The sequence below is a fragment of the Xanthomonas vesicatoria ATCC 35937 genome, assembly GCF_001908725.1.
Taxonomy (GTDB): domain Bacteria; phylum Pseudomonadota; class Gammaproteobacteria; order Xanthomonadales; family Xanthomonadaceae; genus Xanthomonas; species Xanthomonas vesicatoria.
In genome coordinates this window covers 57,672-173,014 of the sequence record NZ_CP018725.1, presented here as the reverse complement: position 1 = coordinate 173,014, position 115,343 = coordinate 57,672, and the positions used below count along the sequence as shown (strand labels likewise).

Sequence of the window (115,343 nt, the reverse complement as noted above, 5' to 3'; positions counted from 1 at the left end):
CGTTGGCGCCTACGGATTCGCCCTCGAACACGGTGCCGTCTTCGAGGACAAGGATTGCGGGTTGGGTCACGTGGGGTCTCGCTCTGGCTGCCTGGGACTCCGATGCGCTTCCGGCCAAATTCCGGTTGCAGCAAAGCGCGGACGCGGTGCTGAGGACCGGTCCGACGCTGGTTCGGGCAAGCGAGAATTGTAAAGGCAAGTGCCCCGGCATGCCAGCCTGCAACACAGCCGATGCGGCAGGTGTGCTGCAATGGCGGCATGAATACGCCACGCGATCGCGCAGTTGTTCATGCGCGGTTGCGCGCGGGTTACAGCACCAGGTCGCGCACCCGATAGCTGCCGGCCGGCCGGCCGATCAGGCGCTTGGCCGCATGCAGCGCACCGCGCGCGAAGATGTCGCGACTGGTCGCGCGATGCACCAGCTCGACACGCTCGCCCAGCCCGGTGAACTGCACGGTGTGCTCGCCGACGATGTCGCCGGCACGCAGGCTGGCAAACCGCGGCTGCGCACCGCTGCCGGTGGCCGCCTCGCCCAGCGTCAATGCGGTACCGGATGGGGCGTCCTGCTTATGCACGTGATGCGCCTCGATGATGTCGCAGTCCCACCCCGGCAAGGTGCCGGCGGCGCGCTCGACCAATTCGGTCAACACCGCGACGCCAAGACTGAAGTTGGAGGCCCACACCAGCGGAATCTGTTGCGCCGCTTCGATCAGCGCGGCGCGCTGGGTTTCGTCCAGCCCCGTCGTACCCGACACCAGCGGCTTACCGCGTTGGGCACAAAGCGCCAGGATCGGCGCAAAGCCCTGCGGCAGGCTGAAGTCGATGGCCACGTCGAAGGCCGGCGCACCGCCCAGCTCGCTGGCGGCAAAGAACGGCACGCCGTCGATCACGCGCTGCGACGGCGAGCGCCCCACCACCGCGCCGACGACGTGCAATGCGTCGTCTTCGGCCGCCAGGCGCAGCAAGGCCTTGCCCATCCGCCCGGAGGCGCCGTGGATCAGAACTTTTACAGGAGACGTTGTCATGCCCGCAGGCTAGCGAGGCGGCGGGGGTTGCACAAGGTGCGGGGATTGCGGAGTCGGGAGTCGTCGTAGCTGCTCTTAGTCGTCAAGGCCGGTCAGGCCTCTGCCCCAGCTTTCCACTTCGCTGCGCTGCAGGCGGCGCTCGAACAAGGACTGCCACGACGGCACCAGCGGAAGCTGCAGCAGTTCGGTGACGGCCACGACGTCGACGTCGCGCGCATACAGCACCTGCTGTACCCGCGACAGGCTCCACTGCGGATGCGGGCGCTCCTGCAATGCCAGCATGTCACCGGAGGCCACCGCGCCGGGTTGCAACACGCGGTAATACCAGCCGGTGCGACCGGTTTCCTGTACGCGACGCGCCATGTCGCGCACACCGAAGCGGTCCGACAGTTTCCAGCACGGCTGACGCAGCTGCGAGACCTCCACCACGGCGGTACCCAGCGTAAAGCGGTCGCCGAGGCAGACCGTGGCCTCGGTCAGGCCGGTGCTGCTCAGGTTCTCGCCGAACGCGCCGGCGGCATCCAGCAGCGCATACGCGCCAAGCTCGTTGCGCCAAGCCGCGTAATGATCGCGCGGATAATGATGGATCGCCTTGTCCGGCCCGCCATGCACGCGCCGGTCGCCCTGCTCGTCGCCTTGCAGTCCTTCGACCCCGACATGCAGCGGTCCTTGCACAACGCGCTTGTCGATCGCACTACGGCTACCGGGGCGGGTGAAGTCGCGCGCGACGCCGATGGCGACGCTATCGATGCGTGTGGCAACCGGCGCTTGCGGCATCACGGCGGGCGATGTCATGCGCCCTGCCCTGGCACTTCGGCCAGCGCCTCGCGCAACACATCCCCAAGCACCTGGATGCCGGCATCGATCTTCTCGCCCGGCACGGTGACGAACGACAGCCGCAGCGTGTTGGCTTGCGGCAAGGTCGCAAAGAACGGCGCACCCGGCACGAACGCGACATTGCGCGCGATGGCGCGCGCCAGCAGCGCGGTGCCATCCAGACCCGGCGGTAGCGTCACCCACAGGAACATGCCGCCTTCGGGGCGATTCCACTGCACCTGCGCCGGGAAGTGCCGATCCAGCGCTTCCAACATAAGACGGCACTGCTGCGCATACAGTGCACGGATCTGCGGGATATGCGTGTCGAGGAAGTCGTCCTGCAGCGTCTGGTACACCACGCGCTGGGTAAACGAAGGCGTGTGCAGATCGGCCGCCTGCTTGGCCTGGATCAGCTTGCCCAGCACCGCCTCCGGAGCGACGACGTAACCCAGCCGCAGCCCAGGTGCCAGCACCTTGGAAAACGAACCCATATAGATGACACCCTCGGGGTTTATCGACAGCAAGCTCGGCAACGGCTCGCCGCTGTAGTACAGCTCGCCGTACGGGTCGTCTTCGACAATCGGCACGCCGGCCTCTGCCGCGCGCGCGACCAGCGCCTGACGTCGCGCCAGTGGTAGACGCCGACCGGTGGGATTCTGAAAATTGGGCAGGCAATAGAGAAAGCGCGCATCGGCCAGCAGTGCCGGATCGAGCGCTTGCACCACCACGCCATCGTCGTCCGACGGCATGCCGACAAACGCTGGCTGGAACAACGAAAACGCCTGCAACGCCCCCAGATAACTCGGCGTCTCCACCAGCACCTTGCTGCCTTCGTCGATGAACACCTTGCCGAGCAGATCCAGGCCCTGCTGCGAGCCGGTGGTGATCAGCACCTGGCTGGGCCGGATATTGGCGCCCTCGCGACTCAGGCGCGCGGCCACCCATTCGCGCAATGGCGCGTAGCCTTCGGTTGGGCCGTATTGCAACGCTGCCTGCGGCGCATCGCGCAACACCTGGTCGCTGGCTGCGCGCATGCGCTCGACCGGAAAGGTCGCCGGCGACGGCAGACCACCGGCAAAGGAAATCACCTCAGGCCGCTCGGTCACCTTGAGGATTTCGCGAATCGCCGAACTGGTCAGCGCCTGCGCACGTCGGGAGATCTGGAAGGAAGTCGTCATGCTGCAAGCATACCCAACCCCCACAACGCCGGCGCTGTGCACTGCAGCGTGGGTGCTTTGATGCAGACCGCTGACAGCACGTGGCGAGCGGTCGTCCGACAGGTGTGGATGGCGCGCAGAGCCGGAGCGTCAGTGGCCGTGCCCCGGCCATGCCGGCCCGGCGGTGCGCACAGCCGCATTGCCGGACGCTCCTAGCGGCGGCGTGTAAAACGCCACCCCCGGCGGCTACCGATACGCAGGCCCAACCCAGGCAGTGCCTTCGCTACGGGTGATCAAGGTCTTCCAGCGCTTGCGCACCACCTTGTCGCGCGAACGGAAGGTCATGCGCAGACCCGGCAGACCGAGCGTGGCGCGTGTTTCGACCATCGCCGATTGCTCATCGGGGGCGATCTCGATCTTGGTGATCGAATGCTTGTAGTCCATCAGCTCATCCGGCTCGGCCACATGGCGCATCTGCTGCAGCACCTGTGCCCACTCGCCGTTGGACTTGCAGTAGCTGGCGCGATTGGTGGTTTCGCGCTTCTGGTGGGAGTCCATGCGGTACAGCACCACCATCTCGAATTCAGGCGCGGTCATGGCGCAGAGCGCCTCGCCATCCTGACTCACCATCGCCTTGTCGTGCGCTGCATAGAAATCGCGCACCTGCTTCTCGTCGAGCGCGTTGCCACCATAGTTGTACACACCCGCAACCGCGGCCAAGACCGCCAACAACACCAGCAAACGCATGCACCGCCCCCTGTCACGCCGCGTCCTGCGGCCGCGCAAGTGTAGCCGACGCTGCAGGGGTCAGTGCTTGCGCGTTGGCGCAGGGCCGCAACTGTCGCAACCGCCGCAGGCGGCACTGCCCTGCGCTGCCGGCGGCGCCACCCGACGTCCCAGCGTGCGCATCCACGCCGGTCGCCCATCACGCAACAACGCAAGCGCCAGCACGCCCCTCATCCGTCGCAAGACGCCGGGGAATTGTTTCTTCATCACCACCCAAAGGCTGACCAGCACCGCGATGGCGATGACCACGTATTGCAGGGTGAGCGAAAGATCCATGTCAGCCGGCGCCAAGCAAGACGGCCAACTGGTAGGTCACCAGCGAGGCCAGATAGGCCAGTGCGAACAGATAGACCGCGCTAATGGTCATCTGTTTCCACGAGTTGGTTTCGCGCTTGATCGTGGCCAGGGTGGAGATGCACATCGGCGCGTAGATGTACCAGACCAGCAGCGACAACGCGGTGGCCAGCGACCAACCATCGCTGATCAGTGGCGACAACGCCTGCGCCGCTGCATCGTCGTCTGCGGCCGACAACGCATAGACGGTGGCCAGCGATGCCACCGCCACTTCGCGTGCGGCAAGGCCGGGAATCAGCGCGATGCAGATCTGCCAGTTGAAACCCAGCGGTGCGAAGAACACCGCCATCGCGTGGCCGATGCGGCCGGCAAAGCTGTAGTCGATCGGCGGCAAGGTCGCATTGGCCGGCGCAGCCGGGAACGACAACAGGAACCACAGCAGAATGGTCAGCGCCAGAATGATGCCGCCCACGCGCTTGAGGAAGATCCAGGCGCGCTCCCACAGCCCCAGTGCCAGGTCGCGCAAATGCGGCACGCGGTACGACGGCAGCTCCAGCATCAAGGGGTGCTCGCTCTTGTCGCGACGCCACTTTTTCATGGTCCACGACACCAGCAGCGCACTGACGATGGCCGCGGCATACAGCGCGAACAGCACCAGCCCCTGCTGATTGAAAATGCCCCACACGGTTTTTTGCGGGATGAAGGCGCCGATCAGCAGCGCATACACCGGCAACCGCGCCGAGCACGTCATCAATGGCGCCACCATGATGGTGGCCAGCCGGTCGCGCGGGTCCTGGATGCTGCGTGTAGACATGATGCCCGGCACTGCGCACGCAAAGCTCGACAGCAATGGGATGAACGAGCGCCCCGACAATCCCGCCGCCGCCATCATGCGATCGAGCAGGAACGCCGCACGCGGCAGGTAACCGGATTCTTCCAGCGCCAGAATGAAGGCAAACAGGATCAGGATCTGCGGCAGGAAGACGATCACCCCGCCCAGGCCGGCGATGATACCGTCCTTGAGCAGGCTGTTGAGCGGGCCTTCCGGCAAGGTGGTGCCCACCCACTCGCCCAGCATCGCGGTGCCGGCATCGATCAGGTCCATCACCGGCGTGGCCCAGGCATACACCGCCTGGAAGATCAGGAACATCACCACCGCCAACGTGACCAGGCCCCAGACCGGATGCAGCAGCCAGCGGTCCAGCGCATCGTCCACGCGCGATGTCCGCGTCGGCATGGTCACCGCCGCGCCCAGGATCTGCCGCACCTGCGCATGGTAGTTGCCGTCGGCGGGCGGCGTGGCGGCCGGTGCGGCCAGGCTCGCGACCTGCGCATCGATGCGCTCGACCAGCGCCTTGGCGCCGCCGCGGCGCACCGCCACGGTTTCCACCACCGGCACGCCGAGCGCCTGCTCCAAGGCCGGCAGATCGATGACGATGCCACGTCGCTGCGCCGCGTCGACCATGTTCAGCGCCACGATCATCGGCCGCCCCAACTCGCGCAGCTCCAGCGCAAAGCGCAGATGCAGGCGCAGATTGGTGGCATCCATCACGCAGACCAGCACGTCCGGCGCCGGCTCTCCGGGATAGAAGCCGCGGCACAGGTCGCGGGTGATCGCCTCGTCCAGGCTGGCCGGCTGCAGGCTATAGGCGCCGGGCAGATCGAGCACCGCAAAGTCGCGACCGGACGGCGCACGGAAATGCCCTTCCTTGCGCTCGACGGTAACGCCGGTGTAGTTGGCCACCTTCTGACGGCTGCCGGTCAGCTGGTTGAACAACGCGGTCTTGCCGCTGTTGGGATTGCCGACCAGCGCCAGGCGTAGCGGCACCGCTGCCGCATTCATGCCGCTGCTCCGTCTTGCCGCACCTGCACGCGCGCGGCTTCGCTACGGCGCAACGCAAAACGCGTGTAACCGACCTGCACCAGCAACGGCTCGCGACCGACCGGCCCGGTGGCCAGCACGGTGACCTCCTCGCCCGCGACAAACCCCAGCTCGCGCAGACGCCGGGCGATCGTGTCGTTGGGGAGGCGATCCTCCACGGAGTCCACGATGGCGGCGCGATGCAAGGGCATGTCGGACAGCGTCACAAAGACGGCCTGATTGTTAGGAATGGTTCTCAATTCTAGCATCGACGCACCGCGTCATGGCTCCGGCCACCCGTGCCGCTATCATGGTTCGCATCCCATTCATGGACGTATGCGCAATGCAGGACACCGGCTTGATCGTTGAGGACCACGGACCGGTCCGCACCCTGCGGCTGCACCGCCCCAGCGTGCACAACGCCTTCGATGCGACCTTGATTTTCGCGTTGACCGATGCGCTACAGCAGGCCGGCACGGCGGCGCACGTTCGCGTGGTGATCCTGACCGGCGACGGCGGCGCATTCTCTGCCGGCGCCGACCTGCACTGGATGCGCGGCATGGCCACGGCCAGCGAGGCCGAAAATGCGGTCGATGCGCTGGCGCTGGCACGCCTGATGCGCACGCTCGACGAACTGCCCAAGCCCACCCTCGCGCGCGTCAACGGCGCCGCATTCGGCGGCGGCGTGGGGCTGGTGGCGTGCTGCGATATCGCCATCGGTTGCACCGAGGCGCGCTTCGGCCTGACCGAGAGCAAGCTGGGCCTGCTGCCTGCAGTGATTTCGCCGTATGTCGTCGCCGCCATCGGCGCACGCCAGGCGCGCCGCTGGTTCGCCACCGGCGAGATCTTCGACGCCGGTACCGCGCAATTGTTGGGGCTGCTGCATCAACTGGTGGCAGCCGATCAACTGGACATCGCGGTGGAGCGGCAGGTTCGCCTGCTGCTGGCGGCCGCGCCGCTGGCTGCGAGTACTGCCAAGTCGCTGGTCCGCTCGGTGCTGCCGGCCGCCGACCGCGATGCCATCGATGCCGCCAACGCCGCATGGATCGCGCGCTTGCGCGTTTCGCCCGAAGGCCAGGAGGGCCTGGGCGCATTCCTGGACAAACGCTCCCCGGCCTGGGTGCCGGAGAACGCGGCATGAGCATGATCGATCATGTAGGACTTGGATGCAGTGACCTGGCCGCCAGCGTGGCGTTCTATAAGGCCGCATTGGCGCCATTGGACATTGCATTGATCACGGAACTGAGTGCGGAACAAACAGGCAGCCGCGCCCACGCCGGCTTCGGGGTCGAGCGGCCGTTTCTCTGGCTGGGCGCCGCCCCACAGGCGTCGGGCAACACGCATCTGGCGTTGGTCGCCACCGACCGCGCCGAGGTCGATGCGTTTCATCGGGCCGCCCTCGTTGCAGGCGGCCGCAACCACGGTGCACCTGGCCTGCGCACGCATTATCACCCTGACTATTACAGCGCTTTCGTACTCGACCCTGATGGCAACAACATCGAAGTGGTCTGTCATAGCGCTGCATGAGTACGTCAACCATGTTCTTCGCTGATGATTGTCGACGCACCGCGGCTAGCATGCGCGACGTGGTGTTGGTCGCCGCTCGCGCTGCTGCAGGCAGCGGGGTTCGCGCATGAGCGACTTCGTCCGCATTGTGGAGGTCGGCCCACGCGACGGGCTACAGAACGAGGCGCAACCGATCGCCACCGCCGACAAGATCGCGTTGATCGATCGGCTGTCGGCCACCGGCCTGCGCACCATCGAGGCGACCAGCTTCGTCAGCCCGCGCTGGGTACCGCAGCTCGCCGACGCCGCCGAGGTCTTCGCCGGCATCACCCAGGCGCCCGGCATCGCCTATCCGGTGCTGGTGCCGAACCTGCAGGGCTACAGCCGTGCGCAGGCGGCCGGGGTGCAGGAAGTGGCGGTCTTCACCGCGGCGTCGGAGGCCTTCAACCGCACCAATACCAATGCCGGTATCGACGAATCGATCGAGCGGTTCCGGCCGATCCTTGCACAAGCCGCCAGCGACGGCGTGCGCGTGCGCGGCTACGTCTCCACGGTGCTGGGTTGCCCGTATCAAGGCGAGGTACCGGTGGCGGACGTGGTGGATGTCGCGCAGCGGCTGTACGCGCTAGGTTGCTACGAAATTTCGCTGGGCGACACCATCGGCGTCGGCACCCCGCACAAGGCGCGCCAGATGCTGGCCGCGGTGGCGCAGGCGGTGCCTATGCACGCGCTGGCCGTGCATTTCCACGACACCTATGGGCAGGCGCTGGCCAACATCGCCGCCTGCCTGGAACAAGGTGTGCGCGTGGTGGATGCCGCGGTGTCCGGTGCCGGTGGCTGCCCGTACGCCAAGGGCGCCAGCGGCAATGTCGCCAGCGAAGACGTGGTGTATCTGCTGCACGGCTTGGGGATTTCGACCGGGATCGACCTGCCCGCCCTCGCCCACACCGGCCGCTGGCTGGCGCACCTGCTGGGCCGCGACACCGGCAGCAAGGTGGGCAAGGCGCTGGCGGCCGCCGGCTGACACCGCGCCGTTGCCTGGCCGTTGCAACGCAAGCATCCACCGGCACGATCACGCAAAGGCTTCGGCTAGAATTGCCGGCCGTCTTGGCACCGTTGGCGTGCCGGCATCCGTCGGCAACCATGTCTCTCTCAGGGAAGTACCGCATGCAGTCATCCTCTGTTCTTGCCGTCATCACCGGCGGCGTATCTGGCCTGGGCCTGGCAGTGGCACAACGCATCGTGGCCGACGGCGGCAAGGTGGCGTTGTTCGACGTCAATGCCGACAAGGCCGACGCGGCGCTAGCCTCGCTCGGTGCCGGCAACGCGCATTACTTCGCCACCGATGTCACCGACGAGGCACAGGTGGCCGCCAATATCGCGCAGGCCGCGCAGGCACTGGGCGGGCTGAATCTTGTGGTGAACTGCGCCGGCATCCTTGGCGCTGGCCGCGTGCTGGGCAAGGAGGCGCCGATGCCGCTGTCGACCTTCCGCAACACCGTGCTGGTCAACCTGGTCGGCAGCTTCAATGTCGCCAAAGCCGCGGCCGATGTGATGCAGCACAACGTCGCTGGCGACGACGGCGAGCGCGGAGTGATCATCAACACCGCGTCTGTAGCCGCCTATGAGGGCCAGATCGGCCAGGCCGCGTATGCCGCAAGCAAAGGCGGCGTGGTCGGCATGACCTTGCCGATGGCGCGTGAGCTGGCACGCTTCGGTATCCGCGTCATGACGATTGCACCCGGCGTGTTCTGGACCCCCATGGTGGACGGCATGCCCGAAGCGGTACAGCAATCGCTGTCCGCCTCAATTCCGTTCCCCTCGCGCCTGGGCCAGCCCGACGAATACGCCGATACCGTCGCCTTCATCCTGCGCAACCGCTACCTCAACGGCGAAACGATTCGCCTGGACGGCGGCGTGCGGCTGGCACCCAAGTAGCCGGGAATCGGGAAACGGGAATGGGGAATCGTAACGGCGCCCTGCTCCCATTACCCCAGCCCCGGCTTTCCCCATTCCCCATTCCCAACTCCCGATTCCCATGAAAGCTAACGACATCAAGAAAGGCAACGTCGTCGAATACAACGGCGGCATCTACCAGATCCGCGACATCGAGCGCAGCTCGCCGCAGGGGCGCGGCGGCAACGTGCGCTTTCGCTTCATCATGTACAGCGTGCCGGGCGGCGTGAAAACCGATGCCAGCTTCGATGCCGACGACAATCTGCCGGAAGTGGAGTTGCTGCGCCGCCTGTCCACGTTCTCGTACAAGGATGGAGAGGCGTTCGTGTTCATGGACGACGAAGATTTCACGCCTTACACCCTGGACGCCGATGTGATCGGCACCGACGCCGGCTATATCACCGATGGTCTGACCGGCATCTATGTGCAGGTGATCGACGACCAGCCAGTGGCAGTGCAGCTGCCGCAGACGGTGACGCTGGAAGTCGTCGAGACGCCGCCGGAGCTCAAGGGTGGCACCGCCACCAAACGCCCCAAACCGGCCAAGCTCAACACCGGCATGGAAATCATGGTGCCCGAGTACATCACCAACGGTGAGCGCGTGCTGGTCAACACCACCACCGGCGAATTTGCCGGCCGCGCCGACTGATGCGTCGTCTCACCGTTGCCCTGGTTCTGGGGCTGCTGGCTGCCTGCTCCGCGGAACCGGCCCCTGCGCCGGCCTCCGCTGCGGTCGCCTGCACCGATCCCAAGGTGGAAGACGAATGGCTGCAACATCCGGCAGGCCTGTGCGGCATGCCGGAGGATGTCCGCAAGCTGGTGGAGGACTACGACACCTGCGAACACTTCGCCGGCGAAGAATCCTACGACGCCGACCGCCGCCACGAAATCGAAGTGGCAGTGGCGCAGTTCTGCACGCCCGCACCGGCACGCCTTGCCAAACTGATGCAGCGTTACCGCAACGATGCGCATGTGAGCCAATGGTTGCGGCAGTACGCCACCCAGGCGGATCTGCAACCTGCGAGCTAAGCGGCGCCGTACAGATGTAGCGGCTTGCGGCGTTGTCGACGCTCGCAAGCCGCTCTTTCACGATAGACAGGCTTAACCGCGCGTTCTTCTCGACGGTTGTCGGGCGCAGCGCAATGCGGCATGCGTGTTGTTGTCAACGTCGACGCATGCGTCGTCGTTCAACGACCTGCAAGACGTCGGCGTGTTCGTCTCTCGGATGCACCCGCGGCACCCGCAACGCCGCCGTCAGCGGACGCCAATTTCATTGCTCCCGCGGCATTGCCTGCTCTGGCACAGCCGCAACTGCCTGCACCGGCTGTGCAAGCACCCGCAAGCGTGCACGCAGTCTTTCCACATTCACCTCGCCCTGCTCCAGATCGGCACGCAACTCAGCTGGCAACTGCTGCCGGCCCAGAGCCTGCAATTGCTTCCAACCATCGGCCAGTCCGTTGCTCGCCTGCGCAACCTGCGCGTTCACATATTGCCGCTCGTCGGCCTGCGGCAAACCGTAGCTGGGGCTATTGAGATAGGGGCCATTGAACAGCGCAGCCGGGTGACTGAGACGCGCCTGCCGAGCGAACAGGCCCTGCAGTTGATCCTGCATTGGGGCGCGCTCGGCGCCGGGCCGCAACAAGCGCTTGAGCGCATCGCGCGCAACCAGCTCCTGTCGCCGTAGTGCAGCCTGTTCCAGCAGCAATGCGGCTGCGGTCTCGCGCAGGCCGCCGCGCTCGAACCACTGCGCGCGTGCATCAGGCGGGGCATCCAGCCATTGCGTGACACTCGTCTGCGGCACCGGAATGCCGCGTCGAAGCACATCGAACATGGCCTGATAATGCGCCGCCGCCGATTCGAAGTAATAGCCCTGACGCGTGGCCTGCGCGCGGTCGTCCAACACGTGCAGATCGGCAAGGCCGGCGCGCTGCAGCCGCTGGCGCACGCCGCGCGGGGTGATCGATGACAAGCCGGCTTCAGCAAGACGCGGCACGCCGTCGTGCAACAATTTGTAGGTCTCCACCGCGCAGTTGTTGCTGATGAAGTAATAGCGCCCGTCGTAGCTCCAGTGCACCTGCGCCGCACGCGTCAGCAGCGCGGCGATCTCATCCGGACGCAGCGCCAGCGGCACCGACGACAGGGCACGCAGTTCGACCTTGGTGTATTCGTCGATGACCTGATTCAACGGCAGCACGAACAGCCGCGACGGATACGCGCCGGTCAGCCCGCGCCAGCTGGAGATCTGCACATCGCCGACGAAGGCACGAAACGACAGCACGCGGTGATACTGCAGATCCAGCCGGCACGCCGGCCCTGGTACGCGACCGGGCGCGCAGATCACCAGCCGCAACATGCTGTGGCCCCAGCGACTCATCGGCTGCTCGTTGCCTTCGGCAAGCAGATAGTCCACCGCATAGACCCGCGCCGGGTCCAGGGCCAGCAACGACATTGCACCAGCATCGTTGTCGGCCTGCAGATACGGCAAGGTCGGCGCGCAGGTGACCGCATCGAACGGCGGCCCCAACCGCTCGGAAAACCATGCCGCGAGCGCTGGACGGCGGCAGGCGTAGTCCGCGTCCAGCACGTAATGCTCTAGATTGACGGCAACAAATTCGGCCGGGCTATGCCGCTCGTAAGCGTCGGGACTGCGGTCGCTGAAGCGGTTTGCGCCGCGTCCGATTCGCCAGGGACGCACCTGCCAGCCGGCAAGATCGCGCAGGCGTGGGTCGCGCGACAAGGCACTGCCCGTCCCGCGGTCGCGCACATGCGCCAATTCATGGACCAACGCCGCCATCGCCGCCCGCGTGGCCGGGGCGCTGATGTCATTGCGTGCACTCGCGGACTGCATGCTCCAGGCATCCAACAGCGCATGATCGAGCAGGATGCGATTGCCCACCGCGCGACCATGCACCTGCGCCGGTAAATCGCGGCGCCACTGCAAGTAGATGGGTGCCGCATCGCGCGCTACCCAGCCGACTGGTAACCGGCGTTGGACCTGCTGTACCAGCGCCTGGCTGGCATCACGCTCGGACGGGCTCAGCTCCGATGCGACAACCGAAACCTGCAGCGCGGGCGAACGCTGCGATTGCGCTTGCGCCGCCGGTGCGATCGCGACGGCCAGCCACAGCCATACGCACCGGCGGCGACGATTCACTGCGCCAGGATGGACTGCGCCAGTTCCAGGTCGCTGGACAGACGCGCCGCATCGCTACGGCTACGCAACTGCAGCAACGCCGCTTCAAGCCGCGCGCCGCGGATGGCGCCATCGCTGGCCACGAAACCGGCCGCATCTTCGCGCGCTTCGGCTACCACCTTGTCGTCGCCAGAACTGCTGCTGTTGGACGAACCGGCCGACGATGCGCCGGCCGAAGTGCCCGCAAGACTGGATGCGGCAGCTGCCAGCGGCAGCAGGGTCAAAGCACAAAACACCAGGGAGCGCATCATCGGCGTGTCGATTCCATGTGAGGTGATGAAGAGACTACCCGCCGCGCGTTGCGCCGGGCACCTCATCCATGTCGAACAGCTTGCCGGGATTCAGCAAAAGATGAGGATCGAGCACACGTTTGACGCCGCGCATCACCGCGACGTCTGCGGCAGAGCGCGTGCTCCACAAGTAGGGCTTCTTGACCAGCCCGATGCCGTGTTCGGCAGAAATACTGCCGCCGAAGCGCTGCAACGCCTGCGCCAACATCTTGGTGACCTGATCGCAGGCGGACACGAAATCTGCCTGACTGGTGCCGTCGGGCTTGAGCACATTGATATGCAGGTTGCCGTCGCCGATATGGCCGAACCACACCACATCGAAATGCGGATACGCCTCGCCAAGCAGTGCCTGGGTTTCAGCCAGAAATGCCGGCATTGCCGAGATGCGCACCGACACATCGTTTTTGTAGGGCGTATAGCGCGCCAGCGCTTCGGTGATGCCTTCGCGCAGCCGCCACAGCTGCGCCGCCTGCGCATCGCTCTGGCTGATCACCCCGTCGCTGACCCAGCCCTGCTCCATGCAGGTTTCAAATGCAGCCATCGCGGCCGCTTCCTGCGCGGCATCGCCGGCCGCGAACTCGGTGACCACGTAATACGGGTGCACCTCGGCAAACGGTGCCTGCGCGCCATGCGCGAGCACATGCTCCAGCGCGCGGTCGGTGAAGAACTCGAACGCTTCCAGCCGCAGTTGCGCGCGGAATGCGGCGAACACCTGCATCAACACCTCGAACGAGGGCAGCGCCAGCAGCATCACATTGCTCGGTGGCGGGGGGGCGGTCAGCCGTAGCGTGGCTTCGACCACGATGCCAAGCGTGCCTTCGGAGCCGATCATCAGATGACGGAAATCGTAGCCGCTGGAATTTTTCACCAAGGCGTTGTTGAGCTCGAGCAACTCACCGCCGCCGGTGATCACTTTCAAGCCGGCGATCCATTCGCGGGTGTTGCCGTAGCGGATCACGCGGATGCCGCCGGCATTGGTGGCGATGTTGCCGCCGATCGAGCACGAACCACGTGCGGCGAAATCCACCGGATAGATCAGCCCCTGTTCGCGCGCGGCGTTGTGCACCGCTTCCAGCGGCATGCCCGCCTGCACGGTGAGCGTGCGATCCACGGCGTTGAAATCCAACGGCTTGTTCAGGCGTTCCAGGCTGAGCACCAGCTCGCCGTTGGCGGCCACCGCGCCACCGGACAAACCGGTACGGCCGCCCGACGGCACCACCGCCACGCCTTGCGCGTTGGCCCAGCGCACCACGGCCTGCACTTCTTCGACCGAGCCTGGCAGTGCGATGGCCAGCGGGTTCGGCGTCCAGCGCCGGGTCCAGTCGCGGCCGTAATGCTCCAGGTCGGCAGGCTCGGTTTTCAGACGCAATGCCGGCACGGCCTGTTGCAACGAAAGAATGCGGGGATCGGTCATGGCACGCGGCGCTGCAGTAGGAACCGCACAGCGTGCCAGCGCGCGGCGGCCTCGTCCAGTTGCGCGGCCAGGTGCTGCCGCGGCGTTGGATTCAGCTGAAACCGTTGCGGCGCAAGGGATTGCCGTAGGCAATCGCTGCGGTGTGAGCGCCCAATCCGGCACCCCTTCTGGCATAGTTGCCGACCCGATTGCTGCAATGCGCTCCCCCATGTCGCCGAAGAAAACCTCGTTTCCCAAGCAGGACATCCGCGTCCTGTTGCTGGAAGGCATCAGCCCGACCGCCGTGGATGTGTTCCGCGCCGCCGGTTATTCGCAGATCGAACTGCACGCCAAGTCGTTGCCCGAAGACGAGCTCATCGCGCGCATCGCCGACGCGCACATCGTGGGCATCCGCTCGCGCACGCAATTGAGCGCCGAGGTGCTGGCGCATGCCAAGCGGCTAATGGCAGTGGGCTGCTTCTGCATCGGCACCAACCAGGTCGACCTGGACGCGGCCGAGCTGGCCGGCATTCCGGTGTTCAATGCGCCCTACTCCAACACCCGCAGCGTGGCCGAGTTGGTGATCGCCGAAGCGATCCTGTTGTTGCGCGGCATTCCGCAGAAAAATGCCGAATGCCACCGCGGCGGTTGGTCCAAGTCGGCCGCCGGCAGCCACGAGACGCGCGGCAAGGTGCTGGGCATCGTCGGCTACGGGCATATCGGCACCCAGGTCGGCGTGCTGGCCGAATCGTTAGGCATGCAGGTGATCTTCCACGACATCGAAACCAAATTGTCGCTGGGCAATGCCCGTGCAGCGATTGACCTGGACGACCTGCTAGCGCGCTCGGACGTGGTCACCTTGCACGTGCCGGAGACCCCGTCCACCAAGGACATGATCGGCGCAGCCGAAATCGCCCGCATGAAACCTGGCGCGCACCTGATCAACGCCTCGCGCGGCACCGTCATCGACATCGATGCGCTGGATGCGGCGCTCACCTCCGGCCAGATCGGCGGCGCGGCGGTGGACGTGTTCCCGGTCGAGCCCAAGGGCAATGGCGATGCATTCGAATCGCCACTGACTGCCCACGACAACGTCATCCTGACCCCGCATGTGGGCGGCAGCACGCTGGAAGCGCAGGACAATATCGGGATTGAAGTGACCGCCAAGCTGGTGCGCTACAGCGACAACGGCAGCACCCTGTCGGCGGTGAATTTCCCCGAGGTCACCCTGCCCGAGCACCCCGACAGCCTGCGGCTGCTGCACATCCACCGCAACGTGCCGGGCGTGCTGTCGCAGATCAATGAACTGTTCTCGCGTCACAACCTCAATATCGACGGCCAGTTTTTGCGCACCGACCCCAAGGTGGGCTATGTGGTGATCGATGTCAGCGCCAGCGAGGAGCTGGCGGGCGTGCTGAAGGACGAGCTCGGACAGATCACCGGTACCTTGCGGACGCGGGTGCTTTACTGACCGGGATGGGGGGGCGAGATTGGGGATTCGTAACAACGGCGCGCGGCTACTTGAGGGTTTACTGGGCCGCCGCCGTCGAGGGACAGGAAAAGGAAACGGCATCCTGGCCATGCGGAACGGCGTCGGAATCGCTGTTTTACCCATCTCGAATCCCGAATCGCTACTCCCGGCTCGCCAACCACTTCTGCGCCATGCGCCGCAGCGAGGGATCAAGCTCCGGCTCGGCAAGCAGCTCGGCGATCGGGCGCCACGCCAGTGCAAGCGATTCTTCGCTGACTTCGAACGCTTCGTCGGTGCCTGCCACCACCAGGTAACGCGCGTCGAAATGCCAGTGCCCCGCCACCTCGCCACGCGCGGGAATCCAGTGGCGGTCCAGGTCGAACAGCTCGGCATCTGCCAGACGCAAACCGGTTAGACCGGACTCTTCTTCGGCCTCGCGCAGCGCCACTTGCGCCAGATCGCGGTCGCCATCGGCGTGGCCGCCCAGCTGCAGCCAGCGCTGCAACTTGCGATGGTGGGTCAGTAGCGTGCGGTTGCCGTCGGCGCTGACGACCCAGGCCGAGCCGGTGAAATGACCTTCGACACGCTCGCGCACGAACGGATCGGTGGCATCGTCAAGCAGCTGCTCGAACTGGTCGGCCACTTTGCACTCGTTCGGCCAGCGGGCGCGGTACGCCGCCAGTTGCTGTCGCAGGGTTGCATCCACCATCTATCGTTCCCGATTGTCATTGACCAGCGACCATTATCGCCATTCATGCTGCGTACGCGCTTGTCGTGAGCGTGTAGCTTTGGCAAGGTAGGCCGCTTGCCTGTCCCATTGGGATGCGGCGCACACCTTCGCCCAGGCGCGCGCGCCTTCGTTCTGCCACTTAGGGATGTACTGAATGCTGAAGTCTCTGTTGAGGGTCAAACCGATCGAGCCCGCCGGACGTGTGGATGCGGGCGAACCGGTCGAAGGCAGCCTGCAGGGCGAAGCGACGCTGCAACGGACCCTCACCGCCAAGCATCTGATCATGCTCGGCATCGGCGCAGTGATCGGCGCCGGCATCTTTGTCCTGACCGGTCAGGCCGCGGCAAATCACGCCGGCCCAGCAGTGATGTTGTCGTTCGTCTTCGCCGGCATCGCCTGCGCCTTCGCCGGCCTGTGCTACGCCGAGTTCGCCGCGATGATGCCGGTCTCCGGCAGCGCCTATTCGTACTCGTATGCCACCCTCGGCGAAGGCATCGCCTGGTTCATTGGCTGGTGCCTGGTGCTTGAGTACCTGTTTGCCGGCTCCAGCGTCGCGGTCGGTTGGTCCGCCTATCTGATCAGTTTCCTGACCGGCACGCTTGGGCTGCCGTTCCCGGCAGAACTGGCGGGCGCGCCCTTGGCCTGGGACGGCCATGGCTTTGTCAGCTCCGGCAACATCGTCAACCTGCCGGCTGTGTTGATCGTCGCTGCGGTGAGCATGCTGTGTTATGTGGGCGTTACTCAATCGGCGTTCGCCAATGCGATCGTGGTGGCGATCAAGGTGGTAGTGATCTGCCTGTTCGTCGGCTTCGGCATCGCTTACATCGACCCGGCGAACTGGCATCCCTTCATCCCGGAAAACACCGGTCCAGGCCAGTTCGGCTGGGACGGGGTGTTTCGCGCCGCGTCCATCGTGTTCTTCTCCTACATCGGCTTCGATGCGGTCTCTACCTCCGCCGGGGAAACCAAAGATCCGCAGAAGAACATGCCGATCGGCATCCTGGTGTCGCTGGCCATCTGCACCGTCATCTACATCATCGTCTGCGCCGTATTGACCGGATTGTTGCCGTATACCCAGCTCGGCACCGCCAAGCCGGTGGCCACCGCGCTGGAAGCGCACCCGCAACTGAGCTGGCTCAAGACCGCGGTGGAGATCGGCGCGATCGCCGGCCTGTCCTCGGTGGTGCTGGTGATGCTGATGGCGCAGCCGCGCATCTTCTACACCATGGCCAAGGATGGGTTGATGCCCAAACTATTCGGCAAGGTGCACCCGAAATTCCGCACGCCCTATGTCGGCACCATCTTCGTCGGTGTAGTCGCGGCGCTGCTGGCCGGAGTCATCCCGTTGAACGTGCTGGGCGAACTGGTGTCGATGGGCACCCTGCTCGCCTTCGCCACCGTCTGCGCCGGCGTGATGGTGCTGCGTTTCACCAAGCCAGATCTGCCGCGCCCGTTCCGGGTGCCGTTGGCGATGGTGATCTGCCCGCTGGGTGCCGTGGCCTGTCTGTTCCTGTTCTTCCAGGCCTTCCAGGAGCACTGGAAGGTGTTCGTGGGCTGGACGGTGATCGGCCTGTTCATCTATTTCGGCTACGGCATCCACCATAGCCGTCTGGCCCGTAAGGCCTGACCCTCTCCAAGACCGGCGTTCGCGCCGGTCTTCTCGTTCAACGATCGCGCGCAGCGCCAAGCCGGAACCGCTCCATGTTCAAACAACTTTGGGCCACCAAACACCCGCACGCCAGCCATGAGGCGGCCGACGGGCTGGGCCTGCAACGCGCGCTCGGGCCCTGGGGGCTGACCGCCCTGGGCATCGGCGCGGTGATCGGCGGCGGCATCTTCGTCATCACCGGCCAGGCCGCGGCCGACCATGCCGGCCCGGCGATCGTGCTGTCGTTCGTGCTCGCGGCGATCTGCTGCGCGTTCTGCGCCATGGCCTACGCCGAATTCGCCGCCATGGTGCCGGTGTCCGGCAGCGCCTACACCTATACCTACGCCACCTTCGGCGAGCTGGCGGCCTGGTTCATCGGCTGGATGCTGGTGCTGGAATACGGCGTGTCCGCCTCGGCAGTGGCGGTCAGCTGGACCGGCTATTTCCTCAGCCTGCTGGAGCACTTCGGCATCCATCTACCAGCGGCCCTGGTCAGTGCACCGCTGGACGGCAAGCTGCAGCGCACCGGCGCGATCGCCAACCTGCCGGCAGCCGGCATCGTGTTGTTGCTGACCTGGCTGTGCTATGTCGGTATCCGCAAGTCGTCTGCGATGAACATGGCGATGGTGATCCTCAAGACCGGGCTCATCATCCTGGTCATTGCCGCAGGCTGGAAGTACGTGGACCCTGCCAACTGGCATCCCTTCATCCCTGCCAACGAAGCACCGGGCAAGTACGGCATGGAAGGCGTGCTGCGGGGCGCGGCGATGGTGTTCTTCGCCTACATCGGCTTCGAGGCGGTGTCGGTGGCGGCGCAGGAATCGCACCGGCCGCAGCGCGATCTGCCGATCGGCATGATGCTGTCGCTGGTGATCTGCACCGTGCTCTACATCGCCATGGCCGCGGTGATGACCGGCCTGGTGCCGTTCACCCAGCTGGGCACCGATGAGCCGGTGGTGACCGCGGTGGCTGCGCATCCGCAGCTGGCCTGGTTGCGGGTGGTGGTGGAAGTGGGCGCGCTGATCGGGCTGTCGTCGGTGGTGCTGGTGATGATCATCGGACAGCCGCGCATCTTCATGATCATTGCGCGCGACGGTCTGCTGCCGTCGATCTTCACCCGCATCCATCCCAAGTACCGCACGCCGCACATCAATACCGTCATCACCGGTGTGGGCATCGCACTGCTGGCCGCCGTCTTCCCGCTGGATGTGCTGGGCGAGTTGACCTCGATGGGCACGCTGATCGCTTTCGCCGCGGTCTGTGCCGGTGTGCTGATCCTGCGCCGCACGCATCCGGAACTGCCGCGTCCGTTCCGCATGCCGGCCGCGTGGCTGATCTGCACTGCCGGTGTGCTGAGCTGCCTTGCCTTGCTGTCGGCAATGACCCTGCACAACTGGATGCTGATGGGGCTGTGGACCCTGGTCGGGCTGGTGGTCTATTTCGGCTATGGCTATCGCCATAGCCGCCTGCGCGACGGCCGCTGAGCAAACGCGCGAGCCATCGGTGGCTGACGCAAAGACTGCGCATCGGTGTATGGCGGCGCGGATGATCCGGGTCTTCGGTGCAGAGCGGCCGATCTGCCGCTTGGATGCAGGGCCCTTGCCCGCCCACCATCGCGGGACATGCCGCAAGTACGTCCGTGTAGGCTCTTATGCGGCATCCATGCCGCATAAGGTCCCGCGACGGTGGGCGGGCAAGGACCAGTCGAGAGGGTCGGTGTACGGGGTAACAGCAGGCTCGGTGCCCTGCTGTGCTGACAAGGGCGTCCGCCTAACTAACGCCAGCCGATCAACGAACATGCTTTTCAGCAAGCAACCGACCAACGGTCTGGCTCGGTGTCCTCGCCGCTTGCGGGACCGTGTGGCGGCATGGATGCCGCCACCGAGCCCCCAGGGACGGGTTCACGGCGTGTCCCGCGAGCGGTGAGGACACCGAGCCCCCGACCGACTCAGCATGTGACCCGGGCTTCTGATTGCAACCAACCAGAGACGGCTTACAAAAACTACTGCGCTCGGTGCCAGACGCGCGCTCGCGACAGTCTGTCAGCCACTCGTGATCCGAGCGTGGCAAGAACACACCCTGCTGCGCTGCACCTGACCGTAATCCGGCGGGGCAGTAGAATAGGTCCATGAATGCGACCACTGCCCCCCTGCCCTATAGCGCCGCACGTCTGCACGAGCTGGCGCAGTTGCTGATCGGCAATATCCGCGAGCTGGCCCAGGCCGGCTGGACGCCCGCGACCAGCAGCAATTTCTCCCATCGCCTGGACGAACAGCACGCTGCGATCACCGTCTCCGGACGCGACAAGGGCCGCCTGGTCGAAGAAGACATCATGGTGGTGGACTTCGATGGCCAGGCGGTTGGCCGCCCGCTGCGCCCGTCTGCCGAAACCCTGCTGCACACCCAGCTGTATCGCCGGTTTCCGGAGATCGGTTGCGTGCTGCATACCCACTCGCCGGTGCAAACGATTGCTTCCCGCCTGTATGCAGGCAGCGGCGTGATCCGCCTGGAAGGCTACGAACTGCTCAAGGCCTTCGAAGGCAATACCACCCACGAAACCGCAGTAGACGTGCCGGTGTTCGCCAACACCCAGGACATGCAGGTGCTGGCCGCGCAGGTCGACGCCTTGCTGGACAAACAGAGCATGTGGGGGTATCTCATCGAAGGACACGGCCTGTATGCCTGGGGCCGCAACATGGCCGAGGCACGTCGTCATCTGGAAGCGTTCGAATTCCTGCTGCATTGCGAACTCGAACTGCTGAAACTGCGCGGCACGCGCTGAGTACCGCCCGTCCCCCATTCGTGAGCCAGACCGCCATGAGCAGACTGCGTATCTTTGCCGACACCAATCCCGCGACGCCCGAATTCGACAGCCGCGACGGCGACAAGATCGCCGCCGAGCTGGTCAAGATCGGCGTCACCTTCGAACGCTGGCACGCCAGCCAGCCGGTCGAACCCGGCGCCACGCCCGAACAGGTGATGGCCGCCTACCGCGCCGATATCGACCGCATCAGTAGCGAGCGCGGCTTCAAGACCGTGGATGTGGTGAGCATCGCGCCGGATAACCCCAAGCGCGAGGAAATGCGCGCGAAGTTTCTGGACGAGCACTTCCACAAGGAAGACGAAGTACGGTTCTTTGTCGCCGGCTCGGGCCTATTCACCCTGCACGTGCAGGACAAGGTCTACGAGATCGAGTGCGTCAAGGACGACCTGATTGCCGTGCCCGACAGTACCCTGCACTGGTTCGACATGGGGCCGGAACCGCACTTCGTGGCGATCCGTTTCTTCACCGAGCCGGATGGCTGGGTCGGCCATTTCACTGGTACCGAAATCGCCAAACAATTCCCCCGCTACGCCCCCGAGACACCTCACAAGGCCAGCTGACGATGACACGACCGCAAGCGATCCTCACCGATATCGAAGGTACGACCAGCAGCATCTCGTTCGTCAAGGACGTGCTATTTCCGTATGCACGCCGTGCCATGCCCGCCTACGTGCGCGAGCACGGCAACCACCCGCAGGTGCGTCACTGGCTCAACCAGGTGGCCGACGAGATCGGCGAGGACGTGCCGGACGAGGTATTGATCACCACGCTGCAGACCTGGATCGACGAGGACCGCAAGCACACCGCACTCAAGGCCTTGCAAGGGTTGATCTGGGGCGACGGCTACAAGACCGCCGACTTCACCGCGCACATCTATGCCGATGCGGCGATCCAGCTGCAGTCCTGGCACGCGCAGGGCATTCCGCTGTACGTGTATTCGTCTGGCTCGGTGCCGGCGCAGAAGCTGTTCTTCGCGCACAGCGATGCGGGCGATCTGAGTGGTTTGATCACCGACTGGTTCGATACCGAGGTTGGCCCCAAGCGCGAAAGCGCCAGTTATCGCCGCATTGCCGAGCGCATCGGCGTGCCTGCAACCGAGATCCTGTTCTTGTCGGACGTGATCGAAGAACTCGACGCCGCCAAGCGCACAGGCATGCGCACCGCACTGCTGGATCGCCGCGAAGACTATCCGACGCCGCGCTCGGCCGAGGACGTGGGCAACCATCCGCGCGTGGAAAGTTTTTCCCAGCTGGTGTTTTGAGCCCGCAATTGCGATGAGACATCGGCTGCCGCCGGTGCGGCGGCCGATGAAGCTGCAAGAACCGTCGATGTCATGCGTTGGACGGAGGACCTCTACAGGCCCCGGGACCGAAGCTTCATCTAACGAATGGCCCTGAGGTGGCTCCCGATTGCGGTTGCTTGAGGGCGCATCTTGCAAGCAGCACAGCCGTGCCGGCGCCACTGAAGCGAACTCGCCTGGCGCACACTGGTTGCCAGCGTATGCATGAGTTAGTGGGCTAATGAGTTCGCCAGCTCATGCATGCGCCAACGGGTTGGAAGACGATGCGTAGCGTCTTGCAGGTCCGGACAGCGCGTTCTCATCTACACACCGTACCTTGCCGGCGTTAGCAAAGCGCCTGACCTGCCTGAGGGCAACTGCAGTCACGTGATGGCAAGCTTTGACCGGCCGCTCCACACATTCCCATTCCACGCATCATCGAGGCATCGGCCTTGTCCCCATCGCTCCATTCACGCCTGGCGTTACACGTGTTGATACGCCGAATGCTGGTGCTTCTCGCCGTGGCCTTGCTGGTTGCCGGCTGTCATCCCGATGCGGGCGCGGCGTTACCGGCGCAGAACGCCGATGACACCGCACAGGTGGACCCGGTCGACCAGGCCGCGCTGAAGAAGGCGCTGGATGCCGTGCAGCCGCAGCGTCCCGGCGTCACCGATCTCTATGTAGTCGGCTTTGCCGGCGATGCCAGCGACGACGTATTCCGCAACGAAACGTTGTACCTCAAGCAATTGTTCGAACAACGCTTCGATGCACGCGGCCGCGTGGTCACGCTAGTCAACAATCCGGACAACCTGGGCGAGCACCCATACGCACCGCTGGCAACCTACGACAACCTGTACGACACGCTCGCTACCATCGGCAAGCGCATGGATCGCAAGGAAGATGCGCTGCTGCTGTTCGTCACCACCCACGGCACCGAAGACCACACGCTGTACGTGCAGGTGGATCAGAACGAAGAAGATTTCATCAGCCCGCAGGATCTGCGCACCGCGCTGGACGATGCCGGCATCGACAACCGCATCATCGTGCTGTCGGCCTGCTATTCGGGCGGCTTCATTCCGGCGCTGCGCTCGCCGGACACGCTGATCCTCACCGCTGCGCGTGCCGATAGGCCGTCATTCGGCTGCGGCAACACCTCCAACGCGACCTACTTCGGCCAGGCGTGGCTGATCGATGCGATGAACCAGAGCGACGACCCGCTGGCCGCGTTCGACATCGCCAAGGCAGCGATTACGGCACGCGAGAAACAGGACGGCGAATTACCGTCGTTACCGCAGCAATCGCTCGGCAAACGCATTGCGCCGGTGCTGGCACGCTGGCGTGCAGAGCTGCACGCAGGGCCGGCGGTTGCCTATCCGTATCCGCCGCTGGAGGTTGCTCCGGAAGCCGGGCAGGATCTGGATCCAACAGCCGATCCTGATGCGAAGTCACTGGATAGCCCAACGAGACCCAAGGCACCGGCCGCTCCCCCCGCACCGCGCAAATCGTCGCCAGTCCCTGCGCCATCGACCCCGTGATCGCCGCAATACGCTGAGACTAGTTCTCATTTCGTCAACGCTTGTGCGGTCTCGCTACACTCGCCCGGCCAGCCAGCTCACGCCAGCCAGCATCGATCCCCGCCAGCGCGCCATCGCCTGCCAGCCCGGATCCCAAGACGCCTCCCTTGTGGAGGCGTTTGCGTATGCGTCCATCGTCTCCGGCATCGCATCCGAGACAGACACTGCGACCAAGGCCGGCGGCTCGACATGCGAGGCCGCTTTGATTACCACGCGGCCGCCCCACTGCGGCGCAGCGGTTGTTTCAGTGGGACCCAGGCGCCAACCGCGCGCGTCTCCATCAAGGATCGGCACGCTGCAGGCGATATGCGGTGCGTGCGCTGTATTGCCCGGTGGGCAAGGTGGCGCGCACCTCCAGGCGGTGCTCGCCCAGCGCCAGGTTGGTCGGTAACGCGCTACGCCATAGATGCGTGGACGGTGTGGCCTCGGGCGAGCGGTCGTAACCACGCAGTTGCTCTGCCGCATCGTCGCGCATGTTCTCGGCCAATACGCGCGGGTCGGCGCGCTCCACCCGCTTCATCGGCTGCCAAACGCCATCGTCGATCCGCAGCTCAACAACGGTGTCGTCCTGGCCCATGAAGACATTGGCGTAGATGCCCCACGCCGCATAGGCGCCCTGGCGCAGCACCTTGGGCGCCTGCAGCAGCAGCTGCGCATCATCGGCCGCGCGTGCGGCGTGGTACGCCAGCGTGTAATCGCCGCTGGGCGCGGCGTGCAGCACCGCATACCCATTGGGCGTGCCGTCGCTCATCGTGGCGGTGGGAATGCCCTCGGCGTCCTTGGCACCCGACCAGAACGCGCCGCAGGCCGCGCCCACGTTGTATTCGTGCAACGGACGTGCACCGTGCCAGCCTTCGTCGGCGCCGTGATCCACCTGTCGTTGGGTATGGCTGTGCCCGCTGAGCACCAGCACATGCGGGAAATCCTTCAGCAGCGCGAACAGGCGGCTGCGGTCGGCATGCCGGAAGGTCTCCTGCCCCGGGGCCGCATCGAACAACGGGATATGCATGCCCAGCACCAGCAGGCGCTCGCGCGGCAGCTGCGCCAGATAGCTCTGCAGAAACACGAACTGGTCCTCGCGCAGGCCGCCGACATAGGCCGGCTTGCCGCCGGGCGTGTAGATCACATCGTCCAGAAACACGAAGCTGGCGTTGGCTTCTTCCACCGCATAGGTGTCGGGGCCGTAGACTGCGCGCCAGCTGTCGAGCGAATGCGCATCGTTGTCTGCATCGAAATTAAGATCGTGATTGCCCGGCACATGGAACCACGGCACGCCCAGCTGCGTGGTGACCTTGTTCAAGGCCGGATACAGGCTTAGATCGTCGCTGACGATGTCGCCCAGCGTGGTGCCGAGTCGGGCCGAGGTCTTGCCGACGATCGGCGCGACGATGTCGCGTTGGTAATAGCCCACATCGGTGAGGCTGGCGGTCTGGCTATCGGCAAAGACCAGCATATCGAACCCGCTGCCCGCCGCTTCCGCACGCGGCGTCAACGCGAAATCCCAGCCGTGCGTGTTGCGGCCGGTGGCGGCGATGCCGCGATACTTGCGCTTGATCGAACCGCCCGGCGCGTAATGCCGCCAAAACCCGGGCAAACCGTCGGCGGCAGGCACGAACCGGCGATCGCCTGGCTTGATCACGAAGACCGTCTGACCGTCGCGCACCGGCAAGCGGTAGCGGCCCTGCGCATCGGTACGCACGATCTGTTCGCCGTTGGACACTGCCACATCGCCAAGGTCAGGCTCATCGGCGCCATGGCCGGCACGCCCGTCGCGCTCTTCGTACACGATGCCATCGACCACTGCATCGCGCGCGTATGCGCTGCCTGTGAGCACACCCAGGGCTAGAAGAACGAAGCGAAGCTGCATGCGTGTTCCCACGATAAGGCCAGCGGAAATTGTACCTGCCGGCGCAGCGTGGACGGCACCGCGTGCAACGCCATCACACCCCAACGCATTGTAGGAGCGCACGTGGCCGCGACGGGGCTTTACCGGTAACACCCCATGGCGCCAAGGTGTGCTCCTACGCAAAGACCGGCGGGACGTGTACCTGCTCTGTGACCACGTGAACGAAACGGGCGAGCATGCCGCATCCCAACAGCGCGACATCGTAGGAGCGCACCCGGGCGCGACGAAGCGTTCTCGGTAGCGCACCATCGCGCCCGGGTACGCCCTTAACAATCCTATTTGTGCCGCGACTCCAGCACTGCCACTGCATCGTCCAGGCCAAGTCCGCGTGCGCGCAGCAGCACGATCAGGTGATACAGCAGATCGGCCGATTCGCCGAGCAACTCCGCATCGCCCTGCACCACACCGGCCAACGCGGTCTCCACGCCCTCCTCGCCCACCTTCTGCGCGATGCGGCGGATGCCTTGCTCGAAGAGCTTGGTGGTGTAACTGCCATGCGGGCGCTCGCGCTCGCGCGCGGCGATCAATGCATCCAGGCTACCGAGAAATTGACCGGGCGCGCTCGGAAAACAGCTGGTGCGGCCCAGATGGCAGGTCGGTCCGTGCGGACGCGCCAGCACCAGCACTGTATCGGCGTCGCAGTCGGCTTCGACGGAGACAACGCGCAACACGTTGCCCGAGCTCTCGCCCTTGGTCCACAAGCGCTGCTTGCTGCGGCTGAAGAAGGTGACTTCGCCGCGCTGCCGGGTGACCGCCAGCGCTTCGGCGTTCATGTAACCCAGCATCAGCACGCGCAGGTTGTCGGCGTCCTGCACGATGACTGGCAACAAGCCGTCGCCCTTGCTCCAGTCCAGCGCTGTCAGCGCGTCGTCGGTTGCCACGGTGTCACTGCCCATCACGTACCTCGATCTGTTGCGCACGCAGAAATCGCTTGAGTTGCGGAATCGGAATCGCGCCACTATGAAACACGCTGGCAGCCAGCGCGCCATCCACATCGGCCTGGTCGAACACATCGGCAAAGTGCTGCATCTCGCCCGCACCGCCGGAGGCGATCAACGGCACGTGACACAGCGCACGCACCTGGCGCAACTGCGCAATATCGTAGCCACGCCGCACGCCGTCGTTGTCCATGCAATTGAGCACGATCTCGCCGGCGCCAAGGCGCTGCGCTTCGGCCACCCAATCCAGCGTGCGCATCGGCAATGCCTGGGTCTTGCTGGGGTCGCCAGTGTAGCGACGCACCCGCCACTGGCCGTCTTCTTCGCGAATGGAATCGATGCCGACCACCACGCATTGCACACCGAATGCGTCCGCCAGCTCGGAAATCAGCTGTGGCCGGCCGAGTGCCGGCGAGTTGATCGAAATCTTGTCGGCACCGGCGTGCAGCACCGCACGCGCGGTGTCGACGTTGCCGATGCCACCAGCAACGCAGAAGGGAATGTCGATCAGCCGCGCCACGCGCTCAACCCAGCTGTAATCGACCGAGCGTCCTTCCGGGCTGGCGCCGATGTCGTAGAACACCAGCTCGTCTGCGCCCTGCGCGCGATAACGCAATGCGAGTTCGACGATGTCGCCCATGTCGATGTGGTCGCGGAACTTGACCCCCTTGACCACGCGCCCATCGCGCACGTCCAGGCACGGAATGATGCGGCGGCTCAACATGCGAGTGCCTCTTTCAATTCAAGATGTCCTTCCAGCAAGGCCTTGCCCAGCACGATGCCGGCGCAGCCCGACGCCTTGGCCGCGGCGACGTCGGCAATATGGCGCGCGCCGCCGGAGACCTGCACCTGCAGCTGCGGCGCGAGTGCACGCAAATGCGCGTACAGGTCCATATTCGGCCCGGACAACATGCCATCGCGTGCGATGTCGGTGCACAGCAGATGCTGCAGGCCGGCCTGCGCATAGCGCACCGCCAATTGGTCCAGGGTGGCCTCGGCCGCTTCGGTCCAGCCATGCACCGGCAACTGCCACACACCCGCCGCATCCTGACGCGTGTCCAGCGCAATGGTCAGGCGATCCGCACCAAATTCCTGCAGCCATGCAATGACGGTGTCGCTCTCACGCACCGCCAGCGAGCCAATCACCACGCGCGCCGCACCAGCATCGAGGAGACGTGCCACATCCTCGCGCGAACGCACGCCGCCGCCGGTCTGCACCTGCAAACCGGTAACGCGCGCGATCTCGCCCAGCGTGCTGGCCAAGGTATAGCCACCGGCCTTGGCCGCATCCAGATCCACCAGATGCATCCACTGTGCGCCGGCATCGGCAAACCCCTGCGCACGCGGCAGCACATCGTCGCCATACTGGGTTTCGCGCGCGTAATCGCCTTGCAGCAAGCGCACCACGCGGCCGTTGCGGATATCCAGCGCCGGGTAGACGGTAAAACTCATGGGAAGCTCATCTCAAGAAAATTGCGCAGGATGCGGGCACCGGTGTCGGCCGAACGCTCCGGGTGAAACTGCGCGCCGCAGCGCAGGCCTTGCTGCACCACTGCAGTGAACAAGCCGCCGTGATCGCAGGCGGCCACCGTATCCGGCGTGACTGGCGCGGCGTACCCGTGGACGAAATAGGCACTGGCGCGCTCGGGCAGGCCAGCCAGCAATGCCGATTCGCGCATCGGTACCAATTGATTCCAGCCCATATGCGGCACGCGGATGCCCAGTGCCGCCGTCATGTGGCGCACCACGCCCGGCAACAGGCCAAGACATTCCACATCGCCTTCTTCGGAGCGCTCGAACAGCAACTGCATGCCCAGGCAGATACCGATCAACGGCACCTGCAACTGGCGCAGCGGCTCGATCAACCCCTGGGCGCGCAGCCGCTTCATCGCTTCCGGTGCGGCGCCCACGCCGGGCAGGATCACCCGATCGGCCCCCTGCAAACCGGCCGCATCGCGCACCAGCCGCGCCTCGATGCCGAGCCGCTCCAATGCGTAGCGCACCGAGCCCAGGTTGGCGCCACCGGCATCGATCAGCGCAAGGTCGGTCATAGCGCGCCCTTGGTCGACGGCAGCGCCGTGCCTTCGCGACGGATCGCCTGGCGCAAGGCGCGTGCAAGCGCCTTGAAGCAGGCCTCGACCTTGTGGTGATCGTTTTCGCCACGCACGCTCAGGTGCAGGTTCAGTCCGGACGCATCGCAGATGGAGCGGAAGAAATGCGGGACCAGTTCGGTCGGCATGTCGCCCACACGTTCGCGCTTGAACTCGCCGTCGAACACGAAGTAAGGCCGGCCGCTGAAATCCAGCGCCGCGCTGGCGATGGTTTCATCCATCGGCAGGGTAAATCCATGCTGCGCACCCTCGCCCGCCGCAAGCCACGGACTTTCGACCGGATCGAACCCGTAGCGACCAATGCCGCGCTTGTTGCCCAGGGCTTCGCGCAACGCCTGGCCCAGCGCCAGGCCGGTGTCCTCGATGGTGTGGTGCTCGTCGATATGCAGGTCGCCGTCGGCGCGGATATCCAGCGCAAAGCCACCGTGCTTGCCGATTTGCTCCAACATGTGATCGAAAAACGGCAGGCCGGTAGCGGTATGCGGCTCGGCCACGCGATCCAGGTCCAGCTCGACGCGGATCTTGGTTTCTTTTGTATTGCGCTGGACCACCGCACGCCGCGGCGCATCGGCCAGTTCGTGCGCGATGCCCGGCCAATCCCATTCGCCGCCGAATTCGTCGGTGCGTAGCTGGAAGCCGCGGATGTTGAGGTTTTGTGCAAACTGGATGTCGGTGAGGCGGTCGCCCACCATTGCCGAGCGCGCCCAGTCGATGTTGCGGTCCTGCAGGTAAGGCACCATCAGGCCAACGCCGGGCTTGCGCGTTGGCGCATTGTCGGCCGGCCAGCTGCAGTCGATCAGCACTTCGCGGAACGCGATGCCCTGGCTTGCGAAGATCTGCAGCATCAGGTTGTTGGGGCCATCGAACGCAGCCCGCGGATAGCTCTCGCTGCCCAAACCGTCCTGATTGGTGACGATGACGAACTGATAGCCGGCGTCGCGCAGCTTGAGCATTGCCGGAATCACGTTGTCGACAAAGCGCAGCTTCTCATAGGCGTCGATCTGGTAATCGGCAGGCTCGGTAATCAGCGTGCCATCGCGGTCGACGAAAAGAATCGGGGTCATGCCGCAGCCTCCTGCTTGCGCCGCAGCGCACCGAGCACGCGCTCGTTCTGTTCGACCGTGCCCAACGTGATGCGCAACGCATCGGACAGGCGCGGCACCGCGCGCTGATCGCGCACCACCACGCCGGCTTCCAGCAGCGCCTGGAAGGCAGCCTCGGCGTCTTCGAAACGCACCAGCAAGAAGTTGCCTTGCGATGCGTAGACCTGACGGACACCTGGCAGCTGCGTCAAGGCGACGCGCACGCGCTCACGCTCGCTGCGCACCTCGGCAATCCGCCGGCGTGTAACCTCCAGTGCCGGCGCAGACAGCGCCTGCTCGGCCATCGCCGCGCACGGCGTGGGCACCGGATAGGGGGCCTGGCAGCGCCGCAACAGCGCGATCAATTCTGCATTCGCGATCAGGCTGCCGATGCGCGCAGCGGCAAGCGCATGCGCTTTTGACAAGGTGCGCAGCACGGCAAGATTGTCGTAGCGGCTCAGCAGCGCAACTGCAGACGGCACATCCGAAAATTCGCCATAGGCTTCGTCGACAACCACCAGCGCCTTGCCCTGCAATGCCTGCAATGCGACTTCGATGTCCTGCAACGCAATTGCCGAGCCCGCCGGGTTGGACGGCGAGCACAGGAACACCAGCTTGGCCTTCGAGGTCAGTGCCGCCCCGACGATGGCGGCGATGTCTGCATGGAACCCATCGCTGCCATCGACCAAGGGCACCTCGACCAGCGGCGCATTCTGCAAGCGCGCGCACACCGCATACATGCCGAACACCGGTGGCGTCACCACCACCGCATCGCGCTCGGGCACGCACAGGCCGCGCACCAGCAGGTCGATCGCTTCATCGCTGCCGCGCCCGATCAGCAGTTGCTCGGGCGCGCAGCCGTACAACGCTGCCAGCGCCACGCGCAGCCCGTTGGGTTGCGGATCCGGGTAGCGTCGCGTGCTGCCGTTGGGGTCGGCCGGATTGCCCCAGGCCGATTCATTGGCGTTGAGCCAGACATCGCCCTGCAGCGCGCTGGTGCGTGCCGACGAATAGCCGGCAAATGCTCGCAGGTCTTCGCGTACCAGCTCCAGAATCGATGGCGTGCTCATGCGGCCACTCCCATGCGCAGCGCCACCGCATTGGCATGCGCATCCAGGCCTTCGGCGCGCGCAAGAATCAACGCGCATTCGCCGATGCCGTCGATGCCTGCCTTGCTTGCCGCCTGCACGCTCACCATGTTCTGGAAGCTGGCCACGCTTACGCCGCTGTACGCGCGCGCCGCACCGCTGGTCGGCAACACGTGGTTGGTACCGCTGCAATAATCGCCCAGTGCCTCGGGCGTGTAGTCGCCGAGAAAGACCGAGCCGGCCGCTTCCACCTGGTTCAACCATGCGCGCGGCTCGCGCAGCGCCAGAATCAAATGCTCGGGGGCATAGCGGTTGCTGATCGCAAATGCCTCGTCCAGCGATTGCACCTTGATCAGCCGCGACTGCGCCAGCGCCTGACGGGCGATCTCGGCACGCGACAGCTGCGCCAGTTGCGCATCCAACTCAACCTGCACGGCGGCAATCAACGCATCGCTGTCGGACAGCAGCAACACCTGCGAATCGGGGCCATGCTCTGCCTGCGATAAGAGATCGGCAGCCACGAACGCCGGCTGCGCGCCGGCATCGGCGATCACCAGCACCTCGGACGGGCCGGCCGGCATGTCGATCGCTGCCGCGCCGGACTGCGCCACCTGCTGCTTGGCTTCGGTGACATAGCTATTGCCAGGCCCGAACAACTTGTCGCAGCTCGGCACCGATTCGGTGCCATAGGCCATCGCCGCAATCGCCTGCGCGCCGCCGAGCTTGAACACGCGACGCACGCCGGTCAGCTGCGCGGCCACCAGCACCGCAGGATCCACGCTGCCATCCTTGCGGGGCGGCGTGCACAACACGACCTCGCGGCAGCCGGCCAAACGCGCGGGAACGCCGAGCATCAACGCGGTCGACGGCAACGGTGCGCTGCCGGCCGGCACATACAGCCCCACCCGGCCGATCGGGCGCACGATCTTTTCGCAGACCACACCGGGCGCGGTTTCCACCGCATAACCCTCGCTCATGCCGGCGCGGTGAAAGGTCTCGATGCGCGCCACCGCATCCTGCATCGCCTGACGCAATTCCGGTGCCACCGCGGCTTCGGCGGCGGCAAATTCGGCCGCGCTCACTGCAAAGCTGTCCAGCGACACGCCATCGAAACGTGCGGTGATCTCGCGCAGCGCCGAATCGCCACGTGCTCGCACATCTGCGATCAAGCTGGCGACCGCCTCGCGCGTCTGCGTGGCCACGGTCTGCACAGGGCGCGTCAAGGCATCGGTGCGCGACGCGCCATCGAGTTGGGACCAATCGAGAATGTTCATGCCAGCGAGCGCTCCACCGTCAACACCATCAAACCTTGCGCACCTGCGCGTTCGAGTTCTTCCAGCCGTTGCCAGGTCACCGCACCGTGGCACATTGTCTGCAACCGCAGCGCGCCATTGCCATCGTCGGGCAGCTGCACCAACGGGTCGGCATCGGGCAGCAGGCGGCGCAGCGCGTCCACGTTGCCGTGTTCGGCGCGGAACATCAGCAGCTTGCTGTCGCGCAGCTTGAGCACGCCGTCCATGCGCCGCAGCAGCATCGCCAACAAGGCGGCGCGCGCATCGGCCGGCTCGCGCACGGCGCCGGCCAGCACGGCTTCGCTTTCCATCACCAGCTCCACCGGCTTGAGTTGGTTGGCCGCCAACGTGGCGCCGCTGGAGACCAGGTCGCAGATCAGATCGGCGGTGCCCAGGCGCGGTGCGATTTCCACCGACCCGGAGAGCTCCACCACCGTCGCGTCGATGCCCTGCCGTTCCAGCCAGTCGGCCAGAATCGCCGGGTAGCTGGTGGCGATGCGCTTGCCCTGCAACTGCGCCACGCCCTGCCAGTCCCATTCTTCTGGCACCGCCAACATCAGCCGGCACTGGCCGAAACCGACCCCGCGCACGGCGTGGTACGCGGCCGGCAAGCCAGCGCGACGACGCGCCGATGCCTGCTCGTCCAACTCGTTCTGGCCCACGATGCCCAAGTCGCAGACGCCATCGGCGATCAGGCCGGGAATGTCGTCGTCGCGCACCAGCAGCAGGTCCACCGGCAGCGATTCGCCATAGCAGAACAATTTGTCGCGGCTCTGCCGCCAGCTCAGCCCGCAGGCGGCCAGCAGGCTGCGCGCCGGCTCGGCCAGGCGGCCGTTTTTCTGGATGGCAATACGCAACCGGTCACGTGCCGGCGCTGCCGTGGAAGCACTCATCTTGTTCTCTCAGTGGGAATCGACAGGGCGCGCGGCTTGCTCGCGCAGGGCCGCGGCATAACCGCCGGCGCCGTGTTCCAGCGTGCGCGCAACGCGCCCGATGGTCGTGACGCTGACCTGGGTCAGCTCATGGATCTCGCGGTACGGCACGCCCTTGACGAGCAGCGGCACCACCCGCCAGCGGTCGGCCATGGCTTCGAGCTCGGCCGGGGTGCACAGATCGCGCAGGAATGCCTCGACCGAGCCGGGCTCGCCCAGGCATGCCAGCGCATCGGCCAGCATCTTGAGCGAGGCGGCGACATCGGTGATTTCGCGGGGGGCAGGTCGTTGTTTCATTGCGTTAATGTAATAGCGTGTTATTACATTAACGCAATTTGCGCACTAGTCACAAGGCCTGATACGCGAATGGTTCAGGCCGACATCCGCATCCGCCAGGCAAGAAACGAAAACCCACGGATGCCAGGCATCGGTGGGTTCGTCTTCGCAGCGATCAGGCGGCCTGGCCAAGCCACTGGACGTGCCATTCGCTCAATCGGCGGCCCTGGCTCCGGCCACCAGCATCGCCCTGGCCTGCTCCAGCTCAACCTGCAACGTGCTCGCCAACTCGTCGCGCGGCACATCGAACTGCTGCTCGCGCACCAGGTCCTTCACCGCCACCACGCCGCGCGCCAGCTCGTCGTGGCCGGCCAGCACCACAAAGCGGATGCCGGCGCGGGCGGCGTACTGGAACTGCTTGCCGACCTTCTTCGGCTCCATCTGCACTTCGGTGTTGATGCCCCCGATGCGCAGCCGGCGCGCGATATCCAGCGCGTCGTCCAGGCGGGTTTCGTCCAGCAGCGCCACCATCGCCTGCACGCTGCTTTCGGCGATGCCCTGGATCAGACCGGCCTCGCGCAGCTGCCAGAACAACCGGGTCAGGCCAATCGAGATGCCGACGCCGGGCAACTTGGACTTGGTGTAGTGGCTGGCCAGGCTTTCGTAGCGGCCGCCCGAGCAGATCGAGCCGATCTGCGGATGATCGGTCAGCGTGGTTTCGTAGACGGTGCCGGTGTAGTAATCCAGCCCACGCGCGATCGAGAAATTCAGGCAGTACGCGCTCTCGGGCACGCCCAAGGCCTTGACCAGTTCCAGCACCTCGCGCAATTCGGCAATGCCCTCGCCCAGCGTCGCACTGGCCCCAACCGAGACTTCCAGCGCCTGCAACTGTGCCAGCGCATCGGCATGGCCGCTTGAGCGCACCGCCACAAACGCCAGGATCTTGGCCACCTGCTCGGCGGCGATGTTGAAGCCCTCGCCCACCAGCGTGTCGCGCACGTAATCGGCGCCGCGCTTGTCGATCTTGTCGACCTCGCGCAGCACCGCCAGCTGCAGCTCGCCCTCGGCCACGCCCAGGCTTTCGAAAAACCCGCGCAGCAACTTGCGGTTGTTCAACTGTACCTTGAAGTCGCCGATGCCCAGTTCGGCGAACACCGCGTGGATCACCGCCAGCACTTCGGCGTCGTAGCGGATGCTCAGCGCATCCTTGCCGATCACATCGATATCGCACTGGTAGAACTCGCGGAAACGCCCGCGCTGCGCACGCTCGCCACGATATACGCGTTGCATCTGATAGCGACGGAACGGGAAGCTGAGATCGTGCTCATGCTCGGCGACATAGCGCGCCAGCGGCACGGTGAGGTCGAAGCGCAGGGCCAGCTCAGGCAGGCCGCCACCCTCGGCACCCTCGTCGGCCGCGGCCGCCGCGTTGGCCAGCGCCCCGGTGGACTGCACGAAGTACACCTGGCGCTCGGTTTCGCCGCCGGATTTGGTCAACAGCACGTCGGAGAGCTCGAACACCGGGGTTTCGACCGGCAGGAACCCGAACCGCGCGTAATTGCGGCGGATGACGTCCAGCATGCGCTGGAACGCGATCTGCTCGCGTGGCAGCAATTCCATGATGCCGGGCGGCGTACGGGGCTTGATCACGAGCGAAACTCCTGCAGGACGACTGGGGCGAGCCGGTAATTCTACCGGCTGGGCGGGCACGCTGACCGCATGGCGTATCATTGAGCTGCGTCCTCGGCAGTGCGTGACCCATGTATCGGCAGCTTTCAGACCCCAGCGTGACCTGCGCTGCGCCCGGCGCAGCACACGGCAGCGGCACGCCCAGTTCCGATTGCGCGCTCTGCGCGGTCCGCGGCCGTGCGATCTGCGCAGCATTGTCGCCCCAGGAAATGGGCGCGCTCGATCAGGCCACCACTGCGTCCAGCTATGCACCCGGCAGTACGCTGGTGCGCGCCGGCGATGCGCGCCAGCACGTCTATACCCTCACCTCCGGCGCCCTGCGCATGGTGCGCACGCTGGCCGACGGCCGCCGCCAGATCACCGGTTTCGTGCTGCCCGGTGACTATGTGGGGCTGACCGAAACTGCGCACCACCGCCACGATATCGAAGCCATCGTCGATAGCCGCGTGTGCCGCACGCCGATGGCGCAGATGCGCCAGTTGCGCGATCGCTACCCGCATCTGGAGCGCAAGCTGCTGCAACGCGCCAGCATGGAACTGGCCGCCGCGCAGGACACCGGCCTGCTGCTGGCGCGGCTGCAACCCAGCGAACGGCTGGCGCATTTTCTGTTGCGGCTAGCCGCCCGCTCCACACAGCCCGGCGCCAGCGGCGACACCGTTGCACTGCCGATGAGCCGCGGCGACATCGCCGACCATCTTGGGCTGACCATGGAAACGGTGAGCCGCACCTTCACCAAGCTCAGGCAGCAGCAACTGATCGCGCTGCCGCAACTGCACCTGGTACAGATCCTGGATTACCCCGCCCTGCGCGGCCTGGCGGGCGATACGGTCTGAGCGCCATTTGGCCGATCGTTGCCCAGCGGGGTTGATGGCATGGCCACGCCTCTGCGCGTTGCGACGATGCAGTGCCTGCAGGAGTGATGAAGACGGCTATGCGCTGGCATATAGCGCGGCAGCGCCGCAACTGCGCTTATTCACGCCGGCCGTGTTCTCAACCGCACTCCCGCATCAGCCCGCAGTGCACCACGCGTCAGCGGCCACCGACTGCACTGGCCACCGCCGCACCGCAGCCGCTACTCAGAAGTTGCGACTGCCGCAGCCAGGCGCGGTCCGGATAATAGGCAAACACGAACGCACCCTCGCGCAAGGTGTCGATCAACTGTTTGGCCACCGCCGGCCGCACCGCCGGGCAACCCAGGCTGCGTCCCAGCCGACCCTGGCTACGGATGATGGCCTCGCTGACGTAGGGCGCGCCGTGGATCACGATGGCGCGGTCGCGCGCGTGATCGTTGAAGCCCGGCTCCAGCCCTTTGAGCCGCAACGAGTAGCCGTTGTGGCCGGTGTACGCCTCCTGCGCGGTGAACGCCCCCAGGCTGGACTGGAAGCTGCCATCGGCGTTGGAGAACTTCGCGGCCAGGTTCTCGCCAGTGTTGCGCCCGTGCGCCACCCACTCCTGGAACAGCAGCCGCTGCCGCGCCAGGTCGAATACCCACAACCGGCGCTCGGTCGACGGCCGGCTGTAGTCGATCACGCTGAGCACGCGTTCGGCGCCTACCTGCTGGCGCTGGCGCGCGCACTGCAGCGCCTCGGTAGCCAACGCCAGGACCTGGCGGTCCAACGACGGCGCCTGACGCGCCAAGGCATCGATCAGCCCCGCACGCGGTGCGCCCAAGGGCGACACCGGGGACGCAACCATGGCATCGGCGGCCATGGACGCACCCGCCACTGCCCAGCCGCACACCGCGGCGACAACGGCAATCACTCGATAAGACATGCAGCAACCCACATCGAACGCGGCGCCACGCCGGGGCCGCACCCAGATAGAGATAGCCCCATGCGCGGCACTTTCCAACCCCGGCTGGCTGAACGCGTTTGGCTCAGGCCGCATCCGCAAGCAGGCGCTGCCGGAATGCCGCGTAGTCCGGCGCCAAGACTTCAGCGTGTGCGGGGCGCTGCAATAACGCGGCCAGCGCGGGTGGCACCTCGACCGCGCGGCCGATCAACGGCTCCACCACGCCTTCGAACTTGGCCGGGTGCGCGGTGGCCGCCACGGCCCAGTCCCCGGTGACGCCCTCGGCACCTTCGGCACGCAATTGCTCCAGCACATGCACCGCGGTGGCGGTGTGCGGGCAATGCACCTCGCCGTAGCGGGCATAACGCTGCTGGATGGTGTGGCTGATGGCCGCATCGTCCACCGACAGCGCCCGGAAGGCCTCGCGCAACGCCGCGTCGTCGCCCTGGTACAACCAGCGCAGCCGCTCGAAATTGCTTGGCGCGCCCACGTCCATCGCATTGGCCAGGGTCGCCACGCTGGGCTGCGGGGCGTAGTCGTCGCCGGCAAAATAGTCCGGCAACACGTGGTTGGCATTGGAGGCCAGCGCGATCTTGCCCAGCGGCACCCCGAGCGCGCGCGCCAGGATGGCGGCCAGCCCGTTGCCCAGATTACCGGTGGGCACTACCAGATTCAGCACACTGCCTGCGGCCGCCTGGTGCTGCAGGGCCGCGTGCGCGTAGTAGCTCATCTGCGGCAACAGGCGACCCAGGCTGATGCTGTTGGCCGAACTCAGCGGCACCTGCGCCTGCAGCGCCGCGTCGTTTAAGGCCTGCTTGACCATCGCCTGGCAATCGTCGAACGAGCCGGCCACGCGCAAGGCCTGGATGTTGTCGCCAAAGCAGCCCAGCTGATGCGCCTGGCGCGGCGACACCCGGCCATCCGGATACAGCACCACCACACGCAAGCCGGGCTGGCGATGGAATGCTGCCGCCACCGCAGCGCCGGTATCGCCGGAGGTGGCCACCAGAATGGTGAGCGGGCGGTCTTCGGCACGGCGCAGACGGGTCAGGCAGGCCGCCAAGAAGCGCGCACCGAAATCCTTGAATGCGGCGGTCGGGCCATGGAACAGCTCCAGCGCGTAGTCGCCGGGGGTGGCCAGTGGTACCAGCGGGGCCGGGAAATCGAACGCTTCGGCGCAGATGGCAGGCAGCTCGGGCGCCAACCCATCGCCTTCGAAAAACGGCTGCAGCAGCGTGGCGGCTGTCGCGCCCAGATCGGCAGAGGCGGCCAGCGTGCGCGCCGGCGGCAAGGTCTGCGGCACATACAGTCCGCCATCGGGGGCCAGGCCGGCGGCAATCGCCTGGCTCAGGCTTGCGGCGGGTGCGCCGCCACGGGTGGAGATGAACATCAGCGTGACTCCAGGCAAAAACAGGACCGGGCGTTACCCGGCAATGAAATGGTCGAGGAAATGGGCACGGTTGGCGCGGTTGCTGCGTTCCGCCGAGTGGTCCACTGCACGCGCTGATGCAGCGCTATGCTGCCCGCACCTTTCCGTGGAGTCGGCAGATGATCAAGGTCAGCGTGATGTACCCCTACCGCGAAGGCGCCCGTTTCGACCACAGCTACTACCGCGATCAGCACATGCCGCTGGTGAGCGCGCGCATGGGCGCGGCCTGCCTGCGTTACACCGTGGACAAGGGACTCAGCGGCGGCGAGCCGGGTAGCACGCCGGCCTTCATCGGCATGTGCCATATCTTTTGCGACTCGGTCGAGGCCTTCAACGCTAGCTTCGGCCCGCACGCGACGGAGATCCTGGGCGACATCGCCAACTACACCGACCTGAGCCCGGTGATGCAGATCAGCGAGGTCGTCGTGGAATAAGGGGCCTGCAGCGTGCTGCGTGGTCCGCACGTCGCACGCTGCATCCTGCCGAGCCGGGACATGCAGATGCCGGCTCATTCGATCCGCCGTGCCGCCGGGCTGGCGATCGGCGAGACCCAGGACTGGCTATCGAATCCGGCAGCGGCGAACGCGGCCTGCACCGCAGGCGCAGCGGCCTGCGCGGCGGCACGCGTTTCGAACCATGCGAACACACTGGGGCCGGCCCCGGAAATGCTCGCGCCCATCGCGTCATGCGCCAGCGCAGCTTGCTTGGCGGCGGCGAAGCCGGTGATCAGCGGGGCACGGCGTGGCTCGACCAGCACATCGCGCAAGCCGGCGCGCACCAACCCGGCATCGCCGGCATGGCAGCCTGCCAGCACCAACGCAAGATTGGTGCTCTGCGCGACAAACTCGCGCAGTCGATAATCGCCGGCCAGGGCTTCGCGCGCGCGACGGGTTTCCAGCACCGCATCCGGGTGCACCAACAGGCTGTGCCAGTCCGCTGGCACTGCGATCGGCACCAGCCGCTCCAGCGTGCACAGCACCAGCCCGCCCAAAAATAGCGGCCCTAGATTGTCGCCATGGCGGCTACCGCTAGCGACGGCTTCGCCGTCGAGCGCATGCTGATACAGCTGCGTCGTGCTCAGCGGCGTGTCCAGCAGTGCGTTTGCCGCCACCAACGCGGCCACACATGAGGCTGCCGAGCCCCCCATGCCTGAGCTCAACGCGATGCCCTTGTCGATCTCCACTTCAAAGCCGTAGGGCAACTCCAGTGCTGCGCGCAGCGACATCAAGGCTGCGCCGGCGGTGTTGCGCTCGGCATCCAGCGGCAACGCGACGGTGGTGCCGCGAATGGCGGCGATGCGTACCACCGGCGCATCGATGCGGCGCACCGTGACCGTATCGCCCACGCCATCGACCGGATAGCCCAACAAGTCGAAGCCCACGGCGACATTGGCAACCGATGCCGGTGCGAAGGCGCGCGCTTCGTGCAACGCCTGTGTGGCAAAAGACGCGCCACCTGATTGCGCTTGCGCGACTGCGGATTGACCGATCACTGCCTGGCTCACAATCGCGCCCCCTCGCCCGCCGCCACGCGCAGCAGATCGGCAAACACACCGGCCGCGGTGACCTCCGGCCCGGCGCCCGGGCCCTGCACCACCAGCGGGTTCTCGCAGTAACGCCGCGTGGTGAACTGCACCACGTTGTCGGTCAGGCGCAGGTTGGCGAAGGCATGATCGGCCGGCAGCTCGACCAGGCCCACGCTGGGCGCGCGATCGGGCGGCAGCTGCGCGACATAGCGCAACACATTGCCGCGTACGCGCGCATCGGTCAGCCGCTGCGCGAACGTTGCATCCACTTCGTGCAAGCGCGCCATGAAGTCCTCCACGCTGGCCTGGCGCAATGCTTCTGGCACCAGGCTTTCGACGTTGACGTCTTCCAGGCTGATCGCGCGCCCCGCTTCGCGTGCCAAAATCACCAGCTTGCGCGCCACATCCACGCCCGACAGATCGTCGCGTGGGTCCGGCTCGGTATAGCCCATGCCGCGCGCCTGCGTCACCAGTTCGGAGAACGCCACGCTGCCGTCGTATTTGTTGAACAGCCACGCCAAGGTGCCGGAAAAGATGCCTTCGATCGAAGTCACCGCATCGCCGGTATCGACCAGATCGCGCAGCGTGGTGATCACCGGCAGGCCCGCACCCACGGTGGCCTCGTAACGGAAACGCGCGCCACTGGCATCGGCCGCCGCACGGATCGCTTCGTAGCGCGCCAAGGGGCCGGAGCCGGCTTGTTTGTTCGGCGTCACCACATGGATGCCGGCCGCCAACCAACCGGCATAGCGGTCGGCCACTTCTGCGCTGCCGCTGCAATCGATGATCACCGTATGCGGCAGATGCGCCGACAGCAGATGCGTGGTGAACCGCTCCAGATCGGTCGTGGTGGCCGCGGATGCAAACGCATCGCGCCAATCGCCGACCAGGCCGCGCTCGTCCAGCAACATGCGCCCGCGCGACACCACCGCGCGCAAGCGCAGGTCGATGTTGGCCTTGCCCAGCAGCTGCGGCTGCGCGATGCGTAACTGGTCCAGCAACGCCGCGCCAACATTGCCCGGCCCGATCACACCCACCGAGAACGTCTGCGGCGACAGCCAGAAGCCGGCATGCGCCGCGCGCAAGGCCTTGGTCGCATGCGCCGCATCGATGGCCACCGAGATATTGCGCTCCGACGATCCCTGCGCGATGGCCAGGATATTGACCTGCGCGCGCCCCAGCGATTCGAACAGCCGCGCCGCCACACCCGGCTGCCCGGCCATGCCATCGCCCACTGCCGCCAACACGCTGATGCCGGTGGTCAGCTGCACGCGCTGTACCTGGCCCACGGTGAGTTCGTGCGCAAACGCCTGCAACAACGCAGTGCGTGCACGCTCGGACTCATGCTGCTTGACCACGCAGCAGATCGAATGCTCCGACGAGCCCTGCGAGATCATCACCACCGAGACCTGCGCCGTGCGCAGCGCCGCGAACACGCGCTCGGCCGTGCCCGGCACGCCGATTAGGCCGGTGCCTTCGAGATTGAGCACTGCCAGATCCGGGCTCAGCGTCAGCCCCTTGATCGGCCCGCTGACTGCGCTGCTGGCGGTGATGCGCGTGCCCGGATGTTCGGGCTGGAAGGTGTTGCGGATGATGATCGGCAGGCCGCGCTCGATCGCCGGCGACATGGTCTGCGGATGCACCACCTTCGCCCCGAAGTACGCCAGCTCGCAGGCCTCATCGTAGCTCAGTGTTTCCAGCTGCACTGCCTCCGGCACCACGCGCGGGTCGGCCGACAGCACGCCATCCACGTCGGTCCAGATATGCAGTTCGTCCGCATCGAATAATGCCGCGAAGATCGCACCGGAATAATCGCTGCCGTTGCGGCCCAGCGTGGTGATGCGGTCGGCGCGGTCGCGCGCCACGAATCCGGTCACCACCACACGCGTCTGCGGATGCGCCTGGCGCCAGGTCGCAAGCCGGCGCGCGCTGGTATCCCAGTCCACGTCGACGCCGAGCTCGCCACGGTTGACCACCAGCACATCGCGCGCATCCAGCACCGCGCAGTCTTCGCCGATGGCGCGGAAGTGATCGCCCAACAGCTGCGCCGAATACACCTCGCCCAGGCCTTGCACGCGGTCGAGCACCTCGCGCGGCAACTCGCCGATCACCGCCAAGGCCCCCAGGATCTGCGCCAGATGCTCGAAACGCTCGTCCAGCCACTCCACCGTTGGCCCCGAGTGTTCGCCGAGCAAGGCCACCGCCGCGCCACGATGGCGTGCGCGCGTTTCATGCCAACGCTCGCGCCACTCCGGGCGATCCTGCGCGGCCAGCTCGGCCAGCTCGATCAGGGCGTCGGTGACCCCCTTCATCGCCGAGACCACGGTGACCTGCACCGTCTCGTCGCGCGCCAGCAACAGGTGCGCAACGTGCCGATAGCGTTCGGCATCGGCCACCGACGTGCCGCCGAATTTGTGCACGACAGTGCGTGCGGAAGAGGCGGCAACAGCGGCGGGTTCGAGCGAAACAACAGGCGATGACATCGACAGACCTCGTTAGGGAGGCCCCGTCCGCATCAAATGAGGGAGGAAAGCCCCCGCATCCTGATCCGGGTGCGGGGCCGTTGTTTTCGGAAGTTACGCGAAGACGACGGACCGCACCGGGCGAATGGTGACGGTGGTAATGGTGCTGGTAATTCCGGCCACGCCCGTACCGGCCCACAGCAGCGGCTGGCAGAGAAGCGAAACGGTGGCGGAGGCGTTACCCATGCCTGCAAAAGACATCAGCGGACCGAGGCCTGTCAAGCGTTGCGTGAATGGGAGTGGGCGCATGCTTGGCACAGCCAACAGAAAACCTTGTCGCTCAGGGATTTAGGCGCCGCGCCCGCAAGTAATTGATTGCTATGGAAACTTTTATGACGACCTCGGCGGACCGCCGTGCGCAACTTTGGAACACCTGTCAGCGCCGTCCAGGAGGAAAGGTTCAATTCGCATCGTTAGCGCCCACCCAGGGTTGGCGCCCATCCACGCGTGTGCACCTGTCTGGTCAGCGCGGAAGCGAGAGGTGGCTCAGAGGCCGTCATTTCCTCTGAACACCCTGCCCCCTTTGACGCTGCCGACTTACCGCTTCCAAAATGAATTCTCATCGCACCGCTCAGACGAGCGTCGTCCTGCGTTCCGAACCAGTAAACAATGCAGATCCAGCCAATTGCCTGTGTCACACCGCAGGATCAGCCGAGCACCTGAGGATTGAGTTGCCAGACCGAGAAATTAAGCGCCGCCGCAAAGCTCACCCATGCCAGATACGGCAGCAGCAACCACGCCGCCAGCGTTTGCCTCTTCGCGAATGCCGCGATCGTGGCCGCCAGCACCAGCCATAGCGCAACGATGTCGGCAAACGCCCAGGCTCCAATGTGCCACGCAAAGAACAGCCAGCTCCACAAACCATTGAGCGCCAGCTGCACCACGAATAGAGCCAATGCCACCCGCGCCTCAGTCCAGCCACCGCGCCGCCACACCAGCCACACCGATACCGCCATCATCCCGTACAACACCGTCCAAACCGGTCCGAATAGCGAGCCCGGCGGCGCCCAGACGGGACGCTGTAGCCCAGCGTAAAAGCTGGCCGCCTGGATCGATGCCGCCGCGCCCAGCCCCGCGATTGCATAGCAAAGCGCCAGCCAGCCGAGAAGGCCGAACCATTGCGATTTTTCTGACAGACGGTGCGTCATGAGAGTTCTGGCGAGTTATCAACGTTCACCAGGTTGCCAGAGCATCTGTGCAAGCCGTGACTACGCAAACAAGCGAACTTGCGCTCAACTAATGCCTTATGGCGTCGCGCTGCCATAGACAATCTCCTCAAGTGAGTGACCCACCCCCGAAAAACCGTGCCAACGTAAAGTAGAGACTTCGCCCCGCATGGGCCCCGTGGATCACGAGGAATCAGGCGATGAAGAAGTCGCGTTTTACCGAAGAGCAGATCGCGTACGCGCTCAAGCAGGTCGAGCTGGGGATGGCGGTTGGCGAGGTGTGCCGCAAGATGGGCATCGCCGAGGCGACGTTCTATGTGTGGCGCAAGAAATACGGTGGGCTTGGCCCCTCCGAACTGAAGCGCCTGCGCGTGCTGGAAGAGGAAAACCGCAAGCTCAAGCAGCTGGTTGCCGACCTGAGCCTGGACATGGCGATGCTCCAGGAGGTGGTCACAAAAAAACTCTAAGGGCGCCCCAGAAGCGCAGCTGGGTTGCCCGCTTGAGAGAGCGCTTCGGCGTGAGCGAACGACGCGCATTGCGGATCGTGGCGATGTCGCGCTCGGCGTTTTCGTACAAGGCCAAGGCGCGCGACTGCAGCGCCATCCGCTTGCGGATGCGCCAGATCACGCAGACGCGCATCCACTATGGCTGCGAACGGGTGTTGGTGATGCTGCGGCGCGAAGGCTGGCGGGACAACCACAAGCGGGTGCATCGCATCTACAAGGAAGAAGGCCTGTCGTTGCGGCATTGTCGCCCGCGACGTAGTCGCAGTAGTCGTCGCCGGCAACCGATCAAGGTGGCCGCGGCGCCGAACACGCTGTGGGGCATGGACTTCGTCAGTGACACGCTGTTCGATGGACGTCGCTTCCGGCTGCTGCCGGTGCTGGACCACTTCACGCATGAGTGCCTGGATATCGTCGTAAATCAGTCCTTGGGCGCTGACGATGTCGCCGACGCAGTGGCGCGGCTGGTCGCTCAACGAGGCAAGCCGGAAGCGATCAAAGTGGATAACGGCAGTGAGTTTGCCGGCAAGGTGATGGACCGCTGGGCCTATGAGAACGGCGTAGAGCTGGACTTTTCCCGACGTGGCACGCCGACGGACAACGCGATGGTGGAAAGCTTCAACGGCCGGCTGCGACAGGAGTGTCTGAACGAGCATTGGTTCTTGTCCCTAGCCGATGCACGGAGCAAAATCGAAGCGTGGCGGCGCTTCTATAACGAGGAGCGCCCCCACAGTGCACTGGCATGGAAAACCCCTGCGGAATTCGCCCGAGAACACGGGTCCCAAGCGAATTCCCTGGCGCCGAAAGAGGTCGAAATCTCTATCGACTGATGGCCCTGCTATCGGGGGTGGGTCATGAGGGAATTGGACTCGAAACTGATGTGCTACTCAACTTGGGGGGACGTCGTCCCTGTAAGGCGGCGCTGCCGCCGGCCTGCACACGGGTGCCGGTTAGCGTAATACAGACGGCAAACATCCACAACGAACGTTCAGCCGGGCAGTCGAAATAATATTAACTCAAACCACAAGTTCATTCATTGAGTCCTAAACGAAAAATCCACATCCCAAGGCGATTTAAAACTCGAAACCTCATTCAATCTACCCTTGTCAAAAAAAAACCTTCATCAAGTCTTTGGCCAAGTCCAAATCAGACAGCCAACCTCTCGGATCCCACTTCTGATCCAGATAGCTTACAAAATCAACTCCATTACAACCTTCGCCCCCCCACCACTTCAAAATTTCACGCTTCGGATCATTCGAATCGACCCTTAGCAAAATTCTATACATTCCTTTAACCCCCTCCATAACAACAGCTGTAATTTTCTCATTTGAATCATCAACTCCATGATAATAATGCATGATAAGAGTTGCTCGCCCCCCATCTACAAAGACGGATTCAATTCCCGCAACAATCCTTTCCCATGCGGGATCTTCGGTGCAAACAGCACGCATACCGGGAACGCCGAAGGAAAGTATAAATTCGTACTTATTATCCACCAGTAGCCCTCTTCAGCTCGACCAGACCGTAACCAATTTTCCGCCTACTCCAAATCAAAGTTTTCCCAGTAGTAGGATCATAGACAGTCAACGAACTTAGCCCGGACCTCTCGGCGGCAGCCGCCAAGTTGGTTGATTGACTACAATAAGAACAAATTTTCTTCCCTTTCACTACCAGTACCACTGATGCGCCCCTGATTAAGCAGGTTGCCGGCGGTGACACTGATATCGGCACCGGCGATGACACCCTGGTTGCTCGTGGTGTTGGTGGCGTTGAGCTCGACGTTGCCGCCTGCGATCAAGGCACCATTGCCGCGCAACTGCAGCAAGTTGGAGGCCAGGTAGACCACCGGCACCAGTATCTTCTGGCCCTGGTAGTCCTGCTCCACCATCCACACGATATCTGTGTGAGTGCAGCGGCCTAGGCGACGGTGAGGCCCACGCCCATGCTGAGTTGCAACTGGCCTGCGGCGGCTACGCCGGATTCGAGCAGGGCACGATACTACGCCACGCCGTCGGCGTAATTGCCCAGATAGCGGCGGCCGGTGAGCTGGGTGATCTAATCCAGCACCAGACGCTGTTCGTAGAAGCCATCGCCCAGGCGGGTCTGGGTCCACTCCGGGCCTACGCCGAGCTTGTCTAGCAGGAAGTCGCTGATGATGAAGTTGTCGTAGCTGACGAAGCGCGGATCGATCTCGATCTAGTAACGACGGCCCGGGGCCGTTGCTGACTATTCGTTGCGTATCTTCAGAACGAAATTTCCTACGATAGCATTTATTCTGAAATTTTCTCCAACCTTTTTATTTCGCTTTATAATCTCCACCATAGGATTCGCCTCTCCTGAGTAAAAGTCACTATAAACTAAGAAGAATTAATGCGCAATTCGGTAACGACAAATTTCTCGTTTTGCTTTTTTCTGATAAGAACATTCAATATTTGCGGCATTCATTGGCTGCAGCTCCACGCTCTCGGCAATAGTTCGCAGTGTAGCTAGGCGCGACGCCAGGACGTCCGGATAAGAAAGCATCCTTCCGTCGAAGCTTCCATTAACGGTAAGCCACCATCCTGCCGGGCTTCGATAAATATACGTGACCTCGTATCTTCCCAACGCACGGCCAGCATGATCGACGCGAAAATATCTATCATCGGATTTTGCAGTAACATCGCCTCGATCAAAGAAATATTTTTTTTCTTGAACTTCCCACTTCAGCCCGTGACTATGAAAATCACCTAGAAAACTAGATTCAATTGGCACACTTCGTTCAGACAGTTTTTCCAATCGTGCCCTCTCACGCTCATCTTCGAGAGCACGCTTCTTTTCCGTCAACGAATTGACGGAAAAAATAGTTCCACCACCATCATACCGCCCCCAAGCCGGACTGGGCCCTATGCCACTGTCTATAGGTATGGAGGTTTCATTTTTGTACGAAGGACATATAATTCGTGAGCGCCTATACCTTATAATACTTTCAATATCTCTAGCAGCGACAACAGTAGCCTCTTTACATATATTAAGCACCTCCTCATCCGGAGAAAAATAAGCTACATATAAGTCATCACGCCCTTGAAAAACGCCGCAACCTGTAAGAAGTAGCGAAGCCGATGCGAAAATAGCCCACAAAAATTTGCACCAACTGGAATTATTTACCGCCGACCATTTTATTATATTCATCAACTTTCTTTTCATTCCAGTTATTTGGCGATTTGATATTATTATTGATGTACCCATTATGGGCCGTATCATCACCCCCAAGTGATCCGACCCCAAAAACACTTTTCCAGAAATTACTACGGACCTTATGCACATAGTAATCAGCATCACTTGGGTCCGCGTATTTCGTTCCACCAATAAAAGAAACACCCAATATAGACGGCATAAAATCATCGGGGTTATTTAAATAAACCATGTGATCGGAAATTCTTCCATCACCAATAACCGACTTTATTGGATTCGCTAGCCGCCCCGCCCTTACAGCAGAACCAACATTTATTGAGTTAAACCCTGAATTATCATTTTTGTAGCCGGAATCAGCCACAGCAGCGAGTGCATTTGCCATTACGATGGTGCCGCGACTATGCGCCAGCAGCTCCAAGTCAGCGTTGTCACCCTGCCTTAGTATTGCGTCAGCTAGGCTGCGCGTAGTCTCGGACGAGTTCAATCCGAAAGGAACCGCGAACTTTTCCCAGCCAGCTGCGAATAGATCCGTAGCGAGGCCGCCAGTACCATAATATTGGACATACACGGTATCATCTACTTTACTCCGCCTATCATGGCCCATCGCCAATTGTCCAGCCCGCTGTGGATTGTTGAGGATTCCATTGGTAGCAATAATATTTGCACCCTCTGGAATTTCGTTCAAGAAATTAATTACCACATCATTTTCTTTACCCCAAGCTAGAAGTCCATCAACCCCCTTCCCTGCTGGTGGCTTTAAACCAGCACACTGATCTGGAGTCTTACCAACACCACATGTAAAAGCAATTGCTTGGGTTTCGTGTCCTTGGCGAATTGCCGTATCTGCATTGAGTTCGGCACCATTGTAAAGAAACAAATCTTTTGCGTAAGAGAGGGTGTCACCCAGGGAGGAACTCCCGGTCAAGAGACTAAGACCAAAGCCAACACCAGCATAAGTCAATGTCTTTCCAACCTTTCCGCCATCACGGTCTTCGCGCAAACTCACTACTTCAGCACGTAGATCGCTAGAAAGCTGAAGATTGCCGTCCGCTAACGCTTGATCGGCTCGCTTCTGGACATCATCAATCGCCTCCTGCTTTTTACGAATCTGCTGCGCCTGGTAGTTTCGGACCAGGTCAGTTGCAACAGACCCGATTTCCATTCTTTCAGACACTTTCTGCTCGTCGAAAATTTTCTTTAAACCGCTATTTGCCAATTCATCCGTATCTCTCTTAATGCCATCTAACGCTGATGAGTTGCCATTCCTAACCTCCATTGAGCCGGCAGCAATGGCACTATGCGTGACACTAGAATCTTTATCCGACTGTGGCAGACCCAGCGTAGGCTTGAAGCCTGATCCGCTAACGCTCACACCAAGACTATTGGCTTCATACTCGGCTTTGTTCTTGAGATCTTCTGCCGTGAGGCTATCCGTCGATAGAGTATTCAATGATGAGCTAGCTGAGCTGACAATCGCACCGCCGACTAGCTTGGTGTCTCCGCCCACGACAATGTCGAAGCCGCCATTGCCGGCCTGGATACCGCTCTGCTCGGTCACGCTGGTGTAGCTGCTGTTGACATTTTGCTGGCTGTAGCTGCCGCCGCTACCAGAGCCGGTCGCCAGGGTCAGGCTGGCCTGTTGCTGCTTGCTTTTGTACTCGTTGGTGTCCTGCTCGCTTTTGATCAGCAGGTCGCCGCCCACATTGGCGAGCACCTTGTTGCCGATAGCCTGTGCGCCCTGGATCGTGGTGTCGTTGCCACTCACCAAGGTCAATGTATCGTTGGCAGTGACCACGCTTTCCGTGCGTAGATCGCTGTTGCCCTTGGCACTGCCTTTGCCTGCTGACACCGACAGGTAATAGCCGGTGACTGCACCAACACTGATGCCGATCTCTCCACCGGCGTTCTTGTTCTCCGATTTGGTGGTGTTGGTTTCCTTGTTGCTCAGCAGGTTGAGATTGTTTGCAGCAGCCAGGGCCACATTTTCGCCGGCGATCTTGCTGCCGACGACATTGAGGTCGCCACCAGTTGCTGCAATGGTGACGTCGCCGTTGCTGAGGATGCGACTGCCGCCGGTGGTTTCCTCGTGCGTGGTCGTCTTGCTTGACGAACTGCTGGCACCGATACCAAGGCGCAAGCTCACGCCCGCCGCATTGGCTGCACCTTGCGCGCCATCCGCTGCAGCAGTACCTGCCTTGGTCGTGTTTCCTGCAACCGCTTGGCCGTCGTAGCCCTTCAGGCCATTGTTGACCATCCCCACGGTGTCGCTGACCGCATAGCCCGCCTTGGCGGCGTAAAGCGCCTTCAAGCGGTCGTCTTCAACTTCCGATCCACGCTTGACTGCGCCGTAGATCGCCTGCGCGGCGTCTACAGCCCCACCGGTCAGCCCCAGCGTAATGCCCGCACTCTGCTGCTTGGACGTCTGCACCGTATCCACGGTGTTTTCCGCGGCAGCAATCGTGACTTCCTTACCCACGATGGTGGTGCTGGTGGCGCTCAGTACATCGCTACCGGTGATGGACACCTTGTTGCCAGCAGTAATTGTCACCGCGCCGTCGGTGCTGCCGACCAGGCTGCCGCTGTTGGACACCTCGGTGACGTCCAGCCCATCGGTTTTTTTGGTGACGCCCAATGCGGCGCTGAATCCGCCACCACCATATAGACCGGACTTCTTGACCGTCTTCTCATGCTCTTCGCTGTGCGTGTTCTGCACCGTGTCCAGCGTGATGTTGTTGCCCGCGGCCAACACCACATCGCCGGTGCTGGCGACCTGCGCGCCTTGCGACAGTAGATCGTTACCCGCCGCAATCTGCACCGTGTCAGCACTGAGCGTGGTGGTGACCGCCACGTTGTCGTGCCACGCATCATGCGTGGTGGTCGTCTTGCTCGAGAACGTACCCTTCTTCTTCTTGGTCATGTCCTGCACGGCGTCGTGCTGCTCGCTGGCGGCGAGCAGATTGACGTCGTTGCCGGCGGCCAGGGTGATGCCGCCTTCCTTGGTGGCGGCCGATGCGGCGGTCAGGGTGATGTCGTTGCCCGCCTGCATGGCCACATTGCCGCCGGCACTGAACTCGGTGCCGTGGACGGTTTCGTCGCGGGTGCTGGTGGTTTGCTTGAAGCGCTTGCGCGTTTCCAGGACATCGCTGGTGTCCACCGTGGTCAGCGTGCTGGCGTTGATGTCGTTGCCGGCGCTGATCCCCAAGCCCTTGCCTGCATCGAGTTTTGCGGCCACAAGGTTGACGTCGTTGCCGGCGCTGAGGATCAGGTTGCCGCCGGCAGCGAGCGCCTGCTGGTCGATGCTCTGGGTGGTCGTGGTGGTGGTGACGCGGGTCTTGCCGTTGCGCGAGTTGTACCTGTTGGTCTCGCTGTCGTTGAGCACGGACTCGACATTGAGGTTGTTGCCGGCTGCGGCGATCAAATCACCGCCCGCCTTGACCTCGGCCTGGCGAATGGTCAGGTCGTTGCCGGCGGTCAGCTGCAGGCTGTCGCCGGTGCTGATGCTGGTGCGGGTGGCGACCTTGCCGTCCAGGCCGATGGTCGGCGTCAGCGACAGGTTATTGCCTGCCTGCAGCGCGGCGCTTCCGCCGGCCGCGATGGTCACGCCGTGCAGTTGCAGGTCGTTGCCTGCAGACACGATCAGGTCCTTGCCAGTGGTCACCGACACGGCATCGCCGCCGCGCAGCAGGCCGTTGTCGTCGCGCAAGGCGCTGGGCGTGAGGCTGAGGTTGTTGCCGGCGATCAACGCCGCACTACCGCCGGCCTGCACGCGGGTACCGGTCAGGGCCATGTCGTTGCCGGCCATCAGTTGCAGGGTGTTGCTGGCGTTGATGCCCGACAGGATGCCGACGCCGTTGATGGCCTTGGCCGCTTCGCTGACCAGGTTGTTGCCGGCCACCAGTGCGACATCGCGGCCCTGGATCTGGCCCTGGTTGAGCAGGTCGTTACGCGCTTCCAGCGCTACGCTGCCGGTGCCGCTGATGCGGCCCTGGTTGAGCAGGTTGCCGGCGGTGATGCTGACATCGGCACCGGCGATGACGCCCTGGTTGCTCATGGTATTGGTGGCATTGAGCGCGAGGTTACGAAGCCATTGACATGGCTCGTGCCCGGTAGCAATCTCTTGCTCCAAGGAGCGTAGAAACTCCTCACGTAGCGGTACCCACCTCCGTCAAACCGGTGGGTTTTTTGTGCCTGCATCTTTGCTGGCGCAACCGACGCGATGCCTGCGTCGGGAGGGCGGCTAATACAACACCCGCAAGGGGAATATGCCCGCCGGCTACGTGCGGTTTCTAACCTCCCGACATCCCGTCGCTGATCGGCGACGGCGCCTGTTCGCAACGGAGGGCTTTGCCATGCGTCAACCGCCATCTCGCACCACCACGCGCAAGCGCGCAAAGCGTCAACCACCCCTGGACGCGGTCTGGCGCATCAAAGAGTCGCCGCTCCCCCCGATGCTCACCCACGAAGAGATTGAATCCGCCAACGCCGCCGACCTGGTAAAACAACGGCGCGTCGTACGTCGCCCGCGCCCTCCGCAACAACTGACAGTCGGTTATGGCTACTATCACGCAAGCGATCAACGTGTTCCTACACTGCGTTTGCGCGGTCGCTGGTTGGAACAACTTGGCTTTGTTATTGGCAGCAAAATCAGCATTCGCATGCGCGATGGCGAGCTAGTCGTGAGTCTTGCTAGTCGTCCCTGAAAAATCTCTTTCAGGCGCTAATCGGCAACGGTGACCGGCCCAAGGCGCCCAAGGATGGCTAAGCCGTGTAGCGCATCCGCGCATGCAAGCGCAATCCAGCGCAGAGCGACGACCGGTAAGCTGGGCGGCTTGGGTCCAACACTAGGCGCCGTTCATGGGCGCCATAGCCCAGGTGGCTCTGAGTTCAAATCGAGTGAACGCCCAGTTTGTCCAGCAGGAAGTCACTGCTGATGAAGTTGTCGTAATTGATAAAGAGCGAATCGGTTACACAGTTCATTTGGTAGCCCTCAGAGGCGTCCACACTCGGATTTTTATTAGATTTCACATCGGTAGAAATTACTGTTAATAATGCCTCACCACGATACTCGTCAAAGCTGAAAGTAAACAGACTTTATAAAATAACCATCCGGGGAAAATAACGAAGTCTCAACATCTGGTAGCACGACACCAAGATCATCTCTTTCAAAATTCAATCCAATATCACTAGCTTTTTTTAAAAAATCTTCAATATTTTCATCAAAAATTTTTATTCCATCAATTGATAAATTTGCCCCACTCATGAACTCAGCACCCTCCACAATATAGGATTCTGAATAAAATACATGGACCTTATGCTTAGAAAAGTTATCAGTAGTGTTTTTTGCAAAAGAGTTTTTACTAAACTCATCAAAATCACCCAATATTTCCCTTACCTTAGATCGCGCCATTCCCTTTAGGATTGGCCCAACTCCAAAACTTATTTTTTCAAAATTCATGCTTATTTAACCTTAGCAAGGCCTGCCTGCTGCCAACAATGTTGGGACGGGAATGGTGGCGGGGTCGACACGTGTGCGCGTTTCGTTTGCACCTGCGGTGACACGGTACCGGCGGCGGTGGTCTGCACAGTTGCCTGATCGACCGTACTGCGTACCAGCCCGCTATCATTGGACATGACCGTTGCGACCGGCATCTTGACGATGCCGCCAAATGCAGCGAGCGACGCATCCTGCGTGCTAGGGCCGACTTAGGCGCCTGCGCTGCCGCTGGTGCCGGTGGCGACCGTCGCTTAGTTATCTCCGTCCCTGACGATCTGATTTCTATTCATTCAAACCAAGTGAGCTTGGAAGATTTTTCACAAAATCGGCAACCTCACCCTCATAATTTAAAGATTCCGAAACCAAATCAGAACACAGCAGAACCCTTTCAATATCAGGAAGTTCCTGCAGCTCAAAGGCCAACTGCTCCATCATCTGAACAGCCGCATCTTGATCGACAACTTTAGCATCAGAAAACTCTAGAAAATTACAAAAATTAGCTATAACTTTGGCAAAAGTTTTATTAGCTTCACTCATGGCTTAACCACCTCTACAGTTATGTTGTTAATACCAAGCTCTTCGAACATTTTCTTGGCACGATTAGCCTGCGCCTGTGTGGGCACTTCCCAGCGACCGGTTAAACCCTGTTCTGACAAAGCTTGAGATTGACGTAACGCCTGATCTTTCGCCTTTGGCGTGGTAACCACTGATATTTTACGATCCACCAACACATCTGCGTCAACACCGTCGAACTTGACAGGCCGTTCCGTTCCATCTGGCATAGTCCTCGTGATTGAAGGCGCTTGCGATGCTTGGGTTTCCACGTTTGATCGCGCACCTGGGGCAGAGTCATTATAATCGCGCGCTTTGGAACTCATCGACGCTTTTTCATCAACCCAAACAATCTTACCTTCGGCGTCATCAATTTTCTTTCCAATACCCTGCGAGCTCTCAAGAAGGCTGTTGGCTGCCTTCCCTGTACTAATAACACCAATAACGGACGCCATCGAGTCGACGCCCATCCCTGCCATCATATTGGTGGCAGGCCGTACCGATTGAAGCTGCTGCTCGTTCTGGGCTCCTAGGCCATAGGTCCCTAGAAAATTACCAAACGGATCGACCAGATACTGCTGTTTCTTGTTCAGCAAGAACTCGCCTGGCGCAGAGTTTTCGAACAGCGTACTCGCAACAGTCTTGACCGGGCCTCCAGCAGCCGCCATTGCCACGTAAGCGAGCGCCAATGCTGTGTCTTGGCCCAGCCAGTTGCTTGCTTTCTCAACGCCTCGCCCACCACTCTCGATGACCCCGCTGACCAGCTGACCGGCGTGCAGTAGCCCCCCGGACGATTTACCGACTACCTCTACTGCTGGAAGCTTCTCGGCACTTCCAATAGCAGCGAGAGGCTGTCCATCAAGATCGATGCTTTGGGCGCCTTCAACATAGACCTTACCCAGCAGCCCGAGAACCGACTTCTGATCCACCATATCCAGCGCACTGAAACTCTTGCCGAATTCCCTCTGCGCCGATGCTTCAACCAGCGCCATACCGGCCATGTTGTTGGCGACGCCAGGCGTTGTCAGCGCCGCCGCAAGGCTGGCCGGATCTGCACCATTCTTGATTGCCTCGTTGATCAGCGTACGCATGCCTTGCAACAGGGCTTCGTCACCGCCGGCCATCGCGCGCAGAGCGTCGGAAGCCAGCAGCTGTCGCTTACCGTCCCGGTAGTCGTAATAGCCATACTGCTGAGAGGTGTTGGCAGCGATGGCACCCGACGTGGCATCGCCCAACAGACCACCGGCGATCAGACCCAAGCCGATGCTGGCCAGGTTCATCGCCCCTTCGTGGGCAATACCATCGCCATCCACACCTTTGTTGATGCTTGCTGATAGCTTGGTCAGGAATCCTTCGTTGGCAGCTACACCAGCAGCAGCGCCTAGAGCACTGCCCCCGCCCAGACTGGCCTGGAATACGCCTGCCAGTACCTGAGTTGCCATCTTGGCATTACCGCCATCGGACCACTGCTTCAGACTGGACTGAGCGGCGTCACGCCGCACCGCTGCTGCTGCACGCTCTTCATCGGTTGTAGCAGCTTGATAATCCTCGGCTGCGGCTTTGAGCTCTTCTGTTGCCGCGTCACGCCGTGCAGCAATCACTTCTTTGGCAGTACGGAATCCGACTTCGCCTGCAACCTGGCTCAGCTCGACCTGTTCCTGCAACTTGTTCGTATCAATCGCCTTGATGCTATTGCCATCAAGCATCGAAGCGCTACGTTCCAGGCCTTCCAGTGCACTGAGATCCTTACTACGTATTTCAATAGCACCAGCAGCAATGTCACTGCGAGTAGTACTCATTGCATTGCTATTGGCGCTGCCCAGAGCACTGAGTCCTGCACTTGCGGCGGATTGCGCTAATCCAGCACCACTGGTCCCCGCGCCCACACCGATGTTGGATGCCTTTGCCTTTGCTTCGTTTTGAAGATCTTCTACCGTCAGGCTGCCCGTGGACAGGCGGTTGAGTGTCGCATCCGCCATACTTGCAATTGCGCCGCCAACGAGGTGCGTATTGCCGCCAACACTGATGTCGAACCCACCATTGCCGGCCTGAATGCCGCTCTGTTCGTTGACACTCGTGTAGCTACTATTGACCTTCTGCTGACTGTAGTTCGCACTACTGCCGCTAAAGCCCCACACCAACGTCATGCCCGCCTGTTGCTGTTTGCTCTTGTAGTCGCTGGTGTCTTGCTCACTTTGGATCAGCAGGTCACCACCAACATCGGCCAGCACCTTGTCGCCGATTGCTTGTGCGCCCTTGATCGTGGTGTCGTTGCCACTGATCAACGTCAACCTATCGTTGGCGGTCACCACGCTCTCAGCGTGTACGTCACTATTGCCCTTGGCACTGCCTTTACCAGCATAGGCAGTGAGATACACACCCGTCGTTGTGCCAACGCTGACACCAATCTCGCCACCGGCGTTTTTGTTCTCCGACTTGTTGGTGTTGGTCTCCAAATTACTCAGCAAGTTCAGATCGTTCGCAGCAGAGAGCGCGACGTTTTCACCATTGATCTTGCTGCCGATGACATTCAGGTCGCCGCCGGTCGCTGCGATGGTGACGTTGCCGTCGCTCAGGATGCGGCTACCGCCAGTAGTTTCCTCATGCGTAGTTGTCTTGCTCGACGCACTGCTAGCACCGATCCCGATGCGCAGACTCACGCCCCCCATACCGCTGCCAGCGGCCGCAGCTGCCTGATACTCGGCCACGCCATCGCTGACTGCATATCCCGCCTTGGCGGCATAAAGTGCCTTTAGACGATCGTCTTCTACCTCCGAACCACGTTTGGTCGCGCTATAGGCCGCTTCCGCCGCAGCCACTACCCCACCAGTCAACCCCAAGGTGATGCCTGCACTCTGCTGCTTGGACGTTTGCACCGTATCCACGGTGTTTTCCGCCGCGGCAATCGTGACTTCCTTACCCACGATGGTGGTGCTGGTGGCGCTCAGTACGTCGCTACCGGTAATGGCGACCTTGTTGCCAGCAGTCATCGTCACCGCGCCATCGGTGCTGCCGACCAGACTGCCGGTATTGGTGACCTCGGTGACGTCCAGACCATCGGCTTTCTTGGTCACGCCCAATGCGACGCTGAATCCGCCACCACCATATAGACCGGACTTCTTGACCGTCTTCTCATGCTCTTCGCTGTGCGTGTTTTGCACTGCGTCCAGCGTGAGGTTGTTGCCTGCGGCCAACACCACATCGCCAGTGCTGGCGACCTGCGCGCCCTGCGACAGCAAGTCATTGCCCGCCGCAATCTGCACCGTATCGCCACTGAGCGTGGTGGTGATCGCCACGTTGTCGTGCCACTCATCATGCGTGGTCGTCGTCTTGCTCGAGAACGTGCCCTTCTTCTTCTTGGTCATGTCCTGCACGGCATCGTGCTGCTCGCTGGCGGCGAGCAGGTTGACGTCGTTGCCGGCGGCCAGGGTGATGCCGCCTTCCTTGGTGGCGGCCGATGCGGCGGTGAGGGTGATGTCGTTGCCGGCCTGCATGGCGAGGTTGCCGCCGGCAGTGAACTCGGTGCCGTGGACGGTTTCGTCGCGGGTGCTGGTGGTCTGCTTGAAGCGCTTGCGCGTCTCCAGGACATCGCTGGTGTCCACCGTGGTCAGCGTGCTGGCGTTGATGTCGTTGCCGGCGCTGATCCCCAAGCCCTTGCCTGCATCGAGCTTGGCAGCGACCAGGTTGACGTCGTTGCCGGCGCTGAGGATCAGGTTGCCGCCGGCAGTGAGCGCCTGTTGGTCGATGGTTTGCGTAGTGGTCGTGGTAGTGACGCGGGTCTTGCCGTTGCGCGAGTTGTAGCTGTTGGTCTCGCTGTCGTTGAGTACGGACTCGACATTGAGGTTGTTGCCCGCTGCAGCGATCAGATCACCGCCAGCCTTGACCTCGGCCTGGCGAATGGTCAGGTCGTTGCCGGCGGTCAGCTGCAGACTGTCGCCGGTGCTGATGCTGGTGCGGGTGGCGACCTTGCCGTCCAGACCGATGGTCGGCGTCAGCGACAGGTTATTGCCTGCCTGCAGCGCGGCGCTTCCGCCGGCCGCGATGGTCACGCCGTGCAATTGCAGGTCGTTGCCTGCAGACACGATCAGGTCCTTGCCAGTGGTCACCGACACCGCATCGCCGCCGCGCAGCAGGCCGTTGTCGTCGCGCAAGGCGCTGGGCGTGAGACTGAGGTTATTGCCTGCGATCAACGCCGCACTACCGCCGGCCTGCACGCGGGTGCCGGTCAACGTCATGTCGTTGCCGGCCATCAGTTGCAGGGTGTTGCTGGCAGTGATGCCCGACAGGATGCCGACGCCGTTGATGGCCTTGGCCGCTTCGCTGACCAGGTTGTTGCCGGCCACCAGTGCGACATCGCGGCCCTGGATCTGGCCCTGGTTGAGCAGGTCGTTGCGCGCTTCCAATGTCACGGTGCCGGTGCCGCTGATGCGGCCCTGGTTGAGCAGATTGCCGGCAGTGACGCTGACATCGGCACCGGCGATGACGCCCTGGTTGCTCATGGCGTTGGTGGCGTTGAGCTCGACGTTGCCGCCAGCGATCAAGGCGCCATTGCCGCGCAGCTGCAGCGAGTTGGAGGCCAGGTAGACCACCGGCACCAACACTTTCTGGCCCTGGTAGTCCTGCTCCACCATCCACACGATGTCTTGGGTGAGCGCAGCGGCCTGCGCGGCGGTCAAACCCACGCCCATGCTCAATTGCAGCTGGCCTGCGGCAGCCACACCGGATTCCAGCAAGGCGCGGTATTGCGCCACGCCATCGGCGTAGTTGCCCAGGTAGCGACGACCGGTGAGCTGGGTGATCTGGTCCAGCACCAGGCGCTGCTCATAGAAGCCGTCGCCCAGGCGGGTCTGGGTCCACTCCGGGTCCACGCCCAGCTTGTCTAGCAGGAAGTCGCTGCTGATGAAGTTGTCGTAGTTGACGAAGCGCGGGTCGGTCTCGATCAGGTAGCGACGGCCCGGGCCATTGCTGCGCCAGGCGTTGATGCCACCGAGGCCGGTTGCTGCGCGACCCATGGCGGTGCGGTCAGTCGCCGTGCCATTGGACAGGCGATACAGCCCACCGATGGGTAGGTCGATCTGCGTCAGCGAGGTCTGGCCGCCGCCCACGATGTTGGCCACCGGGATGGTGGCGGGGTCGACACGCGTGCGGGTTTCGTTCGCACCGGCCGTGACACCGGTACCAGCTGCGGTGGGTTGCACAGTTGTCTGATCGACGGTGCTGCGCACCAGCCCACTGTCGTTGGACATCACCGGTGCAACCGACATCTTGACGATACCGCCCGATGTGGCGAGCGTGGCGTCCTGCGTGTTGGCGCCGACTTGAGTGCCTGCGCTGCCGCTAGTGCCGGTGGCAACACGGATACTGCTCGCTCCACCAGTGGCGCGGCCGATCACTGCTTGGCCACCCACTCCTGCGGCGCTTTGCACGGTGCGACCACTCAGGCCACCTTGAGCGCCTACGCCATTCAGCGAAGCGCCACTGATGGCACGACCATCGCTACCAACAGCGCCGTTGCTGATATTCGCGCCATTGAGGCTGACGCCTTGGTTGCCAGTCATGCTGGCGCCTAGCGCGATATAGCTGCTATTGATCGTCGAGGAGTTGAGCCTCTGGTCTTCTTCTTCGTAATAGCAAACGACCTTCTGCCCGACCGGCTGCATGCAGTCATTAGTGATCGCGGTAACGATATGTTCCACGTCGCTTTGCCGAACCGTCTGGTTCAACGCCAGTGCTTGGTTAAGTAGCTGCTCGCCGCCTACGATCATTCCGTCCGAGAGCCCACCAAGACCTCGCTGGTTAGCAGCGAACAGGCCTGCCGCAGCGATGGTCGACGCATTATTCGTCACGCTCCCCGACAGCAAGATGTTTCCGCCTGCCGCGATTCTCCCCTCTGCGCTTGCAGAAGACAGCTGCTCCTGCTGGATCACCTGATAGTTGCGATAGATACCCGGTGCGAGCCCTGTATAGGGATAAGGCGCGCGCGCGCCTTGCAGATTCCGGATTGCCTTGCCTTCGATGAGCTCTCCGCCCGAATACACATCGTCGCTGCCGGGATCGGTGGAGACGCTGGTTGTGTTCACCACGCGCCGCCGGTTATTCAATTGCCCAGCCGCAATCAAAATGCTCCCATCTGCCTCAATACTGCCCGAGAGGTTATTCACCACACCCGTACGCGCTACCAGGGTGCCGCCCCCATCCTGCGCGGCACCAATGGCGATATTGCCAAGGCTGAAGATGCGCGCGTCGCGGTTGAGCAGCTGGTCGCGCACGATCAGGTTCATGTTGCCGGTGGAGCCGAGCAAGGCTGAGCCGTAGGCGGCATTGTCGGTGGCGCCACCGAAGTCGGCGCCGTTGACTAGGGTGCCGGTATTCACCGTGACATTACCGCCGACGATACTGCCGGTGTTGTAGACGCTGTTGGCGACAAGCGACAACGCGCCGTTGCCGGAAATGCTGCCGGCGTTGTCGATGACATTGCCGCCGTTGAGACGTGTATCGTTGGACAGGATGTTGGCGCCGGCACGGTTGGCGATGCTGCTGGCGGTAATGTCCAGGCGACGCGCGGCCTTGAGCGTGGCTTCGTTGACCAGGTTACCGCCCACGCGCAGGTTGAAATCGCCGTTGCTGACCAAGTCTGCGCCGGCGCGATGCGTGTAGTCGCTGCGCAGGGTCAGATCGAGCAGGTTCTGCGCCAGGATGCTGCCGCCACCGTCGAAGCCGACGGTATCGATCACCACATCGCCAGCACCACCGATCGCGCTGCCGGCACCGATCTGGCCGCCGGCATTGCTCAGGTTCTGCAGATTCAGCCGGACTGCCTGCTCGGCCTTGATCTTGCCGTTCTGGTTATCCAGCGTGGCGCCTGCGCGCTGCAACAGGAAGCTTGCACCTGCGTAGACATTGCCGCCCTGGTTGTTCAAGCCGTTGGTATTGGCGATGAGATCACCACCAGCGACCAGCTGGCCACCGTTGTTGGCAATGTTGGCCGCATCGATCACCACGCTGCCACGGCCACCAAGATTGCCGCTGGTGTTGGTCAACGCACCGCCTGTACTGACACGCGTCAGACCGCCGCCATTGTTGACAATGCTGCCCTGGGTATTGTCGATGCGTCCGCCCGAGACGGTGAGTGCGTTAGCAGCGTCGAGCTGGCCGCCGCTGTTGAGCAGCGCGCCTGTCACTGCAACATTGAGATCGCGGCCGGCGCTGAGCTTGCCGCCTTGATGGTTGTCCAACTGGCCGCGTGCAGTGATGCTGAGATCGCGCCCTGCTTGCAGGCTGCCGCCGGAGCTTGCGATGTTTTCCGCGGTGATCACCGCGTCGGTGCTGGCACCGATCGTGCCGTTGCCGTTGTCCAGGCCACGATTGAGTTCGACGCGCAGAGTGCCGCCCGCACTACCGCTACTCACCGCCTGCACCGTGCCACCGCTATTGCTTAGGCTGTCGCCACGCAAGGTCAGGGCACCACCGCTGGCCTGCAGTAGGCCACTACGGTTGTCGACAGCGCCACCACTTTGCACCGTCAGACCACGTGCGGCGACCGAACCGCCGATATTGTTGAGGTTGGCCGCAGTAAGCGTTGCGTCACCAGCGGCAGCAACCGTGCCGCCCTGATTGTTCATACCGCTGCTGGCGCTTATGTTCAGCGCCCCCTGCGAGACGATGCGACCGTCTGCATTGCTCAATGCACCACGACTGGTGACCGACGCAGTGCCGGTACCAGCGTGCTCGATCCGTCCCTGCGCATTCTCAAGGCTTGCGGCAGTGATGGTCAGATCCTGCCCATTGCTTGCCACGGTTCCCGACGTGTTGTCGATTGCGCCAGCAATGCTCACGCGCGTCGCGCCGATACCACTTTGAACGAGACGGCCGCCGGCATTGTTCAAGCTGCCGCCGTCGACACTGAGTTGCGTGGCCTGCACTTGGCCGCCAGTACCATTGAGACGGCCGTTATCGATGGTGCCGCCCGCCTGCACGGTTAGTGTGCCGCCGGCGAGCAGATCACCGCCACGATGGTCGAGACTACCGCTGGTGGTCAGCGCGACATTGGCGGTAGCGCGCGTGCTGGCACCGGCCAGCTGCAGCTGGGCGCCTTGCGCGAGCAGATTGCCGCCCGCCAACACCTTGCCCGAGGCACTCAGCTGGCGATCTGCGACGAGGCTCAGCGTGCTGCCGGTTCCGAGGTTGCCATCGCCGGCAATGCCCGCACCCACCGTACCGGCGATGCTGATCTCGCCCGCACGCAGGCTCAGATTTCCGGCGGCGGTGGTCTGCCCGGCGTTTTCGATACGCGCGCCTTGCAGCTCCACCGTCGCACCACTGACGACGCCCTGCTGACGCACCACGGCGTCGCTGGCCAGCGTGATCTGCTGGCCGCGTAGCTGACCTGCAAGGGTCAGATCGCTTTTCGAGCGCAGGTCGAGCGTGCTGCCTGCACTCAGGGTGCCGCTTTGCGCCAACGCACCGTCGGCTTGCGCAGAGAACGCGCCCGCCGCTGCCAAGCTGCCGTCGAGCTGCAGGTTGCCACGGCTGATCAAGGCGACGTCGCCGCGCTCGCTACCGAGCTGACCAGTGCTGGCGAGCTGCGCGGCCTCCACACGCAGGCCGTTACCGCCAATCAAATCACCGCGATTGTCCACCGCACCTGCGGCGGTCAGCCCCAAGCGCTGCAAGCCGTACGCCTGACCGGTCTGACGCAGCGAACCGACACCAAGCGTCAATTGATTGCCTGCACGTATCGCGCCGGCATTGTCGAGCAAGCCGGCGATGGACAACGTGGTATCGCCTTGCGCCAGCAGCACGCCCGTGGCGGTGTTGCTGGCACTGGCTGCGGTGACGGACAGATTCTGGCCGGCGACAACCTGCGCTGCGTTGGTCAACGCGCCGGCCGCGTTCAGCACGACAGCGCGATCGGCCTGTGCCACGCCTGCCACTGCCAGGTTGCCGGTGCTGCGCAGAGCCAGGTCGGTGCCCGCATCCAATGCGCCGCGGCTGTCGATCGCCGCGCCATCAAGACTGATCGCCCCACCGCCTTGCAGGACTGCAGCCTGTCCGGTAGTAACCGTTGCACCGCGTAAGGTTGCGTCACCGGCACTGACGGCCTGGCCGTTCAACGTCAGCGTGCGCTGCGCCTGCAGGTCCATGAACGAGGCCGACTGCAGCGTACCCGCTGCCACCAGATCGCGCCCTGCGTGCAACGCGACCGAATGCGCCTTGAGCGAGCCGCCCTGCTGCAGGTCACCTGCAGCGGTCGCCTGCAGCGTGGTCGCGGCGGCAACAACACCTTGCAACGCAATGTCGCCGCGGCTGACCAATGTGACGTTGGCCGTTTCGCTGCCGAGTTGCCCGCTGCTGCGCAGGTTGCCTGCGTCCACAGTCAAGGCATCCTTGGCGATCAAGTTGCCTCGGTTGTCTACCAGCCCGGTCGCCGTGACAGTCAACGCCTTGCCGGCGATGGCGGCACCACTCTGGTCGATACTGGTGGCGGTCATGCGCAAATCGCCACCGCTCTGCACGCTGCCGGCGTTCTGCAAGGTGCCAGCGATAAGTGCGACGCCACCCTGTGCAGCCAGCGTGCCCGTGGCAGCATTGCTGACAGAGCCTGCCTGCACCGATAGGTCACGGCCTGCGACGACCTGGCTGGCGTTGCTCAACGCGCCATCGGCACTGAGGAAGACATCGCGATTGGCTTGCGCCACGCCTGCCAACGCCAGCGCGCCGGTACTGCGCAGATACAGGTCGCTGCCGGCGTCGAGCGTGCCGCGGCTGTCGATTGCCGCGCCGTCCAGGGTGATAAAACCAGCACTTTTCAGCACAGCGGCAGTGCCGGTGGTGATGCTGTTGCCGCGCAACGCAGCATCGCTGCCAGCCTGCGCCTGACCATTCAGGACCAGCGCTCGCTGCGCCTGCAAATCCAATGTGGAGGCCGACTGCAGCGTACCGCCGGTAGTGAGGTCGCGACCCGCTTGCAGCCCAACGGTCTGCGCGGTGAGCGAACCGGATTGCACCAGGTCACTCGCTGCAGTGGCCTGCAGCGTGGTGGCGGCAGACACGACGCCTTGTAGATCGATCGCATTTTCACTGGTCAGCGTCAGCGCGCCGTTCACCGAGCCAAGCTGCCCGGTGCTGGTAATGCTGCCGGCAGCGATGCTGAGATCCCTGCCGGAGACCAGTTGACCCCGATTGTCGAATGCACCGGTCGATGCAATCGAGATCGCATCGCCGCTATAGAGTCGGCCGCGCTGCAACAGCGATCCTGTCGACAACGTAAGCCCGCGCTCGCCGTGCAAGGTACCGCTGTTGTCCAGTATGCCAGCGACCTCGACACGCAAATCGCGCATTGCGCCCAGCGTCGCGTTCGTCAGGTTTTCAGCGCTGGCCGCCTGCACAGCGAGGTCGCGTGCGGCGACAACTTGCGCGCCATTACGCAACGCACTGGCAGCAGTCAGCGCGACATCGCGTCCGGCCTGGGCGATACCGCCCAATGTCAGATCGCCTGCGCTACGTACGCTCAGATCGGAAGCCGCATCGAGCGAGCCACGGCTATCGATCGCCTCGCCCTCCAGGGTGATCGTGGCACCGCTCTGCAGCACGGCGGCACTGCCGGTGGCGATGGTGGCGCCGTTGAGCACGGCATTGCCCGTGCTCGCTGCCTGCCCATTCAAGGCCAGCGTGCGCTGGGCCTTCAGATCCAGGGTAGATGCAGCATTCAGGGTGCCACCAAGCGTGAGATCGCGGCCAGCCTGTAGCGCCACGGAGTGCCCGTTCAGCGCACCGGCTTGCTCGAGATCGCTGCCGGCAGTGGCGCGCAATGCGGTTGCCGCGGCGACCACGCCCCCAAGCTGCATGACGCTCTGGCTTGCCAATGTCACATCGGCACGTTCGCTGCCCAACTGCCCGGTGCTGCGCAACGCGCCGGCATCGATCTGCATCGCATCCTTGGCAACCAGCGCGCCGCGGTTTTCCAGCGTGCCCGTTACCGCAATCGTCATCGCGTCGCCCGCGGATACGCTGCCTCCCTGGTCCAGCGCTGCCGCGGTGAGCTGCACATCGCCACCAGCCTGCACGCGGCCGGCGGTATTGAGCTGTGCCGTGGTCGTCAGGGCCACAGTGCCCTCGCCTGCCAACACGCCAGCGGCGGTGTTGTCCAGACGCCGCGCCTGCACTGTCAGATCGCGGCCTGCGACAACCTGCGCAGCATTGGTGACGGCGTTGGCCGCGCTCAGATGTACATCACGTCCACTCTGTGCAATGCCGGCCAGAGACAGATCGCCATCGCTGCGTATCTGCAGATCGCTGCCAGCGTCGAGCGTGCCGCGGCTATCGATGGCCGCGCCGTCCAGCGCGATCGCACCGCCAGCCTGCAACACAGCACCCTGGTTGCTGATCACCGTGGCCGCACGCAATGCGGCATCGCCACCCACCTGCCCCTGTGCGGCAAACGTCAGTGCGCGCTGTGCCTGCATCTCCAGCGTGGATGCAGCGCGCAGGGTTCCGGCAGCCGCAAGATCGCGTCCGGCAATGAGGGCCATGGTCTGCGCGGTCGCAGAACCTGCCTGCTGAAGATCGCCACCGGCCGTGGCCTGCAGCGACGTACCCGCGGCGACCACACCCTGCAATGTGATGTCGCCGTCGGTGCTCAAACGCACCTCTGCCGCTTCGCTGCCGAGTTGACCGCTGCTGCGCAAGCTACCAGCCTCGATCTGCAAGGCGTTCTTTGCCACGACATTGCCGCTGTTATCGAGCGCACCTGCAACCGATGCCGACAGCGTATTGCCCGAACCGACACGGCCGCTCTGGGTCAGCGTGTCAGCAGCAAGTTGGAGTGCATTGCCTGCATAGAGGCTACCGGCGTTATCGAAGGTACCGGTGCTGCGCAGACGCGCGTCGGCATCGGACGAAAACGCCGCGCCCTGCGCATTACGCAGCGACGCCGCATCCACTTGCAGTGCACCTGCTGCAACCACGTTGGCGCGATTGTCCAACAGCCCACCGGCCTGCAAGGTCGCAGCGCCAGCGCTCTGCACCGTGCCGCTCAGGGCCAGATCGCTGGCGCTTGCAATCTGCAGATCGCTGCCTGCATCGATCACACCATCGTGATCGACAGTGGAGCCGCGCAATTGCAGCGTGCCGCCGCTACGCAGCTGCCCACGTTGACGTAATGCATCGTTCGCCTGCAGGCCGAGCACACCCGCCGATTGCACGAGGGCATCACTGCTCAGCGCGCCGCCGGCGGCGATGTTCAGTGCACCACGCGTGCTCTGCAACGTCCCCGACACCGTGGTATCGCCGCCGCTACGAAGATTCACGCTGGCGGCGTTGACCGCGCCGGACATCTGCGCGTCCGTGCCTGCATCCAATGCAAGCGTGCCGCCTGCCACCGTGTTGCCGCTCACGCTCAGGCCAGCGCGGCTGCGCAGCGAGGCGTCACCGCGTTGGCTCCCGATGTCGCCGCTGCTTTCCAGCCGTGCGGCGTCTACGGTCAATGCATTTCCGGCGACGATGGTCCCGCCGTTGACCACGCCGCCAATCACGGTTGCCTGCATATCACGCGCAGCGGACAGGCTACCGGTGGTGGTCAGATCGTTGGCCTGAAGACGCAAGTCGCGCCCGGCATAGCCGCTGCCGGCATTGCTCAGCATGCCGGCGCTACGCAGATCCAACTCCGTTCCAGCCGAAACGGCGCCGCGTTGCGCAATAGCGATCGCAGCGGCATCGAGCACGAGCGTATCGGCAGCGATCACCTGACCCTGCACATCCAGGCGTCCACTGGCCTGGATCTCTACACCCCGCCCGGCCTGCGCCAAGCCGCCCATTCGTACATCACCGCTGCCGGCCACACGCAGTGCGGACGCTGCATCCAGTGCCCCCAGCGCATCGATGGTGGTTGCGCTCAATGCAATGGCGCTAGCGCTCTGCAGGGTGCCGGACAACGCAATGCGATTCGCGCGCAGGGTTGCGCCCATGCCGCCATAGGCCACGCCACCGCTGCGCAACACGCCGTCAGCGCCCAGCTCCAGCGCGCCGGTGGTGTGCAGGCTGCCATCGGCGGTCAATTCGGAGCCGAACAAACGGATCGACCCCGCGCTACTACGCCCGGTATGGCTCAACACACCGTCGGCCTGCGCATTCAATGCGCCGGCGGCCACCAGATCACCGGCCAGTCGCATCCCTGCGCCACGCAGGCTGACATCGCCCTGCTGCGAGCCGAGCACGCCACGTTGGTCCAGATCGCCGGCTGCCCGCACAGTCAAGCCATCGCGTGCCACGGCAGTGCCGCTCAGACTCACTTGCCCGGCGCTGTCGATCTGCAGGTCGCCGCTCTGCGCGGCCAGGGTGCCGCGGCTGACCACGCCCACGCCGGCTTCGGTGGCGATCAGACGAATGCGGTCGGCATACATGCCGCCCAACTGCGCGACGTCGATGCCGATCGACGGCGCAGCGCCATCGGTACCGGGCAGCACGTCGAGCAACATGCCGTCGTAGCTGACGCGTCCTTTGCCTGCACTCGCGACCAATTCCTTGGTCCAGATCGACCCAGTGACACTGAGCTGACGCGACAGCAGATCCAGACGATCCACATTGAAGGCATCAAGACCATTACTGCCGATGCTGAGCGCCCCGCCGGTGATGGTGAAACCATTCAATGCGCCATCGCCGCCCAGGTTGGGCGTGCCGGTGGTCAGCGTGACGCGCGAGGTGTTGAGAAATCCGCAGCCGTCACAGGAAATCCCATTGGGATTGGCAATGACCAATTGCGCCTTGGCGCCGGCGATTTCGGTGTAACCCTGCAGGCGGCTGGTGGTGGAGGTGACCTCGTTGAGGATCAACGATGCCGAACCACTGCGCTGCAGATTGTTGTTGCCGGCCACATAGCCGCCCAGCTCGGTCTTGGAGATCTGCGCGCTGTTGTTGAGGATCAACCCATTTGGGCCGACATTGAAATTGCTGTAGCGATTGTGCGAAATGCCGCGCGCATTGGGGGCAACGATATCCACCACCGGTACGCCATTGGCCGCGACCTGCTGGCCGGGTGTCTGACCACCGGGGTTGGCCGTCGGCGCAACTTGCGCCCACGCCGGGAACGATGTCCAGGTCACGGTGAAGCACAGCAGCAGCGCCAACGCGCGCTTGCTTTGTTCGGCCACGTAACCACGCACGCTCATCGCTTGGGTGTCCATCGTTTCTCTCTCGCCGCCCGCAGGCGTCATCAATCAACAAGCGCGCCGCCGGTTGGCAGCGCGATCCATGTCAGAACTGGTAGATCACACGCACGCCATAGGCCGGCTGCGCAGTTCCAAATCCATCGGGCCGGTGGATCGCCCAACCGGCAAACGCGTCGACGCTGGCGCCGAACCAGCCACCGCGCAGCCCCGCTGCGCCGCCGACCAGGCTGCGGCTACGCAGCCCGCTGGCGCTGGTGCCATCGATCCGTCCTGCATCCAAACCTAGGTAAGGCGTGAGCCCGATTTGCTGCACCGGAAAACTCAGGGTATTGCGCCAATACGCGCCTTTTTCGGCGCCCAGGGTCGCTTCGCCATCGAACCCGCGCACGCTGTAGCGGCCGCCGATGGTGAAGAATTCCGAGCCAAGCAACAGCTCGCCCGCGGTCTGCGCACGCAGACTGCTTTCCCAGGCCATCGGCACCGGGCCCAGCTTGAACGGCAGTGCAGTACTCACGTCCAGCGTGGTCACGCCATACCGAAAGCTGGGGAAGCCGATCTGCGGGTCGTAGCCGGTCCATTGGCTGTTGAACCACGGCGTGCCGCGCCGATGTGCGACGCGCACGTCCAGCTGCATCGTGCCCAGATAACGCCGATGCGTGAAGTAGAACTCCGCGCTGCTGGTATCGCGGCGCTGGATACCGATCTCCACGCCGTCCAGATAGCTGCGCGCACGCCGCCGACCCAGCGTGACACCGGCAGAGGTCTTGCTGGTGCCATTGCGATGCAGGACGCGCTGGATATCCAGCTGGGCATTGCTGGATTCGCCGCTGGACTGAAAGGTCTGCAGAAACCCGTCCACGCGCTGGTGATAACGGTATGACGATGCCGAAAGCGCAACCGTCCACCAGCCCCACGGCAGGCTGTAGCTCAGGCTGTTGCCACGGGTGCCGCGCTCTTCATCACGTGTCGCCAGATCGTGGCTGTAGCCGACACTGAGCAGGTCGTTGAGCCCCAGCGGATTATCCAGCGACACATCCAGCCCCCCCTGCATGCGGCCAGTGGCTTCCACGCCAGAATCCTCGGCATTGACCACACCGCGCCAACGCCGGCCGTGCTGCAGGGTGATGACCAGATCCGATTCGCCCGGCGCCTCGCCCGGCGCGATATCGATCTTGGCGTCTTGCGATGGCAGGCGCTTGAACTGCTCGACGGCCTGTTCGATCGCGCGCAGGTCCAGCACATCGCCACTGCGCAACGGCAAGGCGCTCTTCCAATGCGCAGTGCCGCTATCGGACACCACGCGTACGGCACGCAAGCGGCCCGGCATCAGTTCGAAGCGCAACTCGCCGCGCGACAGGTCCTGCTCGGGCACGCCGATGCGTGTGGTGACAAAGCCGCGCGCAACCAGCTGGTCCAGTGCGCGACGGCGAATGACGTCGATGCCGATGCGGCCGATGCAGCGCCCCTCGTAACGGCGCAGCGATTTCCACAGCCAGGCGAACCGTGCAGCATCCTGGCCCGCACCCGACAGGCGCACGCGCGTGATCGAGAAGCACAGCTTTTCTTCGGGAAGCGCAGTGCTGTGTGCATCCACGCGCTCGGCGTCCTCGCGCGGGCCGGCGAAGGGTGCCTGGCGCTCCTGCTCCTGTCGACGCTGAATCTCTTCGGCCTGGCGCAGTTGCTCCTGCCGGTCAAGGCTGCTCGGTGCCGATTGTTGTGCAGCCGCCTGCCCGGCGACCGCCCATAGGCAAGCCGCCAGCGCCCACGGCGCCGATCGCATCCACATCTGTCGTGTCCCCTGTGCAACGGTCACGCCTGAGCCTGCCGTCGCTCGCGTCACCGCACCTGGCTGCCAAAACGGCAGCACAACCCTTGGGTGCGGCGAATGCGGCGCAACTTTGCTGCACCGTTAAGGACAGGTCAACGCTGCGTGTAGGGGCCACCCTGTAAGAAAATCCCGACAACTACTTTTATGTGAAATAAGTCACATAAATATCGGACGCGACCGTAACGGCTACGCAAACGTCGTCTACCGGCAAAGGGCCGCCAGGGGCATCAAGTTCCGTCAACACGCTCTTATTGAACGATTCCTGACATGCCTTGCAATGCATATCAATGACTCTACTCTCGTTTAACCAACTTCTGAGACCCAGGCAGGCGTTCGAACGTCGGTCTATGCATCGCTGGCTACGCAATGCTGCGTCGCTTTCCACCGGGCCAATGATTGGGCGAACCCCGCGGAGTCATGCCAACCAATCTCAAGTAATGAACATCACATCAACATAGTGATGACATTCGCTTTACACGGGCATACGCAGTATCGCCGCTCTTCATAGCTGGACCGCTTGTGAATTTTTCTTCCCTCCTGTTTGCACATGCACGTGCAGCGCGGTCGTCCTGACCGCACAGGCGCACTCACTCCCCTGATCAGCCTCGCCTTGTTTGCCGTATGTGTGCCCCTGGCGCACAGCGGTGAAGTGCGGTCGACAGATGTGACTGACGCCTCCATTGCCTTAACGCCCATGCAGCAGGCCGAGCAGTTACGCGGCCAGCAGCGCTTTGCGGATGCGCTTGCCATCTACCAACGCGTCTTGCGTGCAGACCCGCGCGACAAGGGTGCGTACACCATGCGTGCGCTCACGCTCAGCGATCTGGGCAGCGCGCAGCTTGCCGCAGAAGCGGTGTGGCGCCATCCCGATTGGTTCTCGCAGCAAGAGCGCGAGCGCATCAACAACGATCGCGTCGCACGCATGATCGGCTGGGCAAGTGCCGAACCGGTCGATGCCGCGCACCGCTATGCAGAGACCGATCAGGCATTGGTCAATGTGGCACGCATCGAGCGCGACGCGCCGCCACAGGTGACGTGGGAAGCGACGCGCTTGCGCATCGATCGCCTGATCGCACTCAACCAGCGTCAGCGCCATCGCGATGTGGTTGCCAGCTATCAGGCATTGCGTGCGGAAGGCATCGAGGTGCCCAGCTACGTACTGCCGACAGTGGGTGACTCGCTGATGGGGTTGCGTCGCCCTGCCGAGGCCGAAGCCGTGCTGCGGCAGGCGCTGCAACACAACCCGGACGACTTCAGCACCCAGCTGCTGCTCGGCTACGCATTGCTGGAGCAGGAACGCTTCGATCAGGCGATGCCGTTGTTCGAGCAACTTGCGGCCACGCAATCGCCGTGGCCGCGCCGCGCCGGCGCAACCAGCGGTTACGAAAACTGGGACCGCTTCAGCGCCGATGTCGCACTGGCGGCTGCGCGTTCTGCCGCCAACGACAACCGTGGGGCGGACGAGATACTGCGCGAGCGCATCGCGATCGGCCCCGACAATGCCGAGCTGCACGCGGCCCCTGGCGTCGATCGAATCGCGCCGTGGCCACACCACGCAGGCCCTGCAACGCAATCAGATCGCGCTGACGCTGGACCCGCATCAAAAGCAGGCACGCAGCGGCGTGGTCGAGAACCAGCGCGATCTCGATCGCCTGGATTTGGCCGATGCGCAGTTCAACACCTTGCACGCCGAGTACCCCGACGATGTCGGCCTACAACGGCTGGGGGCATCGCTGGAGCGCCAACGCGGCTGGCAGGTGCATCTGAGCCATGCGTGGGGACGCAGCGACAACGACAATAGCGCCAACGCAATCTCGCCGCTTGGCAACCATTTTGGCAGCTCGCTGCTGGAAGCCGAATCGCCGCTGCTGGGCGAGCGTTGGCGCGTGGGCCTGCGCGCGCGCGAGGACTGGGCCGATTTCCAGGACACCCGCGTGCGCTATCGCAGCTTCTGGCTGGGCACGCACTACCGCTACGACCGGCTGGACCTGAGCGCTTACGGTGGACGCGCCCTGGATGATTTCGATCGCGATGGCACCGCCTGGGCATTGGATGCTGGCTGGCGATTTTCCGATGCGTGGTACGGCAGCGTCGCCTGGCGGACACGCGACCCGGAGGCCTCGCTGCAAGCGCGTCGGTTGGGCATCACCGGCGACAGCATCGGCGCAAGCCTGCGCTGGACACCCAGCGATGAAACGCGCTGGGAGCTGCAGGCACGCCAGCTGCGTTACAGCGATGGCAATCGGCGCAACCAGCTCGATCTATCGGGCAGTCAACGCCTGTGGGCACGCCCGCACGTGCTGATCGATGGACTGTTTGCCGCATCCGCCGGGCGCGCCGAAGATGACCGCGTTGTCGACTACTTCAATCCACGCCGCAGCTCGGGCGTGGCCGCAGGTGTGCGGATCGAGCAGATCGGCTGGCGCCGTTACGACTATGCCTTTCGGCAGCGTCTGGAAGTCACTGCTGGGCCGACCTATCAAGCCGGCTTTGGCAGCCAATGGGTGCCTGCAGCGGCGTATCGGCATCTGTGGTCGCTAGGCGATGGCAGCGTGTTGACGTATGGCGTGAGCTGGTCGCGCCCGGTCTATGACGGCCGGCGCGAACACCAACTTGGACTGGACCTGGATTTCCGATGGGGAGGTACGCCTTGATCCGCCTGCCGCTGTTGCTGCTCGCGCTGCTGCTGATGACGTTTGCGTCGTCGGCGCATGCGGGCCTGCTGGTGCTCAGCTACCACGATATTCGCGACGACGTCGCCGCCAAAGGTGACCCGGACCGTTATGCGGTGTCCACCAGCAACTTCGCTGCGCATCTGGATTGGCTGCGTTCGCACGCGTATCACCCGGTGAGTGTGCAGCATGTGCTGGACGCACGCGCCGGCCGGCGTGCCCTGCCCTCGCGGCCGGTGTTGCTCACCTTCGACGACGGCTTGCGCAGCGTCTATACCCGGGTATTTCCGCTATTGCAGGCGTATGGCTACCCCGCCCTGGTTGCGCCGGTGACCAGCTGGGTCGAACTGCCTGCGGGCAAAGTCGTGCCCTACGGCCCGCGCGATTTTACCCGCGACGATTTCGTCACCTGGGCACAGCTGCGCGAAATGCAGGACAGCGGTCTGGTCGAAATCGGCTCGCATAGCGACGACCTGCACAAGGGCATTGCCGGCAATCCGTTCGGCAATCAGACCCCTGCTGCGGTCACCCGGCTGTGGGATGCGAGCAGCGGCTACGAAAACGAGGCCGACTATCGCCAGCGCATCGAAACCGATCTGCGCCATAGCCGCGATACCATCGTGACGCACCTGGGCAAACCGCCGCGCGCGATGGTGTGGCCCTACGCGGCCTACAACCGCGCCAGCAATGCCATTGCCGCGCAGCTGGGCATGACGCTTAGCTTCGACCTGGAAGGCCGCTCGCACGAAGCCGATATCGGCCAGCAGGGCCGCGATCGCGTGGACGGGCAATCGCTGGCCAGCCTTGGGCGTTTGTTGTTGTTCAACAATCCCGACGTACGCGATCTGGCCGGCGAATTACGCCGCGATCTGTCGCGCGATGGGCTGCGCGCCATCCAGATCGATCTGGATTACGTGTACGACCCGGACCCGGCACAGCTGGCGCGCAACCTCGACATCCTGGTTCAGCGCGTCAAGGACATCGGCCCAAGCCACGTCTTCCTGCAGGCCTTTGCCGACCCGGACGGCGATGGCGCAGCCGACGCGCTGTACTTCCCCAACCGGCACCTGCCGATGCGCGCCGACCTGTTTGGGCGCGTGGCATGGCAGCTACGCACCCGCGCCGGTGTGCGCGTGTTCGCCTGGTTGCCGGTGCTCGGCTTCCATCTGCCCGACGCGCAGCAGCAATCGGCGCTACAGATCCATGGCAAGGACCCGAAGGATGTGCCGCGCCTGGACCCTGGCAATCCGCGTACACAGCAGTTGGTGGCCGATATCTACGAAGACCTGGCCGCCAACGCCTACTTCGAAGGCCTGCTGTTCCACGACGATGCCTATCTGCGCGACGACGAAGTGCCAGCCTACGGTGACGGCGATCCGGCCAAGCGCACGCAGGCACTGATCGGCTTCACCCAGCAGCTCAAGGTCGCTGCAGAACGTTGGCGCCCCAAGCTGGTGACGGTGCGCAACCTGTTCGCGCAGCCGGTACTGGAACCGCACAGCGAAGCCTGGTTTGCGCAGCGTCTGGATGCCTTTTCTGCCGCCTACGACTACACCGCGCTGATGGCGATGCCGTACATGGAAAAAGCCGACGACCCGCAGCAGTGGCTGATGCAACTGGCCACGCGTGTCGGCCAGCAGCCACGCGGTTTCGACAAGACCATCTTCGAACTGCAAACCGTGGACTGGCGCACCGGCAAACCGCTGCCCGAAGGTGTGCTGTTGGCACATTCCAAGCTGCTGCTGGCGGCCGGCGTGCGTCACCTGGCGTATTACCCCGACGATTTCATTGGCGGCCATCCGTCCCTGCCCGAAGCGCGCGAAGCCATCTCGGCCCGCCAATTCCCCTATATCGAGCGATGACCGATGACGACCAGCCTCTTACTGGCCGCCCTGTTCAACTTCGCATTCTACTACCCGATCATCATGGCGTTCTTCTGGATGATCGGCGGTATCTACTACTACCTGCGGCGCGAACGCGGCACGCCTGGGCCGTCCAAGCCGCCGCCGATGGCCAGCGAACCGTTCGTGTCGTTGCTGATGCCTTGCTACAACGAGGCCAAGCACGTTGCCGAAACCATCGCGGCGATGAGCGCGCAGCACTATGCGGATTACGAAATCATCGCGATCAACGACGGCAGCACCGATCGCACTGCCGAAGTCCTGGACGACCTCACCTATCAATATCCGCGCTTGCGTGTGGTGCATCTGGAGCAAAACCACGGCAAAGCCAACGCGTTGCGGGTCGGCACGCTGGCAGCGCGGTCGGATTACCTGGTGTGCGTGGATGCCGATGCGATTCTCGACCCCAACGCAACGCGCTGGATGGTGGGCCACCTGATTTCCGGCCCGCGCGTCGGCGGCGTCACCGGTAATCCACGCGTACGCAACCGCACCACGCTGATGGGCCGCATGCAGGTCGGTGAGTTTTCCGCGATCGTCGGCCTGATCAAGCGCGCCCAACGCATCTACGGCCGCCTGTTCACCGTGTCCGGCGTGATCTGCGCCTTCCGTCGCTCGGCCCTGCACCACGTCGGCTTCTGGTCCGACAACATGGTGACCGAAGACATCGACATCTCCTGGCGCCTGCAGCTCGACGGTTGGGATATCCGTTACGAGCCCAACGCGCTGTGCTGGATCTTGATGCCCGAAACGTTTCGCGGTCTGTGGATGCAGCGCCTGCGCTGGGCGCGCGGTGGCGTGGAGGTATTACTGAGCCATGGCCGACGCGCACTGGCCTGGCGCAGCCGGCGCATGTGGGCGGTGTTGCTGGAATACGCGCTGAGCCTGATCTGGGCCTACGTGATGTTCTTCATCATCGTGTTGTGGGTGCTCGGCAAGTTCATCGCGATGCCGCCCGCGTTGTATGTGGACACCATCCTGCCGCGCTGGCACGGCCTGGTGCTGGCCGTGGTCTGCCTGCTGCAGTTCGGCACCAGCCTGATCATCGAACGTCGCTACGAAAAAGGCCTGGCACGCCAGTTCTTCTGGGTGATCTGGTACCCGGCCGCCTTCTGGATGATCGGCATGCTCACTGCCGTCATCGCCTTCCCCCGCGCTCTCATCGCACGCCGCAATAAACGCGCGCGATGGAAGAGCCCCGACCGAGGAATCCAATGACCCCGCCCATCATCAACCTTCCGCAGCGCCTCGGCCGCTCGCGCCGTCTCGCTTACGGCGCCGCCACCGCCGGCGCCTGGATGGTCTATTTCTATCTCTGGGCACCGCTGGCAACGCTGATCGCCTGGTTCTTCGGCCTGCGCAGTGCGTACACCGAGCTGTATTTGAAGCACAACGCAATCGACCCATTCGCGCTCGGCGCGCTGCCGGTGATCGCACTGATGGCCGCCATCACCACGGTCGGCTGGGCCGAGTACAACCGCCTGCGCTTCGCCAATGCGGACAAACGCAAGCGCCCGCGCACTGTCGCCGAGCCGGAAGTCGACCAGCGTCTGGGTGCCCCCGAACAACTCGGCGCCTTGCTGCGCCACAGCCGTATCTCATCGGTGGCGATGGACAAGTTTGCGAGGCCGGTGGGGGTGCGGGTGGTGCGGCATGGGTGAGACGCGATGCTTGTGAGCCGTCGGAAGACAAAGTTGTCTGCGGTCAAAGCAATGATGGCGCTCCATGCCCATTGAAGCATTTCTTGATGAAGTATTGGGAATCTGCGGGCCAGTCCTGGTACGAAGAAGTCGTGTAGAGCGTGCAACGTACTTCCTGCAGGCGCTCATGGCAGCTACGACGAAGTGTTCGGGATGCCGTCTGCATTGAAGGTTCCGCACTGATTACCTCCATCGGCGGCGCCTTTTATCATTACTTGGCGCGTCGCTAGGCAGCCTGTAGATGCGGTTCAACCCGGCAAGCGACTCGTCATGTCGACGCGTCTTGGCGCGCCTCTGCCATGGTCAACGTTGGCACTTAGTTGTCTATACGCGGCGAAGGCTTTGCGCCGCGCCTGGATCTGCCCTGTGTCAAAAGAGGTCAGACAACTGGCAGCAGCAGTCTCGCCGGGCGCTGCCGGTGAGACTGCACATATGCCAGGGGCCCGTTAGAACTCCTGCCAGCCGCCTTCGTTGCTCCCGGTCGCCTTGACCAAACGCGGCTTGGCGGCGGCCTTCCGCGTAACCGCTGCCGGTCGTGCGGCAATGGTGGGCGTTGTTGAACGGATCGGTGCAATCGCCTTGGCCGCCGCTTTGCTCGAAGGCTCGATCTTGAACACCGCCACCGCTTCGGTCAGCTGCACTGCCTGCTCTTCGAGCGAGCGGGCAGCGGCAGTGGCTTCTTCCACCAGCGCGGCGTTCTGTTGCGTGGTTTCGTCCATCTGAGTGACAGTCTGGTTGACCTGCTCTATCCCTGCGGATTGCTCCTGGGAGGCGGCAGAAATTTCGCCCATGATGTCCGTCACTCGCTGCACGCTGGCGACCAATTCCGTCATGGTCGTGCCAGCGCTACGCACTAGGACTGCCCCCTCTGCTACGCGCTCCACCGAGTCATCAATCAAAGACTTGATCTCCTTCGCTGCATCAGAAGAGCGCTGGGCAAGCGTTCTCACTTCTGAGGCAACTACAGCGAACCCCCGACCCTGTTCGCCGGCACGGGCCGCTTCCACTGCCGCGTTCAACGCCAAAATGTTGGTCTGGAACGCAATGCCGTCAATAACGCTGATGATGTCTGCGATCTTCCTAGACGAAGCCTCGATACCGGTCATCGTTTCAACGACTTTGCCGACCACCTCGCCGCCCTGCTCCGCCACGCTCGCCGCACCAAGGGCGAGCTGATTGGCTTGGCGTGCGCCTTCAGCGTTTTGCCTCACCGTGGAAGTAAGCTCTTCCATGGAAGCTGCGGTCTCTTCTAGGTTAGCCGCTTGTTGTTCCGTACGCTGCGACAGATCCTGGTTACCGGCTGCAATCTCGCTGGCAGCGCCTTTAATCGATACGGCGGACGCCTTGATACCGCCGACAATCTCCGCAAGCTGAGCGGCGGTAGCGTTGGCGTCGTCACGCATCCGCGCGAACACACCCTGCTGTTGCCCTTGCATACGGATTGTAAGATCACCGTCTGCGATCGCTTTAAGCAGCCGCGAAAGCTCTCCGAGGTTATGGTCGACGTTGTGCATCAGACCATTTAGGCCATCGACCATCGCCCGGAATTCAAATTCATAGGCCTGCGCGTTGCCACGGGTAGTGAAGTCGCCAACAGCAGCAGCTTCCACCAAGCCGCGGATCTCACCGTTGATGGCAGCTAGGTTCTGCTTGGTTGTGTCCATCGCCTCGGTAATCTTGGCTTTCTCGCCAGGCAGCCGCGGCATATCAACGGACATGTCACCTACTGCATAGCGCTGCATCACTTGCAGCATGTCTCCGACGAGCCTGACCTGGTCACCGACCAAACCGTTCGTATCGGCGACCATGCGCCCATATGCACCCGAGAATGCATCGGCATTCATGCGATAGCCCATCTCACCAGCGTCGTGACGCCGCGCCATTTCGGCTTGCGCGCTCGAAACTTCGGTGAGCGTGCTGACGACCTGGTTCATGGCTTGACCTAGAAGCCCAATTTCGTCGTTGCTGCGCACTGTCGCTTGCGCAGCAAGGTCGCCGGCAGCGACCGAACGCGCAGCACGTGCGACAGTTTCGATCGGGCGGACGATCGATCTCCGAATCCACCACGCCAGCACGCCCAAGAGGCACAGGGCTGCAGCGATCGTTGCGACCGCGGAATACATGAGCTTTTGCTGGGCAGCCTGGGAAGTAGCGAGCACCGCGGCGTCTGCCAATGTTTCAGTTCGGCTAACCAGAGCCTCGAGGATCTGCGTCGGAGCGCGGTCCTGTCCCTTCACCAACGCATCGCCAGTCTCAGCAACGTAGCCAGCTGCCGCGAACTTTTCTAACGCTGCCTCATAGTTGGCCTGCAACGTCAAATGCGACTTGGCAAATCCTGTGCCAACGCACGCGCTCGGGCGTCCGGCATGGCTTGGGCGAGCTTCTCGGTGCCGGATTGCACCTTCTTTCCCTGCAAACGGAAAGCGTCCAGGTGTTTTTCCAATTGGGCCGGGTCCCGCCCCCGGATGAGCACATTTTTCCACTCCTGCACCTGCATCCGGAAGTCACGACTGACCGCTTCAGCCGCCGACGCTTGGGCAACTTCCTGCGGCACCTTTCCGGAAACGCTAATCCACGCGGTGGCTAATCCAGCCAGCGCGCATAGCAAAACGATCAACAATCCAATCGTGACTGCGCCAAGCAACTTTTTCTGGAGGCTGACGAATCTGGTTACGGCGTACGACATTGAGGCATCCTAATATGGGCATGCCTCTTATCGACTTTATCGAAACTCCCTGAAGCGAAGAAGCGTCGTGAATACCAGGCTGCGCCACCTCCCATTCAGGATCGACAAGCTCTATTGATGCTGCAAATTACCCCGATAGGTTTTGCCTATCGGGCGTAGCGGCGGGCTTGGCATTGGCGCCTTGTCACCATTGCGTTTTCACGGTTTTAGAACTCCTGCCAGCTCCCTTCGCTGGTTAGCGAGGCTGTGACTGCACGGAGCTTCGGCGTGGTTGTATGGCCTGCCGTTACTCTGGCATTGAATGCTGGCGTTGCTGAGCTGCCTGGCTGACGCCGCACCGGTGCGGCCACATAGGTGTTGTCGGTCTTGAATACCGCCACCGCATCAGTCAGATGCACAGCCTGGTCTTCGAGCGACCGTGCGGCGGCGGTAGCCTCTTCGACAAGGGCCGCGTTCTGCTGGGTGGTTTCGTCCATATTGGTGATGGTCTGGTTCACCTGCTCGATGCCGACCGACTGCTCCTGCGAAGCGGCGGAGATCTCGCCCATGATGTCGGTCACGCGCTGGACGCTGGCCACTACCTCAGCCATGGTCGTTCCCGCGCTGTGCACTAGGGCGGAGCCTTCGGCCACGCGCTGAACAGAATCGTCGATCAGGCTCTTAATTTCTTTTGCGGCACTTGAAGAGCGCTGAGCGAGCGTACGAACCTCGCTGGCGACAACTGCAAAACCACGGCCCTGATCACCCGCCCTTGCCGCTTCGACTGCGGCGTTTAAGGCCAGGATATTGGTCTGGAAGGCGATGCCGTCGATGACGGAGATGATGTCGGCGATCTTCTTGGAGGCCGCTTCAATGCCGGACATCGTCTCCACCACCTTGCCCACCACCTCCCCACCCTGGGCTGCCACGCTGGCGGCGCCGATGGCGAGCTGGTTAGCCTGACGCGCACCTTCCGCGTTCTGCTTAACAGTGGAGGTGAGCTCTTCCATTGAGGCAGCGGTTTCTTCGAGATTGGCGGCCTGCTGTTCGGTGCGCTGCGACAGGTCCTGGTTACTGGCCGCGATTTCGCTGGCCGCGCCCTTGATCGAGATGGCCGAGTTCTTGATGCTGCCAACGATCTCGGCCAGCTGCGTGGCGGTGGCATTGGCATCATCGCGCATCTGCGCGAATACGCCTTGGAAATCTCCGCTCATGCGTGCGGTGAGGTCGCCAGCGGCGATCGACTGCAGTAGGCCGGAAAGCGATTGCAGGTTGCCATCAGCGGTCGACATCAAGGTGTTGAGGCTGTCCACCATCACCCGAAAGTCGTACTGGAACCGTTCGGCATCCCCGCGTGCGCTGAAGTCGCCTTTGGCCGCGGACTGCGCCAGATGCTTGATCTCATGATTCATTGCAGACAGGTTCGTTTTCACCTCGTCCATTGTTCGTGTCAGGACCGCCTTCTCGCCGGGCAGGCGATCCATGTCCTGACTCAGGTCGCCGATTGCATAACGCCCCATGATCTCCGCCAGCTTCAACTTGACAGAGATATGCGAGGCAACAAGCGCATTGGTGTCATGTGCCATCCGGCCATAGTCCCCCGGGAATGACGTTGCATCCATCCGGTAACTTATCTGGCCCTCGTCATGACGCTTGGCCATGTCCATCTGCGCTTCGATCAAGCTGCGCAGCTGCTCCTGCATCTTGCTCATGGCCTTGAGCAGCCGCCCGCTTTCGTCGGAAGCTTGGGTGTCCACGTTGTTATCCAGCTTGCCGCCGGCAATCGATTCGGCGGCGCGGGTAGCGCGGCTCAGTGGCTGTGTCAAACTGCGAGTGATTGCGAAGGCCAACACCGTGCTGACCAACACCACTACCAGACCGCCTGCGATGAGGAAGCCCTTGCCGCGGTTCATCGCCGCAACCGCGCCGTGATAAGACTCTGCGGTTTGCTTCTCCTGCAGGCTGACGTTTTCGGCAATCTTTGCCTGCCACCTCAACATTGCTGGCCGAGCTTTCTCACTCATGAAGACTTGCGCTTCGGCATTTTTATTTGCCGCCGCCAGAGCGATCACCTGATCGTTCAAACCACGAGAGACCTCGCGTGCAGCGTCAATCTCTGCACGAACCTTGCGGCCGGCTTCGCTTGGCGGATATGCATCGAGGGACTTACGTTCGTCCGCATACCGCTGGCGCTGATCCTTGATTTTTTCCAAAGCTTCTTGATTTAGCGCATCAGACGTGACCATGACCAGCGTACCGAGCGCAATGAAGATATTGGAGTTGGCATCACGCATCGCGTTGCCTATGCGCATCTTTGCAAAGTTGACCTTTACGATGGTGTCCATCTCAGTACGGGCACTAGCCATGCTGCTGAGACCAATCGCCACAAGCAGACCGGACAGAAGAATCAGGATTCCAAAGGCTGCGCCCAGGCGGCGGCCTACGTTATAGCGCTGCAAGAAACTATTCATAAGCGGCCAACCCTATTTATGGATGGAAAGCAGGTGCGGCGATGGATCGCACCTGCCGTACATCAAACTTATCGGCGGCTGTACCCGCCGCTAAATAGCTCTTGTGCAGAAAAAGCACTGCGGATGGGTGAAATTCACCAGCAATCGTTTTCATAAATGCGAGCTCGGCCATGCTCGCACGTAAAAAGCCCGCTCGTAAGCCGATGCGTTTGACGAGAACATATGTCTATCGGACGTGCGGCCTAGAAGCCGCTCATATCGCGGGCGCCCAGCGCGTCCAGTGCCGACTCACCTAGTAATACTTGCATGCAGGGCTTTGCAGGAATTGATTTGGGCACATCATTGCGCTATTCAGGCAACGCCAGTGGCCAGATATTTATTATCAGCAGCTTATGCGTGCTTACTTTGGAAGAGAGCGACCCGCACTACTCCAATTTATTGACACGGCTAGGCGTCAAATGCCTAAGCCTAATAGCCACCCCACACAGCGCAACGCGTGCACGCTTCAATGCGACGCCATGCAGTTTGAGTTCCTCAGTGGCTGCAGCATAGACGTCCCAAAACACTGAGTCTTCCATGCCGTGCAACTCATGCGCAGACGTTATTCTGTCGATTGCGATTGCAAGTTGTCGCATATATGTTGAATCATTCACGCGACTGGCCAGCAGCTCAATCGTCCACGCTACCACTCGCGCTGGCCTAAAGCTAAGGCTAATGAAGACAGCTCGTCCACCAATTGTAGAGCTGGGCTCCATTGGTATACAGAGATCTGCAAGCACATTCCGCTTTTATGAACCGAGCGTACGGCACGTTGATGGCCGCTTATGAAGGCACAACCGTAGCGTGTCTTGCTGCCGGCCCTTTCAGACAAACCTCCGCAGCAGACGCATGGCGTTCCGAGGGCCACGGCGTGAGGTGACCCATCGCCTCATGACCGTTCATGCGTAGCCACTTCGAGACGTCGCCTTCCACCCAGAGCGGCAGAATATGTCGGCGGCATGGTCGATGAGGCTACCAACACCGAGAAGCCCATCTGCAAGCGCCTAGCGACATCCATCGCATCGCGCAGGCCGTACCGACCCAGCACGCACCTCGAGGCGTCGCCAATTGCGGCGACAAGGTGCAGGAGCTGGGCGCAACGCGAGTGCGAAAGAGCAGTCGCGGCGCGAGATCAACGATGCGCGGATCAGCCAGCGCTCTGATGGTGAACCATGACCGAGCTCGCCTCGCGCACCGCGCCCTTACAACACGATCTTGCCCGTAGCCGTGATGCCAGAGACTTGGCCGTACCCATGCTGGTTGGCGAGTGCCAACGCTTCGGCATTGCTCAGTTCATCGCGGCCCACCGGACTGACGACCAGGCGCTCAGTGGTGAAGCCGTTTGCATCGACTACTTCGATGACGGCATCAAAGCCGGAGCCCTGGAAACGCTGCACCGCAGCGGCGCGGAGCGTATGCCCCGCCTTAGACACTGGCCGTCCCAACAGATGCGCGATCTCCTCGCGCGCCTTCGCACGACCCAAGGTTCGGGCTTCTTCGAAATGTCGCCCAGCGCTAACCGCGTGCCCGAAGAGCGAGACGGACCGATCCGGTTGTTGGAGCTCAACAACACGAACGCTCCAGATACCGTCACTGCGGTCCAGATGGACCTTGGCAGTAACGCCATCCTGATGCACGAGCAGTACTTCGTGAGGCATCCCCGAATCTGGAATCATCGCAACGTCCCCGTGCCCAGATGGCTGCGAGCCTATCACTGCACGGTGCACCACGGCTTTGCTAGATCCGTTGGCTCAATAATCAGCCGGGTCGATATCTGCAATCGCGGCCAGCCCAGCCGCAACCGCTTGGCGACGTGCATCGTCGCGATACTCCGCTCGCCCCGCATTTTCTATGGTCAACAACGGACCGCTGCGGCGAACGTGAAAAATATAGACGGTCGACGTCCACATCGAACTGTCGGACACCTGCATTTCAAGCGTCTCGACGTGGAAGTCATCACACAAACCAAGAACGGACGCAGCAGTGGGCAAGGGAGAAGACATGCGTCCAAGTATGAGCTCCCGGCACGCCTGCAAAAGAAAACCTCACATGAAGCAATTCATCTGGAGCGGAAACCGCCATAGACATCACATCAATTTTCGGCACTAGTACCCGTCCCGTCGCGGATAGTGGCGGCCTTTCGCCATTCGTCTGCATTCAAGTGACCGCAGAATTCGCAGGCGACACGAAGCGCTTGTGCACGCGCTTCTTCGCGTTGCGCACCTTCGCCTGCCCCCTCGATCGTAGCGACCGACGCGTCGCGATTGCGGTGATAGATATACGCAGTCGACACCCAGCGGTTCTGTTGAGCCTGATGCACTTCCAGCGTCTCAACTCGAAACTCGCCACAGTAACCGTGGACCCAGCCACGTTGAATACGGATGTTTCGCATGACTGCAAATGTTCTGCCTGTAGATCTGAAGACCCTGTGGAAATACATGCACGCTGGCCGCAAGCGCATCGTTTGGTCTATGCAATGAAAGGTGACGGCCCGTACTGGCACCTTGGCGTGCAGGACACTGCTACCCATCACCGGAGCAGCAGCAACAATCTCATGCAAGCGAGGAAAATTAGGACGGCCTGGCGCCTAGCCAGACGCACCGCGGCTGAGGATCTTTTCCCGGATGAGCTCAAGCGCACCGGACTCGGCTTCTTCCCGCGATGGGAAGGGCACCGACTGCAGCGGCCCGAACGCCCTGGGCCCGCCTACTTCATATGCCACAACCATGCTGCGCCAACCATCCGAACTTTGCGCGCTACTCACTTCGATTCGGAAGCCGCTTTCTTCAACGTGCAGTGCCATATACCCCCCCAGGTGGACACATCGTGCAACACCGCGACGTGCCGCACAACGGGTCACGTGGCGCACTTAGTAAACCGCTCAGGCCCTACGACGCAAAGGAGGCCGGGATGTCAGCAGCGGAGCCGCTAAATCTCTCTGGCAAGGACTGGCTCAATGTCACCGAGGCCGCGCACTACTGTGGCGTCTCCGAATCTCAGTTTCGCAGGAATGCCCTCGCCTACGGCCTAGCGCCGCGTCGCTTCATGGGCAAACAACTCTACGAAAAGTCCGCGCTCTATGCGCCGATCCACGGCGCACATCAATGGCAACAGTCTCACTCTGCTGGCGCGGCGATAGCGCATACCTCGACTGGCGACAAGCTGGCAATCGGTACCGGCTCTCCCTCGGCCGCCTCGGCACTCATGAGGCTGAAGAAATACGAGCAGCGAAAGAAGCTGAGCTGACGCACGGCGTTCGCATTCTTGCGCGGCTGCCACAGGTGAGCGCTTACCTTGAGTGGTACCTGGATTGGTACGCCGCCGAGCACCCTACGACTGCGGGCAAAGCGCGTAGCGAGGTGAAGCGCTTTATCGCCAAGTTTGGCGACCGCCCGATCGACACACTGCGCCCGGTAGAAATGGAGGGCTACAAGCGCGACCGCCTTCTCACCGATAAGGCGGCGCCAGAAACCGTCGGCAAGGAGATCCGACGGCTGCAAGCGGCATTTCGCCGCGGGATGGAGTGGAAAGAACTCGACGTGAACTCGCTCGAGAGAGTGAAGCACCGCGAGGCGTACGCAGCGTTGCTGTCAGCTTTTATGACCGAGCTGCGATGCGAAAGCTCTATCGCGCAAGCCCCTCACGCGCACCGCCGTGGTTGTTCATGGCGCACACCGGCTTGCGCCGTGGTGAGGTGGCCAAGCTGCACAAATCGTCGGTGCAAGGCAGCAGGCTCATGATCGAGAGCGAGCCGGATGAAACGGGAAGTGGCCGTACCAAATCGGGCAAGTGGCGTGAGGTTCCGCTCAACCGCTATGCACGATGCGCACTGCGCCGACTGCCTGATCGACTTATCGACGTGCACAAAGACACCATCAGCGACTGGTTCGCTGCAGATGCCCGCAAAGCGGGAATCGGTGGAAGCCTGCATCGGCTGCGCCACACCTTTTGCGCCCACCTGGTCATGGCGGGCGTACCGCTGCGCCGGGTCCAGGTTTTGGCAGGACACGCTGACTATGCGACGACTGAAAAGTACTACGCACATTTGACACCGCAGGGCGACGAGGCTGCGGTCAAACACCTGAGATTTTAGGGGCGGTCCACGACGCCAATGCAGCTGTGTCCACTGTGACCAACCCCTGTGGATATGCGCCCTAATAAGCGAAATGGGCAATGCGCGCGTGTCGCTAAACCATTGATTCTTGGTGACCCCGGCCCGATTCGAACGGGCGACCTTCCCCTTTAGGAGGGACAACGTCGCTACACTAAGACCCAACCAGGACAAGGCTTTGCGTTGAAGTCCAGCCCGAATGTGGTAAGTCTGTGGCAACGACCGGCCCGCTCAACCGATTGTCAGAAAAGTGGTGACCCCGGCTGGGTTCGAACCAGCAACCTCGTCCTTAGGAGGGACGCGCGCTATCCAATTGTGCCACGGGGCCATCCGTCCAAGGATACAGGGAGACGCTAAGTGAGCAAAGCCAAAGCAGCTGTCAAACCGGGGCGCACCAAGACCTTCACTGGCACGCTTCCGCGCGGCATCAAGGCCTCCCAGGCCGTTAGCTCGGTGGCGGGCGTGACGCTCAGGACGGATGGGCAACTCAGGTGGGAGGCGCGTATCCGAAGGTCCCTCGACGGGCAGGCGTTGAAGTTTCCGCTGGTGCGCTACCCCGTCGACCCCAAAGCGCCCCCGAACACTGAGCATCACATCGACGCTGCACGGCTCATGGCCGAGGCCTATGTCCGCCGAGAACACGCCTCCTTAGAGCTTCGGCAAACCCCGTATGCCCACACTGCCGAGGCTTGGACCTTCGGGGATCTGCTGCGCCGGTTTGTCCAAGAAATCGATGATGGGCTGATCAAGCACGCGTCGGTCAGAACCGACCACTCTAATGCCTATCTCTTCTTGGGAGGCGGCAACGGTCTTGGGTTGAGCCACACCGGCATGCCCCACCTCACCCGCAAGCTGGCCAAGGATTTGACTCAGGATGACTTCCTGGGACGCCATGCCAGCTCGTTCGTGAACTCATACATCAAGGTCAAGCGAGACGGCACCACGCTCCCGATGGCCCAGGGGAGCAAAAAGCGAGCCCTGACCACGATCCGGAACCTTTTTCGGATTGCGCACGAGACCTGGCAGATCGATCTGCGCTCGCCGATCAAGAGCTTGAAATCCCTCAACTCGGACGACTCGCGCGACCGGACGCTCACCGAGGAGGAATGGAACGCCATCGTTGCGCAGCTGGATGCTGGGCGGACCGACCCGGCAACGGCCGATGTCATTCGCTTTGCGCGCATGACCGCAGCCCGCCGCTCCGAATGCGTGAAGCTCGATTGGGCGGACATCAACTTCAAGAAAAAGACCGCCCGACTTCGCGAGACCAAGGCCAAGAATGGCAAATACAATGAGCGCGTGATCCCGCTGACCTCAGAGCCCATGGCCTTGATCGCTGCGCGCTTTGAAGCCAGCGAAACAAAGAAAGGAGCGGTCTTTGTGAGTTCACGCGGCAAGCGTATTCGGGCAGACACCGTCACTCAGGCCTGGGATCGGGTGCGTGGGCAGGTAGCCGAGAAGCTCGGTGACCCCGATATATTGACCGCGCGCATGCATGATCTTCGCCACACCCGCATCACCGAAATGGGACACCACCTCAATCCAGCGGAAGCAGCAAGGATCTCAGGCCACAAGGATCTGAAAACCTTCATGCGCTACTTCAACCCGGATCCCGTGGCACTGGGTAGGAAGCTCGAACAGCTTGAACGCCAAGGCGGCGCTGGCAAAGATGTCGACGAGGTGGTGAAGCAGTTGTTGACTCTTAGTCCCGAGAATATGGCATCAGCGGTAGCGCTCGCCTTCCAAGCGAGGGCGAAGGCGCCATAAGTTAAACCGGCTCGCACAGACCTACACCAATCACATCTGCGCACTTTGACTTGTTGCAGGGCCCTCAACGATTACAAGGGTTACAGCACACTTATCTAACCTACAAAGATTAGATTTTCGCCAAGCGAAAGCCCATAGATCAAAAGCAAGACAGAATCTCTACATATCGGATCCGGCCTTAGATGCTCGTGAAAAACCGATCGCTAGCTTTTATTGCATACGTGATCAAACATCACTCGTGTGACACACCCAAAAAAGAAGACAAGCAGACATCGCCAATTGTTGACAAAAATAAAAGTCGCCCTACGTTAAAAGAAAAGGAATAGAAATGGGCGCAATGTTAAAATATCAGAAGTGGTCGGTTGCAATCGCTTTTGCCGCACTGGCGTTTTTAGCTTTCGTAAGATTAATTAGCTGAAAAGCGGAACCAATGTTCCGACGACTACCAGCAGGGTGCCACAAGCAGTATTTGATGATGCCGTGAGTAGCGCGTTCGCAATGTCAGCCTGCGTTAGAACTAAGTATTCTTCGTCTGGCGAACTCTGCTGCGACTCCAAGTCTGAATATTTTTTCTGAGCATTGGCGATGTTCGAACCGAGACGACCAATATCAGGAGGATTTTCGCGCCATATCTGATCCAAGAGATCAATTTTTGCGCGTGTTAACTGAACTGCGCGAACAAATTCTGTCGGCCTTTCTTTCTCTTGATCGATGAGGCCGCGCAAATGCCCAGCCTGATTGCTCGATAGATAGACAGCCGCGAGTATTTGCACGGCACCCGCAAGAAGGAAGAGATACTGTGCAGCAATGAGAAGTTTAGAACGACCGGTGATAGCGCCGCCGACTAAAAGCAGGGCTCCCAATGCAACAACCCCAAACATGTAAGCATGTGGACCCCGATTTTTTAGCCATGGGAATTTTTGTGAGAGCATCCCCCATAGCCTATGTGGCGAGCCTTCCTCAGGTATGCCGCTAGGTTCAGTATCTGGAATTTTCATTCTGACCTCTTGGTATCTGTATCGTCAATGGATGAAACTACGTTAGCAGCTCAAACCCGCCCACGCCCCGCATCCATAACCGAAATCACTTCGTAAAAGCAGGTTTTAAGCCTTCCCCAGTTTCTCTGCGACCGCTGATGCAGACTCAAAAGAATTAATTTCCTCGCAGTCACGCGTGACCAAGACCACTTTCAACTGACCCTGCGTTGGAGAATTGGTCCAGTAGTCCCCCGACATCGACTTCCCCTGATCCAGAAGCCGAAGCTTCCCATAACCGATTGTGATCTTGTTCTCGCTATGCGCAGTTCGGACCATTTCAAAAACATACTCAAGATGGCCCGCCCCCGTTTTCTCACTCTTTTCCAGGTGTTCAATCGTTGAATAAGATTCTTGGGTCTTGGTGTGCGACTCAATCGATGCGTGCAAGTAACTTTGGCGAATAACAAAGAAAATCCTAATAGGGTCCAACGACGGCCTTCCTTCTCGTACACCGTAGTCTGATGTCAGATGCCCAACCCAGAGCCCGTGAACAAGTGGACGCCTCGTAAGCTTAGCGATCAAGGGATAAATCCATCTCGTCTCAGCTAGAAAATTCAAGGCGACGGTAATCACCACGATTGAGATCGAAGAGGCCCTGGGCAACGCATCCGGCCACTTCTGGCCACCGTAGTAGACCAAACCGGTCGCGATGGCGGCACTTAGACAAAGCACCGCGTATCCAGCAATTTTGAGAAGCTTCCGAATTTCGGGAAAGCTAGCAGTGACAGATCTCATGCGATTTTCTCGGCCAGCACGCACTTCCCACCAGAGAACAATAGCAACTCACGTCGGTTAGAAATGATCCCGACATGCGCAATGCCTTCCACCAGAGAAGCCAATGATGCGGTCATGAGTCTTGCCCCGGTAAGCGCTGGGATAAAATCACCCGCCTCTGGCAGCGGGGGTGAAACGAACTGTGCCAGATGTGTCAGACACTCCTTACTCATATCCACAAAATGAAACCCGTCGTGCCAACAAGACTGGACCCGGGACACCTCTAACAATTGAGTTGCGATCTCATGACTGCCGACAACTGGCAGCTTAGGGACATGCGAATCAGAGGCAAGTTGGAGAAACGGAAGATGATTGAGGCTGGTGTAAAACACCACGCCAAGCCCAGCAAAGTCGGGTGTAAGACCCGAACCGACCAAGTGGAGCACTTCAAAGGAAAATACATCAGTCATCGGTGCACCTAATCATTCATTTATGCCTATAGACGCCGCTTTTTCCTGCAGGTTGAAGCTCTGAGAAATGAGCTAAGAGTTAGGCTAAGGCCACGCCCAAGACATGTTACTGATCAACGATGTCTAGTGCCCTTGCCCCAAGTCAATTCACCCGTAAGTTCGGGCAAGCCCCCGTCGTCCTCCCAGCGCTTTCCAAAGCGGTCATGCTCAACTTCTGGGAGCTCTTCTTGGTCGAACCACAGCAATGATGTCGTGGTGTCCCTTAGCGAAAAGTGCCTGCCGATCTCGCAAAGCTCAAGACCCTTTTCCCAGTTCTCAAACCAGATATCTTGTGGCACCCAATCTGAGTCGGTGCCATTGCCCCCTAACTCGCGTAAGCGATACGTCACAGAACCAGACGGGATGCTGGCCCTTGGCGGGATCCATGCCTTGACCTCGCGCAGGGCTTTGGAGAGCACTGAGTAGCGCACGACGCCACGCTCCATGGTGACGAATGCACATGGATAGTCAGTGAGGCTAGCGTAGCGTGAAGCGGCGGCAGGAAAGGAGGTGCCAAACCGCACGGCCATCTGCTCGATCAGCGCAAGAGAGGGTTCGTCCTTGGGAACTGATGCCAGCCACTCCTTGTAGGGCATCAGCAGTTCAGAAGCAAAGACGTCACAAAACACCTCGTTGGGGTCGCGCTTGGCGTATCCCCACTGCGGCACTTCTTCGTGTTTGGAGGGAAGTCCAAGCACCACGTGGGCAATTTCGTGACAGATGGTGAAACGCTGACGCTCCGCGCTCTCCAACTCATTGACAGTAATGATGCTCTTACCGTTCTTGCCTGGAACCGTGTATCGCATCACCGCGACTTTGGCTTTGCCCAAGTGCTTGCCAGGCCTGCGAGTGAGTTCGCGGGCGCGTTCAAACTCCCCATTGCGCGCGGCCTCCTGCGCTTGTGCTCGGAGACTGCGATGATCCACACGAGCCGCGTTGCCGGCATTTTTCAGATGCGCATTGATGACTGTTGCAATGTCTCTGCGGATTTGCCGCAACGCTCGTGTGCCGCCGCCTTGTCGGGCGTCAAACTCAGCGCAGGCGCGCTCACCGAGCCCACCCGGACCGACTTGTCTGGCTGACATCAGCAAATGCACATGGTGGTTGCGCTGATCACCCAGCTTGCTTGGCGTGTGGACTGCCACCAGCACGGCCACTTGGAAGCGTTCGACGAGCAATTGACCCAGCGCCAAAGCGAGCACTCTTCGTTGGTGTGGATCGAGTTGATGCGGAAGCGACACCTCGACTTCTCGGCAAACGCGCGCGTTCTTGCGAGTCTCGGCCGCTTCGTTCGCGTTCCAAAAATACTGCGCATCGAAGCACCACGAGGGCGCGCCCTTTGGCGCAAGCATCTGGTGAAAATCGACACCGCCTCGGTGGGAATAATTGTGACCAAGCCCTGTGCTCGTATCGAGCAGATCAAACCCTGCTCGGTAAGCCGCTGCTGCGACCGACGAGTCGCCGTTGCCTCGGCTAAAAGACTTCATTGTTGCGTGATAAATCGCCATTTGTGAAACTCCTGCTTGTGGAGCACACAAAGAAGCGGCATAACATCCCATGTCGAGAGAAAAGCGAACTCGACAGCAGAGAGACCTTGATCACAGGGTTTTGAAGTGGCTGTGTTGCCTTGCGGAGCATAGGCAACGAGGTGGCGAAGCCACCGCACCGACGCGCAGCGTTGGCGCACGGTTTCTGCAAAGCAGAAACCATAAGTGCGCTCTTGCTGTTTGATTCTTTAGTAGAATTTTCGCGCTACGGCTGGGTCAGCAATTGCGCCCCTACGCATGATTAATAGTTATATTAGAAAATGAATAAGAACTGTACAGATCTGACTTTCTCCATGCCCTGTGCCGATTTCCAGGCAATGGTCTATGCAGTCGTGATGTCCCGTGGTTTTCGGAAATCCAAGCAGCAGAAGCACGAACTGCCGTCAGGTTGGTAGCATCACCAAAGCCGATCGAACGCGAAGTCGCAACAATTGCAGAAACAAGGAAGCGAAATGCCCAATGACTACTGGGACATGGATGACAAGAACGCCCCCAACCTGTTGAACCTCGCCAGCGTGAGCACTTCGATGCTCGTGCCCTTCCCAGTGGGAAAGCTGCCAGATGCTTCCGTGCTTTGGCTCAATGAGCGCTGGTTTCATGACTTGGGCATTGCCATCCACGACAAGCCCACTCGGACCAGCATCTCAGCGTCCTTGCTTGAGCGCTTTGCCGTGACCTCTCTCGAAGCTCACTGCGTTGCCGGCAGCTTCGGACGCCAGACACTGGGCGCTGATCGCTATGGTGGGAGCGGTGGGGCGATCCACGGAGGGAGTGGCCGCTGTGGCTCCGATGGCATGCTCATCGCCAAAGGAACCGGCCCTACGCCATTGGTCTCCGAGGCGCATGATTGGTCACACTCCCATGGCTGTCTCTATCTTTACGATGCCATACGCGAGGCAGTTGCTAGCGAGATCCTCAACGCAGAACTCCCCCACGGGGCAGTGCCCATCGTTGCCATCATTGATGCCGGCTTCTCCCTGGCACGCACCGACGCAGACGAACCGGAGCGTTGCGCCATTCTGATCAGGCCCGCTTTCCTGCGCTTGGCGCATTTCGAGCGCAGCCTGTATTTCGGAACAGCAGGCAACGCCGACAGTGATCAATTTCAAGATAGCCCGCGGGTCAGAGATGCCATCCACTTTGCCGACGAACATGCACAGCGCGATGCCGGCAATCCCAGCGGCTTAGGCGTTAACTTGTCTGGGCTCTACCTCCGCCTTGCCGAGCAAATTGCGGCAAGTCGCGCGCATCGCCTTTGGACCGGACGCCCGACAAGTGACAACATCACATTGAACGCGCAGTTCCTGGATTTCGGCGGCTTCCGCGCAGTTCCTAGCTGGAAGCATGGCACAGATGGACATCGTCACTTCTTCGGCGATGAGATACGTGATGTTCGCCACTCGCTTCCATCGCTTGCCTATTTCTTCAAGAAGTATTCCCGCTTTGACAAGGCAATCGCCAACATCGATCGACTGCTCTTCCAGATCGAGCATCACATGGAAGCTGCGTTTCTCCATCACTGTGCAGAAGCGTGTGCTTTGCCTGAGTCAAGCCAAGAGGTGTTGCAGTTTAATACGCTCATTGCGCGCTACTACCGCGAACAACAACGCCTTGACTATGCATTCGATCAGCCCACAAAGCACAACGAGCGCCACGATTGGCTCTCCGACCACCTCAGAGGTAAAGCAACCCAGGGGTCTCAGCTTGGCGAAGAGATCGTAGCGTTTCTGCGCACACTCCCGAACGCGGATCTTCATCTTTGTGCGGCCAACCGCTGGGTGAGACCACGAGCACGCCTTTCCTATCGCGTATCCAAGCGCCGGGCGATCAAGCTGGTGCGGTCAATCCTTGCGGATCGGTCGTCGGGACCCGAGCGGGTCTCGGCATTTATCGCAACCGAGGTCGCGGTCTCGCGCCGTGTCTGGAAAGGCCTACCATCACACTGGCTTGTCCTAGGCTACGCAAGCGATCACGTGTCCACCGCTTTGTATTTCTTTGATACGCATCGTATGGCCTATACAGTCCAGCTGGATGGGCCACGCGTGTGTGGCGGAACACTGCTCTTCGGCGCCGAAGTCGCAGAAGAGACACTGGGCATCAGCAATTCCGGCTATCGAACCGTCGTGCTTGTCGACTGCGAACCCACCAGCTATCTGGTAGGTCTAGGCTTGACCGGGCGTGCAACCGTTCCTGCCTCACTGCTCACCTTCCCTGACGCTGCCCTTGCAGCGCAGACATTGAGATCCACTACCGCCCATGCAACCTAATGCCGTTGATGCGCAGGCGCTTGGCCTGGCGATGCAACTCCTGTTCAAGACTGACCGCAAGAAGTTCAGTATCGCAGCGGCTTATGTGTGGCTATGGCCTGCGATTCGCCTAGGCCAGTTCGTCACGATCGAAGACGACGATGGGGTATGGACCGGCTACGCCTTATGGGCATATCTAACGCCTGAAACCGCCAGTCATTTGGTTCTGCAAGATCCTCCGTTCCTGCCGATTAGCGACTGGAACGAAGGTGATCAACTCTGGATCCTGGATTTCGTGGCTATGCCAGGGCATCACCGACGCCTGGCGAGAGCACTCCGGCACCGCTTGTGCCCTCACTTCAAGCAAGCGCATCGCTTGGTGCGAGATAAGACGGGCGCTATCCTGGGAACCAAGACTTACACCCTTCGCAAAGATGGCTGAGGAAGACACGTTGCTTCCTTGATACGAATGGACGAACCTAAGCGACAAGGCAGTTGCAGCCCATGCATGAAGTGACATCAAGGCCGACCAAGGCCTGGACTGGATTTTTGTTCCTGGGCTTCGGTTCTGGTTTGCCTTATCCGCTGATCGGCAGCACCTTAGGCTATTGGCTCAGCGAAAAGTCGCTTTCGATCGCAGTCATCGGTGCCTTGGCTTGGACCGCGCTTCCCTACTCCCTCAAATTCCTATGGGCTCGCCATCTCGACCAACGCCGTGCCCCGGTCGTTGGAAGCACCATGGCGCACCGTCAGGGCTGGATTGTCTTGTCTTCGGTCATGGTCGCTCTATCCCTCCTGGGCCTTGTCCTTAGCGTCGTCACCGGTAGTCTGCCGCTCATTGCATTGAGCTCCATCGCAGCCGCCTTTGCCGGTGCGACCCTGGATGCCTCAGTCGATGCGTTTCGCATCGAACAGGAGTCAGTGCACCAGCAGCCAGCCAAGCTCCTCACTGCCTATCAGTTTGGCTACCGCATTGCTCTTCTGCTGAGCGACGGTCTGGTGTTCTTGCTCGCAGCGCGGCTGTCCTGGCAAGTTGCTTACTCCCTTCTGCTGCCCCTGATGTTGGTGCCCATCTGCGGAACGCTCCTTCTGCAATCTCATCCCGATAGCACCCGCACCCCAGATGCCACGAGTGCGGAGAAGCAGGGGGCTCCGTTGGTGTCGCTTCGACCCTCCACTGTCCAAGGGTGGATTGCGGTGGTCGTCTTCATCGGCTGCTATCGCCTACCGGACATTCTTTTGGGTCCCATGATCAATCCGTTCTTCTATGCCCTTGGCATTGGAAAGAGCGTGGTCGGATCCCTGCATATTTGGCTTGGGATCCCTGCGGCCTTCCTCGGAATTTTGGCTGCAGGCACTAGCTTGAAGCGCATGTCTCTGGGCACGACCATCCTTGTTGGCGCAGCTCTCCAAGCCCTTGCCCTCCTCGTTCTTGCATCGCTCTCGTCGAACGAGCAGTCTGCTGAACTGCTTTGGGCTAGCGTTATTCTTCAAAACCTTGCTAGTAGCTATACCGGCATAGCCCTGGTTGCTTACATGTCAAAGCTGGTCACGCTTGGGCGCGCAGGAGAGCACTACGCTTGGCTAACAAGCTTCTACTCGATCTTCGGGCGGGTGCTTGCCGGCTTTTCAGGCCTTGCAGTGGCTTATCTCACCACGCGCTATGGACAAAGCCAGGGCTATGGCAAGTTTTTCATTGTCATCTGCCTGACGTGCGTGCCTGCCCTCCTCGTCTACTTGCTCATCATTCGGAATAACTTGAAGGAACGACCAGAGCCGTAAGTGCCATCACGCTATCGCCTCCCATGCCACAGCGGCTGCTTATGACTATGTAGTGCTTGAACTCATCGTTTCACGCCAAACCTGTTGGTCGCTCATCTCAGCGCTAGCCAATTAGATAGATACCTAATTGGCTAGCACCATCAAACCTCTCAGTTTCGACTTCTCGTGAGCCCAAGCAAGCACTCACCGTTCCAACTCGCTTTCACATACACAGACGTTTCACCAAGATCGGTTTTGTAGAAAACCTCCTTGCTGGCATCGGCGAGTGGCGCATGGGGATTGGGTGGTAGGACATATGAAGTGAGCGCAAACTTTTGCTTGATCTTAGATACTTCGTAACAACGACCGGGAGCGAGCTCCATATACATAAAACTCACTCCTTTATCGAGCTCAGGGGGGACCCTGAACTCAATAAAAGAGATCGCATACTGATCCCGCGTCTTGAACGCATTTGAGCGAAAAGCAATATTCAAAGCTCGACTTGAACTCACCTGATGGAAATCACGGAGTCCAATTTCGCGGAAAGTCTCATAATTTACTGGCTTATTAGGGTCATAGATTTTACCAATTACCTCATCCAAACTTAGTTCGGGATCTTTATTCTCAGCGTGTACGACCGCCCCCATCACCAGAACCATTACACTTACAAAAGCCAGCCCTCTGTTCATCAGATACCCATCACAGCAACCCAAACCACCGACAAAAGTTGCCACCATTTTTATTTATTAAAAAACTCAACTATCAGACTTAATGCATCAGGTTGCATCGATCAGCCCTGACATGATTGACCGATGCAAGATGAATATTAACCTCCCGTATTTCTGGTAGAAGCAGACGAATTATCAGCCCGCTTTGTAGAAACACTAAATCCTGAAACACAAGGCGAGGTGACGTCCGTGGTCGACACATAAATTTTATACGACCCTTTTGTGAGTGTCGCCGGTTGCGTCCAAGCTGCACCCTTTATCACTGATCGGGGTTCACGAATGCCTTCAATAAAGCCATATTTCTTCACAATATCGTCGTATTTTTCACAGCCCGGGACTTTTTTTTCAGCATAAATAGCTGACAACGCAGCTATTTTCCATACCTGAGAACCTGCGTCACTACGATGAACCCCGAAGCTGAATGCAGTCACTTGAGATTTCGGGTCATCTAATGAGACCCGGTAGTGGCGACGAAGGGCTTCATCCCTTGTGATCTCGACCTTAGCCATGTCAGTTCCAAGCAGCCTCTCAACTTGAGGCTGCTCGACATCAACGCCAGAGCTGAATAACGATATTAAATCGCCGATTTTGTTTTCGGAGCCAAGAGCACCTCCAAATGCTAATGCCGGCACTAAAAACACAACAGTTAAAATTGCCCATGGAATAGGACCGCTACGATACAATCTCATTATTTCACCTATTTTTTATTCGAATTATAAACAGATTCGTAATATTGCTTCACAGTTTGCCCACCACCATGGTCCTGATTACCATACCACTCAGCTATCTTAGCGGTCGCCTGCTCCGTTGTTAGCGTGGTGCCAATTTGGTTATAGATGCTGGTCAGATCAGCTGGATACTGGGTAATACTGGTTGCTTCGACCTGTTTAACAAAGTTCATCTCGAACATGACTGAGCCAGCCTCATTATTAAGCCATGCGTTGACATATTGTTCTTGAGTCGGCGTTGTCGTTCCATAGTTGACAGAGTTATAGACATGATAAAGCTCATGAGTCAGCACAGTTGCAGCTTGAAGTGAGGTTCCTTTGAGGTCATCATCTAGATAGATATTACCTGCCTCAACTTCGCCCTTTACTGTTCCAAGATCTTTAAATTCGACGTCCGCGCCGCCCGCAATATATTTTGAAAGCAAGCTCTTCACTTCGTCGCTTTTATTCAGATACGCGTCCGCACCCGCACCCAGCCCACTGACCAGAGGCGGCGGAGGCGTGGGTGCACCACCACCCCCGCCCGGAGGGGTTATCGGCCCCGGCTGCTCAACTGGCGGCGAAGGGGGAATAGTCGGGGGCGGACTCGGAGGTGGACTCGTAGGCGGGTTCACCACAATTGGTGGAATCTCAGTGGGCGGCTCACTTGGATCGACGTCTGCAGCGGCTGCAGCGCCTGCTACTAGGAATAGCTCTTCGTTTGTCAATTCTCTCATTACGGCGCTCCATCATGTGCGTTGACTTTAGATACGATTATTTTTTTCATTGAATACAGCCCTTGCATTTCCTCTCCAAAAAATATTTATTGAGGTTTCGACTTATCATTCTTGGCTAGACTTTTCGGCGGCATTCACATCATCGTCTTCTTCAAATGATCTAGGCTGCTCCTTGATCAAAGGCCTCAAGTTTCCGCTTACGAAGAGATACTGCATATCGCACATCCGAGATATTTTCTTGTCGTGCGTCACGACGACTGTGGTCGCGCCAATGCTCCTGATGTTCTTCATCAGCTGTATGCCCATCTGCTCATCAACGCCAGTCGTTGGCTCATCCATCAACAACAACTTGGTGCGCCTGTAGAAAGCCCTAGCGAGGAAGATCCGTTGTTTTTGACCACCTGACAGCGTGTTTCCCAAGTCACCGACTCTGGTGTTGAAGCCCATTGGCATGCGCTGAATATCGTCATGGATGCATGCCAATTGCGCAGCCTGCACGAGACGTTCTTGGTCAATATGCTCATCGAACATGGAGATGTTTTCCGCCAATGTTCCGGACAACAGATTGTCACCCTGCATCACGATGCTGACCTTGCTCCGGTAGCTCGACTTACCGACCTTGCGCAGATCCTCTCCATTGACCAGGAAGTCTCCGACTTGAAGGTCTTCAAGCCCCGCCAGAACGCGGATGAGTGTGGTCTTGCCCACGCCTGAGTTCCCCACAATCGCAATCGCCTGGCCTGCCGGGGCCCTGAGCTGCAAGGCGCTCATGATCCACTTGTCCGTGGACGAGTAGCGGAAGTAGCCGTTGACAATGGCAATGGCGGGAGCGGCATCCTCCAGCGCACCGTTGCCATGCAAAAACGACTCAGGCTCGCTGTGGGTGATGTCTGAAATGCGCTCCGTGTGCAAGCGAAGCAGCCGGAGCTGCATCAAGTAGTCAGCCAAGTTGATGCTGCGCTGGCTGAACTGGGTCGCATAGATCAGAAAGACCGTCAGCACCCCGATCGTCATATCCCCACTGAGCACCAACCGCGTGCCCTCCCAGATCACAAAGATGCGGCACAGGCCCTGGATGAGAAGCTGGACAGAATCAAAACCAATGCGGATCCGCTCGGCCCCGATTGTCGCGTTGGTCGCTTTCGCGCTGTAGTTCGTGAAGCGCGACGCCCAGAGCGCTGACTTGTTGAACAGCTTGATAGGCTGGATGCTTCGGACCGTTTCGTAGAGCAAGCTTTGCCGGCGTGCATCGATGTTGATCTGGTCGAGGTTGGCCTCTTTGAGCTTGGCGTAGTAGGCGTAGCGCGAACCCACATAGGCAAGGGTGAAAGCCAACAAGGCGAAGGAAAGCGGCGCGTCGTAGCTCATCAAAAGCAACAACATGAGGAAAGACATCACCCCATCAATGACTGCTTCCAGCATCTTCGTCGTGAGTGACTGCTGGATGGAGTAGATCGACTGGAAGCGACTTGAAATGTCCCCGGTATGGCGCTTCACGAAATACGACTGAGGTAACGACACCAAGTGACGGAACAAGTTGCTGCTCCACCGCAAGCCGGTGGTGGAAGAAATCCACAACAATGTCCACTTCCTGGCAACGGTCAAGACGAGTTGGACCAGGAGCACGATCGAAAAGCCGATCGCCAATGTGGTGACCAGGCCATCGTCCTTGACGCTGAGCACCTGATCCATGGTCAGTCGCAGATATTGCGGCGCAATCAGCGCACAGCCTTCCAAGAAGAGCGCCAAGATGCCCACAACCCAGAATGCGGGCACCAGGGACCGAAGCGAGCCTGCCAGATCGCGAAGCGACACCGACGGCACACTCTTGATCTTCTTGAAGGCCGGACCGGGATGCGCTTCCAACGCAATGCCGCTAAAGAGTTCATCGAACTCATCAAGCTTGATCTTCTTGACGCCGGTTGCGGGATCGCTGATATGCACATGACCGCCCCGCACAGCCGTCAACACAACAAAGTGCCCGTGGTGCAGGTGGACCATGCAAGGCAGCGACAGCTTGGGCAGTTCGTAAAGCTCTAAGCGAAGCGGACGCGTCGTCAGCCCATTGGCATCAGCGATTTCAATCAGCGAAGCAAGCGTTGCCCCACTGGTCGACACCGTAAAGCGGTTGCGAAGCTCCCCGAGGCTCGTTTCATGGCCGTAGTAGGAGAGCAGCATCGCAATGCAGGCCAAGCCACACTCACTGGACTCCGTCTGGCGGATATGCGGCACACGGCGCTTCGAGGAGAACACTAGGCCTGGTTCGGCAGAGCGATCCGGCTCCGCATTGCCATTGGCTGATGGTGTCAAGACATCCTTCATCGCTTTTCACCCGTCAAGCGTGATCCCATCGTTTGGAAGGGGTCAAACATCCACTCCCAGATCTTGCGCCCCTCCAAGATCAGTTCCGCATCCACTTCCATCCCCGGAAGGAAGGACTTCGCTTCTTGGGCGACTCCGATGGTTTGCGAGGGCAATGCCACCTTGGCGGTATAGACCGGCTCAGTGGGCGACTGGCGACCATAGCGGCGCTCCAACTCGCCGAGGGGGCTGGTTTGCGTTGACAGCGATGCGATGCGCCCCTGGATGGCGCCATACTTTGCTTTCGGGAATGCGGCGATATTGAGCAGCACCTCGGTGCCGACCGCCACATGTCCGATGGCTCTTGAAGGAATGAGGATTTCAGCTTCGAACACCGACTCGCTTGGGGTGATGGATGCAATGATCGAGTCGGTGCCGATACGCTGACCTTGGGATGCATAGATCGCTGCGACTGTGCCACTCAAGGGTGAGGTGATGGTTTGCAGCCGGTCGGACTTGGCTCTGGCCACTTGATCTTCGATCGTGGACTTCTCGCGCTCGATTTCGCTTGCTTGCCTGCTGGCCGTTGTCTTTATCTCGGTGATCTCACCCAGCAATGCGGCACGTTGATTGCGAAGTGTGGACTGCTGCGCGCGGGCATCCTGGATCTGCGTCTCTGCATCCAAGAGGGCATTTTCGTAGGTGAGGTAGGTGTATTTGGACACATACTTCTCAGCAAGCAGCGGCTCGATGGTCTTCAACAGTTCTTGGTTCTTGGCATATTTCTTTTCCAAGATTGAGATCTTGCGAGCGACTTCCTGCATCGCACCGCTCGTTTCTTCGACTTGACGCGTCAGTTCCCGCTCGCGCTGGCCGGAAAAATCATGCGCCTGCAATTGCTCCTTGGTCAGCTCTTCTGATCGGGTGAGCGCACGTCTGATGGTCTCATCGGACAGAGAGCGGCCCGCTTCATCGGTGATGTCGGCTGACAGCTCCGCGAGCACTTGGCCCTTTTTGACCAAGGCGTTGGGCTTCAATGTCGTTGACAGGATGAGCCCAGGCGTTCCACTGCGGATGTCCACTCGCCCATGCGTCGAGATGATCTGGCCCGACACATGCTCTCGCTTGGAGTAGGACGCGGTTAGAACAAACGCGGCCAGCAAGAGGAAAAGCACACAGCCACAGCCGATCCAGATCCGGATAGACGAGGGAAACGCATCTTTTAAGTCGCCGAGTGTGGAGGTCGCCTCCGGCCCCTTTCGCTTGCGAAAGAGCGGTTGTTCTGCGTCATCCGTCTGACCTGACTCGCTATCCATAGCACCTACACTTCGATATCTACTGCACAACTTGCGTGAGTTGAGGCTACCCGCGCAGCCATTAAAATTACATTTACGTTTTGTTGATCTGGCGTTGACATCCGTGTAGGAATTGTCTGACGATGCCAAGACACCAGCGAGGCCCGATGCATTATGAGCTGGGTGGATCGCTGCGCTGGGCTTTGAGCTGCAATTCGGCCACGACCTTTCTCTGCTCCTCGACGGAGAGCTTGGCGAGCGCTTGGATGGCGTCTGCGACCTCATCGGTCTCGGCGAAGAAGGCAGCCAGCGGCATGCCGAGGGCATCGGCCAGGCGCTTGGCGGTGCGCAAGTCGCACTCGTTGACACCCTTCTCGTAGCGATTGATGCGAGTCCTGGCCACTTCAGTTGCCAGTCCAGCGGCAACCCCCAAGGCTTCCTGGGTCAGCTCGGCCTTCTGGCGCGCATGACGGAGGCGGTTGGCAAAGATGAGACGAGCGTCGTCCAGATCCAAAATGTGACCACAAGCATGCAATGACGTGTTTGAGCATGAGGTCTCCGACTTGCCTTGTCTGTTACTTTATCAGTAACATGATTCCGACAGCCAATCAACTGCGACTGCCAAGCACCAACACCGGTCATTCCTGCCGGTGTGCGGAGGCTTGCAGTCATTGAGCATGCCGGCAATCAGGGCATCTGAACCTGTCGGTTTGGTGGATCCCTAGCGCTCTTCCTTCCTCTTGGAGATACACATGTCAAAGCTTTGCTTGGCCCTGGTTGGCCTGATGTCGGTCTGTTTGGCCAGCTGCTCTGGCGGCGGCCCCGCTGAGACTGAGCGTGAGCACGCTTTTTTGCAGTTCGTCAAAGCGAACAGCAATGAAGAGGCGCGCATCGAAGACTTCGAGAGTAACCAGTGCCAAAAGGCGGAAGGTGCGCCGAGCTACACGTGCGATGTCAGCGCCAAGGTTGAAGCCATGGAGCGGGACTTCGGCCATCAAATGGACGGGGTCTACACCTTCACCAAGGTGGGCGGCACTTGGAAGATCACCGGTCGCGTCCAATAGCCATCCGTTTGCAATTAACGATGGTCCCATTCTGTTCTGAGGAGTTCACATGACCGTTGGCACGTTTCTCATCTTGCTTGTCCTGGGCACAGCGGTGCTGGTCGCCTTTGCCGTCAATCGGGCTGACCGATTGCGCAACCAGCGGGAGATTTTTGGTCGGGAGTTTGATCGCTCCTATTTTGGGCGACAAGGAGCTTTGGCGATCTCGATTGAGCGGTCGCGGTTGAAGATTCGTGCCGGCAGGGCAGTGAAGATCTACCCGTTGATAGATGTTCGCTCTTGGGAGAAGCACTGGCACAACTCAAGGCGGGAAGGCACGATCACAGTCAGCGTTCGAGATGTGGACCATCCAGTTTGGACGATCAAGTTCGGCAGCGAGCGCGAGATGAACCAGTGGTATGAGATCTTGAATCAGGCGATCAATGAGGGCGAGAAGCTCTGACCGCTCGTTTTGCGAGCGGCCAGGGGCTGCTTGACGAAGAGCCGCTTTGTGCTACGAATCAAGTGCATCAGCCACTTGGATTCTTCGCCATGCCTCCTTCCGTCAGCCAGCAAGCCTTACCTCTGGACCACCAAGAACATCAACTCCGCCAAGCCCACGTCGAAACTTGGATCACCCAACAAAATGCGGCTGGCTTCGGCGTTGACCAGCACATGGCCAATGCGCTCAACGACTACCTGGATGGTCGTGTGGATCTCCCTGGGCTGCTAACTGAGCTCCGTCGCCCTTACTTGAATTAACCTCGCCAGCGGACACCCCCCCGGTCAGACCGTTTGCCGGAGCGTCTTCAAGAGCACGAGTCTCCATGTCCGGCCCATGCCGCTCGCGCTGGACCTGTTCCGCCCTGTGGCCATCCGGCACGCTCAACAGTCGCCCCTCTTGGCGGTAACGGGACAGAAGCCTCTCGAAGCTTGCTTGCCCTTGCACAAAGGTCCCGTTGCCTCGCATCGCTTCCAAGCGTTCCGTCAAGGGCGGATGCTCAACCGCTTTGCCGATGCCAGCCTGGGCAAGGTGCGCATTGATCCGGTCAGCGATCACGGCGCGGATCCACTCGACTTCTTCCTTGCCATTGATGCGCCCGTCTAGCACACGCGTCTTTGTCGCCAGCCCCGAGGCTTCCATCTTTCGCGTCGTGGCAAGCAGATGGCAATAGAAGTAGCGAGGATCATCTTTGGTGGGGCGATGGTGGCTGGCCTGCACCGCAAAACCAAAACGGTCGATCAGGCGACGCGCGATATCGAGCACCAACTCCCAGCGCTTGGGGTCATCGAGTTCGTGCGGCAGCGCGATGGCGAAATCTCGGCACACGGTGCTGTTGCAGCGTCGCTCTGCGGTTTCTGCAGCGACCCAAAGTGCTTGCGGGTCATCTGCCCATGCCGGTGAACCAGCTGGTGCCAGGCAACGCGACTGGATGATGCCTGCCCTACCCCGATAGTCGTGACGAGCACCTGAGATGGGATCGGTGAGCAGGTAGCCGCCGCGATAGGCGGCAGCTGCGATTGCAGAATGCCCCTTGGCTCGGCTGTAAGTTTTGATTCGGGTGTGATAGATGGCCATGTGTGTATCCTGAGTCAGAGTTCATCAGTTCTGACTCAAGATTTCGCAGGGCTCAATAGCTTAAAAGGCCTATTTCCAAGGATTCTACTTTGCCTGTTATGGAATCAGGCCGAACTTCGATCGACCTCAAAAATCCACCCCAAGCTCACGAGAGGCTGGGCAGGATGACGAAGCTCGGCGCTCCATTTAGCAAATCGCCTCACTGCTCCCTGATGTGCCTCGCCAATGAACTGCCCCTTCATGCCGAACGCAAACTTATCGGCATCGCCCCACCGGTCCGGGATACCACCGACTAGCACAACACCTGAGGGCGTCACCGACAACGAGGCCGTTTCCAAGGTTTGGTGTCCCGGCACAGCTCCCTGGGGCACAGCCGCGAACCAAGCAAATGGCTCGGCCAGCGTCAGGCAAGGCGGCATACCTTGGACCACCTTGAAGACCGTCCCGACACGATCTCCTTGCAGCATCACGAAACATGGGGTGGGACCACTAGGATCCGCTTGGTTATCGACGAGCAGAGCCCAAGCTTCCCGAAACAAGAAAATGCTCCCAGGTGAAAGATCCTGCGGGATCCGCTCTGCAAATGCCTCTGCGGGAAAAGTCATCGTGCACCTCGACTTTGAACTGATGGGATCAGCTATTCCAACGACGACGCAGGAGCACAACCAAGTCTTCGACCATGCGCTGCGCATCCATGGATAGCGATTGCCTGACTTGGTGGGCTGGCGTGAGAAGCACCGGTTCTTGATGCTCTCCCTGTCGCCAAGGCGCTTGCATGCTGTTGGGACTCGCTTCGTGCTCTGCGCGGGTCCTCCAAGCGCCGCCATGCTCTCCCAGCAATCGCACCGCAGGAACGACATGGCTAAGCCGTTCGGTGGGGTCAATCTGACCCAGGAGCCAGGCGGCATAGGCGATCGCCGCTTCGAGCTTCTCAGCGACGCTTTCTTCCAAGACGACCGGTAGCCCCATGCCGCGCTCTGGTGGCGGAACAGGCAAACTGATCAGGAGATCTCCGTTGGGCCAAAGTCCGATCGACGCGCCGTCACTACGCTGCGCTTCTTGGACCAACACGAGCGCCTCACCGTTCAAGCCCGCCTTCATCCCCAGGCTCCGATCAAAAACGGCTGGGACTCCAAAGAGTGCATGCTGTTGCATGGCATCCAGAAGGGGCTGAGCTTCCATCTCGGCGGGGCGAAGCACCGTTGTGTTCGGTCCAACTGCAACAGCAAGCTGCAAGACCGTGCCACTTTGCTGATAGCCGCGCTCGATCCGTGGGAAGAGCGCCAGTGCACGATCGCGCAATCCTGTGGGATCGAGGGGCGCCACGGCCTGCATCAGCTGGAATTGATGGATGGCACGAGTTGCCTTTTGTCCTAGTTCATCGGCTGAGACAAAGCCGTCCCAGAGCTTACCACCTTGCCAATTGCCGATTTCTCTAATCAAATCGGCTTGATCCGGTTCCGCTTCCATGCCCGACTGCACGAACATCAGGAGCGGCTTACGGTTCCGGGCTTCATGAACCTCTTCGTGGGTTGCCGAGACGCCTCCTGCCTGCTTGGCGCCGTAGCGAGGCCCAAGAATGAGGATGACAAGGTCCGCCTCGCGCACACCACTGAGGCATGCGACCTGAGGGGAGCTTGCCCGCGCTCCGAAGTGCTCCGCCATGATGGCTTGATGACCGAGAAGCTCGATGGCGTGCTTAGCTGCCGCTCGCTCGGCTTCCATTCCCGTGATAAGCGAACTGATGAAGATTTTCATGTCTAACCTCCTTAGTCAGCAGACGATATCCAGATCGCGGCATTCTCAAAATGAAGACTAGGCCTTCTGAGAAGTGAGCTCCAAGCGACGCTCTGTTCGGTCGATCAGCGCCCGCTGGCGCGTGATGTAAACCTCACCCTTCCTCAGGCGAGCGATCATGCCAAGCGGATAAATCACACACCCGTAGATCGACAAGCCAAGCAACCCTAGGCCTGGCACGATCCACTTCGCTCCATCGGTCATAAAGGCCAGTGGGGCAAGCATGATGGCAATGCCCAAGATCCCAAAGCAGCAAAGCACTTGTATTAGTAGGAACTGCACGATGTGGAACTTGTCTTGGCCAAGGTGCTCAATCTTCCGCAGCTCAGCTCGATTGATGGCTAGGCTTATCCGATCATTCCAGAAGATCGCTTTGCCGTAAGCCCAACGTGCCAAATAGATGACTGTCGAAGCCACTACGCCGCCGATCACCGCTTGTGCCAACCAATTGTCCATGCGTTATCCCCGTCAGTGAGTTTAGGGGCTCCTGAGGTCTGCGTGTCAGCCCCTGCCCCAGGGCTGATCTCAGCCGAGTTGTGTCTCAAATTGTGCGACTCCCAAAAACCGATCGATATCGGTCTAGAAGGACGAAACTCGGATTGCCTAACTGTCTTCTTAAGAGTGATTAGATTAGGCAACCCGCAACTCATTTATCTGGCGTTCATTTTATTTATGTGAGATCTCTCTCACTTTTCGGCTAATTGTTACTTTTAAACACTACAAGCGCATTGATGGTTTCAAACCCATTTATACCACTGCAATCATTGCCCCATATAGCTTGTTAATAAAATATTTTATGAAAGCCGAACTGAAAATGTAGCTGTTTGAATGGCAATTAGTGAGATCACCTTAGGCAATCATCGGCACGAAATTTCTGTCCTATTTTATCATTGACAGAAAATCCCCTCCCCTTATCAAACGTCTACTTCCTCAACATTGGATTGTAGATGCACTTTAAACACTCTCAACTTCATCGATATTTGCAGCATCCCAAAGGTCAGTTATTCATTCGAAGCATTCGCATCGGCAAAGTCGAATTCAACGACATGGTCGTTCAAGACCGAGCCGGCGCGCTTCACCTTCAGGACCTGGTCCAAGCGACTTACGACCATCATGAAAAGCTCCGCCGGCTTCGGCGATCCGGAACTCGCTATCCAGAACCCCTACCCCTTGCCACTCCGGCGCGGCTCCTTTCTGAAGAGGTCGACGACTTCCTCAAAGACAAGGAGCGGCAGAACCTTCGCACCACCACGATCGATGCGTATCGCCGCACGCTTGCCATCCTTCAACGCGTGAGCGGCAACACCTCCGTTGCTCGGATCGACCACACGCACATCTACCAAATGTGGGATCTGCTGCGATGGGCGCCCGAAGACTTCATGACCAACCCCAAGCATCAGGGGTTGAGCGTCGATGCCTTGATCGCCAAGGGTCAACGTCAAGGACGGCCACAGCCGGCCAACGCAACACTCGAACTGCATCGGCGCTTCCTCGCGTCCTTCTTCAATACCCTGGTCAAAGCGCGTGCCATCCCGCATTCCCCAATGGATGCGTTCAAGCCCGCCAGAGAAGACCTCCTGGCTGATCAGGACGAGCCCGAGCGGCTGCTCTCAACCGAGGAAATCCAGAAGATCTTCAACCCCGAGACCTTTCTACCTTGGGCCAAGAAGTATCCGCACCGTTGGTGGTGCCCGCTCATTGCTCTCTTTACCGGCGCTCGGATCAATGAGATCGCCCAGCTCAAAACCAACGACATCGTCCAAGATCAAGGCGTATGGTGCTTCTCGATCCAGAAGACCGTGGACGAGGACCTGGCGCAAAGCGCTGGCAAGCGCAGCCGTCAAAGCCTGAAAGGTAAGAGTGCTATTCGCAAGGTGCCGATCCACCCAAGCCTCATCCAGGCGGGCTTCCTCGACTTCCTGGCGGACATTAAAGCGTCTGGCCACCCGCGCCTCTTCCCCAACTTGTCGGCTGGCACCTGCCGCAAGACCGGTGAGCCGAATGGGCGCTACAGCCAGGGCTTCGTCAACCAGTTTGCGGCTTACTTGAAGGGCTTAGGCTTTGGCAAAGGCATCGGGTCGCATGCCTTCCGCCATACCCTGGCTACCGAGCTCGACGCCAAGGGCGTGCGGGTTGAGCACATTGCGCTGATCACAGGTCACGCGCTCAACAAGAAGGCTCCCGTTCTGCAAGACAACTATGTCCACAAATCGGCCGGGAACACCCGGAAGATCCAAGTGGAAGCATTAGGCCACTATCAGCCGGCTGTGACGCTGCCCAGCTATGTGCGTGGGCAGTTCAAGGAGCGGTTGAGGAAGGGGGCGAGGATGTATCCGTAACTCATCAACATGATGGTTGGACTGGACAGCTAATGCCCTCCACAGCCTAGGAACTCACTGCAGTAGAGTCTGCTACTCGAACAAATAAAAAGCCCTGCTTTGCAGGGCTTTTAGAGAACTGGGGGCTTGAGCCGCTTGGTTAAAGCACTTAGAGTGCATTTTCCGCCCGGGTCGCGCCCCGCTTAGATGATTGGCATAAAACTGTGCCGAACTAGGATCTTAGGCCGAATGCTTAGCTCTGTCAACCCCAACGACAACATGGCGGCAGTCCGCCTTTTGGATTTCTTCGCTTCTCATGTGCCGTGGCATCGATCCCTGTGGGGGGTGGGAACCATCTTAGCAATGGAGGAACTCCACGAAGGTTGCGCAATGCTTCGCCAGGGACATCTAAGCGAAGGTTCAATCAAACGAATGAGTTCAACGCTTATAAAACGGGTGGGCACCGATCTGGCCTTCCGTATAGAAGAAAAACAATTTTTACAGCAGCAGATCACCCAAATCCCCAGAGCCGATGGGGCAGCCCATCACGGATTGAAGCAGCTTGCCAAAAGGGTGTCCTCTGATTACCTGGATCGCTGGGCTCGTATAGTCGCAACCGGCACCTATCCTATGGAATTGTTTGCTAGGAGCGTTGCTGCACACCTGCTAGATGCAGGATTTTCCGAGCAGCATCTCCACGACTTGGTGAAAAGCCATCTAAATTCTACCCCTGCTATTAGTCTGGCTGAACTTTGCGAAGCTCTACAGGCCGAACTAGTCCAACAACCAAGTCGTGAGTTCGAGGTGCTCGTAGCATTCAGTAAAGCACCTGAGTTTCCAAATGGTGTGCCAGCCGAATGGTTGCAAGCGACAGCTATACCTCAATGGCTAACTGCGAATGGTTTTGCTACTTCTGGTGTTCGTGCGCAGGTCGCAACTTTACTCACCGTTCACGCGAGGGATTACCTTGGCGCTGCAAAAGCGGCCTGGGACGAACATGAAAGGCATGCTGCTCGCGCCTTGCTCTCCACAGGTAAGCCGCTAAGTGTTGTCCCCACACTATGGGTTAAAGGTGCTAGGCAGCCATCTCTCAAGAAGGAGGCCTTTCGCGGGGTAAGTGTCAAAGAGCTTTTCCGTGGAGATCGTATTTTTTCCAATGACGCCAATCAAAGCGTTGATGCAGCTTTAGAACTACTGGCACATTTAGAGGGTGGTTCAGCGCCCGCAGCGATTGCGGGTGGGTGGGCCGCCATCGAAGGATTACTTGCGGATCCCAGTGATCGAGCAAGCGCAGCCGACAATTTGGCCACTCTAGTGGCATGCTCGCTTCCCCGTGCTGAATTGACAGCACTCGCACACCGCGCGATTAAAGATCACCCGATTGACTGCGCCCAACTAATTCAAATACAAAACAATCGAGAACGCTCACGCCAATTAGCCCAAATGATTATAGACGATTCACTTCCACTAATGGCCGGACTAAGTGATCAAGCGGCAGTAAAACGATTAAAGAATTTGCTTATAAACCCACATCGGGAGCTTGGAATTGTCAAAGATTCTATCGCTGAGCCACCCCCGATTTCTCGGACAGGTTAATTAGGGAACAACAGCCATCTTCTCGAACTCGGCCGGCGAGCGATAGCCCAGCGCACTGTGCAACCGCTGCCGGTTGTAGAACACTTCGATGTACTCGAACACTTTCCCGCGCGCTTCGTCGAGACTGGCGAAGCGCTCGTGGTGCGTCAGTTCCTGTTTGAGCGAACTGAAGAAGCTCTCCATCACCGCATTGTCGTAAGGCATGCCCTTGCGGCTCATGCTTGCGACCAGCCCAGCTTCTTGCAACTGCCGCTGATATGCACCGCTGGTGTATTGCGTGCCCTGGTCACTATGGTGGATTGCGCCCTGCGCTGGCCGTCGGCGGTGCAGCGCCATGGCCAGCGCAGCGCTGGCCAACGCCTGATCGGCCCGCTGGCCCATCGCCCAGCCCGCGATCTGCCGGCTGTGCATGTCTAGAACTGCCGCCAGGTACAACCAGCCCATCCGGGTCGGGATGAAGGTGATGTCCGCCACCCACACCCGATCTGGCCCCGGACTGACGAACGGCCATGCCAGCCGGTTAGGCGCTACCGCCGCACGCTGGTATGTGCTGCGCGTGCGCAGATAGCGTTGTCGCCGTTTGGTGCGGATCGCATGTGCCTGCCGCAGGCGCCGCACCCGATGCCGGCCGCATGTCTCACCTTGCTGACGCAACGCGCGCCACAGGCGCTCGCTGCCATACGCCTGGCGGGTTTGTGCGTGCAACTGCTCGATCCGCTGCAATAGCCGGGCATTCTCCTGTGCACGTGGCCCCGGACGGCGAGCGCACCACGCGTAATAGCCGCTGGGCGACACGCCCAACGCATGGCAGAGCCAACGCACCCGGTAACCCCGCTGATCTCGGATCCAGGCGTACTTCACGGTAGCTCCCGCGCAAAGTACGCCGCCGCTTTTTTTAGGATCTCGTTCTCTTGGCGCAGCCGCTCGTTCTCGCGCTGCAGCTTGGCCAGTTCATCCGGGTTGGCCTTGGGCCGGCCACTGCCGCCAAAGGCGCCAGCGCCCTTCGCATCGAGATCCGTGGCCCACTTGTAGAGCCGGTTGCGCGGGATGGCTAACTCCCGCGCGATCATGGCCGCTGGCCGATCTCCCGCCTTGAGCAACCGCACTGCTTCCCGCTTGAACTCCGCTGTAAACCGCTGCCGCTTCTGCATCGAACACCTCCCTGCGAGGATTGTCCTCGCTTTCAGGTGTCCGAGTTATCAGGGGTGGCTCACGCTGACTCATTTCACCGCCTTTATCGTCAGCGCAATCTGATCTTACATGGAGGGAGACTAGATAGTGTCGCACTTACTGCAAGTCTTCGGACTGTGGCAAAACTCGCAGGGGCAGGAATGGATAGGATTACCCACGGTCATTACGTTCAGGGATTAAGCCCGCTTGAACTAGTAGCAAGGGCGAATCTTTCATTAGCTCTTGCTAATATCAACCAACCGACAGATTGTGTTGACTTACTAGAATACGCCTAGCTTAAGGCTTGACTAGTGATGTAAAAAGTTTCGGCCAATCCCTAACCGACGCCAAGGAACTGACAATGGAGGTGCTAATGCCTTGCTCGCCGCCAGGCACTGACAAAGCTGTGAGCGGGCACATGCAATACCGCACTGTTTAAACTTGCACATAGCTTTGTATGTGCAGGACTACTGACGGTTGGAGTTCGGCACTTGGTAGCGCCTTTATCATTCTACTCATTCCACGCCAGGACCAGACACGTCTATCACCACGACGTTGATCCTTTTTGCGACAGAACTTGGCAGCACTCCTTGCAGCATGCGCTGCATCTCAGCAGCAGACTGCGGCCGGCCCTTTCCATTAGGCGGACTTGGGATCTTAGGTCCGCGCTTCTCCCCATACCAAAACACCAAGTAGATACCTAAACCACCAGCCTCGGGATCAGGAGTGTATAACCGATCAAGCTGCCCGATCGCCGCAGTCCAGACCTCTGCGTGGAAATCACGTTTGATCTCAATGACCGCCTTAATATTGCGACCCAAGATCACGATGTCGGCTCGCTTATCGGCACTCATGTGCCCTTCGGGCTCTGCGCGAAGCTCATGAGGATATAGTCGATAACGGAGCATGCCGAGCAACGCGTCTCTGGCCTGATCTTCCGTTTTTGGCCGATCAAGACGATTAGCGCTATCGGTGTTCCAAAAGAACTTATAAGGGTCTTCGTTACCATGACTGATGTGTCTCTGCACATCGCCTAAGTGATCAAGAACCACGGCAACCATATCCTGATGCGAGTGTGGCGCTCGATTGGCCAACGCTTCCTGTGCGACCTCCCAACTTGGTGCGACATGCGAAGCATCCACGCTTGCGGTCAGCTGATTGGCTTTATGGTGCAAGACCGAGTCGCGGTAGCTCTCCACCTCAGAGCGCTGCACCAACCTAGCCATGACCATACGTGCTTCATGGCTCGTCAGCGAAGCGATCTGCGCGATCATGGACTGGATATGCATCGATGCATCCCAGGGATTGCGCATTCCCATTGAGCCACCAACCGGCTGAGCTTTCTGTGGATACCGTGAAGACGCCCAGATCACTACAAACTCAAGCTGATTCAGGGAATACGACCAGACCTTATGCGATCCGAAACCTGCGTCCACGCCTTCTTCCAGGATCTCCCAAATCGCTACGTCAAGTTGCTCGGATGACAAACTACTTAAAATAGGCTGATAGACAATAGGGTCATTGGTGAAGCCAAACCAAAGCCAAATTCCCAAACATTGAAGCTCATTCGAACTCAGTGACGGCTTGGCTTGAAGTGAGTTTACGGTTTCCAAAGCAAGCGACTTGATTGCATGCCACACGCCATCTTCCTGTATCCATAGCAATATTTGCGTGAGAACATCCGCTTTTGGCAGCGGATAACTGTGCAAAAGCTGGACCAAGCCCCGCCCTCGATGATTGCCTACAAGCGTCGGATGACCAAGCGCCATCAAGCAGTGAGGATGGAGACTATGCTGAGCTAGCTCGTTGGCCAAAAAGGCTAGGTAGGTATCAGCCGCCAAGACCGGCTTGGCCTCAATTACTTCATCAACCCATACGTGACGCCACTGATCTACTGAGGATTTTGTATGCACATACACAGGGAAAATCGCTTCAATCATCAGTGCAGATCCTAGCAGAGTATCCGGAAGCTCCTTAATCTCACCGTCCTTATCGCGATAGACGTCAAGTGCAGCTAGCAATGCAGTCCAAGGCGTTGACCGTTTCTCACAGTAATCGGCAAGTAATTGAGAAAGCTCTGGCGGTGCAACCCTTGTCAAGAGAGCCTCAAATCCTCTGAGAACACAGGCCGAGCCCTGCTCTCCTAGCGCCCACTCCAATCGCAATCGAGGAGATGAGGGTGCTGCTGCGCTCTGTGGACGATCGTGCCAAAAATAGATCTCGGTAGCCTCTTCAAGTAAGCCTAAGTCCGAAGCACTACTGACCGCCGCAGCATTCTGCTCAAAATTCGCCTGAATGCTCACTCGCCAGGCTTTGGTTTGTCTTGCCTCTTCTTGAGCGTATTGCGAAACGAAATCAGGCATCTGGTTCAGTTGCGCTCGCCACGCTCTTTGGACCTCACCCAATAAAGGATCCAGCTCTGCCAAGGCGGACAAATTAGTGCTATGCACAGTTGCAACCACACCAAGGCGAACGGACTCACTCAACGCTGCTCGGTAGATCAGGGATCTGCGCTCACCATGGGCGGCATGTATCGCTTGAAGCATTTCTTCGAGCATGTCCCCTACATTCACCCATGGCCTGATCAGATGAATGAACCGCAACCAGGAGTTTTCATCACTCTTGGAAAAATCAGCGTGCACCAGTGCTGCGCGAAGCGTTTTCCGTCCCAAATCGGGAGATTCCTTGAACGCTTTGGCTAGCGATCCGTCTTGACTGTGGTGTTGAGCGCGGCGTAGATAGCACTTGAGCCAGCCATAGGATTGCTGTGGATTTTTGCTAACTGGCAACGCGATGGCGAGAAGCCGTTCATAAAGCCGCGATGCTTCACGCGGCCCACGTCGGCTTGCGAAGATTGATGAATTAGGAACTGCACGAATTTGAATTATCTGCAAAATCTCATTTGCCATTGGAGGATCAACGTGATCCAACAACCCAATCGTAATTCCGATTGGAAGTTGCTCTTCACAAGACTCAAGATCATCCCAAAACGCGATGAAATCATCAGCGTCGAGTCCATCTCCAAGATGAGCATGAAGACAAGCACTACGTAGCCGTAGGTCATCTTCAGAACTACCTAATTGAGAATAGGCGGTAAGCAAAGCGTGTCGCGAAGCATCGTCGCCTTCATGAAGCACTTCCATTGCTACAACTCGCAATGCGTAATGCGCCTTCACATCCCCCACGAGTGCTTTGAGGATTACCGTGAAGCCTGGCAATATCCGGTCGCCTTTTTGCAGCGACAGCACAAATAGGCGCAAAGACAAGCTGCTTTCCGATGACGTAAACAAGCACTGGTATTGCTTTGCTAGAACAGGATCAGCTAACGCTTTGGCGGTATCTGGCAAATGGCGGCGAGACAAGAACCAAGGGTCTTGCTTGCTGTGGCTAGCCAGCGCGTCGACTAGTCTCAGCCGATTGGCTGACGACCAGTTAGATAGATCTCCATAGAGCAGCACACCAACCGGGTCATAATCGATCAAAGGCGTCGGGTCAGCTACGAGGGTGACCAGCCAAGCAAACAAGCCACGAAGTGCGGTAGGTGGCCGTTCCTCAATCCCAAGCAATGCAAGCAAGCGACCCAGCGAGAACCCGGATGAAAGCTGCCTAATGAGGTAGCGTGCTGCGAGGAACTCAGCAATCGTACGATGGGTGTAGTCCACTCCTCCTCGACCGATTGAGACGAAGGCCCGCCGACTCAATGCCGCGTAAAGCTCGGGCTTGGGCGCTAAATCGATCTCCCTGTAGCAAGCGATGCTTTCGTCATCGGAGCTCGCAGCAAGTGAGAAACCTTGGCAATTCGATAGCAAGCGTAACGCACACAAGGCTCCTGCTGCACTGAGAAGCTCCTTGGCCGTGAACCGACCTGGCCCCAAGTCTTTCTCAGCATGAAGAGGGTTTTGCTCATCAAGCAAAAGCAACACTGCACGATCAAAGAGTTCCGTCTGGCTTAACGGCCAATTTCCTCGCTGGACCACCTTGGCGAGCAGCAGCAGGGTATGAGGGTTTTCGAGCAAGGGGTCGAGTTGTCGCCGAACGGCTTCTTCAACAAAGCGCTCAGCATCGTCACAGCAGCTGCTTGCAAGCACGTTCATCTGCTCGCTTTTTGTTAGAGCAAGAAGCCGAACTACAGTGGGCGCGCCTGACTTGTTGAAGTAAGGCCGCAATGCCACCAGGTCAGTCTGATCTAGCCAGTCCGCCACACGACAGGACAGGCGCATGCCTTTGGGCCGAATCATTGCAAGTTTGAGCGTCAGCTGGTCGACGGTGGATTGATCGGATCGTCCCGAGCGCGTCTCATCGAGCGCGTCAATCCAAAGAATCTGATCACGCGGGACTTCGTCAGAGGGTGTATTGAGGAAGTCTCTAACAGTAAAGTAGCATCCGTCTTCTTTGGCGGAAGAAGCCTTGAATAGCGAACTTTTTCCAGAGCCTGGATCACCTAATACAACGAGATTTTGAGCGCTTGCATGAGCGCTAAACAGGGTCACTTCACTTCCCCGATCCGGGGAAGGATCAATTTGCTGAACTTGACGATCCAATATCATTCTTCGTTAATCAAATTCGATGCGAGTGGAGCTGACACTAAATATAAGTGCTATCAGCGTTGAAAAATGCAAACCTAGGCATTGACAGAATGAAAATCGCGGTTAGTTCTAGGCCACCACCTCCACTCTACGTCTTACTATGACCATCGAAGAATTTTGGAACCAAGCCTATTTAGCAGCTCTCAGTCGTGTGCCACCTCAGCAAGCACAAGTCGATGCAAACGAAGCAACTGAGATTTGCATCGCGCACTGGCAAGAACATGCGCATCGGATTTCCGACCCCCGATTTTCACTTTGGCAGACTCAACCCATCAGCGGCGTGCCAAAGACCATCGCGAAAATTCCCCTCAGCGCTTTTTCCCATCAAGGCCCGATAGTGAAGACTTCCGTGAAACGGAAACCGAAGCGTCGAGGCGTGACTTCTCGCTGACTATCTCAGCGCCAAGATTCTGAGCCACGCCAGTGGCTGAGATGAGACTTTGTGTTTGCTGGAACTCGACGAAATTCTCTCGCATCCAAACTTGGTAGGTAAGAAGGTGACGCTTCTTTGAAGCGTCAAACCAGTAGAACTCAATTACCTTTGCGCCCGATGCGATATCAAAGTAAGCAACCAGGCTCTTGTGAAACGATGTTGCCATAGGTGGTATGTTTTCAAGGGCTTTCTGAGCCTCCTCCAAGTCGTTCTGCACCAGAGAAAACCTACTCTTAATTTGCTTTTCGCTGGCTTTCGTCGGATCAAGAACCTCCGCATCGGCTGGATTTGTTGGCACCACCACGAGCGCGATAGGGTTTTCCTTTTCCGGCGAAAAACAAGAGAAGATGTGAGCTTGCGGTTTCGAATTGGAGGTCATTACAGCATCCCTGCGGTCTGGAGATGAGCCGGGTCACGCATGGACAAGCAGGCGCGTCCCGGCACGCCTAATATCCTTGAAATTGCTACCACTTGCCAGACTTGCTCATAGCGGTCAGGCAGCGCTTCTCATTGGGCTAAACATGGTGCGGGTCTCCGTTGCCCTAGGCGCCAAGATGATATGCCAAGCTAACTCCTCGGGTGCTTTTCTCGTGTCTGCGGGCACTACAATGGCCTGGGAAATGCGCCGTAGGCAGGGGGCCACGTGGCTA

91 protein-coding genes, 1 tRNA gene and 6 pseudogenes (1 of these 98 only partly in view) are annotated in these 115,343 nt (G+C 60.9%); 32 read left to right on the top strand and 66 right to left on the bottom strand.

The annotated features are described in order from the left end of the window. The 8 genes from carA to BJD12_RS00705 all read right to left on the bottom strand — a co-directional run. Positions 1-70 carry the beginning of a glutamine-hydrolyzing carbamoyl-phosphate synthase small subunit gene (gene carA, locus BJD12_RS00740; RefSeq protein ID WP_005991291.1) on the bottom strand. Its footprint begins 1,094 nt before the window's first position, so 70 of the gene's 1,164 nt are visible here — the first part of the coding sequence; the start codon lies at positions 68-70; its stop codon lies beyond the left edge, outside the window. A gap of 238 nt (positions 71-308) precedes the next feature. Next, complete coding sequence (dapB, locus tag BJD12_RS00735; protein ID WP_039421440.1) at positions 309-1,025, bottom strand: 4-hydroxy-tetrahydrodipicolinate reductase; 717 nt, start codon at positions 1,023-1,025, stop codon at positions 309-311. 75 nt (positions 1,026-1,100) lie between these two features. Then, positions 1,101-1,820 carry an MOSC domain-containing protein gene (locus BJD12_RS00730; protein ID WP_005991293.1) on the bottom strand — a complete coding sequence of 240 codons (720 nt, stop codon included), beginning with the start codon at positions 1,818-1,820 and terminating at the stop codon, positions 1,101-1,103. Next, positions 1,817-3,019 (bottom strand): aminotransferase-like domain-containing protein, encoded by a 1,203-nt coding sequence (locus BJD12_RS00725; RefSeq protein WP_005991294.1) that lies wholly within the window; start codon positions 3,017-3,019, stop codon positions 1,817-1,819. Before BJD12_RS00725 ends, BJD12_RS00730 begins: the two co-directional genes overlap by 4 nt. A gap of 225 nt (positions 3,020-3,244) precedes the next feature. Continuing rightward, positions 3,245-3,745, bottom strand: a complete 501-nt coding sequence (locus tag BJD12_RS00720) for a hypothetical protein (protein WP_039421443.1) — start codon at positions 3,743-3,745, stop codon at positions 3,245-3,247. 60 nt (positions 3,746-3,805) lie between these two features. Then, positions 3,806-4,060, bottom strand: a complete 255-nt coding sequence (locus tag BJD12_RS00715) for a DUF6587 family protein (RefSeq protein ID WP_042828123.1) — start codon at positions 4,058-4,060, stop codon at positions 3,806-3,808. Between the two features lies 1 nt (position 4,061). Next, complete coding sequence (feoB, locus tag BJD12_RS00710) at positions 4,062-5,921, bottom strand: ferrous iron transporter B (protein WP_005993557.1); 1,860 nt, start codon at positions 5,919-5,921, stop codon at positions 4,062-4,064. Further along, a complete protein-coding gene (locus BJD12_RS00705; RefSeq protein ID WP_039421445.1) occupies positions 5,918-6,166 on the bottom strand; it encodes a FeoA family protein in 249 nt (82 codons plus the stop codon). The genes feoB and BJD12_RS00705 overlap by 4 nt, the downstream gene beginning before the upstream one ends. Positions 6,167-6,282: 116 nt before the next feature. Here BJD12_RS00705 and BJD12_RS00700 point away from each other — a divergent pair, with 116 nt between their 5' ends. The 6 genes from BJD12_RS00700 to BJD12_RS00675 all read left to right on the top strand — a co-directional run bounded on the left by BJD12_RS00700 (position 6,283) and on the right by BJD12_RS00675 (position 10,430). Then, entirely contained in the window at positions 6,283-7,080 is a 798-nt protein-coding gene (locus BJD12_RS00700; protein ID WP_039421446.1) for an enoyl-CoA hydratase-related protein, read from the top strand. After that, complete coding sequence (locus BJD12_RS00695; RefSeq protein ID WP_005993554.1) at positions 7,077-7,466, top strand: VOC family protein; 390 nt, start codon at positions 7,077-7,079, stop codon at positions 7,464-7,466. The genes BJD12_RS00700 and BJD12_RS00695 overlap by 4 nt, the downstream gene beginning before the upstream one ends. 106 nt (positions 7,467-7,572) lie before the next feature. Next, complete coding sequence (locus BJD12_RS00690; RefSeq protein ID WP_005993553.1) at positions 7,573-8,469, top strand: hydroxymethylglutaryl-CoA lyase; 897 nt, start codon at positions 7,573-7,575, stop codon at positions 8,467-8,469. 143 nt (positions 8,470-8,612) lie between these two features. Continuing rightward, complete coding sequence (locus BJD12_RS00685) at positions 8,613-9,383, top strand: SDR family NAD(P)-dependent oxidoreductase (RefSeq protein WP_039421451.1); 771 nt, start codon at positions 8,613-8,615, stop codon at positions 9,381-9,383. A gap of 100 nt (positions 9,384-9,483) precedes the next feature. Further along, complete coding sequence (gene yeiP, locus BJD12_RS00680) at positions 9,484-10,050, top strand: elongation factor P-like protein YeiP (protein ID WP_005993551.1); 567 nt, start codon at positions 9,484-9,486, stop codon at positions 10,048-10,050. Next, complete coding sequence (locus BJD12_RS00675) at positions 10,050-10,430, top strand: hypothetical protein (protein ID WP_005993550.1); 381 nt, start codon at positions 10,050-10,052, stop codon at positions 10,428-10,430. The genes yeiP and BJD12_RS00675 overlap by 1 nt, the downstream gene beginning before the upstream one ends. Positions 10,431-10,671: 241 nt before the next feature. On the opposite strand, the gene BJD12_RS00670 is transcribed toward BJD12_RS00675, so the two are convergent. The 3 genes from BJD12_RS00670 to BJD12_RS00660 are packed head-to-tail and all read right to left on the bottom strand — an operon-like array spanning position 10,672 to position 14,298. After that, positions 10,672-12,555 (bottom strand): DUF7844 domain-containing protein, encoded by a 1,884-nt coding sequence (locus tag BJD12_RS00670; protein WP_005993548.1) that lies wholly within the window; start codon positions 12,553-12,555, stop codon positions 10,672-10,674. Continuing rightward, positions 12,552-12,845, bottom strand: coding sequence for a DUF2388 domain-containing protein (locus BJD12_RS00665; RefSeq protein ID WP_039421457.1), 294 nt, complete (start codon positions 12,843-12,845; stop codon positions 12,552-12,554). The genes BJD12_RS00670 and BJD12_RS00665 overlap by 4 nt, the downstream gene beginning before the upstream one ends. Positions 12,846-12,879: 34 nt before the next feature. Then, positions 12,880-14,298: an FAD-binding oxidoreductase gene (locus tag BJD12_RS00660; protein WP_005993544.1), complete on the bottom strand. Its 1,419-nt coding sequence runs from the start codon at positions 14,296-14,298 to the stop codon at positions 12,880-12,882. A gap of 208 nt (positions 14,299-14,506) precedes the next feature. On the opposite strand from BJD12_RS00660, the gene serA reads away from it, so the two are divergent. After that, positions 14,507-15,748, top strand: a complete 1,242-nt coding sequence (serA, locus tag BJD12_RS00655) for a phosphoglycerate dehydrogenase (protein WP_042828606.1) — start codon at positions 14,507-14,509, stop codon at positions 15,746-15,748. A gap of 160 nt (positions 15,749-15,908) precedes the next feature. Here serA and BJD12_RS00650 read toward each other — a convergent pair whose 3' ends face one another. After that, positions 15,909-16,457 (bottom strand): NUDIX hydrolase, encoded by a 549-nt coding sequence (locus BJD12_RS00650; protein ID WP_005996930.1) that lies wholly within the window; start codon positions 16,455-16,457, stop codon positions 15,909-15,911. A 175-nt stretch (positions 16,458-16,632) separates the two neighbouring features. On the opposite strand from BJD12_RS00650, the gene BJD12_RS00645 reads away from it, so the two are divergent. From BJD12_RS00645 to BJD12_RS00615, 6 genes are all read left to right on the top strand, one after another. After that, complete coding sequence (locus tag BJD12_RS00645) at positions 16,633-18,105, top strand: amino acid permease (protein WP_005996928.1); 1,473 nt, start codon at positions 16,633-16,635, stop codon at positions 18,103-18,105. Between the two features lie 74 nt (positions 18,106-18,179). Continuing rightward, on the top strand, positions 18,180-19,610 hold the full coding sequence (locus tag BJD12_RS00640) for an amino acid permease (protein ID WP_039421462.1): 1,431 nt from the start codon (positions 18,180-18,182) through the stop codon (positions 19,608-19,610). A gap of 644 nt (positions 19,611-20,254) precedes the next feature. Next, a complete protein-coding gene (locus BJD12_RS00630; protein ID WP_005989840.1) occupies positions 20,255-20,908 on the top strand; it encodes a methylthioribulose 1-phosphate dehydratase in 654 nt (217 codons plus the stop codon). 35 nt (positions 20,909-20,943) lie between these two features. Continuing rightward, positions 20,944-21,510 carry a 1,2-dihydroxy-3-keto-5-methylthiopentene dioxygenase gene (locus BJD12_RS00625; RefSeq protein WP_005997412.1) on the top strand — a complete coding sequence of 189 codons (567 nt, stop codon included), beginning with the start codon at positions 20,944-20,946 and terminating at the stop codon, positions 21,508-21,510. Positions 21,511-21,512: 2 nt separating this feature from the next. Beyond that, the gene (mtnC, locus tag BJD12_RS00620; protein ID WP_005997414.1) at positions 21,513-22,211 is read left to right on the top strand and encodes an acireductone synthase; all 699 of its coding nucleotides are present in this window, start codon (positions 21,513-21,515) and stop codon (positions 22,209-22,211) included. Between the two features lie 521 nt (positions 22,212-22,732). After that, positions 22,733-23,764, top strand: a complete 1,032-nt coding sequence (locus BJD12_RS00615; protein WP_005997416.1) for a C13 family peptidase — start codon at positions 22,733-22,735, stop codon at positions 23,762-23,764. Positions 23,765-24,083: 319 nt separating this feature from the next. On the opposite strand, the gene BJD12_RS00605 is transcribed toward BJD12_RS00615, so the two are convergent. From BJD12_RS00605 to hisS, 11 genes are all read right to left on the bottom strand, one after another. Then, positions 24,084-25,670, bottom strand: a complete 1,587-nt coding sequence (locus BJD12_RS00605) for a calcineurin-like phosphoesterase C-terminal domain-containing protein (RefSeq protein ID WP_005997417.1) — start codon at positions 25,668-25,670, stop codon at positions 24,084-24,086. 314 nt (positions 25,671-25,984) lie between these two features. Continuing rightward, the gene (hisIE, locus tag BJD12_RS00600) at positions 25,985-26,605 is read right to left on the bottom strand and encodes a bifunctional phosphoribosyl-AMP cyclohydrolase/phosphoribosyl-ATP diphosphatase HisIE (protein WP_005997419.1); all 621 of its coding nucleotides are present in this window, start codon (positions 26,603-26,605) and stop codon (positions 25,985-25,987) included. Continuing rightward, on the bottom strand, positions 26,595-27,371 hold the full coding sequence (gene hisF / locus BJD12_RS00595) for an imidazole glycerol phosphate synthase subunit HisF (protein WP_005997421.1): 777 nt from the start codon (positions 27,369-27,371) through the stop codon (positions 26,595-26,597). The genes hisIE and hisF overlap by 11 nt, the downstream gene beginning before the upstream one ends. After that, positions 27,365-28,099, bottom strand: coding sequence for a 1-(5-phosphoribosyl)-5-[(5-phosphoribosylamino)methylideneamino]imidazole-4-carboxamide isomerase (gene hisA / locus BJD12_RS00590; protein WP_005997422.1), 735 nt, complete (start codon positions 28,097-28,099; stop codon positions 27,365-27,367). The genes hisF and hisA overlap by 7 nt, the downstream gene beginning before the upstream one ends. After that, positions 28,096-28,698, bottom strand: a complete 603-nt coding sequence (hisH, locus tag BJD12_RS00585; protein ID WP_005997424.1) for an imidazole glycerol phosphate synthase subunit HisH — start codon at positions 28,696-28,698, stop codon at positions 28,096-28,098. The genes hisA and hisH overlap by 4 nt, the downstream gene beginning before the upstream one ends. After that, a complete protein-coding gene (hisB, locus tag BJD12_RS00580; RefSeq protein WP_005997426.1) occupies positions 28,695-29,822 on the bottom strand; it encodes a bifunctional histidinol-phosphatase/imidazoleglycerol-phosphate dehydratase HisB in 1,128 nt (375 codons plus the stop codon). Before hisB ends, hisH begins: the two co-directional genes overlap by 4 nt. Beyond that, positions 29,819-30,910 carry a histidinol-phosphate transaminase gene (gene hisC / locus BJD12_RS00575; RefSeq protein WP_005997428.1) on the bottom strand — a complete coding sequence of 364 codons (1,092 nt, stop codon included), beginning with the start codon at positions 30,908-30,910 and terminating at the stop codon, positions 29,819-29,821. Before hisC ends, hisB begins: the two co-directional genes overlap by 4 nt. Next, entirely contained in the window at positions 30,907-32,202 is a 1,296-nt protein-coding gene (gene hisD / locus BJD12_RS00570) for a histidinol dehydrogenase (protein ID WP_005997429.1), read from the bottom strand. Before hisD ends, hisC begins: the two co-directional genes overlap by 4 nt. Next, on the bottom strand, positions 32,199-33,113 hold the full coding sequence (gene hisG / locus BJD12_RS00565) for an ATP phosphoribosyltransferase (protein WP_005997431.1): 915 nt from the start codon (positions 33,111-33,113) through the stop codon (positions 32,199-32,201). The genes hisD and hisG overlap by 4 nt, the downstream gene beginning before the upstream one ends. A 9-nt stretch (positions 33,114-33,122) precedes the next feature. Continuing rightward, positions 33,123-33,449, bottom strand: coding sequence for a YerC/YecD family TrpR-related protein (locus BJD12_RS00560; protein ID WP_005997433.1), 327 nt, complete (start codon positions 33,447-33,449; stop codon positions 33,123-33,125). A 192-nt stretch (positions 33,450-33,641) separates the two neighbouring features. Then, positions 33,642-35,078 (bottom strand): histidine--tRNA ligase, encoded by a 1,437-nt coding sequence (gene hisS / locus BJD12_RS00555; protein ID WP_042828684.1) that lies wholly within the window; start codon positions 35,076-35,078, stop codon positions 33,642-33,644. A gap of 248 nt (positions 35,079-35,326) precedes the next feature. Here hisS and BJD12_RS00550 point away from each other — a divergent pair, with 248 nt between their 5' ends. Continuing rightward, positions 35,327-35,950: a Crp/Fnr family transcriptional regulator gene (locus BJD12_RS00550; RefSeq protein WP_005997437.1), complete on the top strand. Its 624-nt coding sequence runs from the start codon at positions 35,327-35,329 to the stop codon at positions 35,948-35,950. A gap of 196 nt (positions 35,951-36,146) precedes the next feature. On the opposite strand, the gene BJD12_RS00545 is transcribed toward BJD12_RS00550, so the two are convergent. Beyond that, complete coding sequence (locus tag BJD12_RS00545) at positions 36,147-36,890, bottom strand: murein L,D-transpeptidase catalytic domain family protein (RefSeq protein WP_039421469.1); 744 nt, start codon at positions 36,888-36,890, stop codon at positions 36,147-36,149. Between the two features lie 103 nt (positions 36,891-36,993). Continuing rightward, positions 36,994-38,298 carry a threonine synthase gene (thrC, locus tag BJD12_RS00540; protein ID WP_005997440.1) on the bottom strand — a complete coding sequence of 435 codons (1,305 nt, stop codon included), beginning with the start codon at positions 38,296-38,298 and terminating at the stop codon, positions 36,994-36,996. A 158-nt stretch (positions 38,299-38,456) separates the two neighbouring features. On the opposite strand from thrC, the gene BJD12_RS00535 reads away from it, so the two are divergent. Further along, positions 38,457-38,771 (top strand): EthD family reductase, encoded by a 315-nt coding sequence (locus BJD12_RS00535; RefSeq protein WP_039421485.1) that lies wholly within the window; start codon positions 38,457-38,459, stop codon positions 38,769-38,771. Between the two features lie 74 nt (positions 38,772-38,845). On the opposite strand, the gene BJD12_RS00530 is transcribed toward BJD12_RS00535, so the two are convergent. The 3 genes from BJD12_RS00530 to BJD12_RS00515 all read right to left on the bottom strand — a co-directional run bounded on the left by BJD12_RS00530 (position 38,846) and on the right by BJD12_RS00515 (position 43,532). After that, on the bottom strand, positions 38,846-39,826 hold the full coding sequence (locus tag BJD12_RS00530) for a homoserine kinase (RefSeq protein WP_050812917.1): 981 nt from the start codon (positions 39,824-39,826) through the stop codon (positions 38,846-38,848). Between the two features lie 11 nt (positions 39,827-39,837). After that, positions 39,838-42,345, bottom strand: a complete 2,508-nt coding sequence (gene thrA / locus BJD12_RS00525) for a bifunctional aspartate kinase/homoserine dehydrogenase I (protein ID WP_042828685.1) — start codon at positions 42,343-42,345, stop codon at positions 39,838-39,840. 686 nt (positions 42,346-43,031) lie between these two features. Further along, entirely contained in the window at positions 43,032-43,532 is a 501-nt protein-coding gene (locus BJD12_RS00515; protein WP_005997449.1) for a TspO/MBR family protein, read from the bottom strand. 218 nt (positions 43,533-43,750) lie between these two features. Between BJD12_RS00515 and BJD12_RS00505 the strand changes: the two genes are divergently transcribed. Further along, positions 43,751-44,883, top strand: a protein-coding gene (locus BJD12_RS00505) for an IS3 family transposase (RefSeq protein ID WP_087943130.1) whose coding sequence is annotated in 2 segments (ribosomal slippage) — positions 43,751-44,012 and positions 44,012-44,883 — 1,134 coding nt in all. Because the reading frame shifts where the segments join, the coding sequence is not laid out codon by codon here. Positions 44,884-45,159: 276 nt separating this feature from the next. Here BJD12_RS00505 and BJD12_RS24005 read toward each other — a convergent pair. The 5 genes and pseudogenes from BJD12_RS24005 to BJD12_RS00490 all read right to left on the bottom strand — a co-directional run. Further along, positions 45,160-45,549, bottom strand: coding sequence for a hypothetical protein (locus tag BJD12_RS24005; RefSeq protein WP_126936678.1), 390 nt, complete (start codon positions 45,547-45,549; stop codon positions 45,160-45,162). Next, positions 45,542-45,721, bottom strand: a complete 180-nt coding sequence (locus tag BJD12_RS25285; protein ID WP_425509112.1) for a cytidine deaminase-like fold-containing protein — start codon at positions 45,719-45,721, stop codon at positions 45,542-45,544. The genes BJD12_RS24005 and BJD12_RS25285 overlap by 8 nt, the downstream gene beginning before the upstream one ends. After that, positions 45,690-46,207, bottom strand: a pseudogene (locus tag BJD12_RS25280) (hypothetical protein). Before BJD12_RS25280 ends, BJD12_RS25285 begins: the two are co-directional and overlap by 32 nt. A 213-nt stretch (positions 46,208-46,420) precedes the next feature. Beyond that, on the bottom strand, positions 46,421-47,236 hold the full coding sequence (locus BJD12_RS00495; RefSeq protein ID WP_126936679.1) for a hypothetical protein: 816 nt from the start codon (positions 47,234-47,236) through the stop codon (positions 46,421-46,423). Beyond that, positions 47,190-51,302: pseudogene (locus BJD12_RS00490) on the bottom strand (hemagglutinin repeat-containing protein); the annotation flags it as partial. The pseudogene BJD12_RS00490 and the gene BJD12_RS00495, both read right to left, overlap by 47 nt. 271 nt (positions 51,303-51,573) lie before the next feature. Between BJD12_RS00490 and BJD12_RS00480 the strand changes: the two are divergent. Continuing rightward, positions 51,574-51,924 (top strand): SymE family type I addiction module toxin, encoded by a 351-nt coding sequence (locus BJD12_RS00480; RefSeq protein WP_074059284.1) that lies wholly within the window; start codon positions 51,574-51,576, stop codon positions 51,922-51,924. A 105-nt stretch (positions 51,925-52,029) separates the two neighbouring features. On the opposite strand, the pseudogene BJD12_RS25275 reads toward BJD12_RS00480, so the two are convergent. The 6 genes and pseudogenes from BJD12_RS25275 to BJD12_RS00465 form a co-directional block, all read right to left on the bottom strand. After that, positions 52,030-52,225, bottom strand: a pseudogene (locus BJD12_RS25275) (hypothetical protein); the annotation flags it as partial. A 67-nt stretch (positions 52,226-52,292) separates the two neighbouring features. Beyond that, positions 52,293-52,679: a hypothetical protein gene (locus tag BJD12_RS24000; protein WP_005996801.1), complete on the bottom strand. Its 387-nt coding sequence runs from the start codon at positions 52,677-52,679 to the stop codon at positions 52,293-52,295. 21 nt (positions 52,680-52,700) lie between these two features. After that, a pseudogene (locus tag BJD12_RS25270) lies at positions 52,701-52,963 on the bottom strand (hypothetical protein); the annotation flags it as partial. A gap of 37 nt (positions 52,964-53,000) precedes the next feature. After that, positions 53,001-53,255 carry a hypothetical protein gene (locus tag BJD12_RS00475; protein WP_005996799.1) on the bottom strand — a complete coding sequence of 85 codons (255 nt, stop codon included), beginning with the start codon at positions 53,253-53,255 and terminating at the stop codon, positions 53,001-53,003. After that, positions 53,252-67,450, bottom strand: coding sequence for a two-partner secretion domain-containing protein (locus BJD12_RS00470; RefSeq protein ID WP_229003633.1), 14,199 nt, complete (start codon positions 67,448-67,450; stop codon positions 53,252-53,254). Before BJD12_RS00470 ends, BJD12_RS00475 begins: the two co-directional genes overlap by 4 nt. Positions 67,451-67,520: 70 nt before the next feature. Then, on the bottom strand, positions 67,521-69,221 hold the full coding sequence (locus tag BJD12_RS00465; RefSeq protein ID WP_005997296.1) for a ShlB/FhaC/HecB family hemolysin secretion/activation protein: 1,701 nt from the start codon (positions 69,219-69,221) through the stop codon (positions 67,521-67,523). A gap of 589 nt (positions 69,222-69,810) precedes the next feature. Between BJD12_RS00465 and BJD12_RS24855 the strand changes: the two are divergent. From BJD12_RS24855 to pgaD, 5 genes and pseudogenes are all read left to right on the top strand, one after another. Next, positions 69,811-70,554, top strand: a pseudogene (locus BJD12_RS24855) (tetratricopeptide repeat protein); the annotation flags it as partial. 208 nt (positions 70,555-70,762) lie between these two features. Next, positions 70,763-71,917, top strand: a complete 1,155-nt coding sequence (locus BJD12_RS24850) for a PgaA family protein (RefSeq protein ID WP_005997299.1) — start codon at positions 70,763-70,765, stop codon at positions 71,915-71,917. Then, the gene (gene pgaB, locus BJD12_RS00455) at positions 71,899-73,797 is read left to right on the top strand and encodes a poly-beta-1,6-N-acetyl-D-glucosamine N-deacetylase PgaB (RefSeq protein WP_005997300.1); all 1,899 of its coding nucleotides are present in this window, start codon (positions 71,899-71,901) and stop codon (positions 73,795-73,797) included. Before BJD12_RS24850 ends, pgaB begins: the two co-directional genes overlap by 19 nt. Before the next feature lie 3 nt (positions 73,798-73,800). After that, complete coding sequence (pgaC, locus tag BJD12_RS00450; protein WP_005997301.1) at positions 73,801-75,054, top strand: poly-beta-1,6-N-acetyl-D-glucosamine synthase; 1,254 nt, start codon at positions 73,801-73,803, stop codon at positions 75,052-75,054. Continuing rightward, positions 75,051-75,497, top strand: a complete 447-nt coding sequence (gene pgaD / locus BJD12_RS00445) for a poly-beta-1,6-N-acetyl-D-glucosamine biosynthesis protein PgaD (protein WP_005997303.1) — start codon at positions 75,051-75,053, stop codon at positions 75,495-75,497. Before pgaC ends, pgaD begins: the two co-directional genes overlap by 4 nt. 485 nt (positions 75,498-75,982) lie before the next feature. Here the strand turns inward: pgaD and BJD12_RS00440 are convergent, their stop codons facing one another. The 8 genes and pseudogenes from BJD12_RS00440 to BJD12_RS23990 form a co-directional block, all read right to left on the bottom strand. Next, positions 75,983-77,854 carry a methyl-accepting chemotaxis protein gene (locus tag BJD12_RS00440; protein WP_005997304.1) on the bottom strand — a complete coding sequence of 624 codons (1,872 nt, stop codon included), beginning with the start codon at positions 77,852-77,854 and terminating at the stop codon, positions 75,983-75,985. Further along, the gene (locus BJD12_RS23635; protein ID WP_005997305.1) at positions 77,851-78,222 is read right to left on the bottom strand and encodes a hypothetical protein; all 372 of its coding nucleotides are present in this window, start codon (positions 78,220-78,222) and stop codon (positions 77,851-77,853) included. Before BJD12_RS23635 ends, BJD12_RS00440 begins: the two co-directional genes overlap by 4 nt. 206 nt (positions 78,223-78,428) lie before the next feature. Next, positions 78,429-80,672, bottom strand: a complete 2,244-nt coding sequence (locus BJD12_RS00435; RefSeq protein ID WP_005997306.1) for a methyl-accepting chemotaxis protein — start codon at positions 80,670-80,672, stop codon at positions 78,429-78,431. 16 nt (positions 80,673-80,688) lie between these two features. Beyond that, positions 80,689-80,844: a hypothetical protein gene (locus BJD12_RS23995; RefSeq protein WP_155616358.1), complete on the bottom strand. Its 156-nt coding sequence runs from the start codon at positions 80,842-80,844 to the stop codon at positions 80,689-80,691. 650 nt (positions 80,845-81,494) lie between these two features. Further along, positions 81,495-81,744 (bottom strand): annotated as a pseudogene (locus BJD12_RS24845) (hypothetical protein); the annotation flags it as partial. A 169-nt stretch (positions 81,745-81,913) separates the two neighbouring features. After that, positions 81,914-82,387 carry a hypothetical protein gene (locus BJD12_RS00425; RefSeq protein WP_005993666.1) on the bottom strand — a complete coding sequence of 158 codons (474 nt, stop codon included), beginning with the start codon at positions 82,385-82,387 and terminating at the stop codon, positions 81,914-81,916. A gap of 75 nt (positions 82,388-82,462) precedes the next feature. Continuing rightward, entirely contained in the window at positions 82,463-82,714 is a 252-nt protein-coding gene (locus tag BJD12_RS00420; RefSeq protein WP_005993668.1) for a hypothetical protein, read from the bottom strand. An 89-nt stretch (positions 82,715-82,803) separates the two neighbouring features. Continuing rightward, on the bottom strand, positions 82,804-83,103 hold the full coding sequence (locus BJD12_RS23990) for a hypothetical protein (RefSeq protein WP_201765705.1): 300 nt from the start codon (positions 83,101-83,103) through the stop codon (positions 82,804-82,806). Positions 83,104-83,621: 518 nt separating this feature from the next. On the opposite strand from BJD12_RS23990, the gene BJD12_RS24840 reads away from it, so the two are divergent. Continuing rightward, positions 83,622-83,957, top strand: a complete 336-nt coding sequence (locus BJD12_RS24840; RefSeq protein WP_005993674.1) for a hypothetical protein — start codon at positions 83,622-83,624, stop codon at positions 83,955-83,957. Positions 83,958-84,324: 367 nt separating this feature from the next. Then, on the top strand, positions 84,325-84,804 hold the full coding sequence (locus tag BJD12_RS24835; RefSeq protein WP_228861075.1) for a tyrosine-type recombinase/integrase: 480 nt from the start codon (positions 84,325-84,327) through the stop codon (positions 84,802-84,804). A 269-nt stretch (positions 84,805-85,073) separates the two neighbouring features. Here BJD12_RS24835 and BJD12_RS00400 read toward each other — a convergent pair. After that, positions 85,074-85,150, bottom strand: a tRNA-Arg gene (locus BJD12_RS00400). Between the two features lie 29 nt (positions 85,151-85,179). Between BJD12_RS00400 and BJD12_RS00395 the strand changes: the two genes are divergently transcribed. Continuing rightward, on the top strand, positions 85,180-86,589 hold the full coding sequence (locus BJD12_RS00395) for a site-specific integrase (RefSeq protein WP_005993682.1): 1,410 nt from the start codon (positions 85,180-85,182) through the stop codon (positions 86,587-86,589). A gap of 410 nt (positions 86,590-86,999) precedes the next feature. On the opposite strand, the gene BJD12_RS00390 is transcribed toward BJD12_RS00395, so the two are convergent. From BJD12_RS00390 to BJD12_RS24830, 4 genes are all read right to left on the bottom strand, one after another. Then, on the bottom strand, positions 87,000-87,587 hold the full coding sequence (locus tag BJD12_RS00390) for a hypothetical protein (RefSeq protein ID WP_126936680.1): 588 nt from the start codon (positions 87,585-87,587) through the stop codon (positions 87,000-87,002). Between the two features lie 105 nt (positions 87,588-87,692). Continuing rightward, entirely contained in the window at positions 87,693-88,361 is a 669-nt protein-coding gene (locus tag BJD12_RS00385; protein WP_005993686.1) for a Cap15 family cyclic dinucleotide receptor domain-containing protein, read from the bottom strand. Continuing rightward, positions 88,358-88,810, bottom strand: a complete 453-nt coding sequence (locus tag BJD12_RS00380; protein ID WP_005993688.1) for a hypothetical protein — start codon at positions 88,808-88,810, stop codon at positions 88,358-88,360. The genes BJD12_RS00385 and BJD12_RS00380 overlap by 4 nt, the downstream gene beginning before the upstream one ends. 113 nt (positions 88,811-88,923) lie before the next feature. Continuing rightward, the gene (locus BJD12_RS24830) at positions 88,924-90,357 is read right to left on the bottom strand and encodes a MobA/MobL family protein (RefSeq protein ID WP_005993690.1); all 1,434 of its coding nucleotides are present in this window, start codon (positions 90,355-90,357) and stop codon (positions 88,924-88,926) included. A gap of 491 nt (positions 90,358-90,848) precedes the next feature. Between BJD12_RS24830 and BJD12_RS00370 the strand changes: the two genes are divergently transcribed. The 3 genes from BJD12_RS00370 (at position 90,849) to BJD12_RS00360 (ending at position 94,424) form a co-directional block, all read left to right on the top strand. After that, positions 90,849-92,663, top strand: a complete 1,815-nt coding sequence (locus BJD12_RS00370) for a protein adenylyltransferase SelO family protein (protein WP_005996407.1) — start codon at positions 90,849-90,851, stop codon at positions 92,661-92,663. After that, entirely contained in the window at positions 92,653-93,084 is a 432-nt protein-coding gene (locus BJD12_RS00365) for a toxin-activating lysine-acyltransferase (protein WP_005996410.1), read from the top strand. The genes BJD12_RS00370 and BJD12_RS00365 overlap by 11 nt, the downstream gene beginning before the upstream one ends. Before the next feature lie 62 nt (positions 93,085-93,146). Next, positions 93,147-94,424 carry an MFS transporter gene (locus BJD12_RS00360; RefSeq protein WP_005996412.1) on the top strand — a complete coding sequence of 426 codons (1,278 nt, stop codon included), beginning with the start codon at positions 93,147-93,149 and terminating at the stop codon, positions 94,422-94,424. A 149-nt stretch (positions 94,425-94,573) separates the two neighbouring features. On the opposite strand, the gene BJD12_RS00355 is transcribed toward BJD12_RS00360, so the two are convergent. The 6 genes from BJD12_RS00355 to BJD12_RS00330 all read right to left on the bottom strand — a co-directional run bounded on the left by BJD12_RS00355 (position 94,574) and on the right by BJD12_RS00330 (position 100,685). After that, the gene (locus BJD12_RS00355; protein WP_005996413.1) at positions 94,574-95,140 is read right to left on the bottom strand and encodes a hypothetical protein; all 567 of its coding nucleotides are present in this window, start codon (positions 95,138-95,140) and stop codon (positions 94,574-94,576) included. Positions 95,141-95,229: 89 nt separating this feature from the next. Beyond that, positions 95,230-95,820 (bottom strand): hypothetical protein, encoded by a 591-nt coding sequence (locus tag BJD12_RS00350; RefSeq protein WP_074059282.1) that lies wholly within the window; start codon positions 95,818-95,820, stop codon positions 95,230-95,232. An 8-nt stretch (positions 95,821-95,828) separates the two neighbouring features. Continuing rightward, positions 95,829-96,575 (bottom strand): hypothetical protein, encoded by a 747-nt coding sequence (locus BJD12_RS00345; protein WP_005996415.1) that lies wholly within the window; start codon positions 96,573-96,575, stop codon positions 95,829-95,831. 105 nt (positions 96,576-96,680) lie between these two features. After that, positions 96,681-98,897, bottom strand: coding sequence for a peptidase domain-containing ABC transporter (locus tag BJD12_RS00340; protein WP_005996417.1), 2,217 nt, complete (start codon positions 98,895-98,897; stop codon positions 96,681-96,683). Beyond that, positions 98,894-100,192, bottom strand: a complete 1,299-nt coding sequence (locus BJD12_RS00335; RefSeq protein WP_005996420.1) for an HlyD family secretion protein — start codon at positions 100,190-100,192, stop codon at positions 98,894-98,896. The genes BJD12_RS00340 and BJD12_RS00335 overlap by 4 nt, the downstream gene beginning before the upstream one ends. A gap of 151 nt (positions 100,193-100,343) precedes the next feature. Continuing rightward, a complete protein-coding gene (locus BJD12_RS00330; protein ID WP_005996422.1) occupies positions 100,344-100,685 on the bottom strand; it encodes a helix-turn-helix domain-containing protein in 342 nt (113 codons plus the stop codon). Positions 100,686-100,923: 238 nt separating this feature from the next. Between BJD12_RS00330 and BJD12_RS00325 the strand changes: the two genes are divergently transcribed. Both BJD12_RS00325 and BJD12_RS00320 read left to right on the top strand, forming a co-directional pair. After that, positions 100,924-101,235 carry a hypothetical protein gene (locus BJD12_RS00325; protein WP_005996425.1) on the top strand — a complete coding sequence of 104 codons (312 nt, stop codon included), beginning with the start codon at positions 100,924-100,926 and terminating at the stop codon, positions 101,233-101,235. Positions 101,236-101,284: 49 nt separating this feature from the next. After that, positions 101,285-101,677, top strand: coding sequence for a hypothetical protein (locus BJD12_RS00320; protein WP_005996428.1), 393 nt, complete (start codon positions 101,285-101,287; stop codon positions 101,675-101,677). A 225-nt stretch (positions 101,678-101,902) separates the two neighbouring features. Here the strand turns inward: BJD12_RS00320 and BJD12_RS00310 are convergent, their stop codons facing one another. From BJD12_RS00310 to BJD12_RS00295, 4 genes are all read right to left on the bottom strand, one after another. Next, the gene (locus tag BJD12_RS00310; RefSeq protein ID WP_005996430.1) at positions 101,903-102,793 is read right to left on the bottom strand and encodes a MobA/MobL family protein; all 891 of its coding nucleotides are present in this window, start codon (positions 102,791-102,793) and stop codon (positions 101,903-101,905) included. Positions 102,794-102,897: 104 nt separating this feature from the next. Then, a complete protein-coding gene (locus BJD12_RS00305) occupies positions 102,898-103,398 on the bottom strand; it encodes a hypothetical protein (RefSeq protein WP_005996432.1) in 501 nt (166 codons plus the stop codon). A 28-nt stretch (positions 103,399-103,426) separates the two neighbouring features. Then, complete coding sequence (locus BJD12_RS00300) at positions 103,427-104,551, bottom strand: DUF4062 domain-containing protein (protein WP_005996434.1); 1,125 nt, start codon at positions 104,549-104,551, stop codon at positions 103,427-103,429. Positions 104,552-104,608: 57 nt separating this feature from the next. Continuing rightward, positions 104,609-105,046 carry a hypothetical protein gene (locus BJD12_RS00295; RefSeq protein WP_005996437.1) on the bottom strand — a complete coding sequence of 146 codons (438 nt, stop codon included), beginning with the start codon at positions 105,044-105,046 and terminating at the stop codon, positions 104,609-104,611. A gap of 632 nt (positions 105,047-105,678) precedes the next feature. On the opposite strand from BJD12_RS00295, the gene BJD12_RS00290 reads away from it, so the two are divergent. After that, entirely contained in the window at positions 105,679-106,929 is a 1,251-nt protein-coding gene (locus BJD12_RS00290; protein WP_324250518.1) for a site-specific integrase, read from the top strand. Positions 106,930-107,157: 228 nt separating this feature from the next. Then, the gene (locus BJD12_RS00285; protein WP_005996439.1) at positions 107,158-108,504 is read left to right on the top strand and encodes a hypothetical protein; all 1,347 of its coding nucleotides are present in this window, start codon (positions 107,158-107,160) and stop codon (positions 108,502-108,504) included. Here BJD12_RS00285 and BJD12_RS00280 read toward each other — a convergent pair whose 3' ends face one another. The 4 genes from BJD12_RS00280 to BJD12_RS00260 all read right to left on the bottom strand — a co-directional run bounded on the left by BJD12_RS00280 (position 108,505) and on the right by BJD12_RS00260 (position 115,072). After that, positions 108,505-109,365 carry an IS3 family transposase gene (locus tag BJD12_RS00280; RefSeq protein ID WP_005992929.1) on the bottom strand — a complete coding sequence of 287 codons (861 nt, stop codon included), beginning with the start codon at positions 109,363-109,365 and terminating at the stop codon, positions 108,505-108,507. Continuing rightward, positions 109,362-109,655: a transposase gene (locus tag BJD12_RS00275; protein ID WP_039421683.1), complete on the bottom strand. Its 294-nt coding sequence runs from the start codon at positions 109,653-109,655 to the stop codon at positions 109,362-109,364. The genes BJD12_RS00280 and BJD12_RS00275 overlap by 4 nt, the downstream gene beginning before the upstream one ends. 534 nt (positions 109,656-110,189) lie before the next feature. Beyond that, positions 110,190-114,215 (bottom strand): NACHT domain-containing protein, encoded by a 4,026-nt coding sequence (locus tag BJD12_RS23980; RefSeq protein WP_126936628.1) that lies wholly within the window; start codon positions 114,213-114,215, stop codon positions 110,190-110,192. 353 nt (positions 114,216-114,568) lie between these two features. Next, positions 114,569-115,072, bottom strand: coding sequence for a hypothetical protein (locus tag BJD12_RS00260; RefSeq protein ID WP_005988930.1), 504 nt, complete (start codon positions 115,070-115,072; stop codon positions 114,569-114,571). Positions 115,073-115,343 lie beyond the last annotated feature (271 nt).

What these genes read in the sequence shown, in the direction of transcription:
- BJD12_RS00720 (WP_039421443.1), bottom strand. Translation starts at nt 3,745, where the DNA reads ATGCGTTTGCTGGTGTTGTTGGCGGTCTTGGCCGCGGTTGCGGGTGTG.
- pgaB (WP_005997300.1), top strand. Translation starts at nt 71,899, where the DNA reads ATGGGGAGGTACGCCTTGATCCGCCTGCCGCTGTTGCTGCTCGCGCTG.
- BJD12_RS00700 (WP_039421446.1), top strand. Translation starts at nt 6,283, where the DNA reads ATGCAGGACACCGGCTTGATCGTTGAGGACCACGGACCGGTCCGCACC.
- BJD12_RS24000 (WP_005996801.1), bottom strand. Translation starts at nt 52,679, where the DNA reads ATGAATTTTGAAAAAATAAGTTTTGGAGTTGGGCCAATCCTAAAGGGA.
- hisB (WP_005997426.1), bottom strand. Translation starts at nt 29,822, where the DNA reads ATGACCCCGATTCTTTTCGTCGACCGCGATGGCACGCTGATTACCGAG.
- BJD12_RS00335 (WP_005996420.1), bottom strand. Translation starts at nt 100,192, where the DNA reads ATGGATAGCGAGTCAGGTCAGACGGATGACGCAGAACAACCGCTCTTT.
- BJD12_RS00295 (WP_005996437.1), bottom strand. Translation starts at nt 105,046, where the DNA reads ATGGACAATTGGTTGGCACAAGCGGTGATCGGCGGCGTAGTGGCTTCG.
- BJD12_RS00310 (WP_005996430.1), bottom strand. Translation starts at nt 102,793, where the DNA reads ATGGCCATCTATCACACCCGAATCAAAACTTACAGCCGAGCCAAGGGG.
- BJD12_RS00605 (WP_005997417.1), bottom strand. Translation starts at nt 25,670, where the DNA reads ATGCAGCTTCGCTTCGTTCTTCTAGCCCTGGGTGTGCTCACAGGCAGC.
- BJD12_RS00285 (WP_005996439.1), top strand. Translation starts at nt 107,158, where the DNA reads ATGCTTAGCTCTGTCAACCCCAACGACAACATGGCGGCAGTCCGCCTT.
- hisIE (WP_005997419.1), bottom strand. Translation starts at nt 26,605, where the DNA reads ATGGGCAGTGACACCGTGGCAACCGACGACGCGCTGACAGCGCTGGAC.
- BJD12_RS00420 (WP_005993668.1), bottom strand. Translation starts at nt 82,714, where the DNA reads ATGTCTTCTCCCTTGCCCACTGCTGCGTCCGTTCTTGGTTTGTGTGAT.
- hisD (WP_005997429.1), bottom strand. Translation starts at nt 32,202, where the DNA reads ATGAACATTCTCGATTGGTCCCAACTCGATGGCGCGTCGCGCACCGAT.
- BJD12_RS00625 (WP_005997412.1), top strand. Translation starts at nt 20,944, where the DNA reads ATGAGCAGACTGCGTATCTTTGCCGACACCAATCCCGCGACGCCCGAA.
- hisG (WP_005997431.1), bottom strand. Translation starts at nt 33,113, where the DNA reads ATGAGTGCTTCCACGGCAGCGCCGGCACGTGACCGGTTGCGTATTGCC.
- BJD12_RS23995 (WP_155616358.1), bottom strand. Translation starts at nt 80,844, where the DNA reads ATGGCCGAGCTCGCATTTATGAAAACGATTGCTGGTGAATTTCACCCA.
- yeiP (WP_005993551.1), top strand. Translation starts at nt 9,484, where the DNA reads ATGAAAGCTAACGACATCAAGAAAGGCAACGTCGTCGAATACAACGGC.
- BJD12_RS00365 (WP_005996410.1), top strand. Translation starts at nt 92,653, where the DNA reads ATGCAACCTAATGCCGTTGATGCGCAGGCGCTTGGCCTGGCGATGCAA.
- BJD12_RS00385 (WP_005993686.1), bottom strand. Translation starts at nt 88,361, where the DNA reads ATGAGATCTGTCACTGCTAGCTTTCCCGAAATTCGGAAGCTTCTCAAA.
- BJD12_RS00535 (WP_039421485.1), top strand. Translation starts at nt 38,457, where the DNA reads ATGATCAAGGTCAGCGTGATGTACCCCTACCGCGAAGGCGCCCGTTTC.
- BJD12_RS00370 (WP_005996407.1), top strand. Translation starts at nt 90,849, where the DNA reads ATGCCCAATGACTACTGGGACATGGATGACAAGAACGCCCCCAACCTG.
- BJD12_RS24840 (WP_005993674.1), top strand. Translation starts at nt 83,622, where the DNA reads ATGTCAGCAGCGGAGCCGCTAAATCTCTCTGGCAAGGACTGGCTCAAT.
- BJD12_RS00435 (WP_005997306.1), bottom strand. Translation starts at nt 80,672, where the DNA reads ATGAATAGTTTCTTGCAGCGCTATAACGTAGGCCGCCGCCTGGGCGCA.
- BJD12_RS23990 (WP_201765705.1), bottom strand. Translation starts at nt 83,103, where the DNA reads ATGCGAAACATCCGTATTCAACGTGGCTGGGTCCACGGTTACTGTGGC.
- BJD12_RS00480 (WP_074059284.1), top strand. Translation starts at nt 51,574, where the DNA reads ATGCGTCAACCGCCATCTCGCACCACCACGCGCAAGCGCGCAAAGCGT.
- serA (WP_042828606.1), top strand. Translation starts at nt 14,507, where the DNA reads ATGTCGCCGAAGAAAACCTCGTTTCCCAAGCAGGACATCCGCGTCCTG.
- BJD12_RS00495 (WP_126936679.1), bottom strand. Translation starts at nt 47,236, where the DNA reads ATGAAAAGAAAGTTGATGAATATAATAAAATGGTCGGCGGTAAATAAT.
- BJD12_RS00465 (WP_005997296.1), bottom strand. Translation starts at nt 69,221, where the DNA reads ATGTGGATGCGATCGGCGCCGTGGGCGCTGGCGGCTTGCCTATGGGCG.
- BJD12_RS00515 (WP_005997449.1), bottom strand. Translation starts at nt 43,532, where the DNA reads ATGACGCACCGTCTGTCAGAAAAATCGCAATGGTTCGGCCTTCTCGGC.
- BJD12_RS00475 (WP_005996799.1), bottom strand. Translation starts at nt 53,255, where the DNA reads ATGAGTGAAGCTAATAAAACTTTTGCCAAAGTTATAGCTAATTTTTGT.
- BJD12_RS23635 (WP_005997305.1), bottom strand. Translation starts at nt 78,222, where the DNA reads ATGTCGTACGCCGTAACCAGATTCGTCAGCCTCCAGAAAAAGTTGCTT.
- BJD12_RS00640 (WP_039421462.1), top strand. Translation starts at nt 18,180, where the DNA reads ATGTTCAAACAACTTTGGGCCACCAAACACCCGCACGCCAGCCATGAG.
- BJD12_RS00380 (WP_005993688.1), bottom strand. Translation starts at nt 88,810, where the DNA reads ATGACTGATGTATTTTCCTTTGAAGTGCTCCACTTGGTCGGTTCGGGT.
- BJD12_RS00630 (WP_005989840.1), top strand. Translation starts at nt 20,255, where the DNA reads ATGAATGCGACCACTGCCCCCCTGCCCTATAGCGCCGCACGTCTGCAC.
- BJD12_RS24835 (WP_228861075.1), top strand. Translation starts at nt 84,325, where the DNA reads ATGCGAAAGCTCTATCGCGCAAGCCCCTCACGCGCACCGCCGTGGTTG.
- BJD12_RS00690 (WP_005993553.1), top strand. Translation starts at nt 7,573, where the DNA reads ATGAGCGACTTCGTCCGCATTGTGGAGGTCGGCCCACGCGACGGGCTA.
- BJD12_RS00350 (WP_074059282.1), bottom strand. Translation starts at nt 95,820, where the DNA reads ATGAGATTGTATCGTAGCGGTCCTATTCCATGGGCAATTTTAACTGTT.
- BJD12_RS00730 (WP_005991293.1), bottom strand. Translation starts at nt 1,820, where the DNA reads ATGACATCGCCCGCCGTGATGCCGCAAGCGCCGGTTGCCACACGCATC.
- BJD12_RS00275 (WP_039421683.1), bottom strand. Translation starts at nt 109,655, where the DNA reads ATGCAGAAGCGGCAGCGGTTTACAGCGGAGTTCAAGCGGGAAGCAGTG.
- BJD12_RS00360 (WP_005996412.1), top strand. Translation starts at nt 93,147, where the DNA reads ATGCATGAAGTGACATCAAGGCCGACCAAGGCCTGGACTGGATTTTTG.
- BJD12_RS00325 (WP_005996425.1), top strand. Translation starts at nt 100,924, where the DNA reads ATGTCAAAGCTTTGCTTGGCCCTGGTTGGCCTGATGTCGGTCTGTTTG.
- BJD12_RS00725 (WP_005991294.1), bottom strand. Translation starts at nt 3,019, where the DNA reads ATGACGACTTCCTTCCAGATCTCCCGACGTGCGCAGGCGCTGACCAGT.
- hisC (WP_005997428.1), bottom strand. Translation starts at nt 30,910, where the DNA reads ATGAGCACGCCATCGATTCTGGAGCTGGTACGCGAAGACCTGCGAGCA.
- hisA (WP_005997422.1), bottom strand. Translation starts at nt 28,099, where the DNA reads ATGAGTTTTACCGTCTACCCGGCGCTGGATATCCGCAACGGCCGCGTG.
- BJD12_RS00660 (WP_005993544.1), bottom strand. Translation starts at nt 14,298, where the DNA reads ATGACCGATCCCCGCATTCTTTCGTTGCAACAGGCCGTGCCGGCATTG.
- BJD12_RS00340 (WP_005996417.1), bottom strand. Translation starts at nt 98,897, where the DNA reads ATGAAGGATGTCTTGACACCATCAGCCAATGGCAATGCGGAGCCGGAT.
- BJD12_RS00305 (WP_005996432.1), bottom strand. Translation starts at nt 103,398, where the DNA reads ATGACTTTTCCCGCAGAGGCATTTGCAGAGCGGATCCCGCAGGATCTT.
- hisH (WP_005997424.1), bottom strand. Translation starts at nt 28,698, where the DNA reads ATGACCGACCTTGCGCTGATCGATGCCGGTGGCGCCAACCTGGGCTCG.
- BJD12_RS00645 (WP_005996928.1), top strand. Translation starts at nt 16,633, where the DNA reads ATGCTGAAGTCTCTGTTGAGGGTCAAACCGATCGAGCCCGCCGGACGT.
- BJD12_RS24830 (WP_005993690.1), bottom strand. Translation starts at nt 90,357, where the DNA reads ATGGCGATTTATCACGCAACAATGAAGTCTTTTAGCCGAGGCAACGGC.
- pgaD (WP_005997303.1), top strand. Translation starts at nt 75,051, where the DNA reads ATGACCCCGCCCATCATCAACCTTCCGCAGCGCCTCGGCCGCTCGCGC.
- BJD12_RS00665 (WP_039421457.1), bottom strand. Translation starts at nt 12,845, where the DNA reads ATGATGCGCTCCCTGGTGTTTTGTGCTTTGACCCTGCTGCCGCTGGCA.
- BJD12_RS00425 (WP_005993666.1), bottom strand. Translation starts at nt 82,387, where the DNA reads ATGATTCCAGATTCGGGGATGCCTCACGAAGTACTGCTCGTGCATCAG.
- BJD12_RS00260 (WP_005988930.1), bottom strand. Translation starts at nt 115,072, where the DNA reads ATGACCTCCAATTCGAAACCGCAAGCTCACATCTTCTCTTGTTTTTCG.
- BJD12_RS00390 (WP_126936680.1), bottom strand. Translation starts at nt 87,587, where the DNA reads ATGAAAATTCCAGATACTGAACCTAGCGGCATACCTGAGGAAGGCTCG.
- BJD12_RS24850 (WP_005997299.1), top strand. Translation starts at nt 70,763, where the DNA reads ATGCCGAGCTGCACGCGGCCCCTGGCGTCGATCGAATCGCGCCGTGGC.
- BJD12_RS00715 (WP_042828123.1), bottom strand. Translation starts at nt 4,060, where the DNA reads ATGGATCTTTCGCTCACCCTGCAATACGTGGTCATCGCCATCGCGGTG.
- BJD12_RS00345 (WP_005996415.1), bottom strand. Translation starts at nt 96,575, where the DNA reads ATGAGAGAATTGACAAACGAAGAGCTATTCCTAGTAGCAGGCGCTGCA.
- BJD12_RS00545 (WP_039421469.1), bottom strand. Translation starts at nt 36,890, where the DNA reads ATGTCTTATCGAGTGATTGCCGTTGTCGCCGCGGTGTGCGGCTGGGCA.
- mtnC (WP_005997414.1), top strand. Translation starts at nt 21,513, where the DNA reads ATGACACGACCGCAAGCGATCCTCACCGATATCGAAGGTACGACCAGC.
- hisF (WP_005997421.1), bottom strand. Translation starts at nt 27,371, where the DNA reads ATGTTGAGCCGCCGCATCATTCCGTGCCTGGACGTGCGCGATGGGCGC.
- BJD12_RS00320 (WP_005996428.1), top strand. Translation starts at nt 101,285, where the DNA reads ATGACCGTTGGCACGTTTCTCATCTTGCTTGTCCTGGGCACAGCGGTG.
- BJD12_RS00300 (WP_005996434.1), bottom strand. Translation starts at nt 104,551, where the DNA reads ATGAAAATCTTCATCAGTTCGCTTATCACGGGAATGGAAGCCGAGCGA.
- thrA (WP_042828685.1), bottom strand. Translation starts at nt 42,345, where the DNA reads ATGTCATCGCCTGTTGTTTCGCTCGAACCCGCCGCTGTTGCCGCCTCT.
- BJD12_RS00560 (WP_005997433.1), bottom strand. Translation starts at nt 33,449, where the DNA reads ATGAAACAACGACCTGCCCCCCGCGAAATCACCGATGTCGCCGCCTCG.
- feoB (WP_005993557.1), bottom strand. Translation starts at nt 5,921, where the DNA reads ATGAATGCGGCAGCGGTGCCGCTACGCCTGGCGCTGGTCGGCAATCCC.
- BJD12_RS00650 (WP_005996930.1), bottom strand. Translation starts at nt 16,457, where the DNA reads ATGGTGGATGCAACCCTGCGACAGCAACTGGCGGCGTACCGCGCCCGC.
- BJD12_RS00550 (WP_005997437.1), top strand. Translation starts at nt 35,327, where the DNA reads ATGGGCGCGCTCGATCAGGCCACCACTGCGTCCAGCTATGCACCCGGC.
- BJD12_RS00470 (WP_229003633.1), bottom strand. Translation starts at nt 67,450, where the DNA reads ATGGACACCCAAGCGATGAGCGTGCGTGGTTACGTGGCCGAACAAAGC.
- BJD12_RS00695 (WP_005993554.1), top strand. Translation starts at nt 7,077, where the DNA reads ATGAGCATGATCGATCATGTAGGACTTGGATGCAGTGACCTGGCCGCC.
- dapB (WP_039421440.1), bottom strand. Translation starts at nt 1,025, where the DNA reads ATGACAACGTCTCCTGTAAAAGTTCTGATCCACGGCGCCTCCGGGCGG.
- thrC (WP_005997440.1), bottom strand. Translation starts at nt 38,298, where the DNA reads ATGTTCATCTCCACCCGTGGCGGCGCACCCGCCGCAAGCCTGAGCCAG.
- BJD12_RS00675 (WP_005993550.1), top strand. Translation starts at nt 10,050, where the DNA reads ATGCGTCGTCTCACCGTTGCCCTGGTTCTGGGGCTGCTGGCTGCCTGC.
- pgaC (WP_005997301.1), top strand. Translation starts at nt 73,801, where the DNA reads ATGACGACCAGCCTCTTACTGGCCGCCCTGTTCAACTTCGCATTCTAC.
- BJD12_RS00685 (WP_039421451.1), top strand. Translation starts at nt 8,613, where the DNA reads ATGCAGTCATCCTCTGTTCTTGCCGTCATCACCGGCGGCGTATCTGGC.
- BJD12_RS00355 (WP_005996413.1), bottom strand. Translation starts at nt 95,140, where the DNA reads ATGGTGGCAACTTTTGTCGGTGGTTTGGGTTGCTGTGATGGGTATCTG.
- BJD12_RS00615 (WP_005997416.1), top strand. Translation starts at nt 22,733, where the DNA reads ATGCTGGTGCTTCTCGCCGTGGCCTTGCTGGTTGCCGGCTGTCATCCC.